This window comes from Bradyrhizobium sp. BRP22, assembly GCF_020194175.1.
GTDB lineage: Bacteria > Pseudomonadota > Alphaproteobacteria > Rhizobiales > Xanthobacteraceae > Bradyrhizobium.
On sequence record NZ_JADYVX010000006.1, the window covers coordinates 173,015 to 288,357 of the forward strand.

Annotated in this window: 103 protein-coding genes and 1 pseudogene (2 of these 104 running past the window's edge); 37 read left to right on the top strand and 67 right to left on the bottom strand. The window is 61.3% G+C overall.

Annotated elements, in window-relative coordinates:
- From I6F35_RS10830 to galE, 5 genes are all read right to left on the bottom strand, one after another.
- Positions 1-108 carry the 5' portion of an Ig-like domain-containing protein gene (locus I6F35_RS10830; protein ID WP_225117649.1) on the bottom strand. The gene continues 2,640 nt to the left of window position 1, outside the view, so the window shows 108 of its 2,748 coding nt (coding positions 1-108); its start codon is at positions 106-108; its stop codon lies off the left edge, out of view.
- A gap of 695 nt (positions 109-803) precedes the next feature.
- Complete coding sequence (locus tag I6F35_RS10835; protein WP_225117650.1) at positions 804-1,841, bottom strand: glycosyltransferase family 2 protein; 1,038 nt, start codon at positions 1,839-1,841, stop codon at positions 804-806.
- Positions 1,780-2,340 carry an acyltransferase gene (locus I6F35_RS10840; RefSeq protein WP_225117651.1) on the bottom strand — a complete coding sequence of 187 codons (561 nt, stop codon included), beginning with the start codon at positions 2,338-2,340 and terminating at the stop codon, positions 1,780-1,782. The genes I6F35_RS10835 and I6F35_RS10840 overlap by 62 nt, the downstream gene beginning before the upstream one ends.
- Positions 2,340-3,236, bottom strand: coding sequence for a glycosyltransferase (locus tag I6F35_RS10845; RefSeq protein WP_225117652.1), 897 nt, complete (start codon positions 3,234-3,236; stop codon positions 2,340-2,342). The genes I6F35_RS10840 and I6F35_RS10845 overlap by 1 nt, the downstream gene beginning before the upstream one ends.
- Before the next feature lie 287 nt (positions 3,237-3,523).
- Positions 3,524-4,525 carry a UDP-glucose 4-epimerase GalE gene (gene galE / locus I6F35_RS10850; protein WP_225117653.1) on the bottom strand — a complete coding sequence of 334 codons (1,002 nt, stop codon included), beginning with the start codon at positions 4,523-4,525 and terminating at the stop codon, positions 3,524-3,526.
- Positions 4,526-4,970: 445 nt separating this feature from the next.
- Between galE and I6F35_RS10855 the strand changes: the two genes are divergently transcribed.
- Positions 4,971-5,828: a hypothetical protein gene (locus tag I6F35_RS10855; RefSeq protein ID WP_225117654.1), complete on the top strand. Its 858-nt coding sequence runs from the start codon at positions 4,971-4,973 to the stop codon at positions 5,826-5,828.
- Between the two features lie 116 nt (positions 5,829-5,944).
- Here the strand turns inward: I6F35_RS10855 and I6F35_RS10860 are convergent, their stop codons facing one another.
- From I6F35_RS10860 to I6F35_RS10875, 4 genes are all read right to left on the bottom strand, one after another.
- The gene (locus I6F35_RS10860; protein ID WP_225117655.1) at positions 5,945-7,384 is read right to left on the bottom strand and encodes an O-antigen ligase family protein; all 1,440 of its coding nucleotides are present in this window, start codon (positions 7,382-7,384) and stop codon (positions 5,945-5,947) included.
- Positions 7,385-7,485: 101 nt separating this feature from the next.
- Positions 7,486-8,211, bottom strand: a complete 726-nt coding sequence (locus I6F35_RS10865) for a polysaccharide deacetylase family protein (protein WP_225117656.1) — start codon at positions 8,209-8,211, stop codon at positions 7,486-7,488.
- Positions 8,208-9,374: a glycosyltransferase family 4 protein gene (locus I6F35_RS10870; protein ID WP_225117657.1), complete on the bottom strand. Its 1,167-nt coding sequence runs from the start codon at positions 9,372-9,374 to the stop codon at positions 8,208-8,210. Before I6F35_RS10870 ends, I6F35_RS10865 begins: the two co-directional genes overlap by 4 nt.
- 85 nt (positions 9,375-9,459) lie before the next feature.
- Positions 9,460-10,947, bottom strand: a complete 1,488-nt coding sequence (locus tag I6F35_RS10875) for a methyltransferase domain-containing protein (RefSeq protein WP_225117658.1) — start codon at positions 10,945-10,947, stop codon at positions 9,460-9,462.
- A gap of 253 nt (positions 10,948-11,200) precedes the next feature.
- Between I6F35_RS10875 and I6F35_RS10880 the strand changes: the two genes are divergently transcribed.
- Positions 11,201-12,499 (top strand): glycosyltransferase family 4 protein, encoded by a 1,299-nt coding sequence (locus I6F35_RS10880; protein ID WP_225117659.1) that lies wholly within the window; start codon positions 11,201-11,203, stop codon positions 12,497-12,499.
- Between the two features lie 75 nt (positions 12,500-12,574).
- Here the strand turns inward: I6F35_RS10880 and I6F35_RS10885 are convergent, their stop codons facing one another.
- The 12 genes from I6F35_RS10885 to I6F35_RS10940 form a co-directional block, all read right to left on the bottom strand.
- The gene (locus I6F35_RS10885) at positions 12,575-13,714 is read right to left on the bottom strand and encodes a DegT/DnrJ/EryC1/StrS family aminotransferase (RefSeq protein ID WP_225117660.1); all 1,140 of its coding nucleotides are present in this window, start codon (positions 13,712-13,714) and stop codon (positions 12,575-12,577) included.
- Positions 13,715-13,864: 150 nt separating this feature from the next.
- A complete protein-coding gene (locus tag I6F35_RS10890) occupies positions 13,865-14,725 on the bottom strand; it encodes a 2OG-Fe(II) oxygenase (protein WP_225117661.1) in 861 nt (286 codons plus the stop codon).
- Positions 14,726-14,861: 136 nt separating this feature from the next.
- Positions 14,862-15,332 carry a glycosyltransferase gene (locus tag I6F35_RS10895; RefSeq protein WP_249792476.1) on the bottom strand — a complete coding sequence of 157 codons (471 nt, stop codon included), beginning with the start codon at positions 15,330-15,332 and terminating at the stop codon, positions 14,862-14,864.
- A gap of 38 nt (positions 15,333-15,370) precedes the next feature.
- Positions 15,371-15,886 (bottom strand): UDP-N-acetylglucosamine--LPS N-acetylglucosamine transferase, encoded by a 516-nt coding sequence (locus I6F35_RS10900; RefSeq protein ID WP_225117663.1) that lies wholly within the window; start codon positions 15,884-15,886, stop codon positions 15,371-15,373.
- 325 nt (positions 15,887-16,211) lie between these two features.
- On the bottom strand, positions 16,212-17,204 hold the full coding sequence (locus tag I6F35_RS10905; protein WP_225117779.1) for an NAD-dependent epimerase/dehydratase family protein: 993 nt from the start codon (positions 17,202-17,204) through the stop codon (positions 16,212-16,214).
- Positions 17,205-17,279: 75 nt separating this feature from the next.
- Complete coding sequence (locus I6F35_RS10910) at positions 17,280-18,389, bottom strand: DegT/DnrJ/EryC1/StrS family aminotransferase (protein ID WP_225117664.1); 1,110 nt, start codon at positions 18,387-18,389, stop codon at positions 17,280-17,282.
- A gap of 134 nt (positions 18,390-18,523) precedes the next feature.
- Entirely contained in the window at positions 18,524-19,027 is a 504-nt protein-coding gene (locus tag I6F35_RS10915; protein WP_225117665.1) for an acyltransferase, read from the bottom strand.
- 31 nt (positions 19,028-19,058) lie between these two features.
- Complete coding sequence (locus I6F35_RS10920; RefSeq protein ID WP_225117666.1) at positions 19,059-20,561, bottom strand: oligosaccharide flippase family protein; 1,503 nt, start codon at positions 20,559-20,561, stop codon at positions 19,059-19,061.
- Positions 20,562-20,612: 51 nt separating this feature from the next.
- Positions 20,613-21,674 (bottom strand): Gfo/Idh/MocA family oxidoreductase, encoded by a 1,062-nt coding sequence (locus tag I6F35_RS10925; protein WP_225117667.1) that lies wholly within the window; start codon positions 21,672-21,674, stop codon positions 20,613-20,615.
- A 194-nt stretch (positions 21,675-21,868) separates the two neighbouring features.
- The gene (locus I6F35_RS10930; RefSeq protein WP_225117668.1) at positions 21,869-23,299 is read right to left on the bottom strand and encodes an HlyD family type I secretion periplasmic adaptor subunit; all 1,431 of its coding nucleotides are present in this window, start codon (positions 23,297-23,299) and stop codon (positions 21,869-21,871) included.
- The gene (locus tag I6F35_RS10935) at positions 23,296-25,518 is read right to left on the bottom strand and encodes a peptidase domain-containing ABC transporter (RefSeq protein ID WP_225117669.1); all 2,223 of its coding nucleotides are present in this window, start codon (positions 25,516-25,518) and stop codon (positions 23,296-23,298) included. The genes I6F35_RS10930 and I6F35_RS10935 overlap by 4 nt, the downstream gene beginning before the upstream one ends.
- The gene (locus I6F35_RS10940) at positions 25,496-25,822 is read right to left on the bottom strand and encodes a hypothetical protein (RefSeq protein ID WP_225117670.1); all 327 of its coding nucleotides are present in this window, start codon (positions 25,820-25,822) and stop codon (positions 25,496-25,498) included. Before I6F35_RS10940 ends, I6F35_RS10935 begins: the two co-directional genes overlap by 23 nt.
- A 681-nt stretch (positions 25,823-26,503) precedes the next feature.
- Here I6F35_RS10940 and I6F35_RS10945 point away from each other — a divergent pair.
- The 3 genes from I6F35_RS10945 to I6F35_RS10955 all read left to right on the top strand — a co-directional run bounded on the left by I6F35_RS10945 (position 26,504) and on the right by I6F35_RS10955 (position 31,970).
- Positions 26,504-28,822 carry a polysaccharide biosynthesis tyrosine autokinase gene (locus I6F35_RS10945; protein WP_225117671.1) on the top strand — a complete coding sequence of 773 codons (2,319 nt, stop codon included), beginning with the start codon at positions 26,504-26,506 and terminating at the stop codon, positions 28,820-28,822.
- Between the two features lie 99 nt (positions 28,823-28,921).
- Complete coding sequence (locus tag I6F35_RS10950; RefSeq protein ID WP_225117672.1) at positions 28,922-30,232, top strand: polysaccharide biosynthesis/export family protein; 1,311 nt, start codon at positions 28,922-28,924, stop codon at positions 30,230-30,232.
- Between the two features lie 259 nt (positions 30,233-30,491).
- On the top strand, positions 30,492-31,970 hold the full coding sequence (locus I6F35_RS10955; RefSeq protein WP_225117673.1) for an undecaprenyl-phosphate glucose phosphotransferase: 1,479 nt from the start codon (positions 30,492-30,494) through the stop codon (positions 31,968-31,970).
- 280 nt (positions 31,971-32,250) lie between these two features.
- On the opposite strand, the gene I6F35_RS10960 is transcribed toward I6F35_RS10955, so the two are convergent.
- On the bottom strand, positions 32,251-32,619 hold the full coding sequence (locus I6F35_RS10960; protein ID WP_225117674.1) for an H-NS histone family protein: 369 nt from the start codon (positions 32,617-32,619) through the stop codon (positions 32,251-32,253).
- 752 nt (positions 32,620-33,371) lie between these two features.
- On the opposite strand from I6F35_RS10960, the gene I6F35_RS10965 reads away from it, so the two are divergent.
- On the top strand, positions 33,372-33,740 hold the full coding sequence (locus I6F35_RS10965; protein ID WP_225117675.1) for an H-NS family nucleoid-associated regulatory protein: 369 nt from the start codon (positions 33,372-33,374) through the stop codon (positions 33,738-33,740).
- Between the two features lie 21 nt (positions 33,741-33,761).
- Here I6F35_RS10965 and I6F35_RS10970 read toward each other — a convergent pair whose 3' ends face one another.
- The gene (locus I6F35_RS10970; protein WP_225117676.1) at positions 33,762-34,004 is read right to left on the bottom strand and encodes a hypothetical protein; all 243 of its coding nucleotides are present in this window, start codon (positions 34,002-34,004) and stop codon (positions 33,762-33,764) included.
- Between the two features lie 320 nt (positions 34,005-34,324).
- The gene (locus I6F35_RS10975) at positions 34,325-34,711 is read right to left on the bottom strand and encodes a hypothetical protein (protein WP_225117677.1); all 387 of its coding nucleotides are present in this window, start codon (positions 34,709-34,711) and stop codon (positions 34,325-34,327) included.
- Between the two features lie 66 nt (positions 34,712-34,777).
- Between I6F35_RS10975 and I6F35_RS10980 the strand changes: the two genes are divergently transcribed.
- The 3 genes from I6F35_RS10980 (at position 34,778) to I6F35_RS10990 (ending at position 43,181) form a co-directional block, all read left to right on the top strand.
- Positions 34,778-35,482, top strand: a complete 705-nt coding sequence (locus I6F35_RS10980; RefSeq protein WP_225117780.1) for a class I SAM-dependent methyltransferase — start codon at positions 34,778-34,780, stop codon at positions 35,480-35,482.
- A gap of 259 nt (positions 35,483-35,741) precedes the next feature.
- Positions 35,742-36,992 carry a GTP-binding protein gene (locus tag I6F35_RS10985; protein ID WP_225117678.1) on the top strand — a complete coding sequence of 417 codons (1,251 nt, stop codon included), beginning with the start codon at positions 35,742-35,744 and terminating at the stop codon, positions 36,990-36,992.
- Between the two features lie 492 nt (positions 36,993-37,484).
- Entirely contained in the window at positions 37,485-43,181 is a 5,697-nt protein-coding gene (locus I6F35_RS10990; protein WP_225117679.1) for a DUF4082 domain-containing protein, read from the top strand.
- 137 nt (positions 43,182-43,318) lie between these two features.
- Here the strand turns inward: I6F35_RS10990 and I6F35_RS10995 are convergent, their stop codons facing one another.
- Entirely contained in the window at positions 43,319-48,925 is a 5,607-nt protein-coding gene (locus I6F35_RS10995; RefSeq protein WP_225117680.1) for a DUF4082 domain-containing protein, read from the bottom strand.
- Positions 48,926-49,059: 134 nt separating this feature from the next.
- Entirely contained in the window at positions 49,060-49,311 is a 252-nt protein-coding gene (locus I6F35_RS11000; protein ID WP_225117681.1) for a hypothetical protein, read from the bottom strand.
- A gap of 262 nt (positions 49,312-49,573) precedes the next feature.
- Between I6F35_RS11000 and I6F35_RS11005 the strand changes: the two genes are divergently transcribed.
- On the top strand, positions 49,574-50,110 hold the full coding sequence (locus I6F35_RS11005) for a tetratricopeptide repeat protein (protein ID WP_225117682.1): 537 nt from the start codon (positions 49,574-49,576) through the stop codon (positions 50,108-50,110).
- A gap of 169 nt (positions 50,111-50,279) precedes the next feature.
- The gene (fabF, locus tag I6F35_RS11010) at positions 50,280-51,542 is read left to right on the top strand and encodes a beta-ketoacyl-ACP synthase II (protein WP_225117683.1); all 1,263 of its coding nucleotides are present in this window, start codon (positions 50,280-50,282) and stop codon (positions 51,540-51,542) included.
- Positions 51,543-51,549: 7 nt separating this feature from the next.
- Here the strand turns inward: fabF and I6F35_RS11015 are convergent, their stop codons facing one another.
- Positions 51,550-52,575: an aldo/keto reductase gene (locus tag I6F35_RS11015; RefSeq protein ID WP_225117684.1), complete on the bottom strand. Its 1,026-nt coding sequence runs from the start codon at positions 52,573-52,575 to the stop codon at positions 51,550-51,552.
- Between the two features lie 268 nt (positions 52,576-52,843).
- Here I6F35_RS11015 and I6F35_RS11020 point away from each other — a divergent pair, with 268 nt between their 5' ends.
- Positions 52,844-53,671, top strand: a complete 828-nt coding sequence (locus I6F35_RS11020; RefSeq protein ID WP_225117685.1) for an enoyl-CoA hydratase-related protein — start codon at positions 52,844-52,846, stop codon at positions 53,669-53,671.
- A 126-nt stretch (positions 53,672-53,797) separates the two neighbouring features.
- Here I6F35_RS11020 and I6F35_RS11025 read toward each other — a convergent pair whose 3' ends face one another.
- From I6F35_RS11025 to I6F35_RS11045, 5 genes are all read right to left on the bottom strand, one after another.
- On the bottom strand, positions 53,798-54,997 hold the full coding sequence (locus I6F35_RS11025; RefSeq protein ID WP_225117781.1) for an ABC transporter substrate-binding protein: 1,200 nt from the start codon (positions 54,995-54,997) through the stop codon (positions 53,798-53,800).
- Positions 54,998-55,127: 130 nt separating this feature from the next.
- Complete coding sequence (locus tag I6F35_RS11030; RefSeq protein WP_225117686.1) at positions 55,128-56,138, bottom strand: nitronate monooxygenase family protein; 1,011 nt, start codon at positions 56,136-56,138, stop codon at positions 55,128-55,130.
- Between the two features lie 22 nt (positions 56,139-56,160).
- On the bottom strand, positions 56,161-57,345 hold the full coding sequence (locus I6F35_RS11035; protein ID WP_225117687.1) for an acetyl-CoA C-acyltransferase: 1,185 nt from the start codon (positions 57,343-57,345) through the stop codon (positions 56,161-56,163).
- A gap of 17 nt (positions 57,346-57,362) precedes the next feature.
- Positions 57,363-58,502, bottom strand: coding sequence for an acyl-CoA dehydrogenase family protein (locus I6F35_RS11040; RefSeq protein ID WP_225117688.1), 1,140 nt, complete (start codon positions 58,500-58,502; stop codon positions 57,363-57,365).
- A 12-nt stretch (positions 58,503-58,514) separates the two neighbouring features.
- Positions 58,515-59,696 carry an acyl-CoA dehydrogenase family protein gene (locus I6F35_RS11045; RefSeq protein ID WP_225117689.1) on the bottom strand — a complete coding sequence of 394 codons (1,182 nt, stop codon included), beginning with the start codon at positions 59,694-59,696 and terminating at the stop codon, positions 58,515-58,517.
- A gap of 375 nt (positions 59,697-60,071) precedes the next feature.
- Between I6F35_RS11045 and I6F35_RS11050 the strand changes: the two genes are divergently transcribed.
- Positions 60,072-60,812: an SDR family NAD(P)-dependent oxidoreductase gene (locus I6F35_RS11050; RefSeq protein ID WP_225117690.1), complete on the top strand. Its 741-nt coding sequence runs from the start codon at positions 60,072-60,074 to the stop codon at positions 60,810-60,812.
- A gap of 1 nt (position 60,813) precedes the next feature.
- Positions 60,814-61,485 carry a glutathione S-transferase family protein gene (locus I6F35_RS11055; protein ID WP_225117691.1) on the top strand — a complete coding sequence of 224 codons (672 nt, stop codon included), beginning with the start codon at positions 60,814-60,816 and terminating at the stop codon, positions 61,483-61,485.
- Between the two features lie 100 nt (positions 61,486-61,585).
- Here the strand turns inward: I6F35_RS11055 and I6F35_RS11060 are convergent, their stop codons facing one another.
- Positions 61,586-62,785: a CoA transferase gene (locus I6F35_RS11060; protein ID WP_225117692.1), complete on the bottom strand. Its 1,200-nt coding sequence runs from the start codon at positions 62,783-62,785 to the stop codon at positions 61,586-61,588.
- A 49-nt stretch (positions 62,786-62,834) separates the two neighbouring features.
- Positions 62,835-63,470, bottom strand: coding sequence for a 2-hydroxychromene-2-carboxylate isomerase (locus I6F35_RS11065; RefSeq protein WP_225117693.1), 636 nt, complete (start codon positions 63,468-63,470; stop codon positions 62,835-62,837).
- 174 nt (positions 63,471-63,644) lie between these two features.
- Between I6F35_RS11065 and I6F35_RS11070 the strand changes: the two genes are divergently transcribed.
- On the top strand, positions 63,645-64,484 hold the full coding sequence (locus tag I6F35_RS11070; RefSeq protein WP_225117694.1) for a VOC family protein: 840 nt from the start codon (positions 63,645-63,647) through the stop codon (positions 64,482-64,484).
- A gap of 47 nt (positions 64,485-64,531) precedes the next feature.
- Here I6F35_RS11070 and I6F35_RS11075 read toward each other — a convergent pair whose 3' ends face one another.
- On the bottom strand, positions 64,532-66,151 hold the full coding sequence (locus tag I6F35_RS11075; protein WP_225117695.1) for an AMP-binding protein: 1,620 nt from the start codon (positions 66,149-66,151) through the stop codon (positions 64,532-64,534).
- Positions 66,152-66,213: 62 nt separating this feature from the next.
- Here I6F35_RS11075 and I6F35_RS11080 point away from each other — a divergent pair, with 62 nt between their 5' ends.
- Positions 66,214-66,780 carry a PadR family transcriptional regulator gene (locus tag I6F35_RS11080; protein WP_225117696.1) on the top strand — a complete coding sequence of 189 codons (567 nt, stop codon included), beginning with the start codon at positions 66,214-66,216 and terminating at the stop codon, positions 66,778-66,780.
- Between the two features lie 23 nt (positions 66,781-66,803).
- On the opposite strand, the pseudogene I6F35_RS11085 reads toward I6F35_RS11080, so the two are convergent.
- Positions 66,804-67,103 (bottom strand): annotated as a pseudogene (locus tag I6F35_RS11085) (DUF2478 domain-containing protein); the annotation flags it as partial.
- 2 nt (positions 67,104-67,105) lie between these two features.
- Here I6F35_RS11085 and I6F35_RS11090 point away from each other — a divergent pair.
- On the top strand, positions 67,106-67,321 hold the full coding sequence (locus I6F35_RS11090) for a hypothetical protein (RefSeq protein WP_225117697.1): 216 nt from the start codon (positions 67,106-67,108) through the stop codon (positions 67,319-67,321).
- Between the two features lie 9 nt (positions 67,322-67,330).
- Here the strand turns inward: I6F35_RS11090 and I6F35_RS11095 are convergent, their stop codons facing one another.
- Entirely contained in the window at positions 67,331-67,699 is a 369-nt protein-coding gene (locus tag I6F35_RS11095; protein ID WP_225117698.1) for a winged helix-turn-helix domain-containing protein, read from the bottom strand.
- Positions 67,700-68,264: 565 nt separating this feature from the next.
- Between I6F35_RS11095 and I6F35_RS11100 the strand changes: the two genes are divergently transcribed.
- Positions 68,265-68,480 (top strand): dodecin family protein, encoded by a 216-nt coding sequence (locus I6F35_RS11100; RefSeq protein WP_225117699.1) that lies wholly within the window; start codon positions 68,265-68,267, stop codon positions 68,478-68,480.
- Positions 68,481-68,676: 196 nt separating this feature from the next.
- Here the strand turns inward: I6F35_RS11100 and I6F35_RS11105 are convergent, their stop codons facing one another.
- A complete protein-coding gene (locus I6F35_RS11105; protein ID WP_225117700.1) occupies positions 68,677-68,949 on the bottom strand; it encodes a hypothetical protein in 273 nt (90 codons plus the stop codon).
- Between the two features lie 118 nt (positions 68,950-69,067).
- On the opposite strand from I6F35_RS11105, the gene I6F35_RS11110 reads away from it, so the two are divergent.
- Together I6F35_RS11110 and I6F35_RS11115 are read left to right on the top strand one after the other, a co-directional pair.
- Positions 69,068-69,877, top strand: coding sequence for a GGDEF domain-containing protein (locus I6F35_RS11110; RefSeq protein WP_225117701.1), 810 nt, complete (start codon positions 69,068-69,070; stop codon positions 69,875-69,877).
- Between the two features lie 196 nt (positions 69,878-70,073).
- Entirely contained in the window at positions 70,074-70,532 is a 459-nt protein-coding gene (locus I6F35_RS11115; RefSeq protein WP_225117702.1) for a cupin domain-containing protein, read from the top strand.
- A 432-nt stretch (positions 70,533-70,964) separates the two neighbouring features.
- Here the strand turns inward: I6F35_RS11115 and I6F35_RS11120 are convergent, their stop codons facing one another.
- The 3 genes from I6F35_RS11120 to I6F35_RS11130 form a co-directional block, all read right to left on the bottom strand.
- Entirely contained in the window at positions 70,965-72,134 is a 1,170-nt protein-coding gene (locus tag I6F35_RS11120; RefSeq protein WP_225117703.1) for an acyltransferase, read from the bottom strand.
- A 126-nt stretch (positions 72,135-72,260) separates the two neighbouring features.
- Positions 72,261-73,874 carry an acyl-CoA synthetase gene (locus tag I6F35_RS11125; protein WP_225117704.1) on the bottom strand — a complete coding sequence of 538 codons (1,614 nt, stop codon included), beginning with the start codon at positions 73,872-73,874 and terminating at the stop codon, positions 72,261-72,263.
- A gap of 55 nt (positions 73,875-73,929) precedes the next feature.
- A complete protein-coding gene (locus I6F35_RS11130; RefSeq protein WP_225117705.1) occupies positions 73,930-74,697 on the bottom strand; it encodes an FCD domain-containing protein in 768 nt (255 codons plus the stop codon).
- A gap of 142 nt (positions 74,698-74,839) precedes the next feature.
- On the opposite strand from I6F35_RS11130, the gene I6F35_RS11135 reads away from it, so the two are divergent.
- Positions 74,840-76,054, top strand: a complete 1,215-nt coding sequence (locus I6F35_RS11135; protein ID WP_225117706.1) for an ABC transporter substrate-binding protein — start codon at positions 74,840-74,842, stop codon at positions 76,052-76,054.
- A gap of 258 nt (positions 76,055-76,312) precedes the next feature.
- Here the strand turns inward: I6F35_RS11135 and I6F35_RS11140 are convergent, their stop codons facing one another.
- From I6F35_RS11140 to I6F35_RS11195, 12 genes are all read right to left on the bottom strand, one after another.
- Positions 76,313-77,167, bottom strand: coding sequence for a 3-hydroxybutyryl-CoA dehydrogenase (locus I6F35_RS11140; protein ID WP_225117707.1), 855 nt, complete (start codon positions 77,165-77,167; stop codon positions 76,313-76,315).
- A 164-nt stretch (positions 77,168-77,331) separates the two neighbouring features.
- Positions 77,332-77,784, bottom strand: coding sequence for a hypothetical protein (locus tag I6F35_RS11145; protein WP_225117708.1), 453 nt, complete (start codon positions 77,782-77,784; stop codon positions 77,332-77,334).
- Positions 77,785-77,850: 66 nt separating this feature from the next.
- The gene (ccoS, locus tag I6F35_RS11150; RefSeq protein WP_225117709.1) at positions 77,851-78,021 is read right to left on the bottom strand and encodes a cbb3-type cytochrome oxidase assembly protein CcoS; all 171 of its coding nucleotides are present in this window, start codon (positions 78,019-78,021) and stop codon (positions 77,851-77,853) included.
- Positions 78,021-80,213, bottom strand: a complete 2,193-nt coding sequence (locus I6F35_RS11155) for a heavy metal translocating P-type ATPase (protein ID WP_225117710.1) — start codon at positions 80,211-80,213, stop codon at positions 78,021-78,023. Before I6F35_RS11155 ends, ccoS begins: the two co-directional genes overlap by 1 nt.
- 10 nt (positions 80,214-80,223) lie before the next feature.
- A complete protein-coding gene (locus tag I6F35_RS11160; protein WP_225117711.1) occupies positions 80,224-80,724 on the bottom strand; it encodes a FixH family protein in 501 nt (166 codons plus the stop codon).
- Positions 80,725-80,741: 17 nt separating this feature from the next.
- Positions 80,742-82,205 (bottom strand): cytochrome c oxidase accessory protein CcoG, encoded by a 1,464-nt coding sequence (gene ccoG, locus I6F35_RS11165; protein ID WP_225117712.1) that lies wholly within the window; start codon positions 82,203-82,205, stop codon positions 80,742-80,744.
- 82 nt (positions 82,206-82,287) lie between these two features.
- Positions 82,288-83,157 carry a cytochrome-c oxidase, cbb3-type subunit III gene (ccoP, locus tag I6F35_RS11170; protein ID WP_225117713.1) on the bottom strand — a complete coding sequence of 290 codons (870 nt, stop codon included), beginning with the start codon at positions 83,155-83,157 and terminating at the stop codon, positions 82,288-82,290.
- 6 nt (positions 83,158-83,163) lie between these two features.
- Entirely contained in the window at positions 83,164-83,328 is a 165-nt protein-coding gene (locus I6F35_RS11175) for a cbb3-type cytochrome c oxidase subunit 3 (protein ID WP_225117714.1), read from the bottom strand.
- 11 nt (positions 83,329-83,339) lie between these two features.
- Positions 83,340-84,074 (bottom strand): cytochrome-c oxidase, cbb3-type subunit II, encoded by a 735-nt coding sequence (gene ccoO, locus I6F35_RS11180; RefSeq protein ID WP_225117715.1) that lies wholly within the window; start codon positions 84,072-84,074, stop codon positions 83,340-83,342.
- 11 nt (positions 84,075-84,085) lie between these two features.
- Positions 84,086-85,708 carry a cytochrome-c oxidase, cbb3-type subunit I gene (ccoN, locus tag I6F35_RS11185; RefSeq protein ID WP_225117782.1) on the bottom strand — a complete coding sequence of 541 codons (1,623 nt, stop codon included), beginning with the start codon at positions 85,706-85,708 and terminating at the stop codon, positions 84,086-84,088.
- A gap of 166 nt (positions 85,709-85,874) precedes the next feature.
- Positions 85,875-86,015, bottom strand: a complete 141-nt coding sequence (locus I6F35_RS11190) for a hypothetical protein (protein WP_225117716.1) — start codon at positions 86,013-86,015, stop codon at positions 85,875-85,877.
- Positions 86,016-86,121: 106 nt separating this feature from the next.
- Positions 86,122-86,832 carry a helix-turn-helix domain-containing protein gene (locus I6F35_RS11195; protein ID WP_225117717.1) on the bottom strand — a complete coding sequence of 237 codons (711 nt, stop codon included), beginning with the start codon at positions 86,830-86,832 and terminating at the stop codon, positions 86,122-86,124.
- A gap of 177 nt (positions 86,833-87,009) precedes the next feature.
- On the opposite strand from I6F35_RS11195, the gene I6F35_RS11200 reads away from it, so the two are divergent.
- The 4 genes from I6F35_RS11200 to I6F35_RS11215 all read left to right on the top strand — a co-directional run bounded on the left by I6F35_RS11200 (position 87,010) and on the right by I6F35_RS11215 (position 88,621).
- Positions 87,010-87,327, top strand: coding sequence for a cytochrome c (locus tag I6F35_RS11200; protein WP_225117718.1), 318 nt, complete (start codon positions 87,010-87,012; stop codon positions 87,325-87,327).
- Between the two features lie 86 nt (positions 87,328-87,413).
- A complete protein-coding gene (locus tag I6F35_RS11205; protein ID WP_225117719.1) occupies positions 87,414-87,695 on the top strand; it encodes a hypothetical protein in 282 nt (93 codons plus the stop codon).
- Positions 87,696-87,699: 4 nt separating this feature from the next.
- On the top strand, positions 87,700-88,173 hold the full coding sequence (locus I6F35_RS11210) for a phage holin family protein (RefSeq protein ID WP_225117720.1): 474 nt from the start codon (positions 87,700-87,702) through the stop codon (positions 88,171-88,173).
- A gap of 37 nt (positions 88,174-88,210) precedes the next feature.
- Entirely contained in the window at positions 88,211-88,621 is a 411-nt protein-coding gene (locus I6F35_RS11215; protein ID WP_225117783.1) for a hypothetical protein, read from the top strand.
- Between the two features lie 200 nt (positions 88,622-88,821).
- Here I6F35_RS11215 and I6F35_RS11220 read toward each other — a convergent pair whose 3' ends face one another.
- The gene (locus tag I6F35_RS11220) at positions 88,822-91,530 is read right to left on the bottom strand and encodes a bifunctional acetate--CoA ligase family protein/GNAT family N-acetyltransferase (protein WP_225117721.1); all 2,709 of its coding nucleotides are present in this window, start codon (positions 91,528-91,530) and stop codon (positions 88,822-88,824) included.
- Positions 91,531-91,774: 244 nt separating this feature from the next.
- On the opposite strand from I6F35_RS11220, the gene I6F35_RS11225 reads away from it, so the two are divergent.
- On the top strand, positions 91,775-92,500 hold the full coding sequence (locus I6F35_RS11225; RefSeq protein ID WP_225117722.1) for a CBS domain-containing protein: 726 nt from the start codon (positions 91,775-91,777) through the stop codon (positions 92,498-92,500).
- Between the two features lie 156 nt (positions 92,501-92,656).
- On the opposite strand, the gene I6F35_RS11230 is transcribed toward I6F35_RS11225, so the two are convergent.
- Positions 92,657-93,088, bottom strand: coding sequence for a CBS domain-containing protein (locus I6F35_RS11230; protein WP_225117723.1), 432 nt, complete (start codon positions 93,086-93,088; stop codon positions 92,657-92,659).
- A gap of 190 nt (positions 93,089-93,278) precedes the next feature.
- On the opposite strand from I6F35_RS11230, the gene fixL reads away from it, so the two are divergent.
- The 4 genes from fixL to I6F35_RS11250 all read left to right on the top strand — a co-directional run bounded on the left by fixL (position 93,279) and on the right by I6F35_RS11250 (position 96,801).
- Positions 93,279-94,808, top strand: a complete 1,530-nt coding sequence (fixL, locus tag I6F35_RS11235; protein WP_225117724.1) for a sensor protein FixL — start codon at positions 93,279-93,281, stop codon at positions 94,806-94,808.
- The gene (fixJ, locus tag I6F35_RS11240) at positions 94,798-95,415 is read left to right on the top strand and encodes a response regulator FixJ (protein WP_225117725.1); all 618 of its coding nucleotides are present in this window, start codon (positions 94,798-94,800) and stop codon (positions 95,413-95,415) included. The genes fixL and fixJ overlap by 11 nt, the downstream gene beginning before the upstream one ends.
- 87 nt (positions 95,416-95,502) lie before the next feature.
- On the top strand, positions 95,503-95,904 hold the full coding sequence (locus tag I6F35_RS11245) for a response regulator (protein ID WP_225117726.1): 402 nt from the start codon (positions 95,503-95,505) through the stop codon (positions 95,902-95,904).
- A 204-nt stretch (positions 95,905-96,108) separates the two neighbouring features.
- Positions 96,109-96,801 (top strand): helix-turn-helix domain-containing protein, encoded by a 693-nt coding sequence (locus I6F35_RS11250; protein WP_225117727.1) that lies wholly within the window; start codon positions 96,109-96,111, stop codon positions 96,799-96,801.
- 144 nt (positions 96,802-96,945) lie between these two features.
- Here the strand turns inward: I6F35_RS11250 and I6F35_RS11255 are convergent, their stop codons facing one another.
- Together I6F35_RS11255 and I6F35_RS11260 are read right to left on the bottom strand one after the other, a co-directional pair.
- Complete coding sequence (locus tag I6F35_RS11255; RefSeq protein ID WP_225117728.1) at positions 96,946-98,166, bottom strand: cytochrome P450; 1,221 nt, start codon at positions 98,164-98,166, stop codon at positions 96,946-96,948.
- Positions 98,167-98,231: 65 nt separating this feature from the next.
- Positions 98,232-98,441: a ferredoxin gene (locus I6F35_RS11260; RefSeq protein WP_225117729.1), complete on the bottom strand. Its 210-nt coding sequence runs from the start codon at positions 98,439-98,441 to the stop codon at positions 98,232-98,234.
- 153 nt (positions 98,442-98,594) lie between these two features.
- Here I6F35_RS11260 and I6F35_RS11265 point away from each other — a divergent pair, with 153 nt between their 5' ends.
- The gene (locus I6F35_RS11265) at positions 98,595-99,230 is read left to right on the top strand and encodes a TetR/AcrR family transcriptional regulator (protein ID WP_225117730.1); all 636 of its coding nucleotides are present in this window, start codon (positions 98,595-98,597) and stop codon (positions 99,228-99,230) included.
- 246 nt (positions 99,231-99,476) lie between these two features.
- Here the strand turns inward: I6F35_RS11265 and I6F35_RS11270 are convergent, their stop codons facing one another.
- The gene (locus tag I6F35_RS11270) at positions 99,477-100,502 is read right to left on the bottom strand and encodes a histone deacetylase family protein (RefSeq protein ID WP_225117731.1); all 1,026 of its coding nucleotides are present in this window, start codon (positions 100,500-100,502) and stop codon (positions 99,477-99,479) included.
- Between the two features lie 226 nt (positions 100,503-100,728).
- On the opposite strand from I6F35_RS11270, the gene I6F35_RS11275 reads away from it, so the two are divergent.
- Genes I6F35_RS11275 through I6F35_RS11285 form a run of 3 tightly spaced genes read left to right on the top strand, consistent with a single transcriptional unit; the run spans position 100,729 to position 104,221 of the window.
- Positions 100,729-101,700: an ABC transporter permease gene (locus tag I6F35_RS11275; RefSeq protein ID WP_225117732.1), complete on the top strand. Its 972-nt coding sequence runs from the start codon at positions 100,729-100,731 to the stop codon at positions 101,698-101,700.
- On the top strand, positions 101,697-102,536 hold the full coding sequence (locus I6F35_RS11280; protein ID WP_225117733.1) for an ABC transporter permease: 840 nt from the start codon (positions 101,697-101,699) through the stop codon (positions 102,534-102,536). Before I6F35_RS11275 ends, I6F35_RS11280 begins: the two co-directional genes overlap by 4 nt.
- A gap of 2 nt (positions 102,537-102,538) precedes the next feature.
- Positions 102,539-104,221 (top strand): ABC transporter ATP-binding protein, encoded by a 1,683-nt coding sequence (locus I6F35_RS11285; protein WP_225117734.1) that lies wholly within the window; start codon positions 102,539-102,541, stop codon positions 104,219-104,221.
- A 3-nt stretch (positions 104,222-104,224) separates the two neighbouring features.
- Here I6F35_RS11285 and I6F35_RS11290 read toward each other — a convergent pair whose 3' ends face one another.
- Both I6F35_RS11290 and I6F35_RS11295 read right to left on the bottom strand, forming a co-directional pair.
- Complete coding sequence (locus I6F35_RS11290) at positions 104,225-105,718, bottom strand: NAD(P)/FAD-dependent oxidoreductase (RefSeq protein WP_225117735.1); 1,494 nt, start codon at positions 105,716-105,718, stop codon at positions 104,225-104,227.
- 116 nt (positions 105,719-105,834) lie between these two features.
- Positions 105,835-106,284, bottom strand: a complete 450-nt coding sequence (locus tag I6F35_RS11295; RefSeq protein ID WP_225117736.1) for a cupin domain-containing protein — start codon at positions 106,282-106,284, stop codon at positions 105,835-105,837.
- A 254-nt stretch (positions 106,285-106,538) separates the two neighbouring features.
- On the opposite strand from I6F35_RS11295, the gene I6F35_RS11300 reads away from it, so the two are divergent.
- On the top strand, positions 106,539-107,543 hold the full coding sequence (locus I6F35_RS11300) for an AraC family transcriptional regulator (protein ID WP_225117737.1): 1,005 nt from the start codon (positions 106,539-106,541) through the stop codon (positions 107,541-107,543).
- 14 nt (positions 107,544-107,557) lie between these two features.
- On the opposite strand, the gene I6F35_RS11305 is transcribed toward I6F35_RS11300, so the two are convergent.
- The 4 genes from I6F35_RS11305 to I6F35_RS11320 form a co-directional block, all read right to left on the bottom strand.
- Entirely contained in the window at positions 107,558-107,770 is a 213-nt protein-coding gene (locus I6F35_RS11305; protein WP_225117738.1) for a hypothetical protein, read from the bottom strand.
- Between the two features lie 212 nt (positions 107,771-107,982).
- Positions 107,983-109,032 carry a hydroxyacid dehydrogenase gene (locus I6F35_RS11310; protein WP_225117739.1) on the bottom strand — a complete coding sequence of 350 codons (1,050 nt, stop codon included), beginning with the start codon at positions 109,030-109,032 and terminating at the stop codon, positions 107,983-107,985.
- Between the two features lie 15 nt (positions 109,033-109,047).
- Complete coding sequence (locus I6F35_RS11315) at positions 109,048-109,944, bottom strand: amidohydrolase family protein (RefSeq protein ID WP_225117740.1); 897 nt, start codon at positions 109,942-109,944, stop codon at positions 109,048-109,050.
- A 4-nt stretch (positions 109,945-109,948) separates the two neighbouring features.
- Positions 109,949-110,914, bottom strand: coding sequence for a tripartite tricarboxylate transporter substrate binding protein (locus I6F35_RS11320; protein ID WP_225117741.1), 966 nt, complete (start codon positions 110,912-110,914; stop codon positions 109,949-109,951).
- 186 nt (positions 110,915-111,100) lie between these two features.
- Here I6F35_RS11320 and I6F35_RS11325 point away from each other — a divergent pair, with 186 nt between their 5' ends.
- Positions 111,101-111,655: a thiamine pyrophosphate-binding protein gene (locus I6F35_RS11325; protein ID WP_225117742.1), complete on the top strand. Its 555-nt coding sequence runs from the start codon at positions 111,101-111,103 to the stop codon at positions 111,653-111,655.
- An 8-nt stretch (positions 111,656-111,663) separates the two neighbouring features.
- Positions 111,664-112,278, top strand: a complete 615-nt coding sequence (locus tag I6F35_RS11330; protein ID WP_225117743.1) for a thiamine pyrophosphate-dependent enzyme — start codon at positions 111,664-111,666, stop codon at positions 112,276-112,278.
- Between the two features lie 243 nt (positions 112,279-112,521).
- Here I6F35_RS11330 and I6F35_RS11335 read toward each other — a convergent pair whose 3' ends face one another.
- The 3 genes in view from I6F35_RS11335 to gcl are tightly spaced (at most 15 nt apart) and all read right to left on the bottom strand, a layout consistent with a single transcriptional unit that may run on beyond the window.
- Entirely contained in the window at positions 112,522-113,400 is an 879-nt protein-coding gene (locus tag I6F35_RS11335) for a 2-hydroxy-3-oxopropionate reductase (protein ID WP_225117744.1), read from the bottom strand.
- Between the two features lie 15 nt (positions 113,401-113,415).
- Positions 113,416-114,201, bottom strand: coding sequence for a hydroxypyruvate isomerase (gene hyi, locus I6F35_RS11340; protein ID WP_225117745.1), 786 nt, complete (start codon positions 114,199-114,201; stop codon positions 113,416-113,418).
- Positions 114,202-114,212: 11 nt separating this feature from the next.
- A protein-coding gene (gene gcl, locus I6F35_RS11345) for a glyoxylate carboligase (RefSeq protein WP_225117746.1) crosses the window boundary here: on the bottom strand, positions 114,213-115,343 show its 3' portion. The gene runs 672 nt beyond the window's last position; 1,131 of the gene's 1,803 nt are visible here — the last part of the coding sequence; its start codon lies beyond the right edge, outside the window; the stop codon is at positions 114,213-114,215.

Genomic DNA, 115,343 nt, shown 5'->3' on the forward strand with positions numbered 1-115,343 from the left:
CGTAATACTCGCATTCGATAGCGTCCCGCCATCTCGGAGCGTAACTGCCGCCGAACTCGTATTGCTGTTAAACAACGGGTCATTCCAGCTCAGAGGAATGGCTGCCATCTAGTGTTCTCCTGGTAGCTTTTCTGGTTTGTCCCCAGGCAACGTGCCCAATTTGAATTCCCCGAGCAACGATACCCTGTGTGCGACTCTGCTGGCGCAGCGCCGATGGATTCGTTCTGGTCATTGGCAGAGGCTTTTTTGGGACGACATCACGGCCCACCCAAGGTGATTCTTTAACCACGCTGGTCAAAAAAAGCCTCTCCGCACGAATTTGCTCACGCATTCGCCTGATGTGCTTTAAATGACACACGAAGAATAAATCGTCACTCTCAGCGACGGGACCATGGCCTCAGCGTAAAGGAGCGAGAATTGCAGTGCAGTTAATTCCAATGCGAAAAATCGCAGTTTCTGGCAGTTTCTTGGGCACAGTAAATTTCACTTCAAGGGATTTAATAAGAAGCGATTTTGCAGATTTCCGCACAAGCTCAAACTCGCGTGTACCCAGGCGCGCAGGCGCTAGATTTAATGCTGGCTTGACGGATTTAATATTGACCGTCCACCTCCATCCGAATCGTTCCGATCCACCGCTTGAGACTGCCCCAACCTTCAAGGATTAAATAGCAGGCCGTCGAGTACCTGCGTCATCGCGGATGAGTGAGAAAATATGGGCGCCGCGCTATGGTTGTAGCCGTCTGCAAAGCAGACGCAGGGCTCTGAGTGGCGCTACCAGCTGCCCGCTTGAGCCAGAGAAGTCGTTACCCGACCTCGATCTTCGAGTTATCGTGTTCGCGAGAAGGCTGCTTGTCCGGATAGCCCTTGATCCAGTCGTGGCGCTCGGTCCAGACTTTCATCCAACCCTTGGCTTCGGATCGATCCGGCCCGAGCCCAATCCGGGCGAGCAATGCGCGCAGACCTACGCCTGCAAGAAGTTCGAGAAGAACGAGCTGCCTGCGCCATCCATCGAAATGGTCGCGAACGAGTGTGGCCTTGCCTTTAAAGAGGAGGAGCAGCTTGTCCGCTCGGGTCGCTGACGCCTTGCCGACATCGTGGACGATACATGCTTCCGGGCAAATGATTGGACGAAACCCAGCGCGCCGAGCACGGAAGGCAAGATCGGCATCCTCGCCATACATGAAATAGCGCTCGTCGAACCCGCCGAGCTTTTGCCAGACGTCGCGGGGAACCAAGAGAAGGCAACCGGTGACGATGCCGACCTCGCGAACAGTGTCGCGATGCCAATCGGCCATGGATTCAGGGTCGAACCAGGGCGAGTGACGAAAGACTGTGCTTAGGCCAAGAGCGAAGCAGGTCATACTCCATATAGTCGGTAGCGCCCAGCAAGAAGACAACTCGAGCGCACCGTCGCGCTGGACCGTTCGCCCACCGTAAAGCCCGTGGCCCGGACGCGAGCGCGCAAACTTCACCAACCGCTCGATTGCATGATCAAGCACGACGGTATCGGGATTCAGAAGAAGCAGAAACTCGGCGTTCGCTCGGCGCGCCGCCAGGTTCATTCCTCGTGCAAAACCGAGATTTTGCTTGGCTTCGATCAACTCCACTTCAGCAAAGCGCGATCGGATCATATCGACCGAACGGTCGCTTGAACGGTTGTCGACCACGATCACCTGCTGCCTCAGGCTGCCGCGTTGCTCGTGCAGAGTTTGGAGACACTCGCCGAGCAAGTGCTCCGTATTGTACGAGACGATGAGAACAGCGACGTCGGCGTGCGGGCTAATCAAGTGGAGACCCAGCGCGCTTCGGACGCGGCTTGATTGGCCGAGCAGGTATGCCACCGCAGATCATATTTGCTGGAAGATCGCGGGTTACTACCGATCCGGCGCCAACGATACAGCCCTCGTCTATGGTAACGCCTGCGGTGATAACCGCGTTTGCACCAATCCAGACCCCGTCGCGAATTACGATATCGCGTTCGCTCTTTGGCTGAAAAGCGGGCGGAGTACCCTCAACCAGACCGTAATCCGACGCGGTGACAACTGCTCCGGGGCCGATCATCACATCATCGCCTAACGTTATTCGCCCGGTCTCATTACCGGCCCAGAGACACACGCGCTCACCGACATGGCACCGGTTTCCCAACGTGATTCTTTCACCATTTGCTATCGACACGTTCGGCCCGAAGACCTGATCGCTGCCCATCTTGATCTTGCGCTTTTCGCGCACATGCTTGTAGCTATAGAAGTGGAGGATCCGCAGCGAATGCAGCCATGTCATTGGGTCTAGCATGGACCGCACGCCGCTGGCAATTTTGTCGCGGGTGCTTGTGATTGGCATCAGCTCCCCTCCCGTTGTCCATGGGTAGCCGAAGGAATAGTACGGCTCGTTTCGTCTCGCTCCCAAGCACGGTCACCCCGCTGCTCCTTGCGAGTCGCCGCGAACGCGGCCATTTTCGAGATGATCGCATATACGATCAAATCCCCAATCCTCGCGCGCCGTCGGCGCAACAGATCCAAGAGTGATAGTCTGCGGGCGCGGCCCGGAAGCTGTCCGAAGCGCCGATCCAGTTCGCGTTGGCCGACCAGCGTGCGTGTCCGTCGCTTAATCAACCCTTGAACCGTGCGCGGCGGTCGCACCAGAAACTGATACGAGTTCGACGTTGTGCGTTCGCGGGTTTCGAACAAGTCGTGCACATACTGGTCGTCATTGGTTATCGCTGGAAACACACCAACGCGCGCATGTCCGGCGGCGGTTAGTACGTAGATACCTGAACCGACGAGGTTGTCGGTGAACCAAGGCGTCTCACACCACACCCGATAGAAAGATCGAACGATGGCCGGACATCCATCCAAATCGATCACCGCTCGGGGCGCTCCAATAAGCGCACCTGCGCGGTCCATCTCCTCCACCACGGATCGAATGGCTCCAGCGCTTACCGTGATGTCTGCATCCAGATACACGCGCGGAAACACCGTTGCCGCTTTATCGCCTGCATTGAGGGCAGCATGCTTGGACGCCTCGGACACTTCAATCACACCAACTCGATTGCCGTAGCTCCGCCCGATCTCCACGGTGCGATCGGTGCAGCCATTGGCGACAACAAGGATCTCCAGTTCGCCCGGTTTGGAGTCTGCCAGCAAGGTGTCGAGACACCGCGCCAGCACCTTTTCCTCGTTGTGTGCGGGGATGATTACGCTGAAAGCAGGCACCGGTTGGTCAGCATGATCCTGCATATTTTCGACGCGGGCGAAGTCCAGCCTATATAAAAAAGATCGGTCTCGGACGAATGACTTATTTCGAGGCAGCAGTATACCTCGCCAATAGGCAAAAGCGATAAAATAATGGCGTTCGCAAACCGTCTTTTGACCCTCGCATGGTCCTTGGGTCGAACCTAATTCCTTTGACCCATTTGCCCAGTGCAGATCGAGAGGTCGACCAGCCTCCGATCCATCAGAAATCTCGGCTCACGCACGAACCATCCTCCAAGGCTTCGGCAGGCTGATTATTCGCCGACCAGATATCACCCGCTCAAAGCTCGAGGTGTCCGCGCCAACAGCTTTTGTTCCCATGACAGCGCGTGACGAACAATGGTCTCGAGATCATCATGGGCAGGGGTCCACGAGAGAATACGCCTGATATTCCGCACGTCGGCAACGATTGCGGCCGGATCGCCAGCCCGCCGCGGCTGCATTTTAACCTCGAAGTCGAGCCCGGACACGCGCTTCACGGTGTCCACTACATCCCGAACGGAGTAGCCGTGGCCATACCCGCAATTCATCAGCGTGCTTGCGCCTCCTTTCCGCAAATAGCCCAGTGCCTCCACGTGGGCACTGACGAGATCGCTGACGTGAATGTAGTCGCGAATGCAGGTGCCGTCCGGGGTCGGATAGTCCGTACCGAAAATCGCCATGGAATCGCGAGCGCCGAGCGCGGCCTGTACGGCAACCTTGATCAGATGGGTCGCCGCACGCGTGGATTGGCCGGTGCGGAGCTTCGGATCAGCACCCGCAACGTTAAAATAGCGCAGGACCACATATTTCAGGCTGCATGCGAGCCCCGCATCCTGCAGCATTCGCTCCGTCATGAGCTTCGAGGCACCGTATGGCGACATCGGTCGGGGAATCAGGTCTTCTCCCACCAGCGGCGTCTGTGGATTGCCGTAGACCGCGGCCGTAGAGGAGAACACGAAATACTTTACGCCAGCCTGGACGGCGGCCTTCAACAACACCAGAGAGCCGGCCGTGTTGTTGCTGTAGTAACCTAAGGGGTTGGCGACGGAATCCGGCACGACGGACGAGGCTGCTAAGTGCACGATCGCCTGCACCCGGTGCTCGGACAAGAGCTTCTCGACCAGCGCGCCGTCGCCGATATCGCCGACCACAAGCTGTGCCATCGCAGGGACCGTGTCTCCGAACCCGGTCGAAAGGTTGTCGAGCACGACCACGGATTCCCCTCGGTCGACGAGCTCATTCACAATATGACTGCCGATATAACCTGCGCCGCCGGTTACCAATATCGTCATTCTGAGCACCGTACCTAACAATTAAATATGCAAAAGCTCTTATACCGCTCAGACGGCAGCGGCGCTAGGTTGCACTTGCGCAGGCCCTCGATCTTTGCCTGGTAAAACCGGAAACGTTCGCAACCCTGGACCCACCTGTCCGCGCTCCGGCTGCCCGAGCCACGATCGGCCCGCTCGGCCGCCTCCTCGATGAGCCTGAGGAGCGCAAAATCTCCTGGATTCCGTGCTCGCGCGACGCTTTGGAGAAAACGCCATATCGCATTTTCAGCCTCGCTTGCTGTGGCTCAGGTTCTCGCAACCTCCAGCATGAAATCTCCGGTCCAGCTTGTTCCGAGATGATCGTTTATCGATCGGCGATGGTATACTAATTTCAGCTTCTGTCTCCGCAGACCGGGTCTGGTTGGTTGTCCAGAATTTTGGCGTAAAATCCACTTTGGGAGCCGCTATGCGCTATCTGATGATGCTGGTTCTACTGCCTGTAGGGGCAATTATTGGTCAACCCGCCGTCATGTCGACATGGCGTGAATGTGCGGAGTGGATGTGCCATGCGGACGCGGCGCCCTCGAGCCACAGACAGGCCGAGACGACGGCCGGCCGCGACCACGCCTTGGCACTGCAGAACGACGCACCATCGCGCTTGGCAGTCGGCCCTGATCTAACCCCCGATCCGGTGCAAAGCTCGGTCGACGTTCCCTTGAGCTTCAATGATCCCGTCTATGCTAACGTCACGGGCGGGGCGAGCCGCATCACGTTATCGCCGGGCTCATCCCGGACGGATTTGTCCATCGTCGAGAACTCGGGAGATCCGACGATTACCTGCAGTGGCTCGTGCAGCCTCACGCGAGTTCGCATTCAGTCGAGAGAAGGTGTTCGCTGCGTTGCCGGCAATATCGATCTGACGTGGGTTTATGTTACGGCTACGGGCGTCGGCAGTGACCACGCGGACGGGCTGCAGTGCTATGCGCCAGGGTCTGCGGGCGTAGTCACGGTCAAGAACTCGACCTTCAAGATGGCAGGGGCAACGAACGCGGGGTACTTCTCTGCAGACAATTGGCGAGGCTCGCACGTTCTCGAGAACGTATTGTTCGAGGGCGGCAATTACGGTCTCCGCATCCCGGCGGATGGCGGCTCCACCGTGAGCCTGAAGAACGTCTACTTCGTGCGCGGTTCGTTCCGCTATGCGGCGTTCCTATTTGACGTAATCAATGGTCAACGCATCAACATCGAGCGTTGGGAAAACGTGCGTTGGGCAAGCTGGCGGGGCGATCAGCTTGTCCTCGGAGATCTGATCCGACGGCCGTAGTGCTATGGCGGACTGCCGGATCCAAGACCTGCCTGTGTCAGCGAGTTTCAACGACAACAAAGTCGTCCGGGCGAGAACCGAGCAGGTCTTGCGATGTCAAACCCAGACAAACATCTTCACTGATTCGAGCGATTTGCCCAACGAGAGCGAGCACCCTGTGCGGCGAACGAGGCGGAAGCGCTCCCGTTGCGGGGGTCAAACATCCACATGCCGCTGCCGAGCAAGAACATGATCAAGACATAAGGAGCATCCCAGACGTGGACCGTGCAAATGGCGAAAGCCAGTCCGCATAGCGTGACGATGAGACCTTTGCGGCACTGGGCTACATGGAACGAGACATTCTTCAGGCGTCCCAAGCCGAGACAAACCGAAAGGAAACCGCCGGCCACGAGCAGAAATCCCGGAATACCGTAGCGAACAGCGGTCACCAGCCAGAAGTTGTCGATACTGCCTCCCATCCACGGTGGATGGTCCCATTCAGTCAGACCAAGTCCGAAGATCGGATGCCGCACTACTGATTCCGTTCCGTAATGCCAGATATGCACGCGCATATACGACGTGTCCGCGTTGAAAGTCAGGTACGAGATAAAGACGTCAAACGGAGTACGATTTGAAGTGAAACTTACGACGATGTAGGCAATAGCTACAATTGCGGCCAATATTCCCCAACGGCGCGCCACGCTCGCCGTGATCCTGTCCCAGCCGATCAGCAATGCCTGCACAACAAGCGACAGGAGGGGACCGGAAGATAGCGAGGATAGAACCGCCATCGCCACAAGCCCGGTACTTAACCACTCGCCCCTGCGCGCCATGACGCCATTTACATAAAAGCTCAAGGCGAAAGCACTTGAGCAAACGACACCAAACAGAATGGAATATTCGAAGGTGCCTTGAGCTCGCCGAAGTCCGAGTCTCATTTCACTGCCGATGACATTGTAGACGGAAAACACCTTGCCCAACAATTCAATCAAGATCGGCGAGCCTACGAAATTCTCGTAGATGGCGAATGGCAAAAGAAAAATGACCATGAGCACGAGAGAACTAACCATGCGCCGGAAAGCGACGACATCTCGGATATATTTTCTTGCGAAAAGAAATGTTCCGAACGTCTCGATGACGAATATGCCAGCGGATTGCACGCCTGTGTCGATGCCATGCTGACCGATCAATACGACCGCGCCCCATACCGCGGTCAAAAAAATCAGAATGTCAGGTAGCCGTATTCGCCCCACCGATCCGGATAGCCACGCTATCAAACACGGAAGGAAGGTTACTACCAGCACCAACCGGTAAGGAGACAGGCGCGTCGGGCCGATTTGGAAGAGCATCGGCATTGCCAACGAGAAAACGAAGATCGGAATAAGTGGCGAGACCTTCGCGCTTCTCGTCTGCTGAGCTGCAGCTTGACTGCCGACGGAAGCTAGCGGCCTTCCGATCTGACGAGACTCTCTTGCTGCAATACTTGCCACGGATCCATCCACTACGCGAAATGAGTTAGCCGTCTCGATGCAAACGCCGCCCCCGATGATCGGCAGATAGAAGAGAAGTTCCGACAACCAGGTCCCGAATTGGACGCTGGACTCCGAATGAGTGCATCGGTCCGGAATAAAACCAGCGAAAGTCTACTGCCAACCTTCATCGTGATGCCCGCATAACGCTATCGATAGCGGACGCGCATCAGTGAGCGATAGAGTCCGAGCCTTGTACTGATCTTCCAGGCAAGGCCGCGCATCGCATCCGGGTCAAGTAGATGCTGGCGCATGTACTCCGCGTCCATGCCGTTGGTCAAACAAAGGCGAGAATAGAGAAACGATTCGAATCCGCGATGATTCCCAAGCTGGATCGTGAATAGGCGCGTATAGCCAGCTCTCAGAGCCGCCTCCCACACGCGTTGAGAAAAACGCCCGTACGGGAAGGCGAAAAGAGCGACCTGTTGCCCGAGGCGATCCTCCAGCACAGCCTTCGACACGCTAACCTCGCGCTCGAGTTGGGCATCAGAGACAGTGGTCAAATCCAGATGGGCCATGCCATGTGAGCCGACTGTAATGCCATTCCTACTGAGTTCCTCAATCATCTGCCAGTTCATCCGCCCCGGCGCACCCACAAAATCGACCGGGATAAAGGACATGAATCCCGGAATCTTGCCTGTTGCCGCGTAGCGGGCATAGACATGCGTGTAATCCGAAAGGAATCCGTCGTCGAAGGTCAGCAGGACCTCACTGGTCCGGCTGGCTTTCGGATCGTCGCAGGTCTCCAGAAACGTACGAGGCGAGACCAACGTACCTCCGCAAAGCGCGAGATGCGCATCGAATGCCTTGTGCGTCAGACACCATGCATTCGATGGCGACGCGCTGACCAGCTCGTGATAGTTCAGAACAATCATAGAGCTTGCATCAGATCTGAGACTCGCCGGCCCCAGGCCTGCCAATTCAGCTGCGTCTCGTAAGTATCGCGGCTCGACTGCTTCAAACGAGCCAGGCGGTCCGGGTCCGCAAAAGTTTCCGCGATGACATCAGCGTAGTCTGCCTTCGTCGCATTCGCGGGCACCAATATGCCGGTCTTCCCCTCGCGGACGGCATAGGGGACGCCACCGGTGGCGCGTGCAACGCTCGGAACACCGTGAGCTGCGGCTTCGCACAACACGATGGGGAAGCAGTCCGCCTGGGTTGGCAGCAGAAAGAAGTCCGCGTCCCGATAGAGTTGATCGAGCCGGTTGCGCTGTGCAGGGTCATTCTTGTCAAGATAAGGGATGATGGTCAGACCATCCTGTGTGATCGGCTCCGGCGGAGTGCATCCGCAGATGACGAGTTCCGCCTTCATGCCCCTGTTGTTTAGTTCAGCGAGAATCTCTACCGCGAGGTCCGCCCCCTTCTCCTTCCAATTGACGCCAATCAGGAGCATACGAACTGGACCGGGCTTTCGGCATCCAAGGACAGTTTCACGAGCGGGTTCCTCTTTGAGATTGGCGCCCCAAGGAACGACGTGCACCCGAGCCGGATCGGCACCGTAGTCCCTAACTGCAGATTCAGCTGCCCATTGCGACGGATAGAGAATTAGGTCCGCGCGCGCGATCGTATCGCGTTCCAGCCGCTCGGAGGTCTCCCGGGCAGTGCGCGACAGGTTTCGATAGTTGGGATGATAGTCCTCAATAAGCCGAAAGGTTGCATCGGACGCATATACGAGGGGCACACCATCGGGCACGCTCCAGGCGAAGGTGGATCCGGCGGGGGCGAAAACAATATCGGGCGACGCGGCTCGAATCTTGCGTACCGCGTCCGCTGAGTATTGCGCAACGACAGGGCCCGCCTGAAATGGAGAAAGACCCCGCCTATGAAACGTTCGGCAAAGACTGGAATAGGTCTTGTACAGAGGCAGAACCGGTGCGCTCAGCGGACCGATGTGGACAATTTCGTGCCCCTGGTTCGCGAGCGATTTCGACATATTGTGGGGAGTACCGGACCAGAACCTGACGTTGCTTCCGTCTCCGATCGTGGCGAAGCCGATCCGACGCGCTACCTGGCTGTTGGAGATCTCGCACTGATTCATTTTGTTCCTCTAAGGATGGCTCATCCAGCGGATTGTCCAAAGCGAGAAGGTGTTTTCAGAAAAAGTCCATCATTTTTTCTGTCGATCAATGGAGGGACTCTTTGAAATCATCCTTCCTTCTAGCCAGGCTGACGAAACTGGGAGACATGAATAATTCGATAGATCCTGCCGGAAGCCGACGAAGAAATTCGGCGCGGTGATGAAGCGTTCCTACCGTCCGGTCTACCCGCAGCCCGGATTTGCGGCACCAAGCGCCCACCTTCCCGATGCTGCTGACGTGTGTACCCGATAGATTGTGGTTTCCCAATCCGCGGTATCGATGAGGATTGCGAAGTCTCCTCCACATCTCCGGGACGGATAACATGTTTGGCGCCTGGATAATCGCCACCGACTTCGTCGACATGTTGTCGCGAAACGAGGAAAGTACCTCGACTGGGTCACGAACCAAATGGAGCACATTCGAAAACAAGAGGCAGTCAAATCGCTGGTTGCCGAGTTTCTTCTTGGCGACTTGGAAATCGCCGAAGACCATCTCGACACCTCTTTCCGCCGCACTACCGCAAACCACCGGGTCCAACGGCACCGCAACAACCCGCAAGCCCTTCTCCGCCAGCCAACACTCGGTTGCACCTGAGCCGCATCCGACCGAGAGCACAGTGCGAGCGTCGGGAGGAATCATGGAGAGAACACCTTCCTTGAGAGGCTCATAGTAATCCTTGGAATACATCCGGCGCCAAAGCTTGGTTTCCGTATTCAGCAGCGGTTCGGGTGCGCACGGATCATTGGCAAGTCGCAGCATGGCACCAATCTGTGCGCGCATTTCCGCGGCATCCACCCCGACCTTGCCCGCGTATTTGTCGGACAGGTGGTGAACCGTGAAATCGTCGAGATGCGATATCGGAATCAGCTTGGTGAAACCGCATTGGATATAGGGGTCGGTCGCGGCCGAACAGAGCAGATCATGCTTCCACTCGTGCGGCTCAACCAAGAAGCCGCCCGACTTAATCGCCTTGTTTAACTGGCTTCGCGTGAGGACATAGCAAGCCGCATGCTCGTTGGTGAAATTGGCAAGGACATACTTTGTCCTGGACCTGAGAGACGTCGTATCCCAATGATATTCATCGTGTGCGTCAGGATAGCTGATGCTGCCACCCGGTCCCTTCTCCATGCGAAGAAACCCAGCAATTTCGTCGTCTCGCAGGACCGAATTTACCTGGAGGAACGCCCGCAAGTTCTTTTCGGTTATCAGGATGTCGTCTTCCGAATAGATGAAAAGGTCGTATTGATCGGCGCGCTCCGCAAACAGCTTCTTATGCGCAAAAGGCAAGGACCACGGATCTTTGCTCGGAAGACCGACCCGACATTCAATGCCGGGGGCGGGCTTTTTGTGGATGTTTGAGATAATGACGATGTCGATCTCAAATGGCATTGACCGGAATTCACGGATCATCCGATCCAGGTGGCGGTCATTCGAGGTACCGTAACTCGCCAACGCGACGAGGACGTGGAGCGGTGCCGTCCTGCTGTTCTCATGGGGCGCAATCATAGTCGAAAGATCGTAGGGCGCGTTCATTATTGAAATCGTCCTTTCATACAGCGCCAGCCTGTCGGTCCGACACGCACCTTGTCTGGATGTGGGCAATAAACTCTATTTTAATATTATAATCCAAAATAGATATATGCGCCGTAAAAAAATGACATCGTGAATTATTTTAATGGCAACCTTAATATGGTAACGAAATCGAAGGCAGTTCTGGCGAGTTCATTCTAGGTCGGCGTCGGTTGGCCGGCCTGCTGTCCTCCCGGCTAATAGAGGCGGAAATAGCGTGAAAGTGCTTCTCTACCCGCATTCCATGGAAGTGGGCGGATCACAGCTCAACGCCATTCAGTTGGCCGGAGCAGTCCGCGACCGGGGCCACGAGGTCATCGTCTTGTCGGAGCCAGGTCCGCTGGTGGAACGGGTGCGAAAGTCGGGCCTCGAACACGTCGAGATCCCTCTGCATCGCGGTCGGCCGTCGCCGACAGTCATGAGGATCATCAGTGAGTTGGTGCGACAGCGCGATATCGACGTGATACATGGCCACGAGTGGCCTCCCATCGTTGAGGCATTCCTGACGCCGACGCTCATTCATCGTACGCCCGTCGTCGGTACGGTTATGTCGATGTCGGTGGCGCCCTTCCTGCCAAGGAGCGTGCCGTTAACGGTCGGAACCGAACTCATCCGTCAGGCCGCGCTCGCTGCCGGGCACCGCAATGTCGAGCTGTTGGAGCCGCCCGTAGACACACAGGCCGACAATCCGTCGATCGACGGCAACAGTTTTCGCGCCCGCCATGACATCCGGCCCGATGAAGTCCTCGTTGCCATGATCTGCCGGCTGGTGCCGGACCTCAAACTCGAAGGATTGCTGACGGCGTGCGATGCAGTTCGCGACCTGGCTGTCGCAGGCCAGTCGGTACGGCTGGTCATCGTCGGGGATGGCCAAGCACGCGATGACGTAGCCAGACGCGCAGCGGGCGTCAACGCAACCGTTGCACGTGAGGTCGTGCTTCTGACTGGCGAAATGGCTGACCCGCGCCCGGCCTATGCGGCGGCCGACGTCATCATCGGGCAAGGCGGCTCGGCGCTGCGAGGAATAGCATTCGCAAAGCCGCTCATCGTGGTGGGTGAGGATGGCTTCAGCGAATTGCTGACACCCGAGAGCGAGCCGACCTTTTTCCGACAAGGCTGGTACGGACTTGGCGCCGGTTCGCTTGGAACGGGAGTGCCAGCGTTGCGTGCCGGGCTCCAACGCCTCGTCGATTCGCCCGATAAGCGTCGCGAACTGGGACTTTTTGGCCGTCAGCTTGCGGAGCGGCGCTTCAGCTTGAGCCATGCGGCCGAACTGGTCGAAAACATGTACGTGTCGGCGATCCAAAATCCGACCTCCTTTGGACACCTGGTACCCGATTTCCTCCATGTCGCCACCGGGGTATTCGGAAACCGACTTCAGCGAAAATATCTGAAATGGCTTGGAACGGCGGCGACAGACGACCGCAATGCACGTGATGTCATCGCCGCCGTCTTCGAGAAGGGAAAAGGCACCAAAACGCCACCGCTGTCCACGGATCGGGCGACCGCTAAATAGTCAGCCAGGCAGCCGTGCCGATCACGGCATCGCTGTATTTGCGGACCAATTCGCTTGCGTGTTGTGAAACTGGTCTCAACGGCTCAACTCGACCCTCAACGCGTCCGCGACGCGAACCTGATCCTCCTCGGTCATCTGCGCGTAGATCGGCAGCAGGATCGAATGATCCTGGGCGAGTTCGGATTGACGTAGGTCGTGACGTCGCGCATCGTTCGAGTAAGGTGTCTCACGGTGCGAACACATGATGCCGCGCCGAGTGGCGATGCCTTGATCGAGCAGGTTCTGCATCACTGTTTTCTGGTCCACCCTGTCGGGCAGGCGTACACAGTAGCTCTGCCAGTTCGAACGCGCCCATTCCGGCTCGAACGGCAAGATCAGTCCTTCCAGATTTCCCAACAGCTCGCCGTACCGGCTTGCGATCGCGCGTCGCCGCGCGAACAGTTCAGGCAGCCGCTCGAGCTGCTTTCGACCCACTGCGGCCTGGACATCTGTCATCCGGTAGTTGAAGCCGACAAAAACGTAGTTCTCAAAAATGACCTGCGGCGAGCGGTGCCGAACCGTGTCCGGCACGTTCATGCCGTGCTGGCGCCACAGCCGTAGGTTGCGATCAATTTCTGCATCGGACGTTGTTAGCATGCCACCTTCGCCGGTCGTGATAACTTTGCGAGGGTGGAAAGAAAAGCAGGCGATAGATCCACGTGGTTTGCCGACCAACTCCCAGTCACCATCCACATTGATCTGGCTACCGATCGCGCAAGCGGCGTCTTCGATAAGGGCGATTCCATGACGGTTCGCTACCGCCATAAGCGATTTCAAATCGCAAGGCATTCCCATTTGATGGACGGCAAGGATTGCTCGAGTGCGCTCAGTTACCGCTTCGGCAACGCGCTCCGGATTAATGTTGTACGTCGCCGGATCGACGTCGACGAAGATCGGCGTCGCTCCACAATACCGGATGCTATTGGCAGTGGCGATAAAGGAGTGACTCGACGTGATGACTTCATCGCCCGGTCCGACGCCGTTCGCGAGCAGGGCGAGATGAAGCGCCGTCGTGCAATTTGATACGGCGCACGCGTGGCGTGCGCCCGTCAGCAAGGCGAACTCGCGTTCGAAGGCGCTTACCTGCGGACCTTGGGACAGCCAGCCCGATAGAACGGCTGCGCGCGCGGCGTCTGCTTCTGTCGTATCCAGAAACGGCTTGGCAATCGGGATCATGAAGCGAGCGCTCCCTCTGCTCCAACGTTCGCTTCTCGCGCAATCTCAATCATCCGCATTCTCGTCGGTACCTCGTTCCTCAGCCCATCCCATTGGCCAGCCATCGATCCGTTCCGGTTTGAATGTTCGATCTGCCTTTTGAGATTGCAACTAGCGACCTTTGAACAGCCGCGGAATTTGCCACACAATCGGCGGCGTAAATGGTTTCATCCTGTCTTTGAGCGAGCGCCGCCTAACCTCGTTGGGACGCATCCTCCAGATAGTTGTGTGATCTTCCGATCGCTCCTCATCCGGACGGCCGTTCGTATAATAATACAACGCAATTGATCTACGGTATTTTCCTTTCGGGCAGGTCAGCGGATCAGGGTGACCGTGGAAGGACGTGCTGGTCGTCGAAAACACAACCATCCTATTCGCAATTGGAAGGTACGATTTGTACTTGACCTTGACCTCCTTATCCCACAGTTCGAACGCGCCTCCCCACTCCTCCTTCCAGTCGAAATTGAGGTAAACCAACACATTCAGTCGTCGGTCAAGCCGAAGCTTGCGGTGCATGTTGAAATCAACGTGCATCGCCAAACGGCCGCCCCGCGGAATCATGTGCAAACCACCGCCCGTTAGGTAAGGGTCCGGTATCAGACCGTCGATGCCCGACAGTTGCTCGAGAAAACTGACAAATGGCCGGGAATTCAACGCGCTGATAAAGTTCTGAATGACAGCTGGAAAGTCTTCATGGCTGTCAAGCGAGAGCTTCTGCTCCTCGTACGAACCTGCATCGAGAAACGTCCGGTTCCAGACCGCATCGTATTCGCCGGGATAGTGGGCCACGATGTCCCGAATGATGCGCTCATCAAAAAAGTCATCGATCCCGATGTGTGGGTATGGTTCATTGTTGGCGTATCGTCGCCTCCATTCCGCAACATCTTTTTTCATCTTGTCCAGCGGAAGAAGCGACTTGATGCCGAGACGTTCGCTATCCCGGGCGGGAAACAACTGTAGCGCTTCTCTCATTTTCTACTCCCTTGGGCGAGTTCCGTTGCCGACGCGTGGCCTCATGTACGCCAGGTGCGAAGGTCAGGCGAGGCCATTTGGAAACAGCGAATCCCGATATCGGCATTTCCTGCCGTTCCACGTTGCCAGCCTCCATCTAACACGAAGCGTCCCCGTTCTCGAAACGAACGTGTCCGGTCTCGATGAACGTCCGAATCGTCGAGATAAGATGTGGCGATGTTTGCGGACTGAACCGCGCGGTATTGTCGAAGACCTGGAGTTGATCCAGCTTCTTGACCAGTTCCTGTTCGCTGAAAGCAACGGCAATGCGGCCCTGCTCAGCGAACCGTTTTGCCGTTGCGAGCTGATGGTCGTTGCGGTGCTCGCCCAGGCTCGCCCGGCGAGGCATGACGATGATCCGCTTGCCAAGCTCGAGAGCAGTGATAATCGAGCCCATGCCCGCATGGGAAATCACGAGGCTGGCCGCTTGGACATGTTTCCGGAACTCGGTCGGGTCGACAAACCGCTCGGCGCGGATGTGTTGAGACTGGTAGTCTGATGGACCGGTCTGTGCGAAAATATCAGCTCTTCCGTTTGCGCCAGCCCACTCGTCAACCGTGCGGATCAAGCGGTCAAACTTCCCCTGCGTTCCGACTGTCGCGAAAATCACAGCACCGAACCTATGTAGTGGGGTCCATCAGGTCGCGCTAAGTGAGGCCATTGGGTCAACCAGAGGTCTGCGCAATGGCCAATTCGGTCGCCCGACATCGAAAGCTGCTCGACGTTGGCGATGCTGTCGAGCCAGATGGTGCGTGCACCGATTATTCGCCCGAACCGCAATGCTAGATATCCTGGCGCAGCTCCTGTCGAGAGCACGATATCCGGCTTCTCGTTCCAGATGATCCACGCGAGCCGCCAAGCCGACTTCAACAGCGCTAACTTGGTCCAGCGATTGGCATCGTTCACCACATAGAACTTGTGCTCCGACACTTGCGCGCGATACGATTCATGAACCGTGACGAAGATGACTTCGCAATCTTCGAAGGCGCGTTTGATACGCAACAACTGCACCCAGTGCCCGCCCCCCGAAGAGACCGCCAGCAATTTCCGGCGAACGCCAGGTGAGCGCGGAGTGCTGCTATTGGACAACGTCTTGCGATGAACGACCGGGTCCCGAAGCATCGGCGGGTCTCCTAAAGCGCTACAAACTCGCAATCACTTGCTGCAACCTGGATCGGGTACAACTCCCGCACCGCTGCATTGAACTTACGCAATTTACAGTCTCGATTATTTAAAATCAACATATTCAATATTAAAAATAGATATTTATTAGTTCAGTTTAAATATGAGCGATTTAAAAAGTTCGTCGATTATCTCGCGCCGGCACGATGGTATGACGCGCGCATCGAGATCATGCTCGGGGGTGGCGTCTGCCGGCCTTGCGACTCCGGACGCAACGGCACGGCCGCATCCGTCCCTTCATCGGCAAGCGGCAGTGCGATCGGCATCACGAATCCACCGCTTCCTTCTGACGGACCGTGAGCGATCCGCGCTCCTCTCGCCACCACGTTACAAGATCTGCCAATCCCTGTTCGAGTGGCACGTTCGCGCGAAACCCGAGCAGGCGCACTGCCTTTTCGGTCGAGGCCAGACGGCGCGGCACCGGATTCACCGAGCGCTCCGGCGCGAATTCAGGTGTCAGGTCGCGATGCCCCATCACGGAGGCAAGAGCGGTGGCGAGCTGTAAGAGGCTGGTTTCGGTACCGCTCGCAACATTGAACACCTGGTCCGTCGCCTTCGACTTCGCTCCCAGGATGTTGGCGCGGGCGACATCTCGAACGTGGACGAAATCCATCGTTTGCTGGCCATCGCCGAAGATGATCGGCGGCAGACCGACTTCCAGCCGCTCCATCCAGCGGATCAGCACCTCCGTGTAGCGACCATGGATATCCATGCGGTCGCCGTAGACGTTGAAGTAGCGGAAGGCGACGTAGTCGAGCCTATGCATGTCATTGAAGGTGCGTAGCAACCCTTCGTTGAAGGCCTTCGCCGCCCCATAAAGGGTACGGTTGTCGTAAGGATTCTGTCGTTCCGTCGTGGGAAACTCCTCAGCCATGCCGTACACTGATGCGGAGGATGCGGCGATGAACTTCTCGACATCGTGCTTGACGCACAGGTCGAGCAGATCGAACGTCGCGTCGACCATGACTTCCATAGCCAGGCGCGGCTCGGCGGCGCAGTGGGTGATGCGGAGTGCCGCTTGATGAAAGACGATGTCGGCCGCCTGCACCAGCGCTGCCATGAGCTTGCCGTCACGGATGTCGCCGTGGACGAGGCGCACTGGACCACGCGAGGCGGCGTGCTGAAGATTTTCTGGCCGTCCTCTCACCATGTTATCAAGCGCAACGATTTCGAGGCATCCTTCGTCGCACAGCAGGTCAATGATGTGCGAGCCGATAAAACCGGCCCCACCCGTGACCAGAATCCGTTTCCCCTTCAGATCAGCCAACATGCTCTCCTGTTTGTTGGGCTCGGCAAGCCGACATGCAAGACGTTCTGCTTCGACCGAGATGCCTTAAGCGGCCTCGACGAGTTCGGCCTTTTGCAGCTGAGCAACGACGTCCGAGATCTGGCCAGGCTGCAATTCCGGATAAATCGGAAGCGATAGAAATTCATTCGCTAATCGTTCCGTCACGGGAAAGCCGCCCTCGCGATAGCCAAGATTCGCGTAGGCCTTCTGCAGATGAACAGGAACGGGGTAGTGAATGCCGACGCCAATCCCCCCATCGTGCAGAACCTTCAGCGAGGTGTCGCGGCGAGGAAGTCTGACCGCGTAGACGTGGTAGACATGCCGGCTGTGAATCGGTGGTTGCGGCCCCTCGAACGGAAATTCCGCGAGCAGTCGATCATATTGCGTGGCCACCGCGCGGCGCGCCTCTGTCCAGGACTCAAGGTGGTCCATCTTGACGTTCAGGACCGCGCCCTGAATACCGTCCATGCGGAAGTTGTAGCCCGGAACAACGTGATTGTATTTGGATTCCTGCCCCCAATCGCGGAGCAGCGAGATTCGTCGGGCGAGGTCCGGGTTGTTGGTGACCACGGCCCCGCCCTCGCCATACGCGCCCAGATTCTTACCGGGATAGAAGCTGAAGCAGCCGAGGTCTCCAATCGAGCCGGCACGCCGACCCTTATATTCGGCTCCATGCGCCTGAGCGGCGTCCTCAATGACGACAAGTCCGTGGCGGCGCGCGATTTCCACAATCGGATCCATGTCGGCCATCAGTCCGTGCAAGTGCACCGGAAGAATTGCCTTCGTTCGCGGCGTGATGGCGGCTTCGATCAAGGCCGGGTCCATCGTCCACGTGACCGGATCGACATCGACGAAGACCGGCTTGGCTCCGCTGTACAGAATCGCTGCGGTCGTGGCGACGAACGTCATCGACACCGTGATCACTTCATCGCCCGGTCCGATGTCAGCCGCGAGTAACGCAAGGTGTAAGGCCGAAGTCCCGCTGTTGACCGCACGACAGTGATCGACCCTGCAATAGGCCGCAAAGCGATCCTCGAAGGTCGTGACCTCCGGCCCCAGCACAAACTGGGCACTCTCGATGACACGGGCGACCGCGGCATCGACTTGTGGTTTGATCGCGCGATATTGGGCTTTCAGATCCAGAAAAGGTACCAAGACGCTGTCCTCTTAGGGTCGGGCCGACCCGCAAATCGATTTAAATTATTTATTCACCAGCACATTAAATCATATAATAAGCGCGATTAGAATAGTCGTCCGCAATGTTTATTTGCATTTAATGCGACGATTGATTAACGGCCGGGAGCGCTGGTCACCTTGTGACGGGTTTCGTTGGACGAGATGGGTCGCGCCGGCACTCCGGCAACGATAACCCGCGCCGGAACGTCCCTCGTCACCACCGCGCCAGCACCGACGATAGCCCCGGCGCCGATCGTGACGCCGCAGAGAATAGTGGCGTTGGAACCGATGGATGCTCCTCTGCCGATGCGGGTAGGCTCCACTTTCCAATCCGCGGGCCCTTGCGGCTTGCCGTCCGCCGTTGTCGCTCTCGGATATTTGTCGTTGGTGAACATCACCCCATGGCCGATGAAGACCTCGTCCTCGATGGTCACGCCCTCACAGATGAAGGTGTGCGAGGAAATCTTGCAGCGCGCTCCGACGTTCGCGCCCACCTGGATCTCGACAAAAGTTCCGATCCGCGTCTCGTCCCCGACCGAGCAGCCATAGAGATTCACGAGATCCGGATGGAATATTCGGACGTCTCGGCCGAGTTGCACGTCCTTGGCGATGGGCATCACATCTTCTCCTGAGCATCAAAAAGCATCATCAACAAGCGTCGCGATCCGATCGGACGGCAGGAACGACAAGAGGGCCTTTCAAGCGCCATACGCTAAGTAGCGCCTTGTCGGCCGCCGTCCTTACGAGCGGCAACAACGGATGTTGCACAACAATCAGTGCAGCAAGCCATGCTCCGGCCGCTGTCGCAAAGGCAGCAAAAATACCGGCCACAGACCCGACAACACCGTAATCGATAAGCGGCGCCCAGATCGCCGCCGAAGCCCCGCTGCAGAGCGCCACAAGGCCGCTCTTCCATGTTGCGCGGCCAATATCGATCGGTCGCAGATCGAGATGCCGGCCGACGAAATAGATCGCCACAGCGGCTTGGAACGGCAACGTTACCAACGTCGACGCTGCTACCGCTTCAACACCGAAGAACGACGCGCCGCATATGAGCAGCAACGACGGTGGCAGTGAAATCAGTGATGAAATAAGCGCGTCGCGTACGCTGCCCGCGGCGACAAGGACGGGATATGTAAGACAGGCCGCAAACAGCGAAAGGTAGGCAAAGCACAGCACGCGGACCAGCGGAACCACCTCAAGCCAGGACTGACCAAGCCAAACCGAGATGATCGGTTTCGCCATCACCCCCATCAAAATCAGAGACGGCCATTGCAGGACCGCGAGCAGCGAAATCGCGTGGAGATAAATGCGCCTGAGATCGCCTCCAGCGTTTGTCTGCGCGCAGATGGCAGGCATGATCACGGGACTAATGACCTGAATGACCAGCTTGTCGAAGACTTGAGTGACGGTAGTCGCCCTGCTGTACAAACCTGCTGCAGCGAAGTCCAGTACGCGTGCCAGGAATACTTGAGGCGCAGAATTGTAGACCAGGTTGATCAAGACGACACCGCTCGAGTAGAGACCGAACCGGACCACATCCAGATAGCCCGCCAACGATGGAATGAAGATTCGCACGTCATCGCGTCTTGCGATCAAATACGTTGTCTGCACGACACTTCCGACGATCATGCCCCAGATCGGAGCAAGGTAACTGTATCCCATCGCTGCAAGCGCCACCGACGCGACAACGGTCGCAAAATTTCCGACCAGGTTGCTGCCGGCAATCTCGCCGAATTGCATATTTCGGCGAAGCAACGCGACGATCGTCATCAAGAATGGCGTGATCGCGAAATTCAGTGCCGCGACGGAGAGTCCGGCTCTTAGGGTATCCTCGCCGAACAACGTCGCCAGTGCGCCACCCAGCAAGTAGAGGGATGCACCGATCGCAACCGAGAGGCCGAAGGTGATCGTAAACGCGGTTCGAATGTTTTCTTCCGATAGCGACGCCTTCTGAATGATATAATTGGCTCCGCCGAACTCCTGAGACGAGCCGGCAACTACCGCGGTGATAGCGCCGACGACGGCGTAGATCCCGAACTCCTTAGGAGTTAACAACCTGGACAGAACCGCGGTCGAGACGAGGAATAGCAACAAGCTCGCATAACGCTCAACCGCGGAAAACAGGATAGAACGTTGGACTGTGCTCATCGCGAACCAATCGACGGCTTATGGCCAGCCTGTTTCACTTTCCGGACGCCATCAAGCCGTCGCCCTGACGTTCTCTCTGATCAGGCTCCGCCGCTGCAGCATGATAGGCCTGCCCTGCTCGGCGATCGAACGCGACGCGGCCTCCAGCACCTCGATCACACGCAGCCCGGAAAAGCCGTCAGAGATCGGCCGGTTGCCGGTACGCACGCAATCGATGAAGTGTTCTACTTCGGCTTGCAGTGCCTCCTTGGTGGAAATATTCGGTGCCCACATATCTCCGGCTCGGTAGCCGATTCGGAACTGGTGAGTCTTCTCAGCCGATTCGTTCAAAGTGATGCCCTTATCGTAGACCTTGATCTTCTCGGTCGGCTCGAGATCGTCATATACGATCATCTTCTTGCTGCCGCCGACAAAGGTTTGACGCACCTTGATGGGAGATAGCCAGTTGACGCTGACGTGGGCCACGCACTTGCTATCGAAGAACAGCGTGATATGGGCCATGTTCTCCGGCGTGCCGGCCACGTGGCAAGACCCCGTCGCCGAGACAGCCACAGGGTCTTCGTTCAGAATATGTTGAATAATCGAAACATCATGGACTGCAAGGTCCCAAATGACGTTCACATCGCTCTGAAACAGTCCGAGGCTGGAACGCGTGCTGTCGTAATAGTAGATCTCACCGAGTTCATCCTTCGTGACCAGTTCACGGATCTTCTGGACCGCCGGCGTATAGAGGAAAGTGTGGTCAACCATCAGCGTCAACCCTCGCCGATCTGCCTCCTCGATCAGTCGACGCACCAGATCGGCGCTTGGCGCCAACGGCTTCTCTACCAGGACGTGCTTGCCGGCCTTGAGAGCTGCAAGCGCCAGCTCGTAATGCGTTCGGACCGGCGTGGCGATCGCAATTGCATCGATGCTCGAATCATTGAGCAGGTCCTCGTAGCGATTGGTGGTGCTCACCCCCGGGTAGAGGCGCCCGCTCGTGGCAAGCTTCGCCGGGTCAAGATCGGCGACGCCGACCAGCCGTGCGGATGGATTACTGACGAAGTTGCGGACGAGGTTCGGTCCCCAATAACCGTATCCTACAACGCCCAAACCAACGCGACTATCTTGCATGAAATATCCTCGATTACTGAGATAAGCGAATAGTGACTGTATTCCCGCCGCCGGCACCGCCGTAAAATTCTCGATGCGGAGTCCGCCAACGCCAAGTCTGTGACGGCCGGTTTGCGACGACAGGCATCACCAGCCGGCAGCTGCCATTGAATTCCAACCTCATGAAATGACCGATGCGCGATTTGTTCCTGCAACTAATATTCGCGGATAGCTTCATCGAACCCGCGAAGTAACGGATAAAGGAAATAAGAGATTACGCTACGCCGCCCGACCTTCAGCTCGGCGGTCACCGCCATACCGGGTATTAACTGAGCGCGCTCCGCCGGCAGCCGAAGGTGCGTGTCGGACAAGTCGACCAATACGCGATAATAGGGAACGGCCGCACGGTGCGCACCTTCGGCTTTCGAATCCGGCTTCGAATCCGGCGAGAACGAGTCTTGACTGATGACGCGCACCTCACCTTTCGCAGTGCCGTATTTCTGGAACGGAAAGGCGTCGAACTTGATCCGGACCGGCTGGCCGACCAAAACCTGGCCGATGTCCCTGCCTTCGACATTCACCTCGCCTTGCAGCGGCACGTCGCGAGGAACGAGCACAAACAGTGTTTCGGCCTCGCGGACGACCGATCCGACGGTTCGGTTGGCGATCTCAAGCACGATCGCGTCGGCCGGGGCCTTCAACACGATTAGCTTCCGGCGAAGCTCAGCCTTCTTGAGATCTTCCGCCGCGCTATCTCGTTTCGCCAACGTCTCGACGAGGTCCTGATAAGCCGTCTTGCGAAAATCCTCGGCGTAGACCTTCTGGTCCGCCTCGGCTTTGTCGAGGCGATGAGCATAATCGACGATACTGCCGCGGACGCGCGCCAGGTTGCTTTCCACCTCCAGACGAGCATCGCGCGACAGCAGCACGTTCAGCTTCGAGCCGATTTCCCTGTCCATCAGCTCCGCGCGCATGACCTCGATCGACTTCATCGTTTCGAGCCGCTGAAGCAGCACGGTCTCTTCGTTCTGCGCGGTCTTCAGGTTGGCCCGCGCGGATGCGACTTGCGCCTGATAGTTCTCAATCTGGGCGTCGTAGGCCGACTTGCGCTGCAGGAACATCTTGCGCTGCAGGATCTGGTCGGCGCTGGCGGATTCGCCGGTGATGTAATCCCCTCCATCCAGCTCGGCCTTGAGACGCTCGATCGCAGCATTGAACACACCGACCTTGCTGCTCGACTGGTCGAGATCCGCCTGCGAGAATGTCGGGTCGAGCGTCGCCAGCAGGTCGCCGCGGTTGACCCGGTCGCCAGGCTTGACATGTATCTCGCGGATGACGGAGGTTTCGAGCGGCTGCACGACGATGTTCGGACGCGTGGTGACCAGCTTGCCCTGGGCCGTCACGATCATGTCGACCTGCGATCCTGAAGCCCAGCCGATCGCGGTGAGGATCAGAGCCAGGACGCAGTAGAGCGTCATGCGGGCGATGCGCGGCGGCGCCCGGTTCTCGACCTCGATCGCATCGGACTGAAATTCCGTCACCACCGGCGGCCGCGGCGTGGTGGACCTGAACAGTCCGCGCCGCCGCCGTTCGGTCGGTCGCACCGGCGCGCTGGTGTCGCCGCGAGATTTCTCGGGCTTGGTCATGCGATCTGCTTCGTCTGCTGGTTCCAGAGATGGCGGTAGATCATGCACTTCGAGAGCAACCGGTCGTGATGATCGACATCGACGATGCGGCCGCGGTCGATCACCAGGATCTGGTTCGCGTCCGCGAGCATCGACAATCGATGCGAGACGATGATGACGGTCCGTCCCTCGGCGATACGGCGCAGATTGCGCCGGATGATCATTTCGCTCTCGGAATCCAGTGCGCTCGTTGCCTCATCCAGGATCAGGATGCGCGGGTTGACGATGAGTGCCCTGGCAATGGCGAGGCGCTGCTTCTGCCCGCCCGACAGGTTCGAGGCGTCCTCCTCGAGCATGGTATCGAAGCCGCGCGGTAGCCGTTCGATGAATTCATCGGCGCCCGCGAGCTGCGCGGCGCGGACGACCTCGGCAAAGGTCGCGTCGCGCTTCACGCAGGCGATGTTGTCGCGTACCGTGCCGCGGAACAGGAAATTGTCCTGCAAGACCAGTCCGAGATTCTGTCGGAGATGGGCTAGGTCGAGCTCCCGCGAATCATATCCGTCGACGCGCAGCAAGCCCTGTTGCACCGGGTACATCCCGGAGATGAGCCGCGTCAGCGTGGTCTTGCCGGAGCCGCTTCGGCCGACGATTCCGAATATCGATCCCGGGGCGATGGAGAAGGAGACATCATCCAGCGCCGGCGCGCCTTCCGATCCATAGCGGAACGAGACGTTCTCGAACTCGATCTTGCCGGCAAGATCGGGTCGCAGCCCCTCGCGATTTCCGTCGCGTTCTGGCTTCTGGTTCATCACCTCGCCCAGCATCTTCACCGCCAGCGCGACTTCCTGATATTCATGAACCATCGTCACCAGTTGGACCAGCGGTCCGGACACGCGCCCTGCCAACATGTTGAAGGCGACCAGCGCGCCGATGGTCATCTCGCCACTGAAGACGTCGAGCGCTCCAAGCGAGATGATCCCGAGTGTCATCATCTTCTCGAGAAATCCGGTCGCCGACTGAGCAGCGGCGGAGATCTTCTCGACGCCGAACCGCATCGTCACCGACTGCGCACAGCGATCGTCCCAGGTCCTGCTCTGCATTGGCTCCATGGCCAGCGACTTCACCGTGCGCATGCCGTGTACGGTCTCGACCAATAGGGCCTGTCGAGCGCCCTCCGCCTGGTAGAGATCATAGAGACGTCGCCGGAACGGTCCCATCAACAGCGCCACGACCACGCCGCTGGCGGCAGTGAAGGCCAGCACCATGCATGTCAATTTCAGGCTGTAGAACGCCAACACCGGAATGAAGACGAACAGCGACAGCGCGTCGAGCGTGGTCAGGAACAAGCGGCCGGTCAAGAACTCGCGAATTCGGGCCGCCTGCTGCATGTGCTTGACCAGGACGCCGGCCGAAATATGTTCAAAGAAGGTGACGGGTAGGCCAAGCAGGTGACCGAACGTCTTGGTTGCGACCCGGATATCGACCTTGTTGGTCGCGTAGAGCAAAAGATAGCGCCGCAGAAAGCTGAATATCGCGTCGAACGCCAGCGCGGCAGTCGCACCGGCCGCCAGCACGTAGAGCGTGGTGAAGCTCTCGTGCACGAGAACCTTGTCGATGACGAGCTGGAAGAAGATCGGTATCGCGAGCCCCAGCGCGTAAAGCATGATGGCGGCTATCGCGACGTCGACGAACAGTCGCCACTGGCGGCCCAGTTCGGGAACGAACCAGCGGAGCCCAAAAGCCGGCCGATTGTCCGACGCAAGCCGCTCACGCTTGATCAGAATGGCGTCGCCCTTCCATCGGGCGCAGAACGTATCCCTGTCGACGATCAGAGCCTCGTCTCGGCGCTCGGCCAGCGGGTCGAACACGCTAACGGCTTCCGCACCATCCGGTCGCTGCCCTGCCGCGAGAACCGCGATCCAGTTGCCATTCGAAAGTCGAGCCAGGGCGGGATAGGCTTCTCCTAGCCGAAACAGCGCACCCCAGTCGAGCTGAGCGCTCGTCGCGCGCAGGCCGGCCTCCTTCGCCATGCGCAGCAGCCGGGTCGTCGAAACCGGAATCCCGTCGATGGCATAGCTGTGCTTGAGGCGCTCGACCGGGAGATCGACGCCATGATAGGCAGCGACCTTCGCGAGGCATTCAAGCTCGGTGCGCGCAGCCGGCCGCACGGGTTCGTCGGCACTCGCGGCCGGCGCTTCCGCAACCGCGAGGTCGGTTTCAACGGAAATTGCTTGAGACATTCGGGGACCTTGGGCTGCCAGGCGGATCATGTTCCGCTGAAGTGGTCTGCGTCTGTCCGCCCGGCGCCTTCGACGGGTTACGCCGCACCGCGCCGGCGTCAATCAGTCCCTGCAGCGCGTTCTGCATCACCTCGACCGAGTTCGCGAACGATTCCACGGAAAAGATCAACCTTTGCCGGAACGCCTTTTTTGGCGCATTGTTGGCATCACGTTCGGTCGGCGAAAGACTGAACAGATCTACGCGGACGATAGACCCGCCAATGGTGATCTCGTCCACTCCATCAGTATAGAGTTCGGCGTGCATCAAAGCCTCCAATGCTGCCAACTTCGGCCTCAAGCCGGCGTCGACCTGCAGCAAGAGCATCGACGCTTACGATAGTCACTGACGTGCAACGTCCGCGCGATCGAAAGCCGTACGGGACGCCGTTGCTCCCATAGCGGTCTGGTCTCCACGGACTGGCGGGCGAATGGAATACGGGGAACGTTGGAGCCATCAAATGAACCGCCAAATGCATCGCTCGTTTTGTCCTCGGCATCTCCACCACCTGAAATGGTCGATCCGAGCCACGGGATAATGAATAAATCGACCACAATTAAAAAGTCAATTAATTATAGCTCATTTACAAAATATATTATAAGTCATTATTAACATACCCGCCCCGGTTCCCACAAAATGAAGCTTTGAGCTTGAAAAAGAATCGGCAAAAAGCGCACCTTCCTCGAAAAAAGCGACCAAAGCCACGCTTCGACGTCCCTCGGCATCAATTCAGGGACGTCTTATATTAATCCCGCCTAGACGACAGTCTGCTGATCATAATAGGGCAACTACGCTTAACCAAGCCCTCAAACTTACCATTTCATTATTTAATTTGAACGAGCGACATTTTATAGTATAGTTATTTAAAGCCTGGACATTTTGCGGCGTCAGCAGACCTGTGCTGATCCGGCCCGGCAAAATTCGTGGGTGGTGGAGGCGAAAAATCGAATGCTCCAGAGAAATATACTGCAAGCCGACAGAATCAGCGGCCCGGCCCACGATCAAGCTGAAGGCGGCGGCATAGGCGAGCTCGTTGATACCGCACTTGCATTCCTGCTGCGTCAGTTGCTGGTAATTGCTCTTGCGGCCGCATTCGGAACGACCGCCGGCCTGATCTACCTGCGGATCACGCCGCCTACCTATACAGCCCAGGTCCAGGTCCTCCTTGAAAATGCCACGGCACAATTCATCCAGCAGCAATCAGCCCTGGCTGAGCCGGCCCTCGATCGCAATCTCTTCGAAACCCAGGTCGAGATCCTCAAATCGAGAGGGATGGCAGTCCAGATCATCAGTGAGTTTAACCTTGCCGATGACCCCGATTTCAATCAAGCGGCGAGCTCGCTGCCCTCCATCTGGCTGCGCATTCGCGGCGTATTTGGGCTGTCTCACCCGAACGATCCGGCACCGCCTTCGCGCGCCGAGCCGCAGGACGGCATTATCACTGCGTTTCAGAATCGCGTCACGGTGAACCGAATCAATCTCAGCAACCTCATCGACATCGGCTTCAGCTCAAGCAACCCTATACGGGCGGCCGAGATCGCGAACGCAATTGCGTACGCCTACCTTGCCACCCAGGAGAAAGCGAGGCTGGAGACAAACCGCCGGGCAAGGGATTGGATGCAGGAGAGGCTACGGGAGCTCGGAGAGCAGGCGCTCGCGGCTGAACGAGCGGTCAGTGCCTACAAATCCAAGAACAACGTTGTTTCCACCGGCGGAAGGCCAATCGACGAACAGCAGGTTTCCGAGCTCAACAGCCGTTTGGTCGCGGCTCGCGCGCAAACATCCGACGCGCTGGCCAAGTTGAACCGTTATGAAACCATCCTGGAAGCCAACCCGGCGAACTCGTCATCGATCGGCAATCTTGACTCGGCGGGCGCTGATGCACTCACCAGCCCCATCATTAACAATCTCCGCCAGCAATATCTCGAACTCGAACGACGCGTTGCTGAATGGGGACCGCGCTTTGGCCGCGACCACTCGGCGGTCGTCAATTTGCGAAATCGTATGCGCGAAGTCCGCGGGTCGATCCTCGACGAAGTCAAGAGGTATGCAGAGACGAGCCGGAGCGAACTCGAGGTCGCCAAGCAGCGACAGCAGGAAATCGAGAAGCGACTATCCGAGGCGGTAGAGCAGTCGCAATCGACCAACATGGCCGAGATTACCATACGCGAGTTGGAGAGTAAGGCAAAAAGCTTGCGCAGCCTGCACGATACGTTCCTGCAACGTTATGTCGGCACGGCCCAGCAGGAAAGCTTTCCCATTGCACAGGCCCGCATCATGTATCCGGCCATGCCGCCGCAGAGCAAAAGCAAACCGAAAAGCACTCTGGTCATGGCGCTAAGTCTATGCGGTGGACTTGGGCTGGGCTTGGGACTTGGCCTATTCAGAGAAGTGATGGATCGCGTCTTCCGTACGTCCGCGCAGATCGAATCGATACTCGGATTACCTTGTCTGTCGCTGGTGCCAGCGCTGCGGGCGGAGAAGTCGCTGACCTCAGCATCATGGAACTCCGACCACGACGCGCGGCAACGAAGGATTTTCAGCGGTTCGACGTTCCACAGGACCATCATCGGCAAGCCGTTATCTCGTTATGCCGAGTCAATCCGCGCCATCAAACTCGCCATAGACCTCAATCCCAGCAAAGCCTCCAATCAGGTGATTGGCATTACCTCGGCCCTGCCGAACGAGGGCAAGACGACGATCGCCGCCTCGCTTGCCCAGCTCATCGCTCATAGCGGCAAGAGCGTCATCGTCGTCGATTGCGATCTGCGCAACCCATCGCTTTCCGCCAGCCTCGCGGCGAACGCAACCGCGGGCATCGTTGAGGTAATCAGCCACGGGAGGCAAATCGAAGAGACGATCTGGCGGGATCCGAAGACTAATCTGGCATTCCTCCCCGCCGTCAGCCGGACACCCGTGCTCCATACCAGCGAAATGCTGGCAGCGGATTCGATGCGAAAACTCTTCGAACAGCTGCGATCGACATATGACTACGTCATCGTCGACCTTCCGCCGCTGAGCCCCCTGGTCGATGTTCGTTCGACAACAACTTTCATCGACTGCTTTGTCCTGGTGGTGGAATGGGGACAAACGAAGGTCGAAGTCGTCAAGCATGCGCTACACACCGCGCAAAACATCCACGACTGCCTGATTGGAGCGGTTCTCAACAAGACCGACATTAAGGCGATGACGCGCTACGATACGCACCGCAGCGACTATTACCGCGACGAACACTACATCCGTTATGGGCTGACCGGCTCAAACTGAAAGAGCTCCTTACCCCGTCCAGGATCGGAGTCGCGGCCGCCTTCCCGCCGCCATGTTGCATATCGGCAACAAGCACCGGTTGCATTTCAGGTTAACGCGATGATTCGCTGGCCTGAATCGCGTATTAATGTACTTTACCCGTACTGGGACGTTTTGGGGATATTCACCATTATTGCGTTGCAAACATGCGGGAAGATCGTTGCTGGTCTCCTGGCACTTTCTTGTGCCGGGTGTATTATTACGCCCGGATCCGGCCCATTGGCGACCGACGTCCGATCGGCATCGGAAGGGCTTGAGCCTGCCACCCTCCCTTATGCTCTGGTCAAGCTGACGCCCGAGGTTGTCGAAGTTCTCGGCCGCTATACCCCAAGGCTGTCCTCTGCCTTTGCCACCAAGACGCCGCCGAAGGCATTCCGCTTCGGCGTGGGGGACACAGTCAGCATCACCATATTTGAGTCCGCAGCCGGCGGCCTCTTTACATCGGACGCGGGCGTCCGCGCCGGCAACTTCGTGACCGTTCCAAACCAGGCCGTCGACGAGAGGGGCTATATCGCCGTTCCATACGCAGGCACGATCCGGGCGCTGGGCCGCACCCCCTCGGAGATCCGTGACGAGGTTACGGACAAGCTCAAGGGCCGCGCACTCGAACCACAAGTCGTCGTGGCCCTGGCCGAGCAGAACACGTCCTTGATCAGCGTCCTTGGCGACGTCCGCACCGCCGGCCGCTTCCGTGCGAGCCCGTCAGGAGAGCGCATCATCGATGCGATCGCGCGCGCTGGCGGGCCCGTCAGCCAGGGCTACGACATGTGGGTGTCGCTTGAGCGCAAGGGACACCGGGCAAGCGTCCCGTTCGGCGCACTGATGTACGAGCCGTCCAACAACATCTTCGTGTTGCCGAATGACGTTGTTTATGTCTACAGCCAGCCACAAACCTTCGTCGCATTCGGTGCATCCGGCCTTCAGGGGCAATTCAAGTTCGACGCGTGGCGCATCTCGCTGGCCGAGGCGGTCGGCAAGCAGGGCGGCATGAACGACGCGCTCGCCGATCCGTCTTCGGTGTTCCTGTATCGGGGTGAGACGCGCGAAGTGGCCAAGGAGATGGGCGTCGATTGCAGGCCGTTTAAGGGCCCGATCATTCCGATCATCTATCTGATCAATTTCCGCGATCCCTCGGGTTATTTCCTCGCTCAAACCTTTGAGATGCGGAACAAGGATGTCATCTACACATCCAACTCTGCTGCGGTCGAGACCACCAAGTTCCTGAATTTCCTGCGAACGATCATGGCCACGGTAAACGATCCGATCATCTACGCGACCAACGCCTACGCGCTCAAGGCCGCCACCGCGGGCACGGGATCGACCACGGTCATCACGACGCCTCAGCCGATTACAAGTACGGTCACACCCTGAAGTTAAGTTGGCCTGCACAGCCAGGCCAACTTGGCACGATCTCCGGGGAGAACATCGCGCGTCCATCGGGCAGGGCGCGGCGCCAGAAATGCGGGCCGGCAAGTTGCAGGCTCCGCCTTTTGAGCATGATCCGGCGCGCTCAAAGAGGCGCCCCATTTAATCTTCATTTAATTTTCGAAATTTAATTGTTGCTATTTTAATTTTTTATTATACATTAAATATTGATTAAACATGCCACGCATGATCAATTCAGCCAGCCATGAATTTCATCATCCGCAATATTGCAGCGGACGCCCACGGCGAGTTTACCGCTCCTAGCTTCAGCCAACCGCTGAGGTCAAAACGGAAATGGCCGATCCGCTATCGCTCCGTCGAGTCGTTCGCGACCTGCGGTGACGTCGCTATCATCCTGATCGCCAGCGTTGTCTCGACGCTGCTATACCGGCTCTATGCCGACTGGACCACAGTTGATGTCGGCAAGGCCGTTGGCTCCGCGATCGTCGTCGCGGCGCTCTGCGTTTCACTGCTGAAGTTGCGCGGCATGTACCGGCCGGCCGAGCTTCTTGCGCTTCGCCGTCAGGTGCAGGCTGTTTGTCTCTGCTGGGCGTTCGTGTTCCTTCTGCTCAGCGGAGCCGTCGGCGCCCTCAACCTTAGCGCTGAACTGTCCCGCGGTGCCGGCGCGGCCTTCGCTGTCGTTGGCCTCGTGATGCTGATCGGATATCGGGTCATCATGAGAGCCTTGCTGTTGAAAGGCCTCGACGAGAGAAAATTTTCCGGCGGCAATGTCGTGTTGATCACGGATCAGGCGCAATTGCGCGACACAGGGCTGGCGCAGGCGCTTACAGCAGTGGGATTTCGGTTGGCTGGGCATTTCAGCCTGCCTCGACCGGGCGCCAGCTCGAGCCACCGCAAGCGGCTCAGCGCCCTCGTCGTCCAGCACGCACGCGGCTCAGACATCGAAGAGATCATCGTGGAAGCCGATCCGAACCGGTGGTCCGAATTGCGCGAGTTCGTTGCCGAATTGAGGGTCTTGCCGTTTCCGGTCGTCTTCGTTCCGATCGGAGCAGCATCGGAGATGTTCGCGCAACCCACCCGGGATCTTGGAAGCGCGATCGGCGTTGAAGTCCAGCGCAGGCCCCTCACCCCGCTTGAATGCGCCGCCAAGCGATGCATTGACCTGATCGGCGCAGGGATTTGCCTGATCATGTTGGCGCCGCTGCTGGGCGTGGTTGCCATTATCATCAAGCTGGACTCGGCCGGCCCCGTCCTTTTCAGGCAGCAGCGCTGCGGCTTCAACGGCCGGAGCTTCTCGATCTACAAGTTTCGCACCATGCTCGTGCTGGAGGATGGGCCCTCGGTCGTCCAGGCCAAGGCCGTCGACAGCCGCGTGACGTGGATCGGCAAATGGCTGCGTCGGACCAGTATCGACGAGTTGCCGCAGCTTTTGAATGTGCTGGACGGAAGCATGTCCTTGGTTGGACCACGACCCCATGCGATGGCGCATGACAGTCAGTTCGACGAGGCGGTCCAGCACTACGCATTTCGGCGCCGGGTCAAGCCCGGGCTCACCGGCTGGGCGCAAATCCATGGTTGCCGCGGCCCGACCCCGACAAGGGCTCTGATCGAACAACGCGTCGAATACGACCTGTGGTACATCGACAACTGGAGTCTACGATTGGATCTTGCGATCCTCCTTCGGACCCCGGTAGAGGTATTACGGGCACGCAACGCCTTTTAGCGAAGCGGACCGAGATTCGCCCGAAGGAAACGCGTCAAGATGCGCGCCTGGAGTTTCGCGCTTCCATCAGAACCGAAGATGCGAAAAGATCTTGCTCAAACAATAACTAGAGCGGGCTAACGTTCGAACAAAAGTCATCCCCTTGGGCGGATCAGATCGAACCCGCCGGCGACAGCCGCCCGGCTGAACGCGAGATAGCTAATGCGTGAATGGCATGCCCGACATGCCTCTTAAGCCGTCGTTGCACCGACCAATTGCGGCCCCGCCCCCTGGCCCAGGATCAGGCTCGCTGCCGGCCTTTGGAGCCGCCGTCACTGATACGGAATTCTTCGATTTTCTTTCCCGACTTCATCGCGGCGACGAGCCACCGTGGCAGCTTGCCGCGTCCCGACCAGGTTTCGGCGGTTTTCGGGTTGCGGTATTTCGGCAGCACTCGCGGGTATTTTCGCCGCGGCTTTCCGCCCTGGAGCGCGCGCGAATCGCCCGACTCGCGCGTGGCAGCCACACCCCGGCTCAGAACCGCCAGCCGCTTCTCGAGTTCGCGCTTTTCCGCCTCAATCCGGGCCGATAATATCGCGCTGATCTCCTCATGAAGCGACCAGAGATCATCCAGAGACATGGACTTCAGTTCGATTTCTTTCGCCGACATGGTCGTCCTGCGGTTCCATCTTAATAATCGGCTGTCATATTGCCTCGTTCATTATTAATCAAGGGGAATACCCAAAAGTTCCAAGGCAAGTTCTGGATAAATCCGCTATAGACACATTTATGTGCACACAGCCTATTCCAAAAGCTGCAACAGCCGCGAGCAACTCGCAATAAGATATGTTACCCGAATTTAAAGGCGAGGCTCTACACAGCGCAGGATTCGCGTAGGGCGCTGGCGCGGAATGCCGGCGCCTGACGCATTCGCCTTCCACCTCTCTTATGCAGGCTTGGGATAAGGCGCTTGCTGCCCCGGCGCATCAGCGGCCGTAACCGGCAGCGAATTACCTCAATATCCCTCAAGGCGAGACGTCGAAGTTCGATCTGAGCCTGCAGGGTTCGGATATCCCGCAGCGCGGCGGAAGGGACGACGAAGCGACTTACGGTCTCATGAAGATGGCAGAGGGGGAGCTCAATACGATCCATTTCTCAAACCCTTACAGCACTAACTTAAACCACATTTCCGCGTAAAAATTATTTATATAATTAAACCCCATGGACTGAATGAAATTCCGGTATAGCTTGCCAATAAAAAACGATTTATCAAGCATTAAATAAATCATTGGATATAATATTTATGTCACATATAATGCCTTCCATTCACGTGAGCGCTCAGCGCTTTTTATCGCCTGAGCAGAGAGTGTGTTTTGTACAGAAATTGCCCCCGCTCAGGCTCAAATTGGTCGCGAGAGCACGATGCGCAAATCGGATTTAGAGGCTATGACCTTCGATGAGCTCTGGCTTCTCCACGAAGAGATCACGAAGATTTTGTCGGAAAGAATAACGGCGGAAAAGCTCGAGCTGGAGAAACGCCTGGCTCAGCTCAATCCGCCCGAGCCGCTTCAGGACAACCCAGACTCAGAGCCTGGCGCAGAGCGGCCGCGCCGCAGATATCCAAGAGTGCCGCCGAAATACTACAATCCGATGGAGCCGACCGAAACGTGGTCAGGTCGCGGCAAGCAGCCCCGCTGGCTCGTCGCGGCCCTGCAGTCCGGGCGCAAGCTGGAGGAGTTCAGGATCGAAAACAGCGAGAAGAGCACCGACGATAGCGCTCAACGCTCCTGAGCGCATCAATCGTCGACAGCCTCAGCTGTGCAGCTGAACGGTGCCGGCGTGCACCGCGCCGCGCGTGTACTCCAGATGTTTCGCGAGGCTGGTGCGAATGCCAGAGATCTCGCCCAGAAGGACATCGCAGAGCTGGATTCGGGAGGCGATGACAGTGGGATTTGCCCCCTCTCCGTTCAAAAGGTGAAGCTGAATTTGCGCCTGCTTGATCGCATTAAGGGAATCCCAAAGGACGCAATCATCCGAGTCGTAGATATTGCTCATTATTGACCCCCATTACCCTAATAAATGACTGGTGGTAGGCTATAATTCCTTTGGTTAGTCGCCGATCGCCAACGATGGTTCATCCTTCCTGCGACAATTCTACGCACGAATATTCGTCGCATCCTTCCGCTCCCAAAGGCCCAACAAGGGCGTAAGGGAAACTCGCTGGCGCCCGTCCGGACACATTTAAATTGATCAAAAGTGCGATGCAACCAAGACCAGTGGAGATGTATAATTATGATGTCTTCTTGTGTCGGATTAAATACTTCCCGCACCTGCGATGTAAGACCCGCTATCATCCTCATGTCGGGGGTGCCTTGTCAAGAAAACTCAGGAGATGGGGTGAAATGCCAAAGCTGGCTGCGCCCTTTCCGGCCGAGGCCGGGGGCGGTCGGCATGTGCGAAAAGAGCTTTATCGGCTGCCGGTTGCGCTTGACCGAGAAATGCTCAGATCCCGTAGTGATCGTCGCGGACATCCTGGCACAAACTTGATGAACTCGTTTTCGATATGCCTGATGCTCGTGATGAACTGATTTGTCAGCCAACACCCGCGAGCCTTCTGACTGACGAACAGCCCGATGCGAGGCAAATGCCGTCGCCGCGCGTGTAGCTCGCTCAATCGGGTTCAAGTCACTGGGCATTTCGACGAGAACCGACACCTGCGGCACGAATGCTTCGCATGTACGGCCTGCGTCAACGTCACGCATCGTAACGGCCTGCGCTGAGCGAACTCAGTGGTTTGCTGGCCGCCTTGGTGGTGGCAAAATTTGCAGATGCTCGCGACAATTCGCTACCACGTATGGCGGCGCCTACGTGCCGCTTATTACGCGTTCGCACTGGCGCGGCTGCCTTTTGGCGGCCCGCTGGGACGGGCCATCAGCGACTGGGAGTGCGCGCAAGGGTTCGGCGACAGCCCGAAAGCGAAATCCACATGGGACGCGGAGTACGGCGGCGGCCGATGGGCGTACATGGGCCGGCAGCCGGAACTCGCTCGATACTGGACACTCATCGGTTTCATGGACACCTTTGGGCGTGGCGGCGAGTATCTAGACGTCGGCTGTGGAGACGGCGTGCTCTTTGAGCGGTTCAAGCGGCTTGGCTACCAGCGCTACGTCGGAATTGACATATCCGATGTAGCTATCGAGAAGCTCCGTCTCTACAACGACAATCGCACAGCTTTCTTTCAGGCCGACGGCGACGTCCACGAGCCTACCGGCCATTTCGATGTCATCGTCTTCAACGAATCTCTTTACTACTTGCGTGACCCCGTACGCTCGCTGGAGCGTTACGCCGAATCGCTCAAACCCGGTGGCTTCATCATCGTCTCGACGTATACGGAGTCGCGACGATCGCTGGCGGTGCTGCGGGAGGCGAAGCGGGCATTCGAGGTGTTTGAGGAAGCCCAGACGACTCAAGGACCGATGTCTTGGCTCTGCACGGTATTGAAGAAGGCGGAGTCGACTTCGCTGGCGCGTTAGTTTGACCAAGAAAGAGTGCGGCAGTCGCTGAGTAGTTGTCGACACCATCTGCGTTACGCCCGTGCGCCACGGCAACAGGCGGTGTCCACGCGTAGGTGCGGCTATGATATCCGCTGCGCGACGTCACGTTGCTCCGCCGTCCGTCGACAGCCCGACCATCGCGATTCCAGAAGTCCTCGGAATTTCGGCCGTCAGCCGATTTAATTGACAAATATTAATCCGAATATTAAATAAGAAATTAATCAATCAGGAATGCCTTATGAAAGAGCCAGCGAGCGAGGCTGATCGGCTGCCAGTCACGGTGCTCAGTGGATTTCTGGGTGCGGGCAAGACGACATTGCTCAACTACGTGCTGAGGAATCGCGAGGGACTGCGCGTTGCGGTCATCGTTAACGACATGAGTCAGTTAAATATAGATGCGAGTCTGGTTCGCGATGGTGGCGCGAACCTGTCGCGCACGAACGAGACACTGGTCGAGCTCAGCAATGGCTGCATATGCTGCACATTGCGCGACGACCTCCTGCTGGAGGTCAGGCGATTGGCTGAAGAACGGCGTTTTGACTACCTCCTGATCGAAGCAACCGGGATCTCCGAGCCTCTTCCCATTGCGGCCACGTTCTCTTTTCGCGACGAAGCTGGTGTCTCCCTGTCCGATCTTGCGAGACTCGACACGATGGTCACCGTCGTGGACGCCTTGAGCGTGCTCGCCACCTATGGCAGTCGCGATCTGTTGCGCGACCACGGCGTGTCGCGCGATGCGGACGACCAGCGGACGCTCCTCGATCTTTTGATCGAGCAGATCGAATTCGCCGATGTGGTGGTGATCAATAAGGTATCGGAAGCGACAGAGGCGAGGCGCGCCGAAATTCGCAAGGTGGTCGCCGCGCTCAATCCGCGAGCCCGCCAGATCGAGACCGACTTCGGCCAAGTTCCTCTCGGGGCGGTTCTCAATACCGGCCTTTTCAATGAAGCAAGGGCTGCGACGCATCCGCTCTGGCAGAAAGAGCTGTACAGCCCGGATTCTCATGTGCCGGAGACCGAGGAGTACGGCATATCGAGCTTCGTTTACAGGGAAAGACGTCCTTTCGATCCCGTCAGGCTCCTGTCTTTTCTCAACAAGCCATGGCCGGGTGTGATCCGCGCCAAAGGACATTTCTGGCTTGCCACCCGTCCGGATTGGGTAGGTCTCCTCTCGGTTGCGGGTATGCAACGTCGGTGCGAACCGATGGGCTATTGGTGGGCGACGGTCCCAAAGGCGAGCTGGCCAAGCCACTCTCAGTTTCAAGAACATCTCAACAATCAATGGGACGGCGCGTGGGGCGATCGTCGTCAAGAACTCGTGTTCATCGGTTCAGACATGGACGAAATTTATATCCGAACCTCGCTCGATGCCTGCCTTGTCCATTCGGAGAATGGGTTCGATCCGCAGAACTGGCGCCATTTCAGCGACCCGTTTCCACCTTGGCATTATCCCGATCACGCGAACCTTGCCGGCGAGCTCCTTCGCTAAAGGCTGTCGTGCGAGACGCCGACACTCGAGGCGTGAACACAATCCATCGATGCTACTTGCTCTACTGAATAGGTGAGAACGGAAAATTTCAACAAATTCAAGCTGTCAGAAAATCGCGGCTCTCCACTGCGGAGAGATGCGACAAATTCACGTCTGGCTGTTCACCAAAAAACTTGTGCTCCACGCTAAAAAAATGATATTAAATATTTAATATTGATTTATGCAAAAGTTTAATTGGGCAAATTAAACATTTGACGGCGGCACCATGGTCATAGCAACCACTACGAATAGCGGTGCAATCGACGCCAGACGGCGGATCGAACCGTCTGGACTACCGAATGAGCACGCGCTCTTGCTCAGGGTTGCTGCTGCGCCGCGTCCCACCATTCTCCCGTCCGCAAAGTTTGAAGCTGTCGCTTCGGCATCCACTTCGTCAATGGCTGCAGAGTTCGGCATCCGTCACGCGTATTCCCCTTTGCTCGCGAGGACATCATGAAGTCCTTATACGAAAATTTTGGTATGACCTACATTGCGCTCGGATTGCAGACTTGGCGACGCGCTCTGCTGCGAGGAAAATCCCGGACCGAGTCAGACGCCGAAAATGAGTCGCTGCTCGGCACGCGGAATGCGTGGGAAGCCGCGCGCTTGGGCGCTTCGGCATCGACATCCCCTGAAACGTCCGGCGCCGGACTTACGGGATTGACAACAGACGTCCGAACGCCAGTTGCGGCGGTGGCCGAACCAGCGACGTCAAATCCCGTCGTCATCCTCGGCCGCGTCCCCTCGGCGGCCCTGACGCCGGACATCATCGGATCTTCTACACCTCCAGCAGTCGCACAGATTTGCGGTTGCGGCTACTTCTTTGCTCCAACACGACTGCTCGATCAGAGAGCCGCCAATGGGGCGCCGCCGCAATTGAGCGGCCAGTTGCACGGCAGCCAAGTGTCCGGGGGAGCAGATCTCGCGTTGACCGGCCAGGCCGGGGTCATGGGAGCCTCCGTCAGTGTCGACATGTCATTGCAGAACGTTGCGCCGCTTACAAATTGGCTGCCAGGCGGAGGGCTGCCGGGCGGCGCAGAGACCGGTACGGGGACGTCGAATGGCATAATCGGAACGTTGTCCGGCTCGGTGACCATCGCGCAACCCTCTTCTGCCGCGCGGCAGGCCACCACAACGGCATCGCCCAACCTCCTCGCGGCCGCCGCCACATCCACAAACCGGATCGTTCTTGAGAATCAGAAGCAGGGAACCCCACAAAGCGTTTGGGATATCGACGGCGCCGGCAGCTCGAACATCGAAGGTTTTGCGACTGACATCAGCGTCAACGTCGGCAACAGAGTTGACTTCAAGATCAATACGAATTCATCAGACTACCGGATCGAGATCTACCGCCTCGGTTACTATGGCGGCATGGGTGCTCACCTTGTTACCACCATTCAGCACACAGGCGTGCAAAACCAGCCCGCGCCGTTGCGCGATGCGGCCACCGGCTTGGTCGATGCCGGCAACTGGTCCGTTTCGGCATCCTGGAACGTTCCGGCAGACGCGGTGTCCGGTGTCTATATTGCAAAGCTCGTACGGCAAGACGGAACTTTCGGCGAGAATCATATCCCCTTCATCGTCAGAGACGACAGCAGCACCAGCGATGTGGTCTTTCAGACCTCTGACACAACGTGGCAAGCATACAACGGGTGGGGCGGCGCAAACTTCTATGGCGGCAACGGTCCCGCGACAGGTCAAGGTGCCGGACGCGCCTACGCGGTAAGCTACAATCGGCCCATTGCCACCCGGGGCGCCATCGGAACCGCCTCAGGTCCGCAGGACTATTTGTTCGGCGCCGAATACGCGGCGATCTATTGGCTGGAGCAGAACGGTTACGACGTCTCCTACATGGCGGGAGTGGATACAGACCGTTACGGCAGCCTGCTTCTCAACCACAAGCTCTACCTCGACGCCGGACACGACGAGTATTGGTCAGGGCAGCAACGTGCCAATGTCGAGGCAGCCCGCGATGCCGGAGTGAATCTGGCGTTCTGGAGCGGCAACGAGATGTATTGGCGCACGCGCTGGGGCAACAGCATCAGCAGCGACGCCACGGCCTACCGCACGTTGATCTCCTACAAAGAAACCTGGGCAAACTCGTCGATCGATCCAAGCGACCAGTGGACTGGAACGTTTCGTGATCCGCGCTTCAGCCCACCGGCGACCGGCGGAGGCATCCCGGAAAATGCCCTGATCGGACAGATGTTCCAGGTCGACGACGTCGGTGTCACCCAATCCGACGCGTTGAAGGCCATCACAATTCCCTACGACGACGCCAATCTGCGCTTCTGGCGCAACACCAGCGTTGCCAATCTTCAGCCCGGGCAGATCGCGACGCTGACGAAGAATTATCTCGGCTATGAATGGGATGAAGCGCCCGACAACGGATTCGATCCGGCCGGCCTGGTTCGGCTCTCCTCGACAACGCTCCCAGTCAGCACTTATCTGCTTGATTACGGCAACACAGTCGGGAATGGCATCTCAACACATAATCTGACCCTGTATCGCGCGGCGAGCGGCGCATTGGTGTTCGGCGCCGGAACGGTCTACTGGTCTTGGGGCCTGAGCGACAATCACGACCTCCAACCGACCCCCAGCGACCCGCGCGTGCAACAGGCGATGATAAACCTGCTGGCCGACATGGGCATTCAGCCGGGAACAATCCAGTCGGGAATGGTCGCCGCAACCGCCTCGACAGACACCACCCGTCCCACCTCCACGATCAACGCAATGGCAAGTTTCAGTGCAGGAAGCGTGGTCACGATTTCCGGCACCGCAGCGGATTTCGGTGGCGGCGTGATCGCCGGCGTCGAGGTGTCAACGGACGGCGGAGTGACTTGGTATAACGCAACCGGTGATGAGACGTGGACCTATACCTGGTCGCCGCAGGTCGCCGGGACGTACACCATCAAGTCTCGCGCGGTCGATGACAGCATCAATCTGGAAATACCTTCGGCGGGCCGCACGGTCACGGTCACCGCGCCGTCCTACCTCACGCTCTTCCCTGGCTCGGCAACCCCCGATATCGTCAATAGCACGGATGCAAGCGCCGTCGAGCTGGGTGTGAGGTTTCAAACATCGATAGCCGGCACGGTGAGCGGAATCCGTTTCTATAAGAGCAGCATGGATACGGGCACCCATACCGGCGAGCTCTGGAGCAGCACGGGCACCTTGCTGGCGACCGCAACTTTTATCAACGAAACTGCATCGGGCTGGCAGAGCGTGACGTTCTCTAACCCGGTCTCGCTGACACCGGGCGCCACTTATGTCGCTTCCTACCACACGAACGTCGGTCACTACTCCGTCACCCCCGACTACTTCACAAGCAATGTGACCAGCGGTCCACTGACCGCTCTCGCCAATGGCAATGGCGTCTACACCTACAGCAGTAGCCGAGCGTTCCCGAATAACACTTTTTCGGGGGAGAACTACTGGGTTGACGTCATGTTCAATCCTTCCACCGCCAACAGCGCGCCGGTGGCCGCCAATGACGTCGGGCCGACCGCGACGCGCGATTTGGCCATCACAATCGCAGCATCGACCCTGACCGGGAACGACAGTGATCCCGATGGGGATGCGGTTAGCGTCACCGCGGTGGGCGGAGCGACAAACGGCACCGTCGTCCTTAACACCCAGCCCAATCCGCAAAACAACACCATCACGTTTACGCCCAATGCCGGCTACACCGGGCCGGCGAGCTTCACCTACACGATCTCCGATGGGCGCGGCGGTACAGCGTCGGCCACTGTCAGCTTCACCGTGGCACCGCCGGGAACCGCGCCCGTCAGCCTATTCAGCGCGTCAAATATACCGGCACAGACCAACCTGAATGACGGATCCCAGATCGAACTCGGGATGAAGTTCACGTCCTCGGTCGCCGGCCAGATCACGGCTCTCAAATTCTATCGCAGCCCAGGCGACACCGGTGTCAATACACTCGATCTCTGGACGGCGACAGGCACTCGCCTTGCCACAGCCACCTTTACCAATACGTCAGCCAGCGGCTGGCAGACCGTCACGCTGCCGTCCGCGGTTTCGATATCCGCCAACACCACCTACGTTGCGTCCTATCACACCACCGGCGCCTATGTGGCGACCAACAACTACTTCGCCAACGCCGTCACCAATGGGCCCTTGACGGCGCCCTCCACCACTACCGCCGGCGGCAATGGTGTTTATTCCTATGGTGGCACCAGCACGTCCGGTATCTTCCCGACCAGTTCCTTTAACGGTGCCAACTATTGGGTCGATGTCGTGTTTGCGCCGTCCGGTGGTACCAGCAATCAGCCGCCGGTTGCCAACAACGACAGCGGCTACACCACCGCGCAGAACACCGCTCTGACCATTGCCGCATCGGCCCTGCTCGCCAACGACACCGATCCGAATGGCGACCAGCTGACGATCACGGGCGTGAGCGGCGCTGTCAACGGCACCGTCAGCTTCAACGCCCAGACCAACGTCGTCACCTTCACGCCGACCGCCGGCTACACCGGCGCTGCGTCGTTCAGCTATGCCATCTCCGACGGGCGTGGCGGCACCGCGAGCGCTACCGCGAATCTGACGGTGAACCCGGCAGCCAATCAGCCGCCGGTTGCCAACAATGACAGCGGCTACGTCGCCACGCAGAACACTGCTCTGACCATTGCCGCATCGGCCCTGCTTGCCAACGACACCGATCCGAATGGCGACCAGCTGACGATCACGGGCGTGAGCGGCGCCGTCAACGGCACCGTCAGCTTCAACGCCCAGACCAACGTCGTCACCTTCACGCCGACCGCCGGCTACACCGGCGCCGCATCGTTCACCTATGCCATCTCCGATGGGCGCGGCGGCACTGCGAGTGCAACCGCGAATTTGATAGTCACTACGCCGTCCGTGAGCTTGTTCTCAACTTCAGACACGCCGGCGCTTCTCTCGGATTCCGACGCAGTCGGGATCAATCTCGGGGTGCGCTTTACCTCTTCTGCCGCCGGCACCATCAACGGCATCAAATACTACAAAGGCGCCGGCGACACCGGTACTCATACCGGCTCGTTGTGGAGCAGCACCGGGACGCTGCTGGCGACCGCTACGTTCACGAACGAAAGCAGCAGCGGCTGGCAGTCGGTCATCTTCAGCAATCCGGTTTCGATCACCGCCGGCACGACCTATGTGGCGAGCTTCCACAGCAACGGCCACTACACGTCCACCAGCAACTATTTCACGACCCCTCGTGTGAACGGCCCCCTCACGGCCCCCGCCGCCAACAATGGCGTCTACACCTACGGCACCGGCAATCTGTTCCCGACCAGCACCTTCGGTGCCACGAACTACTGGGTGGACGTGCTCTTCAGCCCCGCGAACGGCGGAGCCAACCAGGCACCAGCCGCAGCAAACGACTCCGGCTTCAGTGTCACCCAGAACTCCTCACTCACGATCTCAGCGTCCGCGCTGCTCGCCAATGACACCGATCCGGACGGCGATAACCTGACGATCACGGGCGCAAGCAACGGCGTCAATGGCACCGCAAGCTTCAACGCCCAAACCAACGCCGTCACTTTCACGCCAAACTCCGGCTATACGGGCCCCGCGTCGTTCACCTATGCCATCTCCGACGGCCGGGGTGGAACGGCGAGCGCGTCCGCCTCGCTGACCGTTACCGCCGCGTCTGCCACCATCGTAAGCCTGTTCAGCTCCAATCCCACACCGAGCATGGTATCGGTCAATGATCCGAACTCGGTAGAGCTTGGGCTCAAATTCCGGTCGTCCAGCGCTGGCGACATCACCGGGCTGCGCTTCTACAAGGGCCCGTCGAACACCGGCACCCATACCGCGAATCTCTGGAGCAGCACCGGTACCCTGCTCGCCACCGCCACCTTCACCAACGAGACGGCCAGCGGCTGGCAGCAGGTCAACTTCGCCACGCCGGTCACGATCACTCCAGGTACGACGTATATCGCGTCTTATCACACTTCGGGAAACTACTCTGCCGATCCCAACCTGTTCAACTCGACGGTCAGCAACGGGCCGCTGACCGCGCCATCGTCGGCCTCGAGCGGAGGCAATGGCGTGTATGCGTATGGATCGGGCAGCCTCTTCCCGACCAACAGCTACAACTCGACAAGTTACGGCGTCGACGTGCTGTTCCGCCCGCAACTCGCCGCGTAGCGGCGGCGGGATTTGCCGGCTTCCGAGCGGGCTCCGGCAACTCGGGTCAAACCCGGGTTGCCACCGTCGATCGTGCTCGCAGCGCATCCAAGCGATCTTTGCCGTCAGCGCCGCAGCTATTTTGCGTTTCATCTTCATCAAGCTGCCAATTGCGGCCGAAACACAACGTCGACGCCGTAACTTGTCGAGTTGTAGGTGTTGGTGGGAAACAGGCTATCGCTGCCATAGGCGTAGACGCCGTTCCCGTTGATGGCTGCGGATGATGGTGCCGTGAGGGGGCCGTTGCTCACCGGACCAGTAAAAAGCCCGGGATCGGCCGAATAGAACCCGGACGTATGATAGGAAGCGACGTAGGTCGTCCCGGCCGTGATCGTGACGGGCGCCGAAAAGTTCACCTGTTGCCACCCGCTTGCGGTTTCGTTGGCGAAGGTCGCCGTCGCCAGGAGCGTGCCATCCGCAGTCCACAGGTCGGCGACATGCGGTCCGGTATTCTCGGTCCCCTTGTAGAACCTGATTCCAGTTATGTCACCGCTCGTGGAAGCCTGAAACTTGACGCCTAGTTCGACAGAATCCGAATCATTGACGATGACGGTGCTCGGAGCCGAGCTAGAACTGAACAGGCTGACGGAATTGGCCGATGCCGCATTGACGGTCAGGGCAACAGATGCGCTCGCCGTTCCGCCACGCCCGTCAGCGATCGTATAATTGAAGGAAGCCGAGCCAGCGTAGCCCGAATCCGGGTTGAACGTGATCGTATTGGTTTGGGGATTAAAGGCCGCAACGCCATGCGTAGCTCCGCCGACGCCCGTTATGGACAACGGATCGCCGTCGGGATCCGTATCATTGACCAGCAGCGAGGCTGCGGTGATCGAGAGCACAGTATCCTGCGTCGCTTTGAAGCCGGAATCGTTCACCGCAACAGGAGGCTGATCTACGCCGACCGTCGCAGGGCTGAACGTGACGTCGACCCAGTAGTTTGTTGCGCCAAAAGAGCTGGTCGGGAACAGATTGTCGCTCCCATAAGTATAGAGACCATTTCCCACATCAGTCGCCGTCAGGGGGCCGTTGTTGTAGGTTGCGGAGAAGTACCCGCTGGTTGAGGTATAGTGTCCGTTGCTATGAAAGCTCGCGACATAGGTCGTGCCGGCCGTCACCGCAATAGGCGTGCTGAAGGTTACGGTCTGCCACCCGCTGACCGTCTCATTCGTGAAGGTGGCCGAGGCAAGCAATGTACCGGTGCTTGTCCACAGCGAACCCGTGTGCACCCCCGTGTCGTTGGCTCCTTTGTAGTATCTGATGCCCGTTATCGTCCCGTCCTCGGACGTCACGAACTTCACACCGAGATTGACTCCGACGGCATCAGGATCGCCAAGCGTCCTGGGCGTGTCTGCGCCGGAGAACAAGCTGACCGTTGGCACAGCAGCAGCCACGTTCAGGCTGACGTTGGCCGAGGCGACACCTCCGTGGCCATCGGACACGGTGTATTCAAAGCTTGCTGGCCCCGTATACCCGGGCGTCGGAGTAAACGTTATCGTAGCGTTGGCAGAATTGAACGCAGCAACGCCGTGGACGGCACTGCCGCCGACGATGCCCGTCATCGATAGCGCATCGCCATCAGGATCGGAGTCGTTGAGCAGCAGGGAGGTGGCCGCGATCACGAAAGGAGTGTCTTCGGTCGCGTTGAGGCCATTGTCGTCGACGGCGACCGGAGGACGATTGGTAGATGCCGTGATATTCAGGTTGACCGTGCCGAGCGCCGTCCCGCCATTTCCATCGGAAATGGTATAGTTGAATGACGCCGGCCCGGTGTACCCCGCCAGAGGCGTGAAGGTTACGGTCTTGTTCTGGCTATCATAGCTGGCAGTGCCATTGACGCCACCATTTGCTCCAATAACGACCAGGGCATCGCCGTCCTGATCGATGTCGTTGGCCAGCAGAGCGGAAGCGGCGATCGCGAGCGAATTGTCCCTGGTCGTAGTGAATCCGCTGTCCGCGACCGCAACTGGCGGGTGGTTTGTGGAAGGCTCTACGGTCAGGTTAACCGTGGCACTCGCCGTCCCGCCATGCCCGTCGGATATCATGTACGTAAATGATGCCGGACCGGAGTATCCGGCATCAGGCGTAAAAGTCACCGTATTGCTGTTCAACAAATAGCTGGCGGTGCCATTCACTCCAAGTCCGGCGCCGGTGATCGTGAGCGTGTTGCCGTCCAGATCGGTGTCATTCGCCAGCAGCGCGGAGGCGGCAATCGTCAGGACGTTGTCCTGAGGCGTCGTGAAGCCGCTATCGTTGTTCGCGATGGGCGGCTGGTTTGTGCTCGGAGCACCGCCGGTGTCGAAAACGACATCGACCCAATAGTTGGTCCCGTTGAAAGTGCTTGTGGGAAAGAGATTGTCGTCACCATATGTGTACACGCCAGCGTCTGTTGGCGCGGTCAGCACGCCGTTGACGTGATCGCTCGTGAAATATTCTGCGGTGGAGGTGTAATGGCCGTCGCTGTGAAAGCTGGCCACGTAGCTGGTGCCTGCGGTGATCGTGACAGGGTTGCTGAACGTTGCGGTCTGCCAGCCCGAGGCGGTTTCGTTGGTGAATGTCACCGTCGCGAGCAGAGTACCATTGCTGCTCCACAGCGAACCGGTATGCGTTCCGGTATCGTTCGTGCCCTTGTAGAATTTGATGCCGGTGATGGTACCGTTCGCCGACGCCAGGAAGTGGACGCCAAGATTGATGCCTCCGCTATCAGGATCGGAAAGCACGGCTGGCGTATCGGCACTCGAAAACAGACCTGCATCGTCCTCCGGATTTATGACGGTGAGGTTGACGATTGCGGAGCCCGTTCCACCCCGCCCATCGGAGATCGAATAACCAAAGCTTGCGGGTCCCAGATATCCGGGCTTCGGTGTAAACGTGATCGTGTTTGTCTGACTGTTGAACGAGACCGTGCCGTTGGAGGCTGCGCCAACTCCCGAAATCGATAAGATATCGCCATTCGGATCACTGTCATTCGCCAATAGCTGCGCCGCAGTGAATGTCATCGGCGCACCGCTTGCGACCTCGAATCCATTATCGTTGCTACCGACCGGCGGCAGATTGGCCGTCGGCGCCGAGCTGAAAATGGGATCGACCCAATAGTTGACGCCACCGTCAGATGGCGAGGTCGGAAAAACATTGTCAGTGCCGTACGTGTAGTAGCCGTTGCCTGCGGCAGCCGTCAGCGGACCATTCGCATGAGCCGAGGTAAAGTAGTCGGGCGTGTCAGCGTAGTGCCCGTTGCTGTGATAGCTGACCACATAGGTCGTACCCGCCGATATGGATACCGGGTTGGCGAACGTTACGGTCTGCCAGCCACTGGCGGTCTCCTGGGTAAAGGTTGCGCTCGCCAACAAGGTGCCATTGCTGGTCCAAAGCGAGCCAATATGCTCGCCTCCATCGCCTGCGCTCTTGTAGTAGCGGATGCCGACGATCGTGCCCGACTGCGTCGACGTGAACGTCATGCCCAAGGTAACGAATCCGACATCGCTGTCGATCGGAATGCGCGGGACGTCGGAGCTGGAGAACAGGGTCACCAGCGGTGCAGATTCGACATTGATTGTTATGCCAGCATCAGGAGTTTCCATGTTCACGCTGTCGTCGACGGCGCGAGTTTCAATATGATAGGTTCCTCCCGTGAGAGGCGTGAACGTATAGCTCCAATTCTCAAGGCCCTCGGCACGATGCCAAGTCGCACCTCCATCAGTCGATATCTCGACCACGGCGACTTTTCCGCCGCCGGAGTCTACCGCTGTCCCCGTGATGGTTAGTGGGTGCGCCGCTACAATTGATGAGCCTGCGGCGGGCGGCGCAATCGTTGATGTCGGGGCCGCGTGATCGGTCGACTGCTGAGCAATTACGAGACTTTGCATCAGCGTGTCAGGCTGGACTCCCATATCGGCAAACAAGTTGACCATGGCCTGCTGGACGTTGGGATCCGTCGGCGTCTCTTCGTTGTCATGATGTGAATCAAGACCCCAGGTCCAGTAGACGGTGCCGGCACCGAAAACCAGGGCGCCGCTTGTCGGATCTCGATAGAGGGTCAGGCTGTGTGTAGCGGTGCCTGGTCCAGTGGTATTGCCGTTGTCAAGGAGAAGAGTGTTCACGTCTACTGTCGTGGACGAGAGGTCGATCAGACCGGCAGGCCGAGAACCATTGTCAAGATCCGAATCCCACTCATATCCGAGAAGGTTTGGAGTCAGCGAATAGACCTGACCCGCTTGAATATCCTGGACCGCGGTATTGTCCCAAAAGCGAAACTGCGAGAGGTCATACGGTATTTGAATGGTGTCGAGGCGATAGGAATCAACGGTGAAGATTGTTCCGGTGAGCGCGTTCTCCGGATCACCCGCGCCTAATTCCGGATCTCGCCAAGTACTGGTTGTGTTACCGATATCAGTGTCAGCGTTCGACCATGTTTCCTTGTAGGAGACCAAGGTCTTGTACGGTGTTCCGGATCCGTCGATGCTGTTTTCCCACCGCGTTTCCCAATAGACCTCGTTGCCGCTCAGGAAGGCCAGATTGACCCCGGCGTCCTTGGCTGCCTCGACGTTGGCCCGCTGGTCCGCGGACCAATATTCATCGTGACCAACAGACAGAAAGATCTTGTCGTTGAGGAGCTGCGGAGTATTTTGCGCAGTATCGATGCCCGAGATGTACGTGACATCGTAGCCGTTCTCCTCGAGCCAGCGAATGGCTGGATATTCCTCGCCGAAAATATAGTCCTGCGGGCCGGCCGAAAAACCGCCATCTCTCGTCACGAATGGACGGTTGTAACTTACCGCGTCGGCGCGTCCGGCGTGGCCACTGTCATCGATCCCACCGTACAGATTATAGCCGCCCCACCAGTTGTACGCCTCCCAGGTCGTGTCGGACGTTTGAAACGTGATATCTGCCGGATCGGTGTCATCACGGACAACAAAGGGAATCATGTTCTGACCGCCCGTGTCGAGGCGAGTCAGGTCGGCCACGTAAACCCCTGATACAGCGTCTGCCGGAATATTCCAGGAAGCCGACACCGACCAATTGCCTGCGTCAACCAGTTTGGTGTCTGGATCGAAAAGCGGATCTGGTTGTACCTGGGCGGCAGCGAGATTTTCCGTTATCGATGTGACGAGGTGAGCGCCGTTGCCACCATAGTAGCCGAGGCGATAAATATCGATGCGGTAGTTCGTAGCGTCAGTGTTGATTTTGAAATCGATCCGGTTTCCATGATCTATCGTAAACTGAGCAGCAAAGCCCTCGATGCTCGTGTCGGCCTGACCAATCAGCCAGACGCTCTCGGGAGTGCCCTGCTTCATGTTCTCGAGAACGATCGGGTTACTCGACGACGCGTTTGCCGCGGCTGCCTGCGTTGTGCTTGTCGCGCCTGCGGCTGCCTGCGTTGCGCCTGTTCCACTGGTCGCCGCTTGCAGCCCATTGGGTGTCAGCGCCTGTGACCGATCGAGCAGAAAGTCGGCCGCCGCCGGCGGCGGAGCGGCGCCCGGGCTGATCGTCTTAGCGGTGGCATGAACCGGTGTGTAGAGTTCGAGAACTCTCGGCGCATAACCTGACGGTTGAGCGTTTCCGCTTGGCGGGCCGCCGGTTCGGATTGAGCAAATGGTACAGGCTCTCCCGGTGCACGAGCTGCAAGGATCTTGTAGCGCCTGTTGACGCCAATCGGAGTTCCAGGAGTCAGGGGAATTGGGGCCGTCGGATCCTGCGGGTGAGCTCATTTAACGCTCCGCAATTAAATACAGGACAAATGCGACTATCGGTCGCATGCGGTAAACTGCCCCAACGTCGATGCATAATCAATTTAATTCTATTTAAAATTTAAATATTACGAATATTTAATGTCGGGCGTTAATTAGGCGCGCTCCTTGGACCGACGCTTTTCTATCAGTTTCGGCTGTTGAGCGATCTGCACATGCTTCGATTGCGCTCGCCCATCGCGCCTGGACACGTTGCGCAAGAGATCGCCGATCCCGTCGGATTGTCTGCCGCACACCGATTGCTCAGCACCTCCCACCACCTCGTGGGCAATCATGCCGAGGCGCTCTCGCATCTGGAAACCTGGAAGCCGCGCCCGTCTCAACATTACCGACACCAGCGCCTTCAACGCCGGCCGCGTTCCCCGGATCGGCCGGAGCCGCGTTCTCTGGCTGCTCGGTTTTCCGGATCAGGCGGTCGAGGCCGTCAGGACAGCGGACGAGGAAGCGATCAATGTTCGAAGCCCGGTGCCGTCTGTATCGTGACGATCTGGGGCGCAAACGTCTTCGGATGGGATCGGTGATTGGGATGCGGTCGAGGAACGCGCCGATCGATTGATCGCCTATGCGAGCAAGTATTCGCTGGGGCCGCACATTGCCGTACGCAATGGCATGAAGGGCGCCGTGCTGATCAACCGCGGCAACATCGAACCTGGCGTCGAACTGTTGCGGGCGGCGCTGGCGAAGTTGCGGGCGGATCATTACGAACTCTATACTGGCGGGCTGTGCCTGGCCCTGGCCGACGGCCTTGGTGCGAGTGGCCGGCTGGATGAAGCGCTGACCGCGCTCGATGACACGATCGCAATCGTCAATGCCAATGGCGGTTCGCTGGATCTGCCGGAATTACTGCGTACCAAAGGCACGCTTCTGGCGCGCGCTGGCGATCCGGTCGGGGCGGAAGAGAATTTGCGGAGCTCGCTTGCACTGGCGAGGAGCCACTCCGCGCTCTCGCTGCAACTCCGCACGGCGATGAGCTTTGTCCGTCTGAAGACCTGTCAGGGCGATCCCGCCGAAGCCTGTGCCACGCTTGCCGACATCTACGGTCGATTCACCGAGGGTTTCGATACTGCCGATCTTCGAGCCGCTAAAGGGATCCTCGGCGAGATGAACCCCGTGTCGATCTCGACGCCTAAGATATCTTCAGCCTAGCTGCATCTCCGCCGAAACGCATTGTGATCGGCACATGCCGCTGGCGGCGGAGGATGCGAAGCAAGTCAAGCACGAAATTGCGTGCCGGCCACTCGACTTTCCGCTTGCGAGCACCCAAGTTCCGATTGGGAACGGACGGTCTCGCAAGCTCAAAAGCACGGATATGGTCATGCGCCGCATTGTCGTTACGGGAATGGGATTGGTGTCGCCGCTCGGTTGCGGCGTCGAGGTCGCATGGTCGCGGCTGACAGCCGGACGATCAGGGCTTCGCGCCTTGCCGGCATGGGCGGCTGCGCTGCCGGCGCGCGTCGCCGGGATCGTGCCCATCAAGGCCGAAGATCCCGAAGGCGGTTTCGATCCCGATCTCGGCGCGCCACCGAAGGATCAGCGCAAGATGGACCGCTTCATCCTGTTCGCACTGGTTGCCGCGGCGGAGGCGATTGCGCAGGCCGCATGGACGCCTGCGGACGCGCATGCGATGGAGCGAACCGCGATCGTCATTGCATCCGGCATCGGCGGATTTCCGGCGATTGTCGAGGCGGTGCGCACCACCGATCAGCGCGGCGTCCGCCGCCTGTCACCGTTCACGGTGCCGTCGTTCCTTGCCAACCTTGCGGCCGGCCACGTCTCGATTCGCCATGGCTTCAGGGGCCCGATCGGCGCGCCCGTCACCGCCTGCGCCGCGAGCGTGCAGGCGATTGGCGATGCCGCGCGCCTGATCCGGTCGGGAGAAGCCGATGTCGCCATCTGCGGCGGCGCGGAGGCCTGCATCGATCTCGTAAGCCTTGGCGGCTTTGCCGCCGCGCGGGCGCTGTCGACCGATTTCAACGAAACGCCCGAACGCGCATCGCGTCCCTTCGACGGCGACCGCGATGGCTTCGTGATGGGCGAAGGCGCAGGCATGCTCGTCATCGAGGAACTCGATCATGCGCTCCAGCGCGGAGCCAAGCCCGTTGCCGAAATCATCGGCTATGGCACGACCGCCGATGCCCATCACATAACCTCGGGCCCCGAAGACGGCGACGGTGCACGCCGTGCGATGGAGCTCGCCTTACGTCAGGCGCGACTCGAACCCGGCCAGGTGCAACATCTCAACGCGCACTCGACCTCCACGCCGGCCGGCGATCACTCCGAGATCGAAGCCATCAAGTCGGTGTTCGGGCGCGACGGCAAGATCGCGGTGAGCGCAACCAAATCGGCGACAGGGCATCTGCTCGGCGCGGCCGGCGGATTGGAGGCGATCTTCACTGTTCTCGCACTCCGCGATCAGGTGGCGCCGCCGACCCTCAATCTCGAAAATCCCGACGATGCCGCTGACGGCATCGACCTCGTCGCCAGGGAAGCCAGGCCGATGGCGATGGAGCACGCGATCTCGAACGGATTCGGCTTCGGCGGCGTCAACGCCAGCATCATCCTGCGACGCTGGACGTGAGTCGGCGTCAGACCGCCGGCGGATTGCGGTCGATAAAGGTCGAGCGTTGGTGCCAATAGGGATAAGGCAGCGTCACCTTGCTGGCCTCATCCAGCTTGGCAACCTGCTCCTTGGTCAACGACCATCCGATCGCGCCGAGGTTCTCGCGCAGTTGCGTTTCGTTGCGCGCCCCGATGATCAGCGTCGCAACCGTCGGTCGCTGCAACAGCCAGTTCAGCGCGATCTGCGATACGCTCTTGCCGGTGTCCTTGGCGATCTCGTCGATCGCATCGACGACGCGGTAGACGTGTTCATCCGGCACCGGCGGTCCGAAGGAAGACGTCTGCGGCAACCTGCTGACCTCCGGCCGCGGCTGATCGCGCCGGATCTTGCCGGTGAGCCGGCCCCAGCCGAGCGGCGACCACACCACTGCGCCCAGGCCCTGGTCGAGGCAGAGCGGCATCAACTCCCACTCGTAATCGCGCCCGATCAACGAATAATAGGTCTGGTTGGCGACATAGCGCGGGAAGCCGTATTTGTCGGCAACCGAAAGCGCCTTCATCAGGTGCCAGCCAGAGAAATTCGAGACGCCGACATAGCGGATCTTGCCGGCGCGCACCAGCGCATCGAGTGTTCCCAACACCTCTTCGGGCGGCGTGAACGCATCGAAACCATGGAGCTGGAACAGGTCGATATAATCCGTTCCGAGGCGGCTGAGTGAGCCGTCGACGGCCGCGAGCAGATGCTGACGTGAGGAGCCAATATCATTCGGTCCTTCGCCGAAGCGGAAGCTGGCCTTGGTCGAGATCAGCACCTTGTCGCGCCGGCCCTTGATCGCCTGGCCGAGCACGCGTTCGGATTCGCCCATGGAATAGACATCAGCGGTGTCGAACATCGATACGCCGGCATCGAGGCAGATGTCGACCAGCCGCCGCGCTTCGGTCGCATCGGTATTGCCCCACGCGGCGAGACGACCGACGCCGCCGAAGGTGCCGGTGCCGAAGCTGAGCGCGGGCACGCTAAACCCTGATTTTCCCAGGCGTCGATATTCCATCTGCAAGTTCTCCCAGCCTTGACCTGGATCCGTGCGGCCGTTGCCGTCATGTTACAATGGTAACCAAATCTGACGCAGGCGCAATTACGGGCTGTGGAACAAGCAAGTGAAGTCAAAGTGATTTGACACTTTCCCTGACGCGACGCGCGCATCCGCCTCCACGAAACGTCGCCCCAGCAAAAATCGATCCGTGAAGCCCGATCACTCCAATTGCAGCACCGTCCGTGACGTAATATGATGAGTGAAATACAATCGAGAGGATGCTGCCATGTCGGAGGAACTGACCGAGGTTGAAACCGGCACCGGCGAACTGCTGTGCCATGTCGACGGCCGCGTCGCCATCCTCACGCTGAACCGGCCCGAAGCGCGCAACGCGCTTTCGGACAATCTCACCCCGGCCTTGCGGCGCATGATCAAGAGCCTGGGCGACGATCCGAACATTGGCGCGCTCCTGATCACGGGCGCCGGCAATGCGTTTTGCGCCGGCGGCGACGTCAAGGGCATGGGAAGCGGCATTGCACGGCCCGAACGGACGCTCGAGGAGCGTGTCGCCATTCTCCAGGAAAGGCAGCGCACGCTCACGGGCGTGCTGGCGGCTGTCCGCAAACCCACCGTCGCCGCCCTCCCTGGTCCGGCTGCGGGCGCAGGTCTTGCCATCGCACTCGCCTGCGACATCCGGATCGCCGCCGAGTCCGCGATCATGGCTACCGGCTATGCCCGCATCGGCCTATCCGGCGACTACGGTGTTGCCTGGCTGCTGACGCGCCTGGCGGGAACGTCCCGCGCGCGCGAATTGATGTTCCTGTCGGAACGCCTCGACGCCAGGCGCTGCGAGGCGTTCGGCTTGGTCAACCGCGTCGTCCCGGACGATCAGCTGCGATCGGCGGCGCTGGAGCTGGCAAGGCAGCTCGCCGATGGGCCGCCGATCGCGCTCGGCTATATGAAGGACAATCTCGACCACGCCCTCGCCTCAGACCTTCTGGCCTCGATGGACCTGGAAGCCGAGCACATGGTCCGCGCGGCGCGCACCACCGACCACAATGAAGCCGTCCGCGCATTCGTCGAGAAGCGCAAGCCGGTGTTTCACGGGCGGTAGAAGGCGAGACTCCTCGCGGAGCCGAAGGTGGGCAAAGCGAAGCGTGCCCACCTTCTCTTGCCCACCTTCCCTTGCCGATCATGAATGATGGGCACGCTTCGCTTTGCCCACCTGCAATCCCTCACCTCACTCCGAATTCGCATCGAGGATCGCGCCGAAGGGCTCCCAATTGGTGCCGCTCCAGCGCTGCATCTGCAGTTGCGTCCAGACCATATTGTTGCTCTCGGACGTATTGGCCTTGATGCCAGGAGATGCCGTCGGCACGACGAAATCCTTCAGCGATTTCGCCTGCTTGATGACGTTCTTGCGCGACAGGTCATCGCCGCATTGCTTCAGGATCTGCTCCAGGATCATGCCCTGCATGTAGCCGGTGAGATAGCTGGTGTTCTGGATGTCGGCGCCGGGCAAGTATTTCTCGAAGAACACGCGATAGGCCTTCATGCCCTCGTCATTGTCCCACCTTGCATCCGTCGGGTCCTTGTTGATGGTGCCGACGATGACGCCCTTCGAGTTCTCCAGTCCGGCCGGCTTCAACGTGCCTCCGATCGAGCTCGACGGGAAATTGAGGATAACAGTTGCCTTCCAGCCGATTTCAGTGGCTTTACGGATCGCCTGCGCCGCGAATTTCGGCGTGCCCGCGATGAAGAAGCCTTCCGCGCCGGAGCTCCTGAGATTGACCACCTGGGAATCGATCGTCGGCTCCGTCACCTCATAGGCCGCAGTGACGACGCGCTTGTCGAAATCTCCCTTCAGGATCGACTTGAACGCAGCGACGTAGTCTTTGCCAAGGTCATCGTTCTGGAACAGGATCGCGTATTTCTTGCCCGGCAGCGTCTGCTCCAGGAATTTGGCGTAGATCCGGCCTTCTGTCTGATAGCTGACGAGCCCGGTCGTCGTCAGCGGAAACTCGGCAACATCGGTGAACTTGCTCGAGCCGCTGACGATCGCAATTGAAGGAACCCCCTTCGCCTTCAAGTATTTCGCCGTCGCCGAGTTTCCGGGTGTTCCGAGCTGGCTGAAGATGAAGGCGACCTCGTCGCTCTCCACGAGCTTGCGGGCATGCTCGACCGCCTTCGGCGGGCTATAGGCATCGTCCATCGCGATATAGTTGATCTTGCGCCCGTTGATGCCGCCGCGATCGTTGATCATCTGGACATAGCCGAGCACGCCGCGACCTACGAGACCGATCGAGGATGCGGGACCGCTGAACGGAAAGATCCCGCCGATCTTGATCTCGGTCGCGCTGACACCAGGCTCTTCGGCGGCCTTCACCGGCAGCGCCAGCAGCGATGCCACAAGCCATGCTGCAGCCACACTCAATTTCATCTTCATGCTACCCTCCCTCCAAAGCCCGTCACGCACGGGCCAATCATTTTAAAGAAATGCAGGCAGACGCCCGCGGCGTGGTTCGCCTGTCAAGGTGAACCACCCAACATATCGGAATCTCGAAGACCTCTCAGGCGACTGCGCGCGTCGGCGCCTTCGCCCCGGTGCCGTCGAGGAAGCCGGTAAGCCGTTGCCGAATAATCTGCTCGGCTTCCGTCATGACGCGGTCGATCAGTTCCTTCACGGTCGGGATGTCATTGATGAGTCCGACCACCATGCCGCAGCTCCACGCGCCGGCATCCATCTCGCCGTCGACCATCACCTTGGGATAGACGCCCGCAACCTGCTCGTGGATGTCCTGGATCTTGAGGCTCGCGCCCTTCTCGCGCTCGATCTCGAGAAGCTGATCCACGCCCTTGTTCTTCAACACGCGCTCGGTGTTGCGCAGCGCGCGCATCACCAGGCGGGTGTCGAGCTCGGTGGCTTCCACCAGCGCCCGCTTCACATTGTCATGGACCGGCGCCTCCTTCGTCGCGACGAAACGCGTGCCCATGTTGATGCCATCAGCACCCATCGCGAGCGACGCGACAAGGCTGCGTCCATCCGCCATGCCGCCCGAGGCGACGAACGGGATCTTCAATTCATCGGCTGCGCGCGGCAGCAGGATCATGTTCGGGATGTCGTCCTCGCCGGGATGACCGCCACACTCGAAGCCGTCGACACTGACCGCATCGCAGCCGATCTTCTCGGCCTTCAGCGAATGCCGGACGGACGTGCATTTGTGGATCACCTTGATCCCGGCAGCCTTCAGCGCCGGCATGTACTGCTCGGGGCTGCGGCCCGCGGTCTCGACGATCCTGACCCCGCCCTCACGGATCGCGGCGATATATTCCGGATAGGGCGGCGCGGTGAAGCTCGGAAGGAAGGTGAGATTGACGCCGAACGGCTTGTCCGTCATGTCGCGGCAACGCGCGATTTCCTTGGCCAGTAGTTCCGGCGTCTTCTGCGTCAACCCGGTGATGATGCCGAGACCGCCGGCATTCGACACCGCGGCGGCGAGTTCGGCAAAGCCGACATAATGCATGCCGCCCTGGATGATCGGATGCTGGATGCCGAACAGTTCAGTGATCGCTGTCTTCACGAAGTTTCTCCCGCTTTCCCAATCAGTGGATGATTTCAAACAGTCCCGCAGCGCCCATGCCGCCACCGATGCACATGGTCACCACGCCGTATTTCGCCTTGCGTCGCCGCCCCTCTATCAGGATATGGCCGGTGAGCCGCGCGCCGGTCATGCCGTAGGGATGGCCGATCGCGATCGAGCCGCCATTGACGTTGAGTTTCTCAGGGTCGATGCCGAGCTTGTCGCGGCAATAGATCACCTGCACCGCATAGGCTTCGTTGAGCTCCCAGAGATCGATATCGTCGATCTTCAGGTTATGCCGCTTAAGGAGCCGCGGGATCGCGGCGACCGGGCCGACGCCCATCTCGTCCGGTTCGACGCCCGCGGCAACGAAGCCGCGGAAGATGCCGAGCGGCTTCACTCCCTTCTGCGCGGCGACCTTGTCGCTCATGATCACGCATGCAGACGCACCGTCCGAAAGCTGGCTGGCATTGCCGGCGCTGATCGTCTTCCCCTCGAACACCGGCTTGATTTTCGCGAGACCTTCCGCCGTGGTGTCCGGCCGTGGACCCTCGTCCTTCGACAGCGTCACCTGCTTGTAGGTGACCTCCTTCGTATCCTTGTCGACAACCGCCATCCTGGTGGTGATCGGCACGATCTCGTCATTGAAGCGGCCGCCCTGCAACGCGGCGCCGACACGGCGCTGGCATTCGAGCGAGTATTCATCCTGCTGCTCGCGCCCTATCCTGTAGCGCTCGGCAACGACCTCGGCCGTCTCCAGCATCGACATGTACATGTCCGGCTTCATCGCCATCAGTTCGTCGTCGACGGCGTGGAACTTGTTCATGTGTTCGTTCTGCACCAGGCTGATCGATTCGATACCGCCGCCGACCGCGATCTCGACGCCATCGAGCATCACCGAGCGCGCCGCGACCGCGATCGCCTGCAGGCCGGAGGCGCATTGCCGGTCGATCGTGGTGCCGGCGACCGTGACCGGAAGCCCGGCGCGGATCGCGCCCTTGCGCGCGACGTTCATCACCATGGTGCCCTGCTGCATCGCGCAGCCCATCACCACATCCTCCACTTCGCCCGGCTCGATGCCCGCGCGCCTGACCGCCTCGGCCATCACATGGCCGGCCATGGTCGGTCCTTCCGTGTTGTTGAGCGCGCCGCGATAGGCCTTGCCGACGCCGGTCCGCGCCGTCGATACGATCACTGCTTCCGTCATGTGCTTGCCTCTTCTCTTCAGGCGGCCGCGTCGAGCTGCGCGTAGCGCAGGACATGAAAGGCGGGGTCGCCGAACTGGATGTTGATGGATGAAATCCGCTTGAAGTAATGGCCGACATTGAGCTCGTCGGTCATGCCCATGCCGCCGTGAAGCTGCACCGCCTGGTCGGCGACGAACTTTGCGGCATAGCCGATCTTCGACTTGGCGCCGGACGCAAGCCGCGACCGGGCGGCGTCCTTCGATGCAAGGCTGAGGTTGAGATGCTGCATCAGGGAGAGCGCCTCCTGATGCGCGATGAACATGTCGACCATCCGGTGCTGCAGCACCTGGAACGAGCCGAGCGTCACGCCGAACTGCTTACGCGTCTTGCTGTATTCAAGCGTTGCCGCATTCAGTTCTCCCATCGCGCCGACGGTCTCGGCGCATAGCGCGCCGATGGCGCGATCCCGGCAGGCTTCCAGCGCGGCGACGCCCTCGCCTTCCCGTCCCAGCATCTGGCTCGCCGGAACCGAAACATTCATCAGCGCCACCTCGGCGGCACGCCGGCCATCGATGGTCCTGAAGCCCTGCAGATGAAGGTTCGGTGAGTGGCGATCGACAACGAACAGGCTGACGCCGTTGCGATCGCCCCGCTCTCCCGACGTGCGCGCCGAGACGATCAGACTGTCGGCCCAGGGCGCGGCCACGACCGCAGCCTTGGTGCCGCTGAGCACATAGCTGCCGCCCTCACGACGTGCGGTCGTGGAAACATGGCCCAGATCGTAACGTGAACGGCCCTCGGACCAAGCCAGCGCCCAGACCTTTTCTCCGGAGATGATGTCCGGCAGATAGGCGACCTGCTGATCCGCCGAGCCGAAGTCTTCGATCAGCCCGCCAGCAAGAACGACTGTCTCGAAGAATGGCTCGACCAGGAGATGCCTGCCGAACTCCTGCATCATGATCATCGTGGCCAGCGGTCCGCCGCCAAGCCCGCCGATCTCCTCTGAGAATGGCGCGGCGAGCAGGCCGAGCTCCGCGAAAAACGACCAGTGTTTCCGGCTCCAGCCCTCCTCGCTCGCCACGATCTTGCGCCGCGTATCGAAATCATACTGATCCCGCAACAGGCGCTGCACACTGGACCGCAACAGCTCCTGCTCTTCCGTGAACTGGATGTCCATTCCGATGCCTCCCTAGAGTCCGAGCACCGCTTTGGCGATGATGTTGCGCTGGATCTCGTTCGATCCTCCGTAGATGGAGAGCTTGCGCGAGTTGAGATATTTCTCCGAAACGGTGTGCCCGTAGTCCGGCCCCGGCATGAAATGATTGGCGCTCACCGGCTGCTCGCGGATCGCGAGCCCGTAATTGCCGATCGCGCGATGCGTCAGCTCGGTGATGTCCTGGAAGATCTCAGTGCCCCTGATCTTGAACAGCGACGCCGCCGGGCCGGGATCGATGCCGCGCGCCATCTGCGCGACGATGCGAAGCTCGGTCGCCTCCAGTGCCAGCACGTCAAGCTCAATCCGGGCGATATCCCTGACGAACTCGAGATGGGCGGGATCGTCTTCCGGAATTTCCGCCTTGACGATCTTCTTGAGCCGCTCAAGATAACGCGTCGAGCGCCCGATGCCGGCCATGCTGGTGCGCTCATTGCCGAGCAGGAATTTGGCGTAGGTCCAGCCCTTGTTCTCTTCGCCGATTAGATTGGCGACGGGCACGCGGACGTTTTCGAGGAAAACGTCGTTCACCTCATGGCTGCCGTCGATCGTGATGATCGGGCGCACGGTGACGCCGGGCGACTTCATGTCGATCAGAAGAAACGAGATGCCGGATTGCGGTTTCGCGCTTGTGTCGGTGCGCACCAGGCAGAAGATCCAGTCGGCGTGCTGCGCGAGCGTGGTCCAGGTCTTGTGGCCGTTGACGATGTAATGGTCGCCATCACGTACTGCCTTGGTGCGGACGGAGGCGAGATCGGAGCCTGAACCCGGCTCCGAATAGCCCTGGCACCACCAGTCCTCGCCGGACAGGATGCGCGGCAGGAATTTCGTCTTCTGCGCCTCGTTGCCGAAGGTGTAGATCACCGGTCCGACCATGGTGACGCTGAACGCGAGCGGCGGCAGCGTGCCGGCGCGCGTGGTCTCCTGCTCGAAGATGAAGCGCTTGGTGATCGACCAGCCGGGGCCGCCATATTCCTTCGGCCAGAGCGGCGCGATCCAGCCCTTCCTGTAGAGGATGCGATGCCAGAGCAGCATCTGCTCCTTGGTGAGGTCAGTCTCCGGATTGGGGACGCGCATCTCCGCCGGATAGTTTTCCGCGATGAAGGCGCGGACCTCATCGCGAAACGCGGCTTCTTCAGGAGAAAGCACCAGCTCCATCGGACAGCGCTCCTACCGGATTTCGCCGAGGTGGACGGATTTTGGTTCTGTGGCGCGCGGCGCCGGACTTGCCGTCTCGCCGATGCCAAGAGTTGCTGACGAACTAGTTGCTGACGAACTAGTCGCTGACAAATTCGCCACCTCGGAACCTCCCCGACAGATATCGAGCCGCTCGTGAGGCGACTTCATGGGAGCGCATCTAACGTTCTTTTTTAGAACTCGTCAATTGCAATTCTTCGCGAGCGAGCGTCTCGGGCGAGAGGAGATGCGCGCTACTGGCTCAAATATTGGTGCAGCCTCGAACTATTCCATTTACACCATCCTCTTCGCTCTCTATCAATTAGGTACCAAATAAGAACTATATTGGAGGACAGCATGACAGAACGCCGCGGGGTCGCAATATTGGTCGGTGCTGGCGATGCGATCGGAGCTGCCGTCGCGCAGCGTTTCGCAAAGGGCGGCTACACCGTCTGCATCTGCCGCCGTGATGCCGCCAAATCGCAGGGCCTGGTCGATGAGTTGAAGGCGGAAGGCCATGAGGTCCACGCGCTCAGCGTTGACGCCAGGCAGGAGGCGGAAGTCCAGGATCTGTTCGCCCGCGTCGAGAAGGAGATCGGCCCGATCGAGGTCTGCCTCTTCAACGCCGGCTCGAACGTCAACAAGCCACTGCTCGAGACCACTGAAAAGCTGTTCTTCAAGGCCTGGGAACTGGCCTGCTACGCCGGATTCCTGGTCGGCCGCGAGGCGGCACGCTACATGGTGCCGCGCGGCCGCGGCACCATCTTCTTTACCGGCGCGACCGCGAGCATCCGTGGCGGCACCGGCTTTGCGGCCTTCTCATCGGCGAAGTTCGCACTGCGCGCGGTGGCACAGGCGATGGCGCGCGAGCTCGGCCCGAAGAATGTCCACGTCGTTCACCTCATCATCGATGCCGGCGTCGACAGCCCTGCGATCCATGAGCGCATGAAAGCCCGCGGCATCGAGGCAAGCGCGATTCCACAGGACAGTCTCACCAAGACGTCGTCGATCGCGGAAGCCTATTGGTTCGCGCATCAGCAGACGCGGGACGGCTGGACGCACGAGCTCGATCTGCGGCCTTCAGTGGAGAAATGGTGAGATGGCCGCGCCGGAGCTGACCCTCTGGGGCGTGGGAACGAGCCGGACGATAAGGCCGCACTGGGCCATGCACGAGCTTGGCCTCTCCTACCAGACGCGGCCGATCGGTCCCCGCACCGGCGAGACCAAGACCAAGCAATACACCGCGCTCAATCCACGGCAGAAGATTCCGCTGTTGCAGGACGGCGATTTCTGTATCGGCGAGAGTGCGGCGATCGTCGCCTATCTGTCGCGAACCTATTCGACGCCGGATCGCGCGTTGATCCCGGAGAGCCAGCGCGATTACGCCGCCTGGCTTGAATGGTGCTTCTTCATCGTTGCCGAGCTCGATTCGACGAGCCTCTATGTCATGCGGCGGCACAAGGCCGACGCGCTTGGCCACATCTATGGGGTCGCACCCGACGTCGTGGCGCAGGCGGCGGAATATTTCCGCCAGCAGTCGCGCCACGTCGAGGCCGCACTCGCCGATGGACGCCGATACCTGATGGGCGATCAATTCACCAGCGCCGACATCCTGCTCACCACCTGCCTCGATTGGGCGATCGCCTACGGCGTCGGCATCTGCGACCACGCCCATCCCTATCTCGAGCGCATGCATCAGCGCGAGGCCTACAAGCGCGGCCAGGTCGCAAACAAGCCGCTGGCTCCGATCACGCCGCCGCCGAAGACGTGAGTAGCTACACGCGAAGCGGCAGCTTTCCCTCTCCCCGTCCTTTACGGGAGAGGGAAAGAGACCGCCCGCACTAGTTGCTTCGACGTTGATTGCGCCGCTGCTACACCGCGACCCGCACGGCCTTCTCGCTGACCATCCGATCGATTGCGGCATCGTCATAGCCGAGCTCGCGCAATACCTCGCGCGAATGCTCGCCGACGCGGGGCGCCGGTCCGCCGATCACTGCCTCATTGACCTCGAAGCGCGCCGCCGGCTTGGGCTGCCGCACGCGTCCGACCTTGGGCTGCTCGAATTCGGTGATGATATCGCGCGCCACCACCTGCTCGTTGTGGATGATCTCGCCGCGACGCAGGATCGGGGCGCAGGGAACATCAGCGGCATCGAGCCGCTCCAGCCATTCGGCCGTGGTGTGCTGGGCGATATATTCGGCCATCTTATTGATCCGCGCCGTCGCGTTCACCGAGCGCGCGGAAGGTGTCGCAAAGCGCGGATCCTTGGCGAGCTCGGGATCGCCGGTAGCACGGCAAAAGCCCTGCCATTCCGAATCCGAGATCGTGCCGGCGGTGATATAGCCGTCGCTGGTCTTGAACACGAGATCGGGCCGATCGTTCGGATCGGCGGCCGCGGCCTCGGCGCCGACCACCGTGTACTGCATCATGCCTTCCGGCCACAGATACGAGATCATCGCATCGAGCATCGCGACCCGGATGTGATCGCCCTGCCCGGTCTTCTCGCGCGCGTAGAGCGCGGCCGCCACCGCCTGCGCGGTCATCACCGCCGTGGTCTTGTCGCACACGATGGTGCGGATCATCTGCGGACGGTTTGTGACAGGCTGCGACTGGATGTCGGCGAAACCCGACAAGCCCTGAATGATCGGATCGTATACCCGCTTCTTTACATAGGGCCCGGTCTCGCCGACGCCGCTGATGGAGACATAGATCAAGCGCGGATGACGCTGGCGCAGCTCATCCGCACCAAGGCCGAGGCGCTCCATGGTGCCGGGCCGGAAATTCTGCACCAGCACATCGGCCTGCGCGACGAGCTTGGCCAGCACCTCGCGGCCGGCCTCGCTCTTGACGTCGATCGAAAGCGACCGCTTGCCGCGGTTGGAGGAAATGAACAGCGCCGAGAACTCGCCGGCCTTGTCGATGGTGGCGCGGCTGCGGCGGGTGATGTCGCCGCCGACCGGCTCGATCTTGAGAACATCGGCGCCCTGGTCGGCGAGGAACATGGTCGCGAACGGTCCCGACACCACGCCGGTCAGATCCAGCACGCGCACGCCATTGAGTGGGCCCGGCATCACGTTCTCCTTGTTTGTTCGGCGATCTTCCGCCGCCGCGGTTCGCCGCTTACGCGCTCTTCGCCAACTGCCTTGTCTGCTCGATGATGGATTCCTCGACGTCGCGAAGCTGATCCTTGCCGAAGAACATCTCCTTGCCGACGAAGAAGGTTGGCGAACCGAAAGCGCCGCGGTTGACCGCGTCCGCCGTCAGGTCGATCAGCCGCTTCTTCACGTCGTCCTGCTGCGCCCGCGCAATCAGCCTGTCGGCATCGAGGCCGGAAGATTTGAACGCGGCGCGGAACACCTCGACGTCATCCATCTTCTTCGGCTCTTCCCACATGTGGTGGAACGCCGCACGGAAATACGGCTCGAACACGCCTTCGAATTGCGCGGCAACCGCGCCGCGCATCAGCATCAGGGTGATGACCGGGAAGAACGGATTCGGGCGATAGGTCGTGATGTTGTGGCGGCGGATGAAGCGCTCGGTTTCCAGCGCCATGTATTCCGGCTTGTTCTTGATGCCGCGCAGCGAGTCGGCCGGCGACATGTTGCCGGTCGCCTTGAAGATTCCGCCGAGCAGGACCGGCACATAGTCGAACTTGACGCCGGTGCGTTGTTCGATCGATGGAATGACGAGTTCCGCCAGATAGGCGTTCGGGCTGCCGAAATCGAAATGGAATTCAACCTTCAGGGGATTTCCCACCGGCCTCTCCTCGCGGGCATCCGTTATTCTCGGCCTGGCACGTCCAGGCGATCTGTAGCCATGCCCTGGCAAGTCCCTCATACAGTTCCAAAAATGAACTGTCAATTCTCGGGATGATCCAATATGCTGCGCGCGAGCGTTTGTAACGGAGCCGGTCTCTCCCGGAGCGTATTCATGATCACGACCCTCGACCACACCAATGTCCTGGTTCACGATCTCGACACCGGCATTGCCACTTATCGCGAGGTGCTCGCAAGAGAGCCGGCCTTTCGCGCCAGAAACGACGGCATCGAAAGCGCATTCTTCATCTTGGACAATGCCACACTTCGGGTCACGGCGCCCAATGGCGAAGCCACATTCGGCGCGCGCGTCCGCGCCGCGCTTGCCGAGAACGGCGAAGGCCTCTCGGGCCTGGACTTTGCGGTCGACGACATCGAAAAGAGCCATCGGCGCTTGCGGCATATCTCGCTGGAGCCCGACGAAGTCACCGACATCACCTGCAGTGATCTCGCGACCGGCACGACGCTCTCCTGGAAAGGGAGCAGCCTGCCGGCCGAACAATCGCACGGCGTACCGATCTCTTTCAGCAAGCTTCTATCTGAAGCACAGCCGTCGGCGGCAACAGCGTCAGGCACGGTTCGCAGGATGGACCTGGTGGTGGTCGCAACCGACGAGCCGGAGCGCGCGATGGCGCTCTATGGCGCCCGCCTCGGGCTCGACCTGATCTTCGATCGCACCGACGCGACGAACAAAAGCCGGCTGATGCAATTTGCCTGTGGCGACATGCTGATCGAAATCGTCAATCGCCCGACCGAGGGCGAGGCGCGCAAGCCCGACCGTCTGTGGGGCATCGCCTGGTCGGTCGACGATGCCGATGCGGCGCGCGAGCGCCTCTCGCATGCCGGCCGCAACGTGTCCGATGTCAAGGCGGGCGCCAAGCCGGGAACGCGGGTGTTCACGCTCCGCGACGGAACGTGCAACGTCCCCACCCTCTTCGTGCAGCATCTTGCGTGAGCGCCGCAGGCGATCTGCCGCGAACGGCGGCCCGCAACGACGTCCCCTCACGACGACGTCGAATTCTCCGCGAGATGGAGATCGCGGAGCACGAATTTCTGTATCTTGCCGGACGCGGTCTGCGGAAACTGTTCGACGAACCGCCAGACGCGCGGCACCTTGTATGATGCGAGCCGCTGCCGGCAGAATTCCATCAGGTCCTCGCCGGACGCGGCGTGGCCCGGCTTGAGTTGGATGAAAGCAACGGGCACCTCGCCCCAGTCGCGGTCGGGAATGCCGACCACCGAGGCGCCGAGGATCGCGGGATGGGTATAGAGCAGGTCCTCGATCTCGCGGGGATAGATGTTCTCACCGCCGCGGATGATCAGGTCGCGATGTCGTCCCTGCACGCGGCAATAGCCGTGCTCGTCGAGGCTTCCGAGATCGCCGGTGTGCAACCATCCTTCCGCGTCGATCGCCGCGCGCGTCGCGTCCGGATCGTCGAAATAGTCCTTCATGATCGAATAGCCGCGCGCGCAGATTTCGCCGATCTCGCCGCGGGGCAAGATCTCGCCGGTTTTGGGATCGACGATCTTGATTTCGGTCTGCGGCAACGGTCGGCCCACCGTCGAGATCCAGTTGGGATGCGGATCGTCTGGCAGCGTATGCGTGAGATAGGGCGAGGCCTCGGTCTGGCCGAACCCGATCGCGACTTTCACGCCGCGCTCCAGCGCGCGCCGCACCAGTTCGGGCGGAACCGGCGCGCCGCCGAGCGTCACCAGGCGCCAGGACGACAGGTCGCGCTTGCCGATATCAGCAGAGTCCAGCATGCGAATGAGCATCGTCGGCACGCAGATCGTCATCGTGCCGCGCTCTTCCTCGAACAGGCGCAGCATCAGCTCGGGATCGTAGCCCGGCGGCAACACCTGCGCGCCGCCGGTCTGCAGCGCACCGAGCGTGCAGAGGCCGCATCCCGCGGTGTGAAACATCGGCATCGGATTGATCCAGATGTCGCTGTCGCCAGCGCCGATAGTGCGCGCATAGATGCGACCATTGTTGGCGAGATTGCGATGGGTCAGGCGCGCGCCCTTCGGCCTGCCGGTTGTGCCCGACGTGTACTGGATCTGTGCAACGTCGGCGGCGGTCACGTCCGGCAACGGCGCCGCCGGATCGCCACCGCCGATGAACTCCGGCCACGCCGACAAGGCGATGACGTGGCGGAGGTCAGGCAGCGTGTCCCGCACCGCTTCGACCGTGCCGACGAGATCGCGGCTTCGATAAACATCCTGCACGATAACGCCGTTCGCGCGTGACTGCTTCAGGACGAACGCCAGTTCGTCACCGAGATAGGCCGGATTGACGGTGACGAGTGTCACGCCCGCGAGCGCAGCGCCGAATTCGACCAGCACCCATTCCGGCACATTGGCCGCCCAGATCGCGACATGTTCGCCCGGAGCGAAGCGCCGCAGCAGCGCGCGCGCAACCTTCTCGGATTCGGCCAGCAATTCCGTGAACGTCCAGCGGCGCCGCGCGTCCTTCTCCGCAACGCCTTCGACCAGCGCAAGGCGGTTCGGCCATGTCGAGGCGGCCTTGCGCAGAGCGTCGCCGATCGAAATGTCGAAGACCGGCTCGGTCGTATCAGCAGGCAGGTAGGACAGAGAGGATGGGATGCTGCGAATCTCAGGCATAACGCTTCTCCCGCGCGGCTCTCACGGCTGCTATAGTCCATTTTGTATGTATGAATCGGACCATGTCAAATCACGCTGCTGTTTCCGCCCAATCCGACATAAGGCTCGGCCCTGTGTCCTGCCTGGTGCTGGGCCTGATCGGCCTTCGCGGCCCCTCGACCCCCTATGATCTCAAGAAAGCGATCGGCCGCTCGGTCAGCTATTTCTGGCCGTTCCCGCATTCGCAGCTCTATGGCGAGCCGGAACGATTAGAGGCCGCGGGGCTGCTCTCATGCCAGACCGAGCGCGGCGGGCGACGCCGCAAACTCTACAAGCTGACGAAGAAGGGCGATGCGGCGCTGAAGAAATGGCTGAAGACGCCGCCCGACACGGTCTTTGAAATGCGCGACATCGCGGTGTTGCAGCTTTTCTTCAGCGAGTTCATGAGCGAGGAGGATCTGGTGCGGCTGGCCCTGAGCCAGGCCAAACTCTATCGCGAGCGGCTCGCCACCTACGCGGAAATCGAGAAGACCTATTCGAGCAGGATGGGGCGCAATCGCCGGATGGCGTCGCTGTACCTCGGGATCCGCATGGCGACGGCGTGCCTGGAATTCTGGGAGGACATCGCCGCGCGACCGCCCTCCCCGTGATGCCAGCGCTTGCCGCGCTCACATCACTTCAACACTTCGCAAACCGTGTTGTGTTCAGCGACCATCGGCTTCGGATATCGCGCCGAGACACGGCTCCACCACGCTTCCAACGCATCGCGGTCGCAGCGGAGGCGGACGCTCATGCCGTCGGCGAACTTGATCCAATGGGCAAAGCGGTGGCTGGGCACGGCGATCACGACCGGGATATCCGCGCTGAGCGCGCGTTCGACCGGATAGCAAAGGCCCTTGCCTTCGCACTCCTGCCGGCCGAAGCGGTTGATGATCAGCACGTCGGCGCCGCGATCGATCGCGGTCGCGATCCGCGTTGCAGCGCCGCTACGGCGACGGCAGCCTCCGCTACGCCTATCCGCTGGATTCCTGGATGGTCGAGCAAGCGAGCGATCCGAGCGTGCGCATGGTGACGCTGCGAACGGTGGATGGCTTCAGCGTCTGCTTTCCGGTTCTCCGCGAGCAGCAGAGCTTGTTGGGAGAGGCGATCGCGGCCGAGGCGCAGTCGGGTGTGTTGCTGCGCGCGAATTGACGGGCCGCTTCACGCCTTGCGCGAGATATCGGTCTGCAATGCCGCCAGTTCCTTGCGCACAGCGCTCGCCGCGTCGCGTTCGATCTTGCGATAGCGCGCGACCAGGGAGAGGCCGAACGGCGTCAGCATCGCGCCGCCGCCATTCTTGCCGCCGGTCTGCCGCTCGACCGCGGGATGCCGGCCGATGCGGTTGATCTCGTCGACCAGGTCCCACGCCCGCTTGTAGGACATCTCCATCGCGCGTCCGGCGGCCGAGATCGATCCACAGTCGCGGATATGCTCGAGCAGCTGGATCTTGCCGGGCCCGATCCTCTCGTCGCTATCGAGATCGATGCGAACGCTCAAATGTGGAAGCGATTTGGCGCCCGGTTTTGACATGCAGAATCCGTTGGTTGCGTCTGTTCCTTAGAGCATGATCCGGAAACGTGGAAACCGATTTTCCGAAAAGATCATGCTCAAACAAAGAATGCCATTGAAGCTTTTCACGGACAAGATGAGCGCCGGCCGATAACGCCGCAGTCGGCGGCGGCCGGCGCTCCTGCACTGGAGAAAGTCGCTCACCTGCTACTTGAGCGGAACAGCCGTGATTGCGAACGGACCGGGATCCCCTTGTTGGGACCGATCAGGTTCCTGATGGACCTGGGTGAATGAGGCGGTGCCTCGGCGGGACGACCGTCTGTCGACGATCATTCACTGCGCCCTGCAGGACCGGAACTCCGTAGCTCTTCCGGCCCCGCTGTTCGCAGTCGATATATACATCAACATACAACGAGACGAAGGCCGCCGATTTTCGTGCGTTGCACTTCAGTGCGCTGCAAGCAGATGAAGGGGGCAACTTCAGGCTGCGGCGCCGCCGCGTCCTTTCAACCCCAATGTCGTGATGCTAGTTTCGGCGCCGGCAGGGAGCACCTGCTTCCTGCTTCATTCCGAACGGGAGGACGACATGCCTGAGAGCGTCTACAAGGTCATCGAACTGATCGGTACCAGCAGCGAATCCTGGGAAAAAGCCGCGGCTAACGCGGTCGGGCAAGCCTCAAAATCTCTCCGGGATCTTCGCGTCGCAGAGGTGGTCAAACTCGATATGCAACTCGACGCCAGGGGGCAGGTGGAGGCCTATCGCGCCAAGCTCAACGTTTCGTTCAAGTTCGAGGGCTCCTGACGTTTTCGCAACCTCGCCCCGCTCGCGGGGCGAGGTTGAGCGTTATATGCTCAAGCGACCTCAATTCCTGGTTTCGGAGGATCAAACATCCCGCTCGTTTGGCTCACGAGATCCGCCGCGCCAATTGGATGGTTTTCAGCCGAAAGCGATAACCATTTGATTACCTTGCACTGCAAACCGCTTGCGCTCCCACCATTTAGGTAACGATCTCTGACGTATTAAGGCGGCCGATCCTGTCACGGCCGGACGTCATGCTTCTCGACCAGTTTTCGATTCTCGTCGCAATCGGCTTCTCGGGCGCGTCCCTTGGCCTGACGCTCTGCATGATGTGGGCCGTCGGAAAATCCGAAACCCACTTGCTGAGCTGGTCGATCGGCCTTGCCTTCATCGTCGGCGGGGTAGCCTTCTTCGGCAGTGTCGTTGAACGGTACGACGCCAATCGACTGCTGGTGTCCTTCGTGCTGCTCATTTTCGGCTTCGGGCTGCTCTACGCAGGCTCAGCCAAATTCTGCTCGAGCCGGTTCAATTGGTTCACCGTGCTTGCCGTTGCCGGCCTCGGCATTTTGTTCACTTCCGCTGCGTTCGCGATGGGCTATTCCGGCACCGGTACGATCTTTGCCAATATCGCGATCGGCATGCTGCTGCTTCTGGCCGCGATCCAATACTGGGCGGCGCGCGCCGAATCTCCGCTTCTGATGGCCGCCAATGCGACGCTCTATCTGATCGCGTCAGCATCGTTCGTCGCCTGTGGCTACGCCCTCGCTGAACAGGGCCAGTTCGTCCTGACGGCCCGTCCGTCCAATTGGGCCGAAGACGTCAATTCCATCGTTGTGATCGCCGGATTGACCGGCATCGGCACATTGTCCCTCACCCTCAATCAGGCGCGGATCGCGAACCGGCACAAGTCGGAAGCCATGACGGACGCCTTGACCGGACTCCTGAACCGGCGCGCGCTGTTTGATGGTCCCCCGGGCCATGTCCCGGTTGGCACCGCCGTGGTGGCGATGGATCTGGACTACTTCAAGACGATCAACGACCGCTTCGGACACGATTCCGGCGACCGGACGTTGAGGGCCTTTGCCGAAATCATCACTGCAAATATTCGTTCAGACGATCTGGCCGCGCGAATAGGCGGCGAAGAATTCTGCATCGTCATGCTGAACTCCAGCCCAAGGGCGTCGGCAGCCGTTGCCGAGCGCATCAGAGCGCAGATCGAGGCGATGTCCGTCCCTACTGCCTTGGGCCCCATCCGCACCACCGTGAGCGGCGGAATTGCCTGCGCCACCGGATCGGAAACGATTCAGTCGCTGCTGATCCGTGCGGATGAAGCTCTCTATGAAGCCAAAACCTCCGGCCGCAATCGCGTCAAGCTCTCGGACTTCGGATTGGCTGCCTAGGGCCTGCCGTCGCGGGCTCACATGAACGATGAAGCGGGCACCGACCTGTTTCGCAGGATGTAAGTCAATATCTCTGCCTTTATAATTCGCCTTCAGGTAGTGTAACTTGCATGACACGCGGCGCTCAGCCTCAAAGTCACGCTCGCCGCGTTGCGATCTGCGTTCTCTTGCTGCACAGAGCTTGGGAGATACTCTCATGAAAAAATTGCTTCTGACGGCGACCAGCTTGATTGTGCTGTCTGTTTCGGCAACTGCACAAGATACTCAAGTCCGGGTGATGCCTGAGGCGGTCGTATGGAAAGATAATCCAGCCTTTCCGAAAGGCGTTCAGGTTGCCACCTTGGTCGGCGATTCCAGCAAAAAGGGCGAAATTGTTGTTTTGCGCATCAAGTTTCCAGCGAATTTCCAAATGCCTCCGCACACGCACCCCTATTCTGAAGTTGTCACGGTCATAAGCGGGGCAATCGGCAGCAGTCATGGTGAGAACTTCGAAAAGAAGGGTGATCTCCTGAAGCCAGGCTCGTTATGGGTGTACCCTGCGAAACACCCGCATTACGCGTGGACCGGAAGCGAGGAAGGAATACTTCAGGTTCAGTTCATTGGCCCAGGTGGCATCGATTACGTCAATCCTGCTGACGATCCACGCAAACAGTAGCGGCAGGCTCGGCGCGGGGATTATTTTCTAATCACCCGCTTTGACGGGGCGTCGAACCTCGCTACGGGCCGATCGGTCTGCCAAAGCTCCACATCGTGGCTGTCGACGAGACGCATCGCGGATTTGATCGCCGACTCATCATCGACACACTCTATCTGGACCACTCCAATGGACCGGCCGTGCAGCCCAACGATATATGCATGATAGACCGGCATCCTAACCTCCCAGGCAGGCTAACGCCGTGCTGGTGAATGTGGAGGACCCGACGCGCAAAGCGGACAATCAGCTTCCGTCTCGATCGCTGCGGCGGGGCCGAACGCTTGCCCAGAAGATGAATGGGACGGCGTATGAATTCCATGGCGACCGCTTCGTCCCTTTATAGGCGCCAAATAATGCCGCCCGGGCCTGAGCCGCGCGTTGCCGACCCTTCCGTCAGATCATGCGCGCGACGACCGGAATCTTTCGCAGCAGGATGGTCGCGCCCCAACTGATGAAGAGCGTGCCGAGGAAGACGATAGCGAATTTGACGAAGACCGGCAGCGCCGGCTCGTAGACCAGATATTGCAGCCAGATCAGCGGAACGAAATGCACGAGATAGATGCCGTAGGCCGAAGGCCGCATCGCATCGAGGAAGCGAAACCGTGATCGCGCAAAGTGCAGGAACAGCGCCGGCACCGCGAACGTCATCGCCGCGTTGAACATCGCAAAGCAGAGGCCATAGGCGGTATGCCACCACAGCGGCGGTGAACGGAAATCCGGCAGCACGCTGTGATGGACATAGACCAGAAGCAGGATGACGCCGTAGAACGCGAACCCGCAGGTGAGCCACAGCAGCCAGCGTTTCGCCACCTCCCCGTCCTCAGCCAGCATCCCGCCTCTCAGGTTGACGGCACCGACCGCCACACCAGTGAAGAAGTAGCCGATGTAAAGCAGGATGCGGCTGGTCTGGATCGGCAGCGGATAATGGCCGGGCACCAGCCAGGCGGAATCGCCGAACTGCAACCGTAACGGCAGATAGATGATGATCGAGAAGACCAGGAACGCCGCGAACGCCGCCATCGGCCGCTGGCGAAAACCATCGGCGAACCGCCCAAGTGCCGGGATGGCGCGGGGTGCCACGGCCCAAAGCAGCGCGGCCATCGCGTCGAGCGCAAGCAGCACCCACAGGAACCAGGCCGACCCCGACGACCACGGGCCGACCGTGACCATGTGCCAATAGAACTGCGGGAAGCTGAGCTCCGTCACATGGTAGCGGTAGTAGGCGATCGGCATCAGCACGAAGATCGATACCAGATACGGGATGCCCAGCCGCCAGGCGCGGCTGCCGAGAAAGTTCGCCGCTCCCCTGCGCGTCAGGCTATCGTGAACGAACAGGCCCGAGATGAAAAACATGCAGGCCATGAAGAAGCTGTCGTTAAACAGCGCGATCAGGTCGAAGCCAAGCCATCGCATCCGGTCGCCGCCAATGCCGAAATGGGTATAGTTGATGACGCCGTGGTACAGCACCACCAGGAAGGTGATGAAGGTGCGGGCACGATCGAGCGGAACGATGCGCACCCCGGCCGTCACGGCCAATTCGGTGTCGCCGGATTTCTTGAGCATCGGCCCCTGCGCGTCGCAATGATGCTTCGTCGCCGTCGTGATAGGCCACGGCAGCGACATAACCATACACCGTCGCTTAGGGGAATCCGAGTGATCCGTTCACGCCCGCTCAGGCGTCAGGATTTCTCAGCCCGCGAAATTTTTCTGAATCGCACGATCGAGTGTTTCGCCGCCAAGAAAACGCTTGCGCAATTCCCGCTTCAGCAATTTTCCGCTGGGGTTCTTGGGCAGGCTGTCGACGAAGATTACGCGCTTCGGTACCTTGAAATGCGCCATCTGGCCGGCGCAGTGCGTGATGACGGTCTCCTCATCCAGCGTTTGGCCGTTCTTGACTACCACGATCGCGGTCACCGCCTCGATCCAGCGCGGGTCCGGCAGGCCGACCACCGCGACTTCGGAGACCGCCGGCAGCCGATAGACCATCTCCTCGACCTCGCGGCTTGCGACATTCTCGCCGCCGGTCTTGATCATGTCCTTGACGCGGTCGACCACCGTGACGTGCCCCTCTTCGTCGACGGTGGCGAGATCGCCGCTGTGGAACCAACCGCCGTCAAAGGCCGCTTCGGTCTTGGCCGGATCATTGTAATAGCCTGACAACAGATGCGGCGAGCGGTGGACGATCTCGCCGACTTCGCCCACCTTGACGTCCTCCATGTCGGCGTTCACTACGCGCGTCTCGACATTGAGCGCGGGCTTGCCGGCCGAGCCTGCCTTGCGCAGTTGATCCTCGGGCTTCAGCACCGTCGCAAGCGGCGCGATCTCGGTCTGGCCGTAGAAATTCCAGAACTTGACCCCCGGCAGGCGCCGCTGCAATTCGAGCAGCACCTCCACCGGCATGATCGACGCACCGTAGTAACCCTTTTGCAGACTCGACAGATCGGTCTTGTCGAAGGCCGGCGAACGCAGCATTGCGATCCAGATCGTCGGCGGCGCAAAGAACGCGTTGATCTTGTAGGCCGCGATCAGCGAGAGGATATGATCGGGCACCGGCTTTCCGGTAATCACGTTGGTGGCGCCGAGATAGATGCCGGGCCCGAGGAAGACGTCGAGCTGCGCGCAGTGATAGAGCGGCAGCGCGTGCAGGATCGTATCCTCCGCCGCCATGCCGCCGTCGATGATGCAGCTCACATATTGCCACATCACCGCTTCATGGGTCAGCACGGCGCCCTTCGGCAGCGACTCCGTGCCGCTGGTATAGATGATCTGCGCGACGTCGCGGCTGTCGACGGAGGCGGCGAGCGGCGAGGCGTCGGTGGCAAGCAGGTCCGCAAAGGTGGCGATGTCCTTCGGCGGCTCGGCCGCATCCTCGCCCGGGAGCCAGATCAGCTTCTCGACCGCGGTGCCCTTCGCGGTCGCGGCGCGGCCGGCCTCGACGAGATCGGGGCCGACGGCGAGCAGCCTCGCGCCGGAATTGGCCAGGATGAAATTGATCTCGTCCGGATTCAGCATGAAGTTGATCGGCACCAGAATCGCGCCGATCTTGGCGAGCGCAAAGCGCAGCGCCGCAAAGGCATGCGAGTTGCGCGACAGCACCGCGACGCGGTCGCCCTTGTTCACGCCGAGACCGCCGAGGCCGCGGCCAAGGCGATTGCAGATCGCATCCATCTCGGCATAGGTCCAGTTCACATCACCGCAGATCAGCGCCGTCTTGTCGGGATAGCGCCGGGCTGAGCGGCGCAGCAGATCGCCGATGCTTTGCTCGCGCGCCTTCTGGATGGTCGTGGTGATGTCTGCGGTCATGTTTCCCTCCCTGAACGTCCGCTGTTTCTGTCTGGTTCGGACGATTTGTTTCGTTCTATTTGTGCCGAACCGCCTGTGCGTGCTCCATGTACATATGCTCGACCGACCGGTCGAGGGACGCGATCCGCTCGAAGCCGCGGCGCCAGTCCTGCAGGTGACGTCGCGTCCACTGCACGCCGGCAGCCTTGTCGCGCCGCTGGATCGCCTCCAGGAGGTGGCGATGCGCCTCGACCAGGCGCGAGGCGCCCTGCGCGACATGACTCACGATCATCTCGGTGGTCGGAAAGAACAATTGCGCGGCCGGCTCGCGCGCAAGCTGCAGCACGCGGTTGTGCGAGGCTTTTGCCACCAACATGTGGAAATCCGCGTCGCACTCGGCGAGCGCCGCGGCATCGCCGATCACCCGCTCGCTCCGCGCGAGATTGTCGGCAAGCTCGGCGATGTCCTCTTCCGTGGCCCGTTCGACCGCGCATTCCGTGCTCGCGACCTCGAGCGTCATCGACGCCTCGAACAATTCGCGGAACGTGACCTCGTGGAGCACCAATGCGCGGCTGAGCCGCGTCGCGAGCTTGTTGTAGCGCGGCAGGCAGGCCTGCAGGCGGCGACTGGAATCACGCCGCAGCAATCCGCCCTCCTCCAGCACCCGGATCCCCTCGCGCACCGTGGAGCGGTTGACGCCGAATTGCCGCACCAGTTCGAGCTCGGTCCCGATCGGGTCGCCCGGCTTGATCCGGCCGCTGACGATCTCGCGTTCGATCGCGTCCGCCACCTTCTGGTAGGCGGGCGCGACGTCGATCCGTCGAAATAGCGGGGAAACAGGCAAAGCCGGCCTCAATGTCGATTGTCCGACAAAGTAGCTCGGCCACGAGGATGCGTCAATTCGGCCCGTTTCAAGGCCGATTGACTTCCCTGGAACCCAAATCTACTTTGTCCGACAAACTGATAAAAACACGGAGGAGACCCCCATGAAGCCCATCGCCAGGATGGTGTCGGCCGCTTGCCTGTTATCGGCGCTAGCGATCGTATCAGCATCCGCGCAGCAGCCCGCCGCGACACCGCTGAAGATCGGCGTGCTCACCGATTTCTCGTCTGTCTATTCCGACATCGGTGGCGCGGGAAATGTCGAGGCCACCAAGATGGCGATCGAGGAGTTCGGCGGCAGCATGTTCGGCAAGCCGATCGAGATGGTCTCCGCCGACGTGCTGAATAAGCCTGACATCGCGGCCTCGATGGCGCGCAAATGGTGGGAGAACGAAGGCGTCGACATGATCATCGATTTGCCGACATCCGCCACCGCGCTCGCGGTGATGGAATTGTCCAAGCAGTACGAAAAGATCATGATCGTCACCGATGCTGCGAGCTCGGACATCACCGGTAAATCCTGCGGTCCCTATGTCGCGCACTGGACCTACGACACCTATTCCAACGCTCACACGGTCGGCAGCGCCATCGTCAAGAACGGCGGCGACACCTGGTACTTCATCACCGCGGACTATCTGTTCGGCCATTCGATCGAGCGCGACACCGGCGATGTCGTGAAGACAGCCGGTGGCAAGGTGCTCGGCAGCGTCAGGCATCCGCTCAACACGCCGGATTTCTCCTCCTTCCTGCTGCAGGCCCAGGCCTCCAAGGCCAAGATCATCGGGCTTGCCAATGGCGGGGGCGACACCATCAACACCATCAAGCAGGCCGGCGAATTCGGCATCGTCGCCGGCGGGCAGAATCTCGCGGCGATCGTGATGTTCATCTCTGATGTGCACAGCCTCGGGCTGAAGCTCGCACAGGGACTGATCGTCACCGAGGCCTACTACTGGGACCTCAACGACACGACCCCCGCCTTCGGCAAGCGCTTCTTCGAGCGCATGAAGCGGATGCCGACCATGAACCAGGCCGCGACCTACAGCGCGACCCTACACTATCTCAAGGCGGTGCAGGCCGCGGGCACCAAGGAGACAAAGCCCGTGATGGCCAAAATGCGCGAAATGCCGGTGCGCGACGCCTTCACCGACAACGGCGTGCTGCGCGCCGACGGCCGCATGGTGCACAGCATGTTCCTGTTCGAGGTGAAGAAGCCCGAGGAATCCAAGGCGCCCTGGGACTATTACAAGCTGCTGGCTGAGGTCCCCGGCGACCAGGCCTTCCGCCCGCTGAAGGACGGCGGCTGCCCGCTGGTGAAGTGACGGACGTTATCGTCCCCTTCTCCCCTTGTGGAAGAAGGTGGCGTGAAGCGCCGGATGAGGGATCTCTCCGCGGGCGACAGCGCGAGTGGAGAGAACCCCTCACCCGAACGAGTTCGTTGCAGACGCGTGAGCGGCCCTCTCCCACAAGGGGCGAGGGCACATCAACTGGCACCGCGCCCGCGTCTCCAACATTGCAACGACGTCGCAGGGTGAGCAAAGCGCAGCGTGCCCATCCTACGGAACCTCGCGGCGCGTGCCTCACGCCTTGCCGTAGTCGTAGAACCCCCTGCCGGTCTTGCGGCCGAGATAGCCGGCGTCGACCATCTCCTTGAGCAGGGGCGCCGCGCGATACTTGGGATCGTTGAATCCCTTGTAGAACACGTCCATCACCGACAGCATGGTGTCGAGCCCGATCAGGTCGGCAAGCGCCAGCGGGCCGATCGGGTGGTTGCAGCCGAGCTTCATGCCGGCGTCGATCTCCTCGGCGGTGGCGATGCCCTCCTGCAGCGCGAAGATCGCCTCGTTGATCATCGGGCACAGGATGCGGTTGACCGCGAAACCGGGGCTGTTCTTGGCCGTGATCGGCACCTTGCCGACGCGCTTTGCGAACGCTTCCGCCTTGGCCAGCGTATCGTCCGAGGTCTGGAGGCCGCGGATCAGTTCAAGCAGCGCCATGACAGGCACCGGGTTGAAGAAGTGCATGCCGATGAAACGATCGGGCCGATCGGTCGCGGTCGCAAGCTTGGTGATAGAAATCGAAGACGTGTTGGTGGCGATCAGCGCGCGCGGGTTCAGCGTCGCACTGAGGTCCTTCAGGATCTTGAGCTTCAGGTCCTCGTTTTCGGTCGCCGCCTCGATCACGAGGTCGCAGGCCGCAAGCCTGGCCTTGTCGGTAGTCGCGTTGATGCGCCCGAGCGCGGCGTTCTTGTCGGCCTCGGTCATCTTCTCCTTCTTGACCAGGCGGTCCAGGCTGCTGCCGACGGTCGCCAGTCCGCGCTGCACGGCCGCATCTGAGATGTCGACCATCACCACCTGGAGCCCGGCGGCGGCAGAGACCTGGGCGATGCCGTTGCCCATAGTGCCCGCGCCGATGATGCCAACGGTTTCGATCATTGCTCGTATCCTTCTCGTAAAACGCGCAGGCCTTGCGCCGGCGCACACAGACGGTCGCAGCGACCAGCCGGCCGCCGCCGATGCCCATGGTTAGCAGGGCCTCGCGTCCAAGGATACGGGACAATTTTGGCCACCCGGCGCGATCCGGCGCCGGGTTCAGTCGTTCAGCAGCAGCACGGCCCGCGGAGCAGAAGATCGGTCCGGTCCGGCTGCTGCTTCATCCCGAGCGTGTCGATCGTGTAGGCGTTGGCGCAATAGTCGCGATGATGCTCGGCCGCCGTCCCCGCTTCGAGCTCACGATTGCAGCGGGATTTTTCCACGCAGAGCGCGCAGACCCGCCTCATGTCCTGCAGCACGCCCGGTTCCCTGCGCAGGACCACGCTTTCGTCGATGCCGACCGCATTCAGCATCTTTGGCAGTTCATCGGCGCCATGAGGCCCGCGGGCGACCAGCGTCTCAAGCTCGGCCGGCGAGATGCGGAGATCATGCGCAATGGAGCAGGTCTCCGCCTCGCTGAGGCTGCGAATTTCGCCGATGTCGCGGAACCGTTCGACAAAGCCCGTGAGCTTGCCGATCAGCCTGCCCGCGATCGATTCCGTTCCTGTTGCCGATGCCATGGCAATCCTCCCGTCCTTCTGCACATTCAGTATCGGGCCGCGGGAGATGGCCGTCATTGCGCCAAATCAAAGGCCGCGCTTGGGAGCGGCGGGCGTCTCGTCATCGTCGGAGATCGCCCGCCAGGCAGCGCCTTCGAGATCGTCATACTGGCCGTTCTTCAGCGACCAGAGGAATCCGAGCAGTCCGAACAGGCCAAGCAGCAGCGCCAAGGGCACCAGGAACGCGATCACTTCCATCACACCTGCTCCTGCCGCACACGACGTCCGCGCAGCGCATTCAGCATCACCAGGATCGAGGAGGCCGACATCGCCGCGGCCGCGATCAGGGGCGTCACGAAGCCGAGAATCGCGATCGGCACCGCGAGGAAATTGTAGCCGACGGCGAGGTAGAGGTTCTGCCGCATCAGCCGCAGCGCCTTGCGCGAATAATCGACGGCGGCGATAACGGGCGCGAGCGGCTTGCCGAGGAAGACGAGATCGGCGGTCGCCTGGCTGAGATGCGCGGCCGAGATCGGTGACATCGAGACATGCGCGGCCGCCAGCGACGGTGCATCGTTCAAGCCGTCGCCGACCATCATCACCTTGAAACCCTGCCGCTTCAGTTCCTCGATGCGCGCGATCTTGTCTGCCGGCGTCACACCGGCGCGCCATTCGGGAATGCCGAGCGTCTCGGCCGCCGCCCGCACCGCGGGCTCGCGATCTCCCGACAAGATCTCGACCGCGATGCCACGCCGCTGCAACGCCGCGATGGTCTCGCGCGCGTCCGGCCGCAAGCCCTGTCGCACCGCGAACACGTAACGCTTCTCGCCGCGGGCGAACGCGACCACGGAGGCCTCGGGATCGCCGCTCAGGATCTCATCTGCAAGAGGCTCCGCCTTGCAGAATGACGGGCGGCCGAGCCTGACCTCTTCGCCGCCAAAGCTGCCGCGCACCCCCTGCCCCGGCTCCTCCGTGACGCCGGGCAGCGGCGATTTCGCGCCGGCTGCGCGTGCCAGCGCCGCAGCGACCGGGTGGTGGCTTGCGAGCGCGAGCCGGCCGGCCAGTTCGAACATATCGGCCGGCACGGACGTGGAATTCACCACGTCGAGCTCGGGCAAGGTCAGCGTTCCCGTCTTGTCGAAGATGATGCGGTCAACCTCGGCGACGCGCTCGATGGCATCGCCCGAATTGATCAACACGCCGGCACGGAACATCGCGCCCGCGGCAATGGTCTGCACCGTCGGGATCGCAAGCCCGAGCGCGCAGGGGCAGGTGATGATCAGCACCGCGATCGCAGTGATGACGGAATCGTGCAGGCTGGCACCGGCGATCAGCCAGCCGATCATGGTCAGAAGCGCGGTCGCATGCACCACCGGCGCATAGAGCCGCGACGCACGGTCGGCGAGCTGCACATAGCGCGAGCGTGCCTGCACCGCGTGGTCGAGCAATCGCTGGATCTCCGCCAGCAGCGTGCCTTCGGCCGCCGCCGAGACGCGGATACGCAAGGCGCCGGAGATATTCAGCGAGCCGGCATAAACCGCGCTGCCGGCCTCGACCGCCGCATGCCGCGTCTCGCCGGTGATCAGGCTTTGGTCGATCTCGGACCTTCCGTCGACCACCGTGCCGTCGACCGCCGAGCGCTCGCCGGGGCGCAGCAGCACGATATCGCCGGCCCTGATCGCCGCGGCGGGCACCACTGAAATCTCGTCGGGTCCCACGAATTTCGTCGCGGTCTCGGCCTTGAGCGCAGCAAGATTGCCGGCGACCGCGCGGGTACGCCGCCGCATGCTCTGGTCGAGATAGCGGCCGACCAGGAGAAAGGTGAGCAGCATGATCGCCGCGTCGAAATAGGCATGCTCGGCATGTCCGATGGTCTCGACGATGGACATGCCAAGCGCCAGGATCACGCCGATGCTGATCGGCACGTCCATGTTGACATTGCCGGTGCGCAGCGCGTTGAGGGCCGAGCGGAAGAACGGCTGGCCGGCATAGGCGGCTGCCGGCAGCGCGATCAGCGCCGACATCCAATGGAAGAAATCGCGCTGCTCCGGCAGCATGTCGCTGACATTGCCGGACCACACCGGGATCGACAGCATCATCACGTTCATGGTCGCGAACGCCGCAACCCCGAGGCACCGCAGCAGGAAGCGTGAGTTCTCGACCTCGGCGGCCTCCGCGCTGACCGTCTCGAACGGATAGGCCTTGTAGCCGAGCTCGGCGAGGCGATCGATGAAGCGCGCCGGGTCAAGCGCGCCCTCTTTCCATTCCAGCGCCACGCGGCGGTCGGTGAGGTTGACGCGCGCCAGCGTCACATCGGGAATCGCCGAGAGCCCGCGTTCGATCTTCGACATGCAGCCGGCACAGCTCACGCCCTCGACCGCGAGGTCGATATGCGCCAGTCCCGCGCCGAGATGCTTGACGTAGTGTGAAAAGTCCCGTGTCGCCTGCATCGCGCCCTCTTCAGTTCAGCACCACGCGATTCCTGGACAGGAACACGCGCCGCCCCTGGGCCTCGCTCTCCAGCACCAGCTCCCATTGCCCGGGACCGATCGCCCCGCCCTTGCCGTGGTAGCGGCCGCCGCCGGCTTCCGACAGCTCGATCGCCTGGTCGGCGCGTCGGTCGGTCGGCCGCTCCAGGCGAGAGGTGAACAGCAATCCGGTCAGCGGCCTGCCATTGCCGTCGCGCGCTTCGATTTCGAGCGCGGTGCCGCCACTGGCCTCACGCGCCAGATGGGCGTCGACCTTCCAGTTGCGGGCATCCTGCTCGCGCGCCGCGACGATCTCCTTCTCATAGGCGAGGCTCGCCGCGTAGGCGCTGTCGACATCGGTGCCGGGCAGCGTCACGGTTGCAAGCTTGATCATGGTCACATTGACACCGATCACCACGCCGAAGAATGCGACCAGCATCACAAGCACCTTGCGGCCGGTCAGCGGCTTCTCCGATCCATATTCCCTGCTCATGACGGCCCTGCTTCTTGTTACGGCGTGACGAAATTGTCGGTGGTGGAGGCGACTTCGCCGAGACCGATATCAGTGACGCGGAATTTCACCGGGATCGATTTCTCAGGATTGCGGTCGGACGGAGCGGTGACCAGCACGCGCAGCTCGGTGGTGCCGTCGCGCCCGAGCACGATCATGGGACGATCGGGCGTGATCGAGTCGCCGCCGACGACATGGAGCTTGGCATCCTGTGGCCCGTCGATGTCGATCGCCACCACGCGGTCGAAGCCGCGCTTGTTGAGGAAGCGGACGGTATAGGCATTGCGGATCGAGCCGTCGCTGAGCTTCACCGCGACCGGGTTGCGGTCGTGCAGCACGTTGATGTCGAGCAGCGAACGTGTCGCGAGCGTATAGAGCATGATGCCGCCGACCAGCGCGATCAGCGCGACATAGGTGATGGTGCGCGGCCGCACGATGCGGTAGATCGGCGCCTTGCCTTCCATCCGGCGCTGGATGTTGATGTCGTTGTCGTAGCCGATCAGCCGCGTCGGCCGGCCGATCTTCTTCATCACGTTGTCGCAGGCGTCGATGCACAGCCCGCACTGGATGCAGTCGAGCTGCGGCCCGTTGCGGATGTCGATGCCGGTCGGGCAGACCGCGACGCATTGATAGCAGTCGACGCAGTCGCCGGCGTGCTGGCCGAGCGCGCGCAGTTCGTTCGCCTTCTTCACCGACATGCGCTTTTCGCCGCGGTCATAGCGATAGGTGACGTTGAGCGCCCATTCGTCGGTCAGCGCCGCCTGGATGCGCGGCCACGGGCACATGTAGACGCAGACCTGCTCCCGCATGAATCCGGCGAGCAGATAGGTCGTCGCGGTCAGGATCGCGATCCAGATATAGGCGATCGCCGGCGCCTGGAAGGTGACCAGCTCTTTGACGAGCGTCGGCGCGTCTGTGAAATACAGCACCCAGGCGCCGCCGGTCCACCAGGCGATCATCAGCCAGATCGAATGCTTGAGCACGAGCTCGGAGATGCGTTCCAGCGTCCAGCGATGGGCGGATGCGTCCTTCTTCATCCGCTCGCGCCGGTCGCCCTCGACCAAGCGCTCGACCGCATAGAACAGGTCCGTCCACACCGTCTGGGGGCAGAGATAGCCGCACCAGATGCGGCCGCCGACCGAGTTCATCAGGAACAGCGTGATCGCGGCAAGGATCAGGAGCCCGGTGAAGTAATAGACCTCCTGCGGCCACAGCTCGATGAAGAAGAAATAGAAGCGGCTGTTCGGCAGGTCGATCAGGACAGCCTGGTCAGGCGCGCCGAGACCGCGATTCCAGCGTACGAACGGCAGGAAATAGTAGACGCCGAGGCAGAATGCCATCAGGCCCCATTTGATCCGCCGGAAGGTCCCGGAAACCTTCTGCGGGTAGACCTTCTTGCGGGCCGCATAAAGCGGCCCGAGTTCTTCGACTTGATCCGGGTCTATCTGGACGATCTTGTTCATGGGCCGGGATTCTTCTGGCATCGCAGCAAGAGCCTACCCCCTCCCCCCGCGACCTGATTGATCCAGCGCAAACAGCCCCCGTTTACTTGCCGCCGCCCAGCGTGTGCACGTAGACCGCAAGCGCCTTGACGGTGGACGGATCGAGCCGGCCGACCCAGGCCGGCATCACGCCGGCGCGGCCGTTGGTGATGGTCTCGATCACGGTCGCCTCGTCGGAGCCGTAGAGCCAGATCTTGTCGGTGAGATCGGGCGCACCGAGTTCCTGGTTGCCCTTGCCGTTCTCGCCGTGGCAGCTCGCACAATTGTCGGCGAACAGTTTTGCGCCGGCCGCGGCGTTGTAGCCCTGGCTTGTCGACAGGCCCGAGAGCGAGCGGACGTAATTGGCGACCGTGACGATCTCATCCTTCTTCAGGATGCCATCCTTGCCGAAAGCGAGCATCGCGCCTTCATGGGCCTTGGCGTTGCCCGAGCGGGCGCCAAACTGGATGGTTTGCTGAATCTGCTCGAGCGAGCCGCCCCACAGCCAGTCGTCATCGTTCAGGTTCGGATAGCCCTTCGCGCCGGCACCGCCCGAGCCATGGCACGGCGCGCAGTTGTCGCCGAACGCCGCCTTGCCGCGAGCGCGCGCGAGCGCCAGCAGCGCCGGGTCCTTCTCGATATCCTCGAGCGAGGCGGCGCCGAGCACGACCATCTTGTCGCCACGGATCTTCTCGAGATTGGCCAGTTCGACGCCGACATCGGCACGCGACGAATAATTGAACAGTCCCGTCGTATTGCTCCACAACAGCGGCCAGGCCGGGTACACCACCCAGTAGCCGATTGCCCAGATGATGGTGGCGTAGAAGGTCAGCACCCACCAGCGCGGCAGCGGCGTGTTGAGTTCCTTGATGCCGTCCCACTGGTGACCGGTCGTGGTCTTGCCGGAGACTTGATCGAGTTCGGTTTCAGCCATGGTCTCTCACTCCTCCCGCAAAGGTATCCGCGCTGCCTCATCGAAGGCGGCCTGGTTGCGGGGCCAGAGCGCGTAGATCACGATCGCGACGAACAGGCCGACGAAGATCGGCGTCCACACGCTCGTCACGAGGTTCGACGCCAGATTGTGAACCGTCAGAATTGCTTTCATCGTCCCGTCTCTCAGCGAAGATTGGCTTTTTCGTTGTAGAGCTTGAAGTCGACCAGCGTGCCGAGCATCTGCAGATAGGCGACCAGCGCATCCATCTCGGTCGGCGCCCCGCTTTTGCCGTCGAAGTTGCGGATCACCGCCTTCGGATAGCGTTTTGCAAACGCGTCGGTGCCGGCATTGTCGGGATCAGCCTGCGCCTTCAGGTCCGCCACCGCGTTGGCGATCTGCTCCTCGTTGTAGGGCACGCCGACCGCGCGGTTGGTCTTGAGGTGATCGGCGATCGCCTCGGGATCGAGCTCGGTCTTTGCGAGGAAGGGATAGCCCGGCATCACGGACTGCGGCACGATCGCGCGCGGATTGATCAGGTGGGTGACGTGCCACTCGTCGGAATATTTGGTGCCGACCCGCGCCAGGTCAGGCCCGGTCCGCTTCGAGCCCCACTGGAACGGATGGTCGTACATGCTCTCGGCGGCCAGCGAGAAGTGCCCGTAGCGCTCGACCTCGTCTCGCAGCGGCCGGATCATCTGCGAGTGGCAGAGATAGCAGCCTTCGCGCACATAGATGTTGCGGCCGGCGAGCTCGAGCGGCGTGTACGGCCTGACGCCGTCGACCACCTCGATCGTGCTCTTGAGGTAGAACAGCGGCGTGATCTCGACCAGGCCGCCGATCGCGATCACGACCAGGATGCCCGCGATCAGGATGATCGAGTTCTTTTCGAAGATTTGGTGGCGGGTCCAGAAGGACATCTTGAGGCTCCTTATTCCGCCGGCTGCAGCGCGAGCGGCGTGGTGACTTCCACCTCGCCTACCCGCACCGTCATCCAGAGGTTATAGGCCATGATCAGCGAGCCGATCAGGAACAGCGCGCCGCCGGCGGCGCGGATGATGTAGAAGGGATGCATCGCTTCCACGGTCTCGATGAAGGAATATTCGAGGAATCCGAGCGAGGTGTAGGCGCGCCACATCAGGCCCTGCAGGATCCCCGAGACCCACATCGCGGAGATGTAGAGCACGATGCCGATGGTCGAGATCCAGAAGTGCCAGTTCACGAGCTTCAGGCTGTACAGTTGCTTGCGACCCCACAGCCACGGCACCAGGCAGTACAGGGCGCCGAAGGAGACGAAGCCGACCCAACCCAGCGCACCGGAGTGAACATGGCCGATGGTCCAGTCGGTGTAGTGGCTCAGCGAGTTCACCACCTTGATCGACATCATCGGGCCTTCGAAGGTCGACATGCCGTAGAACGCGACCGAGACCACCATCATGCGCAGCACAGGATCGGTACGCAGCTTGTCCCAGGCACCCGACAGCGTCATCAGGCCGTTGATCATGCCGCCCCACGAGGGCATCCAGAGCATGATCGAGAACGTCATGCCGAGCGTCTGCGCCCAGTCCGGCAGCGCGGTGTAGTGCAGATGGTGCGGGCCGGCCCAGATGTAGAGGAAGATCAGCGCCCAGAAGTGGATAATCGACAGCCGATAGGAATAGATCGGCCGCTCCGCCCGCTTCGGAATGAAGTAATACATGATGGCAAGAAAGCCGGCGGTCAGGAAGAAGCCGACCGCGTTATGGCCGTACCACCACTGGAACATCGCATCCTGCACGCCGCCCCAGGCGATGTAGGACTTCGAGCCGAACACCGACACCGGAAGCGCCGGGTTGTTGCCGAGGTGAAGGACGGCGATGGTGACGATGAAGGCGAGATAGAACCAGTTGGCGACGAAGATGTGCGGCTCCTTGCGCTTGAGTATCGTCGCCAGGAACACGAGCAGATAGACGACCCAGACGATCGTCAGCCAGAGGTCGGAGTACCACTCCGGCTCGGCATATTCCTTGGACTGTGTCACGCCCAGCAGGTAGCCGGTGCCTGCGACCAGGATGAAGAAGTTATAGCCGAGCACCACGAACCAGGGCGCGAGATCGCCGGCCAGCCGCGCCCGGCAGGTCCTCTGCACGACATAAAACGAGGTCGCGATCAGCACGTTACCGCCGAAGGCGAAGATCACCGCCGAGGTGTGCAGCGGACGAAGCCGGCCAAAGCTGGTCCAGGGCAGATCGAAATTGAGCCAGGGCCAGGCGAGTTGGCTTGCGATCAGGAGGCCGACAGCAAACCCGGCAATGCCCCAGAACATCGCCATGAACGAGGCGAACTTGATCGGGCCGAGATTGTAGTTCGGCTTGCCATTGATCTCCTGCGGCGGCGGCGCCGCCGGGCGATCGAAGTAGCGGTTGACGATGGCGAAGGCGGCGGCGCCGCTGGCCACCGCGGCCAGCGAGGCATGGAAGGCAAACGGCGCATCCAGCGCCTTGGCCGCGGCGAACGCACAAGCGAAAGCAGCCACCGTAAAGAATAGCGTCAACCCGGCTTCGCCGTGGGTCATCCATTTCGTGGATTGAACTTGCTGCATGTTCGATTCTCTTTGCAGGGGCGCCTGCCCCATCAGCCCAACTTTGGCCGCCGCGTCCTTGATCGAGATCAACCGCGATCAGGTATCCCCTGACTAATGCGCGTTCGCACAGCGATCGAGCCTTGCGACGGTCAACCGATCAGAACGGACGACGCTTGCGCACTGCCGGCATTGTCTGCCGCGCCCTCGGCGCGTGGATGCTCGCCCAGGCGAGCACCGCGGCAAAAACCACGAAAACTGAAACGACGGCTGCGGAAACCAAGATCGAATCGACGGGCATGGCGACCTCCATTGAAGCTCGCTCGACTATCGTCGCTCGCGGAGAACCGTCTTTGACTTCGATCAAAAATGAGAGAGCGCAGAGGCCCGGTTATGCGCGGAGAAGCTCAAGCCGCGGACAGCGCCTCGGCGCGTGCCGTATCGAGCAGGCTGATGCCGCCCGTAAGAATACGGATGACGCCGTCGCGTTCGAGCTTGGTGAAGGTGCGGCTCACCGTTTCGATGGTGAGTCCGAGGTAGTCGGCGATATCGAGCCGGCCCATCGGCAACGGCAGGACTTCTCCGACATGCCCAATTCCGGCGAGCCGATCGCGCCAGCCGATCAGGAAGCTCGCAACCTTCTCCTCGGCGGAACGGCGTCCGAGCAGAACCATGTGTTCGTTCGCCCTGGTCAACTCGCGTCCTGCGAGTTCGTTGATACGGCGAAGGAAGCGCGGGCGATCTTCGCCAAATCGCGCCAAGCCGGCTCTGGAGAATTGGCACAACGTGACCGCGCCGATCGCATCGGCGGAGAATTCATATTGCGGCGAGCCGGCAAGTCCAAGGAAATCGCCGGGCAAGGCAAAACCAATGATCTGCCGGCGGCCGTCCGGCAGCAGCTTATAGAGACGCAGGACACCTTCGAGCACGCTGAAGAACGACGTCGCCACGGTTGCCTGCGCGAACACCGTCGCGCCCTGTTCGTGCTGGATGTGGCGCGACAGGCTTGCCAGCTCCCATAGCTCGGTCTTGTCGAGCGCGGCGCAGACGGCAAAGCCCCGCACCGCGCAATCGGCACAGGTTTGCCAACGAGAACCTTCCAAGAGAGAAACCTTCAACGCGCCGCTCCGAGTGACCGCCGGCGGGGCTTCCTCAAGCGCGCCCGCGGCGGATCAGTGCAGTCTAGCGTCCGTACCGCCGGAGCGTTGATGCAGATCAATCGCCACGCCGCTTGCGAAGCTATTTTGAAATGGCTGCTCCGCCCCTCGCGGAGCCTTTCAATAGATGGGTCCGCAATGCTGCAATCCGCCGTACGCCAGGTTTTCATCGCGCTGATGCTGACGACGTCGGCGGTCGCTCTCTCGCCATCCGAGCAGCGCGGCCAGACATTCGCGCTCAACAATTGCGCACGCTGTCATTCCGTCGACAAGGTCACCGAGAGTCCGCTCAAGATCGCGCCGCCCTTCCGCACGCTGCACAAGCGCTATCCCATCGAGAGTCTCGCTGAGGCATTCGCGGAAGGCATCCAGACCGGACATCCCTCCATGCCCGCCTTCCAGCTCGATCCCGATCATATCCACGACCTTCTGTCGTATCTCAAGACGCTGGAATAGCGCGATGACGGCTCGCCCCGCGAGGTTGACGCAAATCAACCACGCCATGGCTGGGGCCGCTAACAGTACTCCATTATGCAACATGGATGAACGCGATGTTCAACACAACCCATCTGAACGACGAGCTGCAGGCCCTGAAGATCGATGTGTCGCGTCTCCTCAACACCACGGGTGAAGGCATACGCGACACCGCAACCGCCAGCGCCGATGCCTTCGCCACACGAATCAAGGAAACGCTGGAGGAATTGAGCGAGGTCCTGAGCAGCGAGGAAGGCCAGGTCCGTCAGCTTATTTCGGAACGCCCGATCACCTCGCTTGCCTCGGCCTTTGCGCTGGGCGTGGTCGTCGGCTTCGCGATGCGGAGGTAGCAAGGTGAACACGGACAATATCGTCAGGCAGCTCCGCGTGCTCTGGCGCACCGACCGGATCATCGCCGATATCCGCCTCCGCCACCTCCTGATCGGCCTCGGCTTGCGCGCTTTCGCGGGCCTGATCGCGGCGTTCGGGCTTCTGATGTTCGAGCTGTCGGCCTATTTCGCGCTGGTCCAGGTCTGGAGCGCGATCGCGGCCGCGGCGATCCTCGGCGCAGCCAACCTCGCCATTGCCGCGATCCTGTTTGCCCTCGCGCTCCGCCCGCCATCCGGCCGCGAGCTCGACCTCGCTACCGAGATCCACGGCGCTTCCGTCGAGGCGCTGCAGGTCGAGGCGCGCGCGCTGCAATCGCAAGTTTCCGGACTGGTGCACAATCCTTTGAACGGACTCCTGCCGATGCTGGTGCCGCTGATCGGCATCATCATCAGGAGCCTGAAGAAACCCGCGGCAGATGCCGCGAAAGACCACGCCTGACGCGGCACGCCGTGCCGATCGAACCGAGGTGAGCGAGATGACCACCACGCCCAACAAACCCATCCTCAACACGTCCCTGCCGCCGCAGTTTCGCAAGATCCGCCTCGAGCTTGCGCGCGAGCCGGATCATCCCGAAGGCGACGTCGGCTCCGGCTATGTGATGGTCGCGCCGCTCGACGACGGCTACAGGATCGACCAGAAACTGTGGCGGGCCAACCGCGAAGCCTGCCGGGTGGTGCGGATCCGGCCCGACGAAGAATATATCCTCGGCCATCTCGTCCATCACCAGGGCGGCGGCTGGGTCCTGCACTATGACGGCGCGCCCGACACCCCCGACGAGATCGGTTTCCACTTCAAGGACGAACACTTCGTCCCTGGCGAATACGTCTCGATTGGCGAAGGCGACAGGATGCACACCTATCGCGTCACGATGGTGTCGCGGCTTTGATCCGTTGATTGAATCAATCTAGCCGCGCGCTCCCTCTCACCTCTCCCGCCTGCTTGCGGGGGAGATCGCTGCGTTCGAAGAACGCAGCGGGTGGCGGCTCTCTCCGCACACAAGAACAGCGCGACTCGCGGAGATATCCTCACCCCAGCCCTCTTCCGCAAGCAAGCGGGAGAGGGAGCACTCGCACCGCTTCACTTCATTCACAGCGCCAGCTTCACGTCGCAGACGCCGTATTCGACAGGATCGGCCTTCACCTCGAAGCCGAGCTTCCGGCACATATCCAGCATCACGATGTTCTCGGTCAGCACCTGGCCAGAGATCGCCTTCAACCCTTCCGATTTCGCATATTCGATCAGGAGCTGCATCAGCGCCCAGCCAAGCCCTTTGCCCTTCAGGTCGGTGCGCAGCAGGATCGCATATTCGCCGCTCTCATAGATCGAGTCGGAATGGATCCGCACCACGCCGAGGATATCCTGCGTGCTTTCGTCCACCGCCACGAAGGCCATCGCGCGTGCATAGTCGAGCTGGGTGAGGCGGGCGATGAACTCGTGGGAAAATTCCTTGATCGGCGCGAAGAAGCGCAGCCGCAGATCCTCGGCCGTGACATGCCGCAGCAATTCGTGGATCTGCGGCTCGTCTTCGGGGCGGATCGGACGTGCGAAGATACGCCGCCCGTCGATCGGCTCTCCGTCGCGGTCCGCAAGCTGCCGCTGCCATTTCGACGGATAGGGCCTGACCGCGAAATTGCTGAGCCCAGGACCTGCAAATTTGCGCGGCACGATGCCGACCGCGACGCGCGCGTCGACCACGAGCACGCCGGCCTCGTCCGCCAGCAGCGGATTGATGTCGAGCTCCCTGATCTCCGGGAGATCGGCGGCCATCTGCGCGAGCTTGACCAGCACGGTCGCGACCGCATCCGGCTTCACCGCGGGCACGTCGCGATAGGCGCGCAGCAGCCGCGACACCCGCGTGCGCTCGATCAATTCGCGCGCCAGCCGCATGTCGAGCGGCGGCAGCGCCAGCGCCTTGTCGTTGATGATCTCGACCGCGACGCCGCCGCGGCCGAACACGACCACCGTGCCGAAGGTCGGATCGTCGGCGAGGCCGAGAATGAGCTCACGCACTTTCGGCCGCACGATCATCGCCTGCACGATGACGCCATCAATCCGCGCGTCCGGCCGCAGCGCCTTGGCGCGCCCCAGGATCTCCGCGGTCGCGGTGCGCACGGCATCGGGCGATGTGAGGTTGAGGACGACGCCGCCGATATCGGACTTGTGCACGATGTCGCGCGACATGATCTTCAGCGCCACCGTCATGCCCAAGGCGAACAGAGTGTTAGCATGCTTGGCCGCCTCCTCCGCATCGGCGGCGAGATAGGTCTCGACCATAGGGATGTCGTAGGCCTCGAACAGCTCTTTGACCTCGATCGGGTTGAGCCAGTGCCGCTCATCCGAGATCGCGGCCGTGACGATCTTCCGCGCCGCCTCAGCATCAGGCGTAAAACTCTCCGGCATCGCCGGCGGCACCTGCGTCAGTTCCTCCACGACCTCGCGATGCCGCACCAGATGCATGAAGCCGCGCACCGCGTCATCCTCGGTGATGTAGTTCGGAATCCTGTTGCTGCTGAAGAGATCGCTGATCGCACCGTTGGCGCCGACCCACACCGCAAGCACCGGCTTGGCTGCCCTGTCCCGCTTCTTGCGGTGCTCGGTCACGATCCTGGTCACGGTCGCGGCGATATCGTCCGGCGCGGCGATCGCGGTCTGCACGTTCATGACCAGGATCGCGTCGTTGCCGGGATCGGCGAGCAGCGCCTCGAGCGCCACGGCGTAACGCGAAGCCCCGGCGTCGCCGACGATGTCGACCGGGTTCGAGCCGGACCAGGTGGGCGGCAGGGCCGCATCGAGCTGCGCGTGAATGTTTGGCGTGATCGTCGCCGGAATTCCGCCGAGCTCGACCAGCCGGTCGATCGCGAGCACGCCGAGGCCGCCGCCATTGGTGAGTAGCGCGAGCCGCTTGCCCGGCGGTGAGGCCACGCGCGCCAGCGTCTCGGCGCAGTCGAACAATTCGCGCAGGTCGGAGACGCGCAGCATGCCGGCGCGGCGGAACGCGGCATCATAGACCGCATCCGAGCCGGCGAGCGCGCCGGTATGGGTCGCGGCCGCTCTTGCGCCTTGCGCCATGCGGCCGGACTTGACCACGACGACCGGCTTGATCCTCGCTGCGGCGCGCGCCGCCGACATGAACTTGCGCGCATCCTTGATCGCCTCGACATAGAGCAGGATGGCGTGCGTCGCGCTGTCGAGTGCGAAGTAATCCAGGAGATCGGCGATGTCGACGTCGAGCTGGTCGCCGATCGAGACGATGCCGGAAAATCCGACCACGCGCTGCGCGGCCCAGTCCACCATGCCGGCCGCGATCGCGCCGGATTGCGAGATCAGCGCGAGGTTGCCCGCCGCCGGCAGATGCGTCGAGAAGCTGGCATTGAGGCCGACGCTCGGCGCCATGATGCCGATGCAATTGGGACCGATCAGCCGCATGCGATGCCGTCGCGCCGCCTGCTCGGTGGCCTCGGACAGCGAGCCCGGGCCATGGCCCAATCCGGCGGTGATGATGACAGCGCCGACCGCGCCGCGCGCTCCCGCCTGCTCGACGATCCCGGGCACGGCGGATGCCGGCGCCGTGATCACGACGAGTTCGGGCACGAACGGCAATTCGGCGACGCTGGCGACCGTCGCAATGCCGGCGATCTCGGCATGGCGGAAATTGACGACACCGAACTGGCCTTTGAACTTGCCGCCCGAAATATTCTGCACGATGGCGCGACCGACCGAGCCCTCGCGCGGGCTGGCTCCGACGAGGGCGACCGAGCGCGGCGACAGCAGGTGGTTCAACCTGTAAGTGGACATTGCTTTGCTTCCGGACCTTCGGCTGCGCTGGCCTTATCGAGGTTACGATGCGGTGGCGCTCCGATGCGATGCGACACCGTAGCCAGCCATGGTGGCCGGCCAATGACGGCAGAATAGTTCCCCGGCCCGCGCGGGCCTTGCGTTTCCTCAATTGGGACACGTCCGCAGGCGTTGACCTGGCTCAAACGACGCGCCTGCGCCGCGGCTAGGCTGCAGGCATCAACCCCAACGTGGAAGCAAGCCCATGCGCGCCCATCAGATCATGACCCGCCCGGTCATCTCAGTCACGCCGGAGACAACCATCGTCGATGCAGCCAACCTGATGCTGCAGCGGCATATCAGCGGACTGCCTGTCGTCGCGAACGGCAAGCTGGTCGGCGTCATCTCGGAAGGCGACTTCCTGCGCCGCGGCGAGATCGGAACGCAGCGCAAACGCAGCCGGTTCCTGAAATTCCTGCTCGGGCCCGGCCAGGAGGCAACCGATTTCGTTCAGGCACAGGGCCGCAGGGTCGCGGAGATCATGACATCCGACCCGCTCACGATCACCGAGGGCACGACGCTCGAAGACATCGTCGAGTTGATGGAGAAGAATCACATCAAGCGCCTGCCCGTCGTTCGCGGTGAAGAACTCGTCGGCATCGTGTCGCGGTCCAATCTGCTGCAGGCGGTGGCAAGCCTTGCCCGCGACGTCCCCGATCCGACCGCCGACGACGACCACATCCGTGAGCGCGTCATCAATGCGCTGGGGAAAGCGGATTGGTGCCCGTTCGGTCTCAGCGTCGTCGTCCGCGACGGCATCGTGCATTTGAGCGGCGTCATCACCGACGAGCGCAGCCGCCAGGCCGCAGTGGTTGCGACCGAGAACGTCGCCGGCGTGAGGAAGGTCCACGATCATCTATGCTGGGTCGAGCCGATGTCCGGCTTCTATCTGCCGTCGCCTGACGACAAGGAGTGGGCAAAGGCGAGCTGAAGGCCGCGGCCCCGTTGCAGCGTGATGACCAGAGCTTTTTCGAGCGAAGTGGACACCGGTTCGCGTGAAGAAAACGCGTCAAAGCAAAATCTCGAGCTTCGGTTCTGATTCAGTCAGAACCGAAGCTCTAGCGTCACGCTGCATTTCTTTTCAGGATCAGCCTTCCGCCGCACCCGCGCAGTCCCGCAGCGCACGCATCACATCTTCGCGAGAAATGATGCCGACGAGCCGTTCGCCCTCGAGCACCGGGATGCTTCGCAGCCGGTGATTGACCATCAATTCGAGTACCCGGGTCAACCGCGTCTCCGGTACGACATAGATGAATTCCGTCGTCATCACATCGGCGGTAGCCTTCTGCATCAGATCCTCATAGCGCGGCAGGATGCGCGCCGGCGTGAACACGAAGCAGGACAACAGATCGAATTTGGAGACCATCCCGACCACCTGCATCCCGTCGACGACGGGATAGGTGTTGAAGTCCTCTTTCTCGAACCGCTCGCACAGTTCAGCCATCTTCATATCGCGCGACACCGTCTTCGGTGCGTGCGTCATGTAGTCGGCAGCGGTCAGCTCGAGAAATTTGTACAAGGGGAATCTCGGTCAGGGTCTTTATTTAAGCCTAATGCCCCGGCTGATATATTGACCAAAGTCAATCATAGGGTCGTGGCGACCACGGACGGAGTGCCTGCCTCCCCTTGAGCAGGACTGGCCAATCGGACCATAATCTGTCAGATCATTGTCCGAGTCCGCCCTCTGGCGGCAAAGAACCGGAAAGCCTGTGACTGGCCTCGACCCATCCCCCTCCGACGACCGCGCCCCTGATCGGCGCTTTCGGCTCGGTGCCGAGGGAGCCGGTATCGGCGGCTGGGATCTCGATCTCGTGACAATGGAGCTCACCTGGTCGAGCACCGCGCGAAGGCTGTTCGGTGTTTCCGATGACACGCCAATCAGCTACGAGCTATTCCTTTCGCTGCTCGAGCCCGCCGATCGCGAGCGCACCGAACAGGCAATTTCACGCGCGACCGAGAGCGGCGAGTCCTTCGATCTCGCGTACCGCCTGAGGCGTAGCGATGGCCGCAACCATTGGGTCCGGCTCCGCGGCAGTCTGACGCGGGACAACAAGTCCCCCCATCTTTCCGGCCTCGTGCTCGATATCGACGAGGAAAAGCAGCATGAGGAGGCCCTGCGCACGCGCGAAGGGCACCTGCAGTCGATCCTGGAGACCGTCCCCGACGCTATGATCGTCATCGACGGTCGTGGTATCATGCAGTTCTTCTCCACCGCCGCCGAACGGCAGTTCGGTTATGCCGAGCAAGAAGCCATTGGACGGAACGTCAGCACCCTGATGCCGGAGCCTGATCGTTCCCGCCATGACAACTACATGGCGCGTTACCTCGCTACCGGCGAACGCCACATCATCGGCATCGGCCGCATCGTGACCGGACAGCGCAAGGACGGCACCACCTTCCCGATGCATCTGTCGATCGGCGAGATGCAGTCCGGCGGCGTGCCCTATTTCACCGGCTTTGTCCGCGACCTCACCGAGCACCAGCAGACCCAGGCGCGCCTGCAGGAATTGCAGTCGGAGCTCGTCCACGTCTCGCGCCTCAGCGCGATGGGCGAGATGGCGTCCGCGCTCGCGCATGAGCTCAACCAGCCACTCGCCGCCATCAGCAACTACATGAAGGGCTCGCGCCGGCTGCTCGCCGCGAGCGACGACCCGAACCGTGCCAAGATCGAGAACGCGATGGACCGCGCCGCCGAACAGGCGATCCGCGCCGGGCAGATCATCCGCCGCCTGCGCGACTTCGTTGCCCGCGGCGAGTCGGAAAAACGCGTCGAGCGGCTCTCGAAGATGGTCGAGGAAGCCGGCGCGCTGGGACTCGCCGGCGCGCGCGAACAGGACGTTCGGATCCGCTTCAATCTCGATCCGCGATATGATTTGGTGCTGGTCGACCGCGTCCAGGTCCAGCAGGTCCTGGTCAATCTGTTCCGCAATGCGCTGGAGGCGATGGCGCAATCCCAGCGGCGCGAGCTGATTGCCTCCAACCGGCCGGTTGATGAGGACATGATCGAAGTCTCGGTGTTCGACACCGGTCATGGATTTCCTGACGACGTGGAGAAAAACCTGTTCCAGACCTTCTTCACAACCAAGGAGACCGGCATGGGCGTCGGGCTGTCGATCAGCCGCTCGATCATCGAGGCTCATGGCGGGCGGATGTGGGCCGAATCCAATGACGCTGGTGGCGCGACCTTCCGTTTCACGCTGCCAGCGGTACCGAACGAGAGTTTGACAGATGGCACGTAGGGGAAACGTCTACGTCATCGACGATGACGACGCGATGCGGGATTCGCTGCAATTCCTGCTCGATTCCGCCGACTTCGAGGTCCACCTGTTCGACTCGGCGCAAGCGTTCCTGGACACGCTCGGTGCCGTCGAGTTCGGCTGCGTGGTGTCGGATATCCGCATGCCCGGGATCGACGGCATCGAACTCTTGAAGCGCATCAAGGAGAGCCGCGTGAGCTTTCCGGTCATCATCATGACGGGCCATGGCGATGTCCCTCTCGCCGTCGAAGCCATGAAGCTCGGCGCGGTCGACTTCATGGAAAAGCCGTTCGAGGATGACCGGCTGATCGCGATGATCGACGTCGCGCTTCGCCAGGCCGAAGCCGGCGCCCGCGACGAAGCCGCGACCCAGGACGTCGCCGCCCGCATCGCCTCACTGAGCCCGCGCGAGCGGCAGGTCATGGACGGGCTGGTGGCCGGGCTTTCCAACAAGATGATCGCCCGCGACTACAATATCAGCCCCCGGACCATCGAGGTCTACCGGGCCAACGTGATGACGAAGATGCAGGCGAGCAGCCTTTCGGAACTGGTCCGCCTCGCCATGCGGGCCGGGGCGCTCAAGGATTGAGCTGAATCAAGCCAGCCAGCATCGACAGACTTATAAATATCTGTTGATGGACCGGATAGCCGGCCCCGAAGCCGGATAAGAGTCACGATGCCCACACCCACCAGAACTCCTCTTGTCTACGTCGTGGACGACGATTCCGACGTGCTCGGCTCGCTGCGTTTCCTGTTGGAAACCGACGGCTTCTACGTCCGCACCTTCCGCAGCGCCGAAGCGCTGCTGAACGCCATGACCATGGGCGGCGCCGACTGCTTCGTGATCGACTACAAGATGCCGAACATGAGCGGCATCGACCTTGCCGGGATCCTGCGCCAGCGCGACGTCGACACGCCGATCATTCTGATCACCGGCTATCCCGACGCGACCATTCCGGCCAAGGCGGCCGCCGCCGGCATCCGCCATGTGCTGCACAAGCCGCATGTCGAGGACAGCCTGTCCAGCCGCATCTGGGACGTGATCAAGACGGACCGGTCGTCCCCGCACGCCCCGTAGCCCGCGTGGAGCGCAGCGCAACCCGGGACATTGCATCCCCGTCGATCAGCGGCCCCGGGTTACGCTTCGCTCCACCCGGGCTACGGACGCGCGACCGCGACCTCCGTAATTCTACTTAGGGGCCCGCCCTTAAGGCATGGAGCGAAATTTTCGCGTTCGGTTGTTCCGCGTACCAAGAGCCATCCGCTGCATAGGAGATGGCTCATGCTCACCCAGTCGCCCGCCGCCGCTTCCCTCAACATCAACCGGTCCATGCCGGGCGGCCTTGCGCCTTCCGAGCCATTTTGCGGCCTTGCCGGACATGCCGGCCTGATCGCGACCGAATTCACCTATCGGAAAGACGAAGAGATCTACGGCGAGGACGAGCCGGCCGAATACGTCTACCAGGTGATCCGCGGCGCGGTCCGCACCTACAAGCTGCTCGCCGACGGACGGCGCCAGATCGGCGCATTCCACCTGCCCGGCGATGTCTTCGGGCTCGAGTCCGGCGCCAAGCACCGGCTGGCCGCGGAAGCCATCATCGACACCACCGTGCGCCTGGTGAAGCGCCGCAGCCTGGAACAGGCCGCCGGCACCGACGTCCAGGTCGCCCACAGGCTCTGGACCATGACGGCCAGCGATCTCAAGCACGCCGAAGAGCACATGCTGCTGCTCGGGCGCAAGAGCGCCATGGAGCGGGTCGCGAATTTCCTCCTGGAGATGGATCGCCGCCTTGCGGTCGCCGGCATGATGGCGCTGCCGATGTGCCGCCGCGATATCGGCGACTATCTCGGACTGACGCTGGAAACGGTGTCCCGCGCGCTGTCGCAACTGAACGAGGAAGGCGTGCTCGGCTTCTCCGGCGCCCGCCAGATCGTGCTGCGCAACCGCCAGCGCCTGCGCAACATGGATGTTTGACTTGGCGCTGTTGCGCTCGCTCTCCCGCTTGCGGGAGAGGGCTGGGGTGAGGGTGTCACCACGATGGGACTATTCGTGGGGAGAGAGCCCTCACCCGGCGCTACGCGCCGACCTCTCCCGCAGGCGGGAGAGGTGAACGAGCAGCTAGCCTGCCTCACCGAACAAGAACGGCAGCGCGCGCGGGCCGCGGACAGTGCCTTCCGACCACGTCACCTTGCCGGCCGGATCGAGACGGAAATCCGGAATCCGCTTCAGCCATTCCTCGATCGCAACCGTCATCTCCATGCGCGCCAGATTCGAGCCGACGCAGCGATGGATGCCGAGCCCGAAGGCGGCGTGGCGATTCTCCTTGCGGTCGATCACCACCTTGTCGGCGTCGGGGAACACCGCGGGATCACGGTTGGCCGCGGGGAACGACAACAGCACCATGTTGCCTGTCTTGACCGGGCAGCCGCTGACTTTGGTGTCCTTCACCACCTCGCGCGCCATCGTGACAGGCGAATAGGCGCGCAGGAATTCCTCGATCGCGGTCGGCATCAATTCCGGCTCGGCGACCAGCCGCTTGCGATCCGCGGGCGTTTTCGCAAGATGCCAGAGCGAGGAGCCGATCGCGCTCCAGGTGGTGTCGATGCCGGCGATCAGGAGCAGCCGCAGCGAGCCCAGCACGTGGGCGTCCGACAGCGGCTTGCCATCCTTGTCCTTCGCATTCATCAGCGTGGTGATCAGGTCGTCGGTCGGCTTGTTCTTTCGCTCGTTGATATGGCCGATGAAATAGGCGCTCATCTCCTGGATCGCGCGCATCAAAGTGTCGTTGTCCTTGATGCCAAGCTCGAGGATCTCGTGAATCCACTTGATAAAGAGATCGCTGTCTTTTTCGGGGATGCCGAGCATGTGGGCGATGGCGCGCACGGGAACGTGCTTGGTGTAGCACGCGGCGGCATCGCATTTTCCATCGTCGATGAATTCGTCGATCAGTTCGTTGCAGATCGCCCGGACCCGCGGCTCCAGCTTGTTCATCGCGTCCGGCGTGAACGGCGGCAGCAGCAACTGCTTGGCCGGCTTGTGCTCGGGCGGATCGGAGGTGATCGGCGGCGCCGGCTGTGTGATCTCCGGCCGCACGTCGCGCACGATGATGCGACGCGACGAGAAATGCTCGGTGTCATAGGCGACCTGCTTCACCGCCTCATAGGTGGTCGGCATGTAGCAGCCGAGGAAACGTTCGGTGTGGACCACGGGCGACGCGGCGCGCAACTGCTCCCAGATCGGAAACGGATTCTCGGTCCAGACCGGATCGGTATGGTCGAAGTCATTGATCCAGTCGGTCACCGGCGGATGTTCAGGCATCACGCTGACGGAATCGGACATCGGCAATTTCCTTCCGCTGTGTTCAGGTCAAGTGCGGATGAAGGCGACAGGTCGAGCCGCGCGCCTCACTCCTCGCTGACTTCAATCGCGAATTCCGGGCAGTTGGTCTGGGCGAGGTAGGCCTTGTCCTCGAGGCCATCAGGCACGTGGCCGTCGCCGTGCTCATGCGCATTGCCGTATTCGTCGAGATCGAACAATTCAGGCGCGAGCGCCTTGCAGCGCGCGTGTCCCTGACACTTGTCCTGGTCGACGTGGATCTTCAGCTTTCCGGACATGCGGACGCTTCCTTGTAACCTGCGCAATCTGATGCGCGGCGTTCCTCGGCTTCTCGGCGGACGGGCTTGCTTCGGCCGCATCTCACATTAGAGCCATTACATTCGCGACCCGGTTGTGCTGTCAAGTTAAAAGTTATAGCCTATCACATTACGATGGGAACACGCCTCGCCCGCAAGCCGCAAAACGCTTATCACCATGGCGACCTCCGCGACGCCCTGGTGCACGCCGCACTGCGGGAAGCGGAACTCGGCGGCCCCGAAGCCATCAGCATCAGCGCGCTCGCCAAGAAACTCCGCGTCTCGCAGCCTGCGCCCTACCGCCATTTCGCCGACCGCGAGGCGCTGTTGTCAGCGGTCGCAGCGGAGGCATTTCGCCAGTTCAACGCAACCCTTCGCGATGCGATCAACGGACCGTCGAAGCGGACCAAGCTCTCGCGCTTCGCGCAGGCTGCTCTCGCCTTCGGCCTGCGCCGCCACGGCATCTACCGCCTGATGTTCGCCTCGCGAGTGATGGCCTGCTCGCCCAAGGACAGCGAGCTGCACAGCGCCGCGATGGAGACGTTCGCCCTGCTGCTGGAGGCGCTGGAGTCGCCCGCCGTGGGTCTGTTGCGCGAGCACCACGCGCTGCAGATCTGGGCCGCGTTGCACGGCGTCGTGATGCTCGCCGAGCAGGGCCTGCTCACCGGCCAGCTCGCCGAAACCACGCGCGAAGAGCTGCTCGACGACCTCGTCGCGCAGATCAAGCTAAGCCTCTCACTCGCGATCAAGGCGGCAGAGAAAGGCCGCTGATCTGCAGCAAACTCTTCCCACGTCATTGCGAGCGAAGCGAAGCAATCCACGTCGCCGCTTGCGGCGCTATGGATTGCTTCGCTTCGCTCGCAATGACGAAACGAGAGGGCCGCGCACTCATCTCTATCCCCTCACCCTGAGGAGGTCGCGAAGCGACCGTCTCGAAGGGCGAGGCCACCAGCGGGGCCTCATGGTTCGAGACGCGCTACGCGCTCCTCACCATGAGGGTCGGACGGCGTCGCCTGCTCACCTCGCCGCTTCAAACCCGGCGAGCGCCGCGGTCAGATTGGCGCCGAGGATATCGGAAAGATAACCGCCCTCCTGCACGAACACCGTCGGCAGGCCGATGCGCGCTATCGCGGCGCCGATGCGGCGGAAGCCTTCGGTGGTGACGGCGAGGCCCGCCAGCGGATCGTGCTCGGAGGCGTCGAGGCCGAGCGCGACGACGAGTGCGCCGGGCGCGAGGGCTTCGATCGTCTTCCGCGCGCTCGCAAGCGCTGCGAGATAGCCTTCATCGCCGGTGCCGATCGGCAGCGGGATGTTGAGATTGGCACCGAACCCCGGACCAGCGCCGCGCTCATGGGCGTAGCCCCAGACGAACGGATAGAAGGAGGCCGGATCCGCATGGATCGAGACCGTCAGCACATCAGGCTGTTCGTAGAAGATGCCCTGCGTGCCATTGCCATGATGGACATCGACGTCGAGGATCGCGACGCGCTCATGAGCCAGCCGCAGATGCGCGGCCGCAACCGCGCTGTTGTTGAGGAAGCAGAAGCCGCCGGCGATATCGCGGTAGGCATGATGACCGGGCGGGCGGCACAGCGCGTAGACCGCGTCCTCGCCATCCATCACCATCTGCGCCGCGGTCGCCGCGACATCGGTCGCGGCACAGGCAGCAGCCCAGGTGCCCGGCCCTATCGGCGCGGCGGTGTCGGCCGTGTGCCAGCCGAGCCGGCCGATGATATGGCTCGGATAGGTTGCGGCATTTCGTACCGGATGGATATTGCCGATCATCTCGGGTCCCGCATCGCCAAGCGCCGACCAGGCGTCCCAGGCTTCCGAGAGAAAGCTCAGATATTCGGCGCTGTGCACCCGCGCCCGCGGCCCCTGCCCGAACACGGTCGGCTCGACCAACTGGTGCTTGCCCGCCTTCAGTCCCGCCAGCAGGCGGTCGGCGCGTTCGGGTTGCTCGGTGGTGCGCTTGACGACGCCGCGAACCAGGAAGAATTGCGGATCATGGCTGCGATGCAGTTCGGTATAGACGGCCTTCACAACGAGGCTCCCATCATTGGCGGTCGGAACATCCCTTGCATAGAACCGCCGGAATCGCAAAGCGCCCCGGTTGCGAAAAGGATGCACTCGCTCCTGTTCATTCCTTAAGCGCCGATTGCCGAGAGTTTAACCTTGCCCCTCCAGGTCAGACCCGTTGAATGAACAGCGATGACCGCCTCCCGGGCACTCGGCTGTGTCATCTCCCGAACGAGCTGAAAAGGTTCCGATGCTCGCATTCATCGCGCAACGAATTATGAAGGCGATCGTCGTGCTGCTCGCGATCGTCGTCCTGAACTTCTTCCTGATCCGGCTGGCGCCCGGCGACCCCGCGGTGGTGATGGCAGGTGAAGCCGGCGCCAGCGACCAGATCTTCGTCGCCCAGCTCCGCGAGAAATTCGGGCTCGATCAGCCATTGCCCGTGCAGCTCTATCGCTACGTCAAGGGCATCGTTACGTTCGACCTCGGGTTCTCCTTCCGCCAGCAAGCGCCGGTGTCGCAATTGATCCTCGAGCGATTGCCGGCAACGCTGCTGCTGACCGGAACCGCCTTTGCGATCTCGCTGCTATCAGGCGTGCTGTTCGGAACATTGGCGGCGCGTCGCGCGGGCACCTGGGCCGACACCGCGATCACGATACTGGCGCTGATCTTCTACGCCACGCCGTTGTTCTGGGTCGCATTGATAGCGATCCTCCTGTTCTCGGTGACGATGGATTGGCTGCCGAGCTTCGGTTACGAGACGGTCGGCGCCAACTATACCGGCTTCGCCCATGTGCTCGACGTCGCCGCGCACCTGATCCTGCCGGCGATGACGATCGGCCTGTTTTTCATGGCGACCTACACCCGCATGACGCGCGCCTCGATGCTGGAAGTGAAGCGGCTCGATTTCGTCAAGACCGCGCGCGCCAAGGGCTTGCGCGACTCCGTGATCCAGCGCCGCCACGTCCTGCGCAACGCGCTATTGCCGGTGGTGACGCTTGCGGGCCTGCAGGCCGGCACGCTGGTCGGCGGCGCCGTGTTGACCGAGACCGTGTTCGCCTGGCCCGGCATCGGCCGGCTGATGTACGAGGCGCTGCTGCAGCGCGACTATAACCTGTTGCTCGGCGTCTTCGTCGTCTGCTCGGCGATGGTGCTGGCGTTCAACCTGATCACCGACCTGATCTACCGCTCGGTCGATCCGCGGATCGAGTTTGCGGCATGAAGCGGTTCTGGAAGCTGTTGCTGCGCAATCCCGGCGGATTGATCGGCTCGATCATTCTCCTGATCGCGATCGCGGTCGCGCTGTTCGGGCCGATGATGTTCCCGAATTCACCCTGGCGCATGGTGCAGCGGCCGTTCCTGCCGCCGTTCACGATGCCGGGCCTGCCGCTCGGCACCGACGCGCTTGGCCGCGACGTGTTCGCCGGCATCATCTATGGTGCCCGCGTCTCGCTGCTGGTCGGGCTGGTCTCGACGCTCGCGGCGCTCGCGGTCGGCATTCCCGTCGGCGCGCTCGCCGGCTATTTCGGCGGCCGGATCGGCGACGCCTTGATGCGCTTCACCGAGTTCTTCCAGACCGTGCCGAGCTTTGCGCTGGCGATCGTGCTGGTGGCGATCATGCAGCCCTCGATCGTGTCGATCGTGCTGGCGATCGCGATCGTGAGCTGGCCACCGGTGGCGCGGCTGGTGCGCGGCGAAGTGCTGTCGCTGCGCACACGGGAATATGTGCAGGCGGCGATCGTCACCGGACAGAGCCATAGCTGGATCATCTGGCGCGAGATCCTGCCCAATGCGCTCTCACCGGTCATCGTGTTGGCCTCGCTGATGGTGGCGACCGCGATCCTGCTGGAATCCTCGCTCTCCTTCCTCGGCCTCGGCGATCCCAACCTGATGTCATGGGGCTACATGGTCGGCGCCGGCCGCACCGTGATCCGGCAGGCCTGGTGGATCACGGTGTTTCCCGGCATCGCCATCCTGGTTTCGGTGCTGGCGCTGAACCTGATCGGCGAAGGCCTCAACGATGCGCTCAATCCGCGCCTCAACAAGGATGGGCGCTGAGCATGTCCGCGAGCACGCCCGTCGTGGTCATCAAGGACCTTACGCTCGCGCTGCCGCCGGGCGCCGACCGCGCCTACGCAGTCGATGGCGTATCGTTCGACCTCACCCCCGGCAAGATCCTCTGCGTCGTCGGCGAATCCGGCTCCGGCAAATCGATGTGCGCTCACGCGTTGATGGGCCTGCTGCCCGACACCATCGGCCGCGACGCCGGCGAGATCCTGTTCGAGGGACAAAACCTGCTGCGGCTGGATGAAGACCAATGGCTCGGCCTACGCGGCCGCCACATCGCCATGGTGTTCCAGGAGCCGATGACGGCACTCAATCCGTTGATGCGGATCGGCGACCAGATCGCGGAGATGTTCGAGGCGCATGGCCTATTGACGCCCAGGCAGCGCAAGCAGAAGGCGCTCAGCCTGCTACGCGAGGTCGGGCTGCCCGATCCGGAAAGAACCGTGCGCGCCTATCCGCATCAACTCTCCGGCGGCCAGCGCCAGCGCGCGATGATCGCGATGGCGCTTGCGCTCGCGCCGGCGGTGCTGGTCGCGGACGAGCCGACCACCGCGCTCGACGTCACGACGCAGGCGCAGATCCTGAAACTGATCCGTGACCTGCAGCGCCGTCGCAACATGGCGGTGATGTTCATCACCCATGATTTCGGCGTCGTCGCCGATATTGCCGACCGCGTCGTCGTACTTCAGCACGGCAAGGTGATCGAACAGGGCTCGGCCGATGATGTGCTGCAGCGTCCGCAGCACGCTTACACGCGCGCTTTGCTCGCCGCGGTGCCGTCGATCGAGCCGCCGCCGCGCCCTCCGCTCGTCGACCGTCCCAAGGCGATCGAGGTGATTGGGCTCGACAAGACCTATGTCTCCGGCGGCGGCTGGTTCCAGCCAGAGCGTCGCGTGCAGGCGGCCAAGGCCGTCAACTTCAATATCCTGCAGGGCGAGACGCTTGGCCTTGTCGGCGAATCCGGTTCCGGCAAGTCTTCGGTCGCGCGCCTTGTCATGCGCCTGATCGAGCCGGACCAGGGCACGGTCCGTCTCGGCGATACCGACTTCACCGCGATCGGCGGCAAGGAATTGCGCAAGGAACGCAGCCGCATCCAGATGATCTTCCAGGATCCGTTTGCCTCGCTCAATCCGCGCCGCAAGGTCGGCAACATCATCGCGGACGGGCCGATCGCGCACGGCACCGCCCCTGATCTGGCGCGGCAGCGCGCCCGCGATCTGCTCGGCATGGTCGGCCTCAACGTCAATGCGATGGACCGTTTTCCGCATGAGTTCTCCGGCGGCCAGCGCCAGCGCATCGGCATCGCCCGCGCGCTGGCGCTCGAGCCCGAAATTTTGGTCGCGGACGAAGCGGTCTCCGCGCTCGACGTCTCCGTGCAGGCGCAGGTTCTCAATCTACTCGAGGACCTCAAGGCGCGCCTCGGGCTGTCGATGCTGTTCATCACCCATGATCTGCGCGTCGCAGCCCAGATCTGCGACCGCATCGCGGTGATGCAGCGCGGCGAGATCGTGGAGCTCAGGCCCGCGGCCGCGCTGTTCGCGGCGCCCGAGCATCCCTACACGCGCGAGCTGCTGGCCGCCGTGCCCGGCCGGACATCGCCGAACCAGGAGTTAGAGCAAGATGCGGAAACGTGGAGACCGGTTTTCCGAAAAGATCATGCTCCAACAAGGAGCTAGACCTTACGCCACCGCGTGATAGTCCGGCGCCGAAGCAAGGAAGCGCGCATAGGCATCGGCATCCGGCGGCGTGAATTTTTCGGCGAGCGGATTGCGCCGGCGGATGGTCGTCCCGATATCCGCCAGCAGCTCGTCGAAGTGGCGGTAATGATACGGCGCGACGCAAAGTCCGCCATAGATGCCGGCCGCCGGCCGTTCGACCCGTTTGAAGTGAAGCATCATGGCGATGTTCTCCTTCATCTCCGCCGCGGTCGGCTGCCGCGCAAGCTGGCCGTCGGCGTAGCGCACCAGCCAGTTGGCGGCCAGCTCGGCGCAAAGCACCGTGCAGAAGCTGGAATTGAATCCGACGAATCCCATGTCCGGCAGATCCGGATTGGCGATCAGGCGATAGAGCCGATACTGCCCGTCAGGCTCGACCAGCTTGCTGCGGTAGCTGTCGGGCAGGAACGGGACGCCAAGCTTGTAGCCGATCGCAAGCACCGCCACATCCGCCGGCACGCGCTCGCCCCCGCTCATCACTATGCTGTCGCCATCATAGTGATCGAAGGTGCCGCGGATCGCCTTGATGCGGCCATCCGCCACCATCGGATAGAAGCCGGGCGTTGCAATCGGCACCGAGCAATTGATGCCGTCCTCGATCGGCTGCTTCGGCACCATGTCGCACTGCTTCAGCTTGAGCTGCGCCTTCAACAGGCTCTCGAGCCCACGCCAATTCGCCCAGACCAGCGGCCTGGCCACCGCATGTGCGAGCCGGGACAATGGACCGATACCCCAGCCCCGAAACATCTCTTCCTGCGCGCGGATGTAGAGGATGCGCTTGAAGTTGACCAGGCCGCCGACGAAATAGGGAATGCGCCACACCGGCTCGCGATAGACGATAGTGACTTCGGCCGCGCCCGAGTTGACCGCGTTGACGGCAATGTCGGTCGCCGACTTCGAGCCGCCGAGCACCACCACTCTCCGCCCCCTTGCGATCGCCGCATCATTGTATTGCGAGGAATGCAGGATCCTGCCGCCCTGTGCCTTGAATGCGTCCTCGCCGGGAAGGCTGAGGGTTCGCGGCTCGTTGAACTGGCCGGTGCAGACCGCGACGAAATCGAAATCCTCATGGCTTACGCTGTCGTCGCGTGCGCGAAGCGTGAGCGTCCAGCCCGGCCTGCCATCGGCGCGGCGAGCCATTGCCGCCACAGCGGTGTCGAAGCGCATGGCCCCGTCGAGCCCATGCTCGTGCGCATAGCCGCGCAAATAGGCGTGGACCTGCGGCCCCTTCGGCCATTCCGGATAGGAGTCCGGCATCGCCCTGTCGGTGTAGCGATAGAGATCCTTCGGACTCTGGGTCTGGACCTCGGGATAGGACCGCGCCGGCTCCCAGACGCCACCGAGATCGCCACTGCGCTCGACGATGGTGACCCGGTGCCCGCGTTCGGAAAACGCCTTGGCCGCGGCGAGCCCGGAAACGCCGGCGCCGATGATGCAAACATGCTTCTGCTTGACCATGTGGATGCTCCGGAAAATCGACAACCCGTGGGAATGTACGCGCACGCCGCCGTCAGCGCCGGACACGATCCCGGCAACTGCACTGCGTCCGATGTTGGCCCGCTACGGGGGCAAGGTCAGTCGTTGGCTTCCGGCGGCAGGAAATTCACCTCGTGCTCGGCGGAAATGCGCACCACCTCTGCCGGATCCTGCAGATTGTGCAGCTTGTCGAACAACGCCTCCAGCTTCTGCATCGGCGAGACCCAGAACAATGCGCGCGCCGGTTTGTCCGACTTGTTGAAATAGCCGTGAGGAATGCCGCGGGGCATGCGCACGAGATCGCCGGCCTCGGCTTTCACCCAGACGCCGTCGAGCTTGAGGTCGAGCGTGCCTTTCTGCACCAGGATGAATTCGTCCTGGGTCGGATGGACGTGCACCGGCACGAACTGGCCGGGATCGCTGTTGGTCTCGAATGCGAAGGTCGAGTCGGTGACCGCCTTCGGGAAATAGACCTGACCCAGGATATTCCAGGTCTTGCCGCCATAGCCCGTGCCGTTCCGCGTGATGCCTTTCTCGAGCGCACCCATTCCGCCACCTCCATGTCTGGACTGCACCGCGCCCGTCAGGCTGTCGCCCGCGCGACGGCTTGTCTAGCCGATAAACGAATCCCGCGGCCACGAAGCGCATGTTGCGCTGCAGGAGGAGCCGCCGCTGCCCAACCGCCCGGCAAAGGGTCGCATAGCGATCGGGCAGACTGCGCACCGAAACCGCGTTTCCCCGCACCGAGAGATGCATTAGGCTGCCGATATTTTAAACCTCAAGCAACTCCGCGGTGGTTGCGATGAACGCAGGTGCCTTGGCCAACGCCCGGCTCGCGGATTTCGCCCGCGTCTCGACCACCAGTGTCGATGACGCCGCCGAGGCGATCGGACGGATTTTCTGCCCGCACGAACTGAAGCCGGTCGGCCGTTCGGAGCGAGATTTCAGCGCCCAGCACAATTGCGCCGCCTTTGACGGATTTTCGGTGAACCATGTCGCCTACGGCGGATCGGTCTCCATCGATCCCGGCTGCCTCGACCGGTTCTTCCTGTTGCAGATACCACTACATGGTTGTGCTGAAATACGGACTGCGGCGCGCGAGGTGACGACCAAGCCTGGAGCAGCGGCATCGCTGCTGTCGCCGACCATCCCGACGCAGATGACGTGGCGGCAGGATTGCGCCCAGCTCATCCTGCTGCTCGAACGCAAGCTGGTGGAACACCGCGCGGCCGCGCTCGCGGGGACAGCAACGAGAGCGGTGGAGTTCGATCCGTCGGTCGACCTTACTGCACCGTTTGGACATGCGCTTCAGACGGGGATCGGGGACCTCGTCGATCTCGCCGAGAGCCTTGGTCCAGCGAAGCGCCTGTCAGCTCTGGCGGCGGCCGATTGGCGAGAACGATTGCTGAATGTCCTACTCAACGGACAGCATCATAGCCTGAGCCGCGCCATCGCCATCTTCGAAGGCCGCGTCGAGACGCAGCCGGCGGCGCTGAAGCGGGCGCGCGCCTGGCTCGAGGCGCAGGCCGATGAGCCGCTCGATCTTTCGCGGCTTGCCGATGCTGCCGGCGTCGGCATTCGCGCACTACAGCTTGGCTTCCGCCGGCATTTCGGGACGACGATCTCGGCGATGCTGCAGGACATCCGGCTCGCCCGGCTCAATGCCCGGCTGAAAGACGCAAAGCCGGATGAGCGCGTGGTCGACATCGCCTTCGATCTCGGCTTCACCCATCTGAGCCGGATGGCAAGTGCCTATCGCGCAAAGTTCGGCGAGAGCCCGTCAGCAACGTTGCGACGCCCGAGCTAACTTCAACCGAGTGGTTATGAGGGAAAATCTGCCGAGTCGATCCGGATGCGGTCAGCGTGCAGCGACCAGTCACACAGCGCCTGCGCTTCGCAGAATTTCTGCTTGGCCATCTCCGCGGCCTGACCTTCGTTCAAGGCATTAATCTCCAGCGAACTCTGGCAAACCTCCCTTTCGCGACCGTTGTCACCAAGCACGTCCTTCATGAAGCTAACGACGAATCGTGACATGGGAGCCTCCTGCTACTCGGGTAGCGTCGGACTATTGGATACTAGCATCTTGGAAAAATGATTTGAGGAAAATCAAGACCGATGAGCGCCCGTCGTGCAGCGACGCCGGGCACCAGCGATCGGGGCAGGCTGGCTGCCCCGATCCCCTACGGTTCCACGTCCTGCCCGGCGCCATATTCGACAGCGGATTTGACTAAAAATCAGCGATGTCCCTACTCCGGCGCAAACCCGAACGCCCGTTCGAAGCGCCTGGTGTAAGCCGGCCAGACCTCGGGATTGATGATCCGTGGCGGCCGCTTGCCGTCGAGCGCGTCGAGGATCTGCTCGGCGGCGATTCGGCCCATGTTCTCGCGCGCCTCCCGGGTGACGCCGGCCGTATGCGGACTGGCGAGCACATTGTCGAACTGCAGCAGCGGATGCTCCGGCGGCGGCGGTTCCTTGGCCCAGACGTCGAGGCCGGCGCCGGCGATGCGCTTGTTGCGCAGCGCATCCTCAAGCGCGTCCTCGTCGTGGATGAAGCCGCGTGCCGTGGTGATGAAGAACGCGTGCGGCTGCATCAGCCCGAATTCGCGCCCGCCGATCATGCCGCGGCTTTCCTTCGTCAGCGGGCAACTGATCGAGACATAGTCGGCACGGCGCAGGAGCTCGTCGAGCTCGACCTTCTCTCCTCCCCGCTTCGCCATCTCCTCGGGGGTCAAATAGGGATCGTAGGCGATCACCTTCATGTGCAGGAGCCCCCGGCAGAGCTCGGCGATGCGGCGGCCGACATTGCCGAGGCCGATGATGCCGATGGTCTTGCCCTGCGCCTCGTTGCCGATCAGCGCATTGCGGTTGACATCCCGCTGGCGCCGCAACACGCGATCGGATTCGATGATGCGCTTGGACAGGGTCAGCAGCATCCCCAGCGCGTGCTCGGCGACGGAATTGGCGTTGCCGCCGGATTGGTTGACCACCAGCACGCCGGCCGCGGTGCAGGCCTCGACGTCGACGGGATCGAAACCCGCCCCGTTGGAGGAGACGATCAGGAGGTTCGGCGTGCGGCGGAGCAGGTCGCGGTCGACATGGAAGTGCCTGGCAAGCTCGTCGCGGGCCGCGCCGATCTGGTAGGCATGCGCGGCTTCGAGGATGGGTGCTGCGACCTCGTCGGGGCTCTCGTTCTCCAGCCGGTCGAGCCGCACGTCGGGGCGGGCCTTGAGGATTTCCGCGTAGATGTTGTGGGCGAGGTATTTGACGTAGAAGACGCGCTTGTTGTTGACGGTCATGTCCTTCTGCAACTTTCAGTTCGGGAAACCATAGAGTCTTGCTGGATTGGCAACGAGAATGCGCCGCCGCGTCGGCTCATCCGGTGTCCATTGCTGGAACAGGTCGAGCAGATAGCCGGCATCCGGCATCTCGCCCTCGACCCGCGGATGTGGCCAGTCGCCGCCCCAGACCAGACGTTCGGGATTCGTCTTCACCAGCGCCTCGTGGAACGGCCGCGCATCGGGATAATCCGGCGCCTGCTGGCTGAGCCGGTGCGCACCTGAAAGCTTCGCCCAGCACCAGCCGTCGCCGACTGCGCGCAGCAGGCTCTGGAACCCTTCGGTGCCGGTACCGGCGCAGGCATCGGTACGGCCCATATGGTCGATCACAACAGGCAGGCGGAAGGATTTCAACAATGGGATCGTCTCCGGCAAGTCCTTGACGTCGATCCAGAGCTGGAGGTGCCAGCCGAGTTCCGCCATCACAGGCGCGAGCCTCTCGGCTTCTGTCAGTGGGATGCCGCCACGATAATGCAACTGGCCGCCGCGGAAGAAATGATTGAAGCGCAGGCCGCGAACGCCGATCGCGTTCCATTCGTGCAGCGTCGCCGGCGCGACGCCGGCGTCGGCCACCGCGACGCCGCGCAGCCGATCGGGCGTGCGCCGGAGCGCATCCAGCATTGCGGCATTGTCGCGCCCGTGCGCACTCCCCTGCACCAGCACGCCGCGCGCAAAGCCAAGGGTGTCGAGCATGCGAAGATACCTTTCCAGCGGCGCGTCGGGAGGCGTGTAGCTGCGATCCTCCGCATAAGGAAATCGATCGGACGGACCGAACACGTGGGCATGGGTATCGCACGCGCCCGGCGGCAGCGGCAGCTTCGGAGGGCTGACCTCGCGCGGCGGCAGGCAGGCGGGAATGGCTGAAGCGGTCATCGCGCTATTCCGCCGTCATCCCGGCGGCCTTGATGATCGGCCCCCATTTCTCATAGTCGGCATGGATCCTGGCGTCGAACTTTTCCGGCGTACTCCCGATCGGCACCGCGCCGAGCTTGGTCAGCCGTTCCTTTACCACCTCCGTGTTCAGCGCGGCCACGAAGTCACGCGAGAGCTTCATCACGAGCTGAGGCGGCATGCCGCCCGGGCCGAGCAGTCCCCACCACACCTCGGTGTCGTAGCCGGGCACGGCCTCGGACAGACTGGGCACGTCAGGCAGGAACGGCGCCCGCGCCGCCGTCGTGACCGCGAGCGCCCGGACGGTGCCGGCCTGAAGCTGACCGACCGACTCCGGGCCGTTGTTGAATGACAGCGGAATCTGTCCACTCAGGAGGTCGTTGATCGCCGGCATGCCGCCTTTGTAAGGAATCGCGTTGAGATCGATCTTTGCCAGGTTCTTCAGAAGTTCGCCCGCAAGATGCGTCGATGTGCCATTGCCGGCGTGTCCGTAGGACAGGCTGCCCGGCTTGGCCTTCGCGGCCGCAATGACTTCGGCCGCCGACTTGAAGGGAGAATCCGCGCGCACCAGCAGCACGTTGGGCGACGACGCCAGCAGGGAAATCGGCGAGAAATCCTTGAACGTATCGTAAGGCAGCTTGGGATAGAGGAACGGATTGGTGGCGTGGCCGCTCGCCACCATGATCAGCTCATAGCCGTCCGGCGGCGAGGTGGCGATCACCTGCGAGGCAATCACGCCGCCGGCGCCGGGGCGATTCTCGACAACGATCGACTGACCCCATTGTTTCGACACCACGTCGGCAAGCGTGCGGGTCAGCACATCGACGCCCCCGCCGGGTGGATAGGGGACCAGGACATGAACGGGCTTGGCCGGAAACGGCTGTGCGAATAGCGAACCGGCCGCAAAGGACATCACCGCCGCAATGGCGGCTCGCCAGAACCAGCCGGCCATGACATTCCTCCCACTGCTCTCGTCTTATTATCGTTGCCGTCTGTATCGCATAGCGGACCGGTATCCGCACCAGCGGAAACCGCAGGCCACGTTGCGACTGCGACATGTTGACAATCCCGCCGGTCGGGTGAAGTTTTGCCACACGAAAAGCGGCCGCAGCGTCGCGGGATGTCAGGGAGAACAAGGATGGCGCTGGCGGAGGATCAAGGTTCGAAAGCCGCAGCGGACAAGAGCTGGCACGGCATCGTGCTGCAGACGCTCAAACGCAACGAGATCCGCCTCGTGCCCTATGTGCCGGATCGCGTGCTGACGCCGCTGATCAAGAACCTGCATGCCGATCCCTTCTTCACCACCTTTCCCACCGCGCGCGAGGAGGAAGCTGTTGGAATCGTCTCCGGCGCCTGGATGGGCGGCGTGCGCGGCGCGGTGCTGATGCAGACCTCGGGCTTCGCGACGCTCGCGAATGTGCTGGCCTCGCTCGCGATCCCCTACCAGATCCCGGTGATCATGTTCGTCTCCGAGCGCGGCACGCTCGGCGAATTCAACTATGGTCAGGCGCTGGTCTGCCGCACCATGCGGCCGGTGCTCGACTCGCTTGCGATGGAGCATCACACGGTCACCCGGCTCGACGAGTTCGAATTCATCTGCGACCGCTCGATCAAGCAGGCCGTCACCACGCAGGCGCCGGTGGCGCTGATCCTCTCGCCGCTGCTCACCGGCGGCAAGGTCTTTGACAAGTGAGCGGTCCCATGAACACGGCGAGCAAGACCCCTGCCCGCAACACCAAGGTGATGAACCGGTTCGATCTCACCTCGCGCCTTGTCGCAAGGCTGAAGAACGAAGAAGCCGTGGTCGGCGGCATCGGCAACACCAATTTCGATCTCTGGGCCGCCGGCCATCGGCCACAGAACTTCTACATGCTGGGCAGCATGGGGCTTGCCTTTCCGATCGCGCTCGGCGTGGCGCTGGCGCAGCCGAAGCGGCGCGTGTTCGCGCTGGAGGGCGACGGCTCGCTGCTGATGCAGCTCGGCTCGCTGTCGACGATCGCGACGCTGGCGCCGAAGAACCTGACCATGGTCGTGATGGACAACGGCATCTATCAGATCACCGGCGCGCAGCCGACGCCGGCGGCTGCGGTCTCCGATCTCGTCGCCATCGCGGTGGCGAGCGGCCTTCCCAGCAGCTCCTGGGCCGCCGATGAGGATGATTTCGAACGTCTGATCGACCAATCGCTGACCTCGGAAGGCCCGACATTGATCGGCGTGCGCATCGACGACAAGCCCGGCACCGGCACGACCCGCCGCGATCCCGTGCAGATCAGGGAACGCTTCATGCTCGGCCTCGGCGTGCGGCAGGCGCTGTAGAGTTTCACTCCCCACAGCCTGCCGCATACGCCACCTCATCCTGACGGCCGCGTAGCGTCGTCTCGAAGGATGGGCCGCGGGCTGCAGCGGGGCCTCATGGTTCGAGACGCCGCTTGCGCGGCTCCTCACTATGAGGGGAGCTAGAGCGTTTTCGAGCGAAGTGGATACCGGTTCGCGTGAAGAAAACGCGTCAAAACAAGAATCTAGAGCTTCGGTTCTGATTCAATCAGAACCGAAAATGTTCTAGATCTCGTGTTTCGCCATCATCTCCAGCGCACGCACCATGGCCGAATGATCCCACGCCTTGCCGCCATGCGCCGTGCAGGAGGAGAACAGTTGCTGGGCGAGTGCTGTACTGGGCAGCGACAAGCCGAGCGTTCGCGCGCCTTCGAGCGCAAGGTTGAGATCCTTCTGATGCAATTCGATGCGGAAGCCCGGTTCGAAATTGCGCTTCACCATCCGTTCGCCATGCACTTCCAGAATCCGCGACGAGGCGAAGCCGCCCATCAGCGCTTGCCGCACCAGCGCGGGGTCGGCACCGGCTTTCGACGCAAACAGCAAGGCTTCGCCGACTGCCTCGATCGTCAGCGCGACGATGATCTGGTTGGCGACCTTCGTCGTTTGCCCATCGCCGTTGCCGCCGACCCGCGTGATGTTCTTGCCCATCTTCTCGAACACCGGCTTCATCGCGTCGAACGCATGCTCGGGACCGCCGACCATGATGGTCAGGCCTGCCGCCTTGGCGCCGACCTCACCGCCGGAAACGGGCGCATCGAGATAGTCGGCGCCGAGGGCCTCGATCTTTTTCGCGAACTCCTTGGTCGCGAGCGGCGAGATCGAGCTCATGTCGACCACGATCTTGCCCTTGGAAACTCCCTCGGCGACGCCGCCGGGACCGAACAGCACCGCCTCCACGTGCGGCGTGTCCGGCACCATGATGATGATGGCCTGCGCTTCCTGCGCAACCTCCCTGCCCGATTTGCAGACGACGCCGCCGCCCGAGACCAACTCCGGCGGGATGGTTCCGACGTCATGCAGAAACAGCCGGTGGCCAGCGGCCTGAAGATGACCGGCCATTGGACGTCCCATCGTGCCGAGGCCGATAAATCCGATATTGGTCATGGCGAATCTCTCCCTTTAGGTAACGACCGTAAGCGCCGCATGCCACCCAAGACCCTCGGTCGTCGTTGTTCGAGGCTTGTATTCGCATCCGACCCAGCCACGATAGCCGATCGTGTCGAGGTGCCGGAACAGGAAATTGTAGTTGATCTCGCCCGTCCCGGGCTCGTTGCGACCGGGATTGTCGGCGAGCTGGACGTGCGCAATCCGCGCCAGATGCTCTTGCACGGTGCGGGCGATGTCACCCTCCATCACCTGCATGTGGTAGATGTCATATTGGATGAAGAGATTGCTCGAGCCCACGTCGGCAATAAGCTGCGCCGCCTGCTCGGTGCGGTTCAGGAAGAAGCCGGGGATATCGAGCGTGTTGATCGGTTCGACCAGCAGCCTGATCTGCTCCCTGGCGAGCGCGTCGGCGGCGAAGCGCAGATTGTTGACCAGCACCTCGTTCAGTTCGCGCGGATCGGCGCCGCGCGGTACGATACCCACGAGGCAATTCAACTGCCGGCAGTCGAGCGCCTTGGCGTAGGCGATGGCGCGGAAGACGCCGTCGCGGAACTCCTCGACACGATCGGGAAGGATCGCGATCCCGCGCTCGCCGGCCGCCCAATTGCCGGCCGGGAGATTATGCAGGACCTGGATCAAGCCGTGCGCATCAAGCTGCTCGCGCAGCTCGGCTCGATCGAAGTCATAGGGAAACAGATATTCAACGCCGCCAAAACCGGCGGCCTTGGCGGCAGCGAAGCGCTCGAGGAACGGCAATTCCCCGAACAGCATCGTGAGATTGGCGGCAAATTTCGGCACGATCAAACTCCCTACTCGGCGGGCAACAATTTGCCGGGCTGACGCGCATCCTGGCGCGGCTGCACCTCGTCCAGCGGCAAGTCGAGCAGTTCCTCGAACTCGACGACGTTGTCGATCTCCGTACCCATTGCGATATTGGTGACGCGCTCGAGGATGAACTCGACCACGACCGGCACCCGATACTTCGCCATCCATTCGCGCGCGGTCGCAAACGCCGCCTGCGCATCGTTCGGATCGGTGACGCGGATCGCCTTGCAGCCGAGGCCTTCGGCGACCGCGACATGGTCGACGCCATAGACGCCGATGTGGGGCGCGTTGATGTTCTCGAACGACAATTGCACCTGGAAATCCATGTCGAAGCCGCGCTGGGCCTGGCGGATCAGGCCGAGATAGGAATTGTTCACGACGATATGGATGTACGGCAATTGGAACTGCGCGCCGACCGCGAGCTCCTCGATCAGGAACTGGAAATCATAGTCGCCCGAGAGCGCGACGATCTCGCGGTCCGGATCGGCGGCGCGCACGCCGAGCGCCGCAGGCAGCGTCCAGCCCAGCGGTCCCGCCTGCCCCGCATTGATCCAGTTGCGCGGATGATAAACGCGCAGGAATTGCGCACCGGCGATCTGCGACAGTCCGATCACGGTGACGTAGCAGGTGTCGCGGCCGAAAGCGTGGTTCATCTCCTGATAGACGCGCTGCGGCTTGATCGGCATGTCGTCGAAATGGCTCCTTCGCAGCATCGTGCGCTTGCGGTCCTGGCATGAGGCCGGCCACGCCTGCCGCTCGCGGAGCTTTCCGGCTTTTCGCCATTCCTTCGCAACTGTAACGAACAGTTCAAGCGCCGCCCTGGCGTCGGAAACGATGCCGAGGTCCGGATTGAACACGCGCCCGATCTGCGTCGGCTCGATGTCGACATGCACGAAGGTGCGGCCCTTGGTGTAGGTCTCGATCGAGCCGGTGTGCCGGTTGGCCCAGCGGTTGCCGATGCCGAGCACGAAATCCGACTGCAGCATGGTGGCATTGCCATAGCGGTGACTGGTCTGCAGCCCGACCATTCCGGCCATCAGCACGTGGTCGTCCGGGATGGCGCCCCAGCCCATCAGCGTCGGCACCACAGGCACGTTGACGGTCTCGGCGAAACT

Bases quoted from the DNA above. Each gene is read 5' to 3' on its own strand.
- I6F35_RS10840 (WP_225117651.1), bottom strand. From the start codon at position 2,340: ATGCCAATCACAAGCACCCGCGACAAAATTGCCAGCGGCGTGCGGTCC.
- I6F35_RS10845 (WP_225117652.1), bottom strand. From the start codon at position 3,236: ATGCAGGATCATGCTGACCAACCGGTGCCTGCTTTCAGCGTAATCATC.
- galE (WP_225117653.1), bottom strand. From the start codon at position 4,525: ATGACGATATTGGTAACCGGCGGCGCAGGTTATATCGGCAGTCATATT.
- I6F35_RS10855 (WP_225117654.1), top strand. From the start codon at position 4,971: ATGCGCTATCTGATGATGCTGGTTCTACTGCCTGTAGGGGCAATTATT.
- I6F35_RS10865 (WP_225117656.1), bottom strand. From the start codon at position 8,211: ATGATTGTTCTGAACTATCACGAGCTGGTCAGCGCGTCGCCATCGAAT.
- I6F35_RS10870 (WP_225117657.1), bottom strand. From the start codon at position 9,374: ATGAATCAGTGCGAGATCTCCAACAGCCAGGTAGCGCGTCGGATCGGC.
- I6F35_RS10875 (WP_225117658.1), bottom strand. From the start codon at position 10,947: ATGAACGCGCCCTACGATCTTTCGACTATGATTGCGCCCCATGAGAAC.
- I6F35_RS10885 (WP_225117660.1), bottom strand. From the start codon at position 13,714: ATGATCCCGATTGCCAAGCCGTTTCTGGATACGACAGAAGCAGACGCC.
- I6F35_RS10890 (WP_225117661.1), bottom strand. From the start codon at position 14,725: ATGAGAGAAGCGCTACAGTTGTTTCCCGCCCGGGATAGCGAACGTCTC.
- I6F35_RS10900 (WP_225117663.1), bottom strand. From the start codon at position 15,886: ATGCTTCGGGACCCGGTCGTTCATCGCAAGACGTTGTCCAATAGCAGC.
- I6F35_RS10915 (WP_225117665.1), bottom strand. From the start codon at position 19,027: ATGCCCATCGCCAAGGACGTGCAACTCGGCCGAGACGTCCGAATATTC.
- I6F35_RS10920 (WP_225117666.1), bottom strand. From the start codon at position 20,561: ATGAGCACAGTCCAACGTTCTATCCTGTTTTCCGCGGTTGAGCGTTAT.
- I6F35_RS10925 (WP_225117667.1), bottom strand. From the start codon at position 21,674: ATGCAAGATAGTCGCGTTGGTTTGGGCGTTGTAGGATACGGTTATTGG.
- I6F35_RS10930 (WP_225117668.1), bottom strand. From the start codon at position 23,299: ATGACCAAGCCCGAGAAATCTCGCGGCGACACCAGCGCGCCGGTGCGA.
- I6F35_RS10935 (WP_225117669.1), bottom strand. From the start codon at position 25,518: ATGTCTCAAGCAATTTCCGTTGAAACCGACCTCGCGGTTGCGGAAGCG.
- I6F35_RS10940 (WP_225117670.1), bottom strand. From the start codon at position 25,822: ATGCACGCCGAACTCTATACTGATGGAGTGGACGAGATCACCATTGGC.
- I6F35_RS10945 (WP_225117671.1), top strand. From the start codon at position 26,504: ATGCTCCAGAGAAATATACTGCAAGCCGACAGAATCAGCGGCCCGGCC.
- I6F35_RS10950 (WP_225117672.1), top strand. From the start codon at position 28,922: ATGATTCGCTGGCCTGAATCGCGTATTAATGTACTTTACCCGTACTGG.
- I6F35_RS10955 (WP_225117673.1), top strand. From the start codon at position 30,492: ATGAATTTCATCATCCGCAATATTGCAGCGGACGCCCACGGCGAGTTT.
- I6F35_RS10960 (WP_225117674.1), bottom strand. From the start codon at position 32,619: ATGTCGGCGAAAGAAATCGAACTGAAGTCCATGTCTCTGGATGATCTC.
- I6F35_RS10965 (WP_225117675.1), top strand. From the start codon at position 33,372: ATGCGCAAATCGGATTTAGAGGCTATGACCTTCGATGAGCTCTGGCTT.
- I6F35_RS10970 (WP_225117676.1), bottom strand. From the start codon at position 34,004: ATGAGCAATATCTACGACTCGGATGATTGCGTCCTTTGGGATTCCCTT.
- I6F35_RS10975 (WP_225117677.1), bottom strand. From the start codon at position 34,711: ATGCGTGACGTTGACGCAGGCCGTACATGCGAAGCATTCGTGCCGCAG.
- I6F35_RS10980 (WP_225117780.1), top strand. From the start codon at position 34,778: ATGCTCGCGACAATTCGCTACCACGTATGGCGGCGCCTACGTGCCGCT.
- I6F35_RS10985 (WP_225117678.1), top strand. From the start codon at position 35,742: ATGAAAGAGCCAGCGAGCGAGGCTGATCGGCTGCCAGTCACGGTGCTC.
- I6F35_RS10990 (WP_225117679.1), top strand. From the start codon at position 37,485: ATGAAGTCCTTATACGAAAATTTTGGTATGACCTACATTGCGCTCGGA.
- I6F35_RS10995 (WP_225117680.1), bottom strand. From the start codon at position 48,925: ATGAGCTCACCCGCAGGATCCGACGGCCCCAATTCCCCTGACTCCTGG.
- I6F35_RS11005 (WP_225117682.1), top strand. From the start codon at position 49,574: ATGAAGGGCGCCGTGCTGATCAACCGCGGCAACATCGAACCTGGCGTC.
- fabF (WP_225117683.1), top strand. From the start codon at position 50,280: ATGCGCCGCATTGTCGTTACGGGAATGGGATTGGTGTCGCCGCTCGGT.
- I6F35_RS11015 (WP_225117684.1), bottom strand. From the start codon at position 52,575: ATGGAATATCGACGCCTGGGAAAATCAGGGTTTAGCGTGCCCGCGCTC.
- I6F35_RS11020 (WP_225117685.1), top strand. From the start codon at position 52,844: ATGTCGGAGGAACTGACCGAGGTTGAAACCGGCACCGGCGAACTGCTG.
- I6F35_RS11025 (WP_225117781.1), bottom strand. From the start codon at position 54,997: ATGAAATTGAGTGTGGCTGCAGCATGGCTTGTGGCATCGCTGCTGGCG.
- I6F35_RS11035 (WP_225117687.1), bottom strand. From the start codon at position 57,345: ATGACGGAAGCAGTGATCGTATCGACGGCGCGGACCGGCGTCGGCAAG.
- I6F35_RS11040 (WP_225117688.1), bottom strand. From the start codon at position 58,502: ATGGACATCCAGTTCACGGAAGAGCAGGAGCTGTTGCGGTCCAGTGTG.
- I6F35_RS11045 (WP_225117689.1), bottom strand. From the start codon at position 59,696: ATGGAGCTGGTGCTTTCTCCTGAAGAAGCCGCGTTTCGCGATGAGGTC.
- I6F35_RS11050 (WP_225117690.1), top strand. From the start codon at position 60,072: ATGACAGAACGCCGCGGGGTCGCAATATTGGTCGGTGCTGGCGATGCG.
- I6F35_RS11055 (WP_225117691.1), top strand. From the start codon at position 60,814: ATGGCCGCGCCGGAGCTGACCCTCTGGGGCGTGGGAACGAGCCGGACG.
- I6F35_RS11060 (WP_225117692.1), bottom strand. From the start codon at position 62,785: ATGCCGGGCCCACTCAATGGCGTGCGCGTGCTGGATCTGACCGGCGTG.
- I6F35_RS11070 (WP_225117694.1), top strand. From the start codon at position 63,645: ATGATCACGACCCTCGACCACACCAATGTCCTGGTTCACGATCTCGAC.
- I6F35_RS11075 (WP_225117695.1), bottom strand. From the start codon at position 66,151: ATGCCTGAGATTCGCAGCATCCCATCCTCTCTGTCCTACCTGCCTGCT.
- I6F35_RS11080 (WP_225117696.1), top strand. From the start codon at position 66,214: ATGTCAAATCACGCTGCTGTTTCCGCCCAATCCGACATAAGGCTCGGC.
- I6F35_RS11095 (WP_225117698.1), bottom strand. From the start codon at position 67,699: ATGTCAAAACCGGGCGCCAAATCGCTTCCACATTTGAGCGTTCGCATC.
- I6F35_RS11100 (WP_225117699.1), top strand. From the start codon at position 68,265: ATGCCTGAGAGCGTCTACAAGGTCATCGAACTGATCGGTACCAGCAGC.
- I6F35_RS11105 (WP_225117700.1), bottom strand. From the start codon at position 68,949: ATGAGCAGCACGAAGGACACCAGCAGTCGATTGGCGTCGTACCGTTCA.
- I6F35_RS11110 (WP_225117701.1), top strand. From the start codon at position 69,068: ATGGGCTATTCCGGCACCGGTACGATCTTTGCCAATATCGCGATCGGC.
- I6F35_RS11115 (WP_225117702.1), top strand. From the start codon at position 70,074: ATGAAAAAATTGCTTCTGACGGCGACCAGCTTGATTGTGCTGTCTGTT.
- I6F35_RS11120 (WP_225117703.1), bottom strand. From the start codon at position 72,134: ATGCTCAAGAAATCCGGCGACACCGAATTGGCCGTGACGGCCGGGGTG.
- I6F35_RS11125 (WP_225117704.1), bottom strand. From the start codon at position 73,874: ATGACCGCAGACATCACCACGACCATCCAGAAGGCGCGCGAGCAAAGC.
- I6F35_RS11135 (WP_225117706.1), top strand. From the start codon at position 74,840: ATGAAGCCCATCGCCAGGATGGTGTCGGCCGCTTGCCTGTTATCGGCG.
- I6F35_RS11140 (WP_225117707.1), bottom strand. From the start codon at position 77,167: ATGATCGAAACCGTTGGCATCATCGGCGCGGGCACTATGGGCAACGGC.
- I6F35_RS11145 (WP_225117708.1), bottom strand. From the start codon at position 77,784: ATGGCATCGGCAACAGGAACGGAATCGATCGCGGGCAGGCTGATCGGC.
- ccoS (WP_225117709.1), bottom strand. From the start codon at position 78,021: ATGGAAGTGATCGCGTTCCTGGTGCCCTTGGCGCTGCTGCTTGGCCTG.
- I6F35_RS11155 (WP_225117710.1), bottom strand. From the start codon at position 80,213: ATGCAGGCGACACGGGACTTTTCACACTACGTCAAGCATCTCGGCGCG.
- I6F35_RS11160 (WP_225117711.1), bottom strand. From the start codon at position 80,724: ATGAGCAGGGAATATGGATCGGAGAAGCCGCTGACCGGCCGCAAGGTG.
- ccoG (WP_225117712.1), bottom strand. From the start codon at position 82,205: ATGAACAAGATCGTCCAGATAGACCCGGATCAAGTCGAAGAACTCGGG.
- ccoP (WP_225117713.1), bottom strand. From the start codon at position 83,157: ATGGCTGAAACCGAACTCGATCAAGTCTCCGGCAAGACCACGACCGGT.
- I6F35_RS11175 (WP_225117714.1), bottom strand. From the start codon at position 83,328: ATGAAAGCAATTCTGACGGTTCACAATCTGGCGTCGAACCTCGTGACG.
- ccoO (WP_225117715.1), bottom strand. From the start codon at position 84,074: ATGTCCTTCTGGACCCGCCACCAAATCTTCGAAAAGAACTCGATCATC.
- ccoN (WP_225117782.1), bottom strand. From the start codon at position 85,708: ATGACCCACGGCGAAGCCGGGTTGACGCTATTCTTTACGGTGGCTGCT.
- I6F35_RS11190 (WP_225117716.1), bottom strand. From the start codon at position 86,015: ATGCCCGTCGATTCGATCTTGGTTTCCGCAGCCGTCGTTTCAGTTTTC.
- I6F35_RS11200 (WP_225117718.1), top strand. From the start codon at position 87,010: ATGCTGCAATCCGCCGTACGCCAGGTTTTCATCGCGCTGATGCTGACG.
- I6F35_RS11205 (WP_225117719.1), top strand. From the start codon at position 87,414: ATGAACGCGATGTTCAACACAACCCATCTGAACGACGAGCTGCAGGCC.
- I6F35_RS11215 (WP_225117783.1), top strand. From the start codon at position 88,211: ATGACCACCACGCCCAACAAACCCATCCTCAACACGTCCCTGCCGCCG.
- I6F35_RS11220 (WP_225117721.1), bottom strand. From the start codon at position 91,530: ATGTCCACTTACAGGTTGAACCACCTGCTGTCGCCGCGCTCGGTCGCC.
- I6F35_RS11225 (WP_225117722.1), top strand. From the start codon at position 91,775: ATGCGCGCCCATCAGATCATGACCCGCCCGGTCATCTCAGTCACGCCG.
- fixJ (WP_225117725.1), top strand. From the start codon at position 94,798: ATGGCACGTAGGGGAAACGTCTACGTCATCGACGATGACGACGCGATG.
- I6F35_RS11245 (WP_225117726.1), top strand. From the start codon at position 95,503: ATGCCCACACCCACCAGAACTCCTCTTGTCTACGTCGTGGACGACGAT.
- I6F35_RS11250 (WP_225117727.1), top strand. From the start codon at position 96,109: ATGCTCACCCAGTCGCCCGCCGCCGCTTCCCTCAACATCAACCGGTCC.
- I6F35_RS11255 (WP_225117728.1), bottom strand. From the start codon at position 98,166: ATGTCCGATTCCGTCAGCGTGATGCCTGAACATCCGCCGGTGACCGAC.
- I6F35_RS11260 (WP_225117729.1), bottom strand. From the start codon at position 98,441: ATGTCCGGAAAGCTGAAGATCCACGTCGACCAGGACAAGTGTCAGGGA.
- I6F35_RS11265 (WP_225117730.1), top strand. From the start codon at position 98,595: ATGGGAACACGCCTCGCCCGCAAGCCGCAAAACGCTTATCACCATGGC.
- I6F35_RS11275 (WP_225117732.1), top strand. From the start codon at position 100,729: ATGCTCGCATTCATCGCGCAACGAATTATGAAGGCGATCGTCGTGCTG.
- I6F35_RS11280 (WP_225117733.1), top strand. From the start codon at position 101,697: ATGAAGCGGTTCTGGAAGCTGTTGCTGCGCAATCCCGGCGGATTGATC.
- I6F35_RS11285 (WP_225117734.1), top strand. From the start codon at position 102,539: ATGTCCGCGAGCACGCCCGTCGTGGTCATCAAGGACCTTACGCTCGCG.
- I6F35_RS11290 (WP_225117735.1), bottom strand. From the start codon at position 105,718: ATGGTCAAGCAGAAGCATGTTTGCATCATCGGCGCCGGCGTTTCCGGG.
- I6F35_RS11295 (WP_225117736.1), bottom strand. From the start codon at position 106,284: ATGGGTGCGCTCGAGAAAGGCATCACGCGGAACGGCACGGGCTATGGC.
- I6F35_RS11300 (WP_225117737.1), top strand. From the start codon at position 106,539: ATGAACGCAGGTGCCTTGGCCAACGCCCGGCTCGCGGATTTCGCCCGC.
- I6F35_RS11305 (WP_225117738.1), bottom strand. From the start codon at position 107,770: ATGTCACGATTCGTCGTTAGCTTCATGAAGGACGTGCTTGGTGACAAC.
- I6F35_RS11310 (WP_225117739.1), bottom strand. From the start codon at position 109,032: ATGACCGTCAACAACAAGCGCGTCTTCTACGTCAAATACCTCGCCCAC.
- I6F35_RS11315 (WP_225117740.1), bottom strand. From the start codon at position 109,944: ATGACCGCTTCAGCCATTCCCGCCTGCCTGCCGCCGCGCGAGGTCAGC.
- I6F35_RS11320 (WP_225117741.1), bottom strand. From the start codon at position 110,914: ATGGCCGGCTGGTTCTGGCGAGCCGCCATTGCGGCGGTGATGTCCTTT.
- I6F35_RS11325 (WP_225117742.1), top strand. From the start codon at position 111,101: ATGGCGCTGGCGGAGGATCAAGGTTCGAAAGCCGCAGCGGACAAGAGC.
- I6F35_RS11330 (WP_225117743.1), top strand. From the start codon at position 111,664: ATGAACACGGCGAGCAAGACCCCTGCCCGCAACACCAAGGTGATGAAC.
- I6F35_RS11335 (WP_225117744.1), bottom strand. From the start codon at position 113,400: ATGACCAATATCGGATTTATCGGCCTCGGCACGATGGGACGTCCAATG.